Consider the following 112,632-nt stretch of genomic DNA (forward strand, 5'->3'; position numbering starts at 1 on the left):
GCTCGCCCTGTGCGCCGGGCTGGAGTCTGTCCTGGAGAGACGCGAGCACCGCAAGGTGGTGGTGTTCCGGCCGCTGTACGCCGTGGGTGGGCAGGACCTGGGCTACCTGCCGGGCAGCGAGGCCGAGAAGATGGGGCCGTGGGGGCAGGCGGTGTTCGACACCCTCGAGGGCCTGGCCGACCCGGGCACCATCGAGGAGGTGCTGGCGCGGGGGATGCTCGAGGTGCTGCCGCTGACCCACATCCGGGGGCGGTCGCTGCACGACTCGTTCGTGATCGTGGACGAGGCCCAGTCGCTGGAGCGCAACGTGCTGCTCACGGTGCTGTCCCGGCTGGGGTCGGGCTCGCGGGTGGTGCTCACCCACGACGTGGCCCAGCGGGACAACCTGCGGGTGGGCCGGCACGACGGGGTGGCGGCGGTGATCGAGAAGCTCAAGGGGCACCCGCTGTTCGCGCACGTCACCCTCACCCGCAGCGAGCGCTCTCCCATCGCCGCGCTGGTCACCGACATGCTGGAGGAGTTCGTGCCGGAGTCCTGACCCTGCGGAGCGGGGAGCGCCGTCTACCAGCGGCGGTTGGCCAGCACGGGCAACGACGCCCGCGCCGCAGCCACCGCGGCGAGGTCCAGGTCGACCACCAGCAGCTCCGGGTCGGACTGCGCCCCCGCCAGCACCGTGCCGGTGGGGGAGACCACCACGCTGTGACCCACCCCGGTCGGCGCGCTGCCCGGCTCCTCGCCCAGGCTCGCCGGGTCGGCCTGCCCGCAGGCGAGCACGTAGCTGGTGCAGTCCAGCGCCCGGGCCCGGGCCAGCAGCTCCCACTGCGCCACCTTGTCCGGGCCGGCGCCCCAGGACGCCGACACCACCACCACCTCCGCGCCCCGGTCGGCCAGCTGCTGGTACATGCCGGGGAAGCGGATGTCGTAGCAGGTGCTCAGCCCCACCTGCACCCCGTCCACCGGCACCACCACCAGCTCGTCGCCACCGGCCACGGTGCGCGACTCGGTGAACCCGAGGGCGTCGAACAGGTGCACCTTGTCGTAGTGGGTGTCCAGGTCCGGCCCCACCACCAGCAGCGTGTTGCGCACCCGCCCGTCGTCGGCGGGCGTGAACATCCCCGCCACCACCGTCACGCCAGCGCTGCGCGCCGCCGCCCGGACGCCCTCGGCCCACGGCCCATCCAGCGGCTCGGCCACCGGCCCCAGCGGCACCCCGAACCGGCACATGCTCGCCTCGGGGAACACCACCAGCGACGCGCCGGCGGCGGCGGCCAGCCCCACCTGCTCGCGCACGGTGGCCAGGTTGGCGGCGGGGTCGGTGCCGCTGAGCACCTGTGCCAGCGCGACCCGCATCAGTCCTGCTTGACCCGGGCCATGGCCAGCACGTCCAGCGCCGCGTCCAGCTTCTCCTCGCTGATGCGGTCGGGCACGTGCCCACGGTCGATGACCACCTCGCGGATGGTGCGCCGCTCGGCCAGGGCCTGCTTGGCGACCTTGGCCGCCTCCTCGTAGCCGATGGCGGAGTTCAGCGGGGTGACGATGGACGGCGAGGACTCCGCCAGCTCGCGGCAGTGGTCCTCGTCGGCCTCCAGGCCGTCGATGCAGCGGTCGGCGAGCAGCCGGCTGGAGCTGCTGAGCAGCCGGATGGACTCCAGCAGGTTGCGGGCCATCACCGGGATCTGCACGTTCAGCTCGAACGAGCCTGACGCGCCCGCCCAGGCGATGGCGGCGTCGTTGCCCACCACCTGCGAGCACACCTGCAGGGTGGCCTCGGGGATCACCGGGTTCACCTTGCCCGGCATGATCGAGCTGCCCGGCTGCAGGTCGGGCAGCCGGATCTCGCCCAGGCCGGTGCGCGGTCCGGAACCCATCCAGCGCAGGTCGTTGCAGATCTTGGTGAGCGACACCGCGATGGTGCGCAGCGCGCCGGAGGCCTCCACCAGTGCGTCCCGGGCGGACTGCGCCTCGAAGTGGTCCACGGCCTCGGTGAGCACGTCCAGGCCGGTGGCGTCGCGCAGGGCGGCCACCACGGCCGCGCCGAAGCCCTCCGGGGCGTTCAGCCCGGTGCCCACGGCGGTGCCGCCGATGGCCAGCTCACCCAGCCGGGGCAGGCAGGCCTGCAGCCGCTCGATGCCGGCGGCGACCTGGCGGGCGTAGCCGCCGAACTCCTGGCCCAGGGTGATCGGCACCGCGTCCATCAGGTGGGTGCGCCCGGCCTTGACCACGTCGCGCCACTGCTGCTGCTTCTGCACCAGCGAGGCGTGCAGGTGCTCCAGCGCCGGGATCAGGTCCTTGACCACGGCCTCGGTGGCGGCCAGGTGGGTGGCCGTCGGGAAGGTGTCGTTGGAGGACTGGGAGGCGTTCACGGTGTCGTTCGGGTGCACGGTGACGCCCGCCTTGCCGGCGAGGGTGGCGATCACCTCGTTGGTGTTCATGTTGGAGCTGGTGCCCGAGCCGGTCTGGAACACGTCGATGGGGAACTGCTCGTCGTGGCGGCCGGCGGCGATCTCGTCGGCCGCGCTGGCGATGGCCGCGGCGTCGGTGTCGGCGATGATGCCCAGCTGGGCGTTGACCCGGGCGCACGCGCCCTTCAGCAGCCCCAGGGCGCGGATCTGGGCGCGCTCGAGGCCGCGTCCGCTGATGGGGAAGTTCTCCACCGCGCGCTGGGTCTGCGCCGCCCACAGCGCGTCGACGGGCACCCGCACCTCGCCCATCGTGTCGTGCTCGATCCGGTAGCCGTCCTGGGTCTGTGTCTCGCCGTTGGTCATGGGCCCGACCTTGCCACTCGGCGTGGGCGCGGGCCAGCGCGCGGGTGCCCCACCGGCTCCCACGGTGAGCCGGGTCACGAATCGGACCGGCTCTGCCTAGGGTGGGGAGTCACAGCCGAGACGAGGAGTTCGTGTGACTGAGACCACGTGTGACTTGTTGGTGGTCGGCGCGGGGCCGGCCGGCCTCTACGCCGCGTACTACGCCGGGTTCCGCGGGCTGTCGGTGGTCGTGGTGGACACGCTGCCCGAGCCCGGCGGCCAGGTCACCGCCATGTACCCGGAGAAGATGATCTACGACGTCGGTGGCTTCGCCGCGATCAAGGGCCGCGACCTGGTGGCCGGTCTGGTGGAGCAGGCCGGGCAGTACAAGCCCACCTACCTGCTCGGCCGTCAGGCCGTGCACCTGCACGACGCCGCGGACGGCGGCTTCGACGTGGAGCTCGACGACGGCCAGGTGGTGGGCAGCCGGGCGGTGCTGATCACCGGGGGGATGGGCACCTTCACCCCGCGCCCGCTGCCGGTGGGGCAGGAGTGGTCCGGGCGCGGGGTGGTCAACTTCGTGCCCGCGCTGGCCGCGCACGCCGGCCAGGACGTGGTGGTGGTCGGCGGCGGCGACTCCGCCTTCGACTGGTGCCTGGCCCTGCACCCGGTGGCCAAGAGCGTCACCCTGGTGCACCGGCGCGCCAAGTTCCGGGCCCACGCCGGCACGGTGGACGCGGTGCGCAGCCTCGGGGTCGAGCTGGTCACCGACGCGCAGGTGAGTGCGTTGCGGGCGGGGGAGAGCGGCGCCCTGGCCGAGGTCGACGTCGAGGTGGACGGCGTGGTGCGCACCCTGCCGGCGCAGTCGGTGATCGCCGCGCTCGGCTTCACCGCGGACCTGGGGCCGCTCACCGAGTGGGCGCTGCAGATCGATCGGCGCCAGATCGTCGTCGACTCGACCATGCGCACCGCCCGGCCGCTGGTCTACGGGGCTGGCGACATCGTCACCTACCCGGGAAAGGTCAGCCTGATCGCCACCGGCTTCGGCGAGGCGGCGACGGCGGTGAACAACATTGCCGTCGAGCTGGATCCGTCGGCGCACCTGTTCCCCGGGCACAGCTCCAGCGAGGGCTGACGCACCACCGGCGCCGCTCCCTGGTGGGGGCGGCGCCGGTGGTGGTGTCTCGACCTGCGATCAGGGGAGCGGGCGGTCGCCCTCGTCGCCGGCGTTGTCGAAGTCGATGCTGGAGTACTCGCGGAGCTTGGTCAGGCGGTGGTAGCCGTCGATCATGCGCAGCGTGCCCGACTTGGACCGCATCACGATGGACTGCGTGGTGCAGCCGCCGCCGCGGTAGCGAACGCCGCGGAGCAGGTCGCCGTCGGTGATGCCGGTGGCGCAGAAGAACACGTTGTCCCCGGAGACCAGGTCCTCGGTGGTGAGGATCCGGTCGAGGTCGTGACCGGCGTCCAGGGCGCGCTGGCGCTCGGCGTCGTCGGTGGGAGCCAGCCGGCCCTGGATGGCGCCCCCCATGCAGCGCATGGCGGCGGCGGCGATGATGCCCTCCGGCGTGCCACCGGTGCCCAGCAGCATGTCCACGCCGGAGTCGGGGCGGGCGCAGGCGATGGCGCCGGCCACGTCACCGTCGGAGATCAGCTGGATGCGGGCGCCGGCGGAGCGGACCTCGCGCATCAGGTTCTCGTGCCGGGGGCGGTCCAGGATGCAGACGGTGACCTCGGAGACGTCGCTGCCCTTGGCCTTGGCCACGCGCCGGATGTTCTCCGCCACCGGGACGCTGATGTCGATGACGTCGGCGGCCTCGGGGCCCACCGCGATCTTCTCCATGTAGAACACCGCCGAGGGGTCGAACATCGCGCCGCGCTCGGCGACGGCGAGGACGGCGATGGCGTTGGGCATGCCCTTGGCCATCAGGGTGGTGCCGTCGATCGGGTCCACCGCGACGTCGCAGTCGGGCCCGTCGCCGTTGCCGACCTCCTCGCCGTTGAACAGCATGGGCGCCTCGTCCTTCTCGCCCTCGCCGATGACGACCACGCCGCGCATGGAGACGGAGCCGATGAGCTTGCGCATGGCGTCCACGGCGGCGCCGTCACCGCCGTTCTTGTCGCCGCGGCCGACCCAGCGGCCACCCGCCATGGCCGCAGCCTCGGTGACCCGGACCAGCTCCATCGCGAGGTTGCGATCCGGCGCCTCCCGGCGGCGTTGGGTCGATGGAACCTGCTCGGTCGGGTTGGTCACTGAGGGCCTCCTGGTCGGCGCGCGGGACGCGGGGTTTGCGGTGATTCTCGCAGAAGGAGGTGTTGCCCGCCTCACCCTGGGCCGGTGGACGGGCCACAGGCTGGTGGTAGGCGTGCTGAGCGGTGCGATGATGGAGCCGTGCCTGCCGACAAGCCCCGCCACCTCCAGACCAGCGGTGACATGTTCATCACGATCATTCCGCTGGTCCTGATCGTCATGGCGCTGGCCGGGCTCTCCCGGGCCTGCAGCTTCAGCCCGGGTGGTCCCACCGAGGGCCCGCCGCTGAACGTGGACGTGGCCGCCGAGCTGCGCACCGACGCCGCCGTGCTGGACTTCCCCGTCCGCCTGCCCCAGCTGCCCCCGGAGTGGCACGGCAACTCCGCCAGCCGCGGCGAGGTGTCCGGCCCGCAGGGTGGCCCGAGCGCCACCGTCGGCTGGATGACCGGCTCGGGCCGCTACCTGCGCCTGGTGCAGAGCACCGCCGGCGAGGACGCCCTGCTGGCCAGCCAGGTGGGTGGCGTGCGCAGCGCCTCCGGCACCAGGGAGGCCGGCGGGCGCAGCTGGGTGGTGTACCCCGAGCAGGACGCCGAGGCGGTGTGGGTGGCCGACCTGGGCGACGTGCGGCTGCTCATCACCGGCAGCGGCAGCGCGGAGGACTACCAGACGCTGGCCACTGCGGCCGCCGAGGCCCAACCGCTCAACGGCTGAGCCCGGCCGGAGCGGCCTAGGAGCCGGAGCCGTTGGCGCCCTTGGCCAGGGCCTGCTCCACCCGGGCGCGAGCACCGGCCAGGTGCTCGTCGCAGCGCTTGGCCAGGGCCTCGCCGCGCTCCCACAGGGCCAGCGAGGCGTCCAGGTCCAGACCGCCCTGCTCCAGCAGGCGCACCACCTCCACCAGCTCGTCGCGCGCCTGCTCGTAGCCGAGCTCGTGGGGCGGGGTGGTCACTGCGGGGCCTCCGGAAGGTCGGGCGGGGTGGTGTCCTGGCTGGTGCTGGCGGGCACGACGCGGGCGTGCACGGCGCCGTCGGCCACCCGCACCCGCAGCGCGGAGCCGAGGGGGGCGTCGGCGGTGGAGCGCAGCACGTGGGCCGCGCCGCTGTCGTCGATGCGCTGCACCACGGCGTAGCCGCGGGCCAGGGTAGCGGCCGGACCGAGGGTGGACAGCCGCGCCCGCAGGTGGGCCACGGCGGTCTCCGCGCGCTCGAGGTGGCGGCGCACGTCCCGACGCCCGCCGGCCCGCAGCCGAGTGATCTCCTCGGCCCGGTTGTCGATGGTGCGCAGCGGGTCGGCCAGCACGGGGCGGCTGCGCAGCTGCGCGAGCGAGCGCGACTCGCGCACCACCCACGCCTGCAGCGCGGCCCGGCTGCGAGCCCGCATCTCCGCCACCCGGCGGCTCTCCTCGGCGGCGTCGGGCACCAGGCGCTTGGCGGCGTCGGTGGGGGTGGCGGCGCGCACGTCGGCCACCAGGTCCGACAGCGGGTTGTCCGGCTCGTGGCCGATGGCGCTGACCACCGGGGTGCGACAGGCCGAGATGGCCCGGCACAGGGTCTCGTCGGAGAACGGCAGCAGGTCCTCCACGCTGCCCCCGCCGCGAGCCAGCACGATGACGTCCACCTCGGGGTCCCGGTCGAGCTCGGTGAGCGCGGCGCAGATCTGCGCCACGGCGGTGGGACCCTGCACCGCGGTGTTGCGGACCGCGAAGCGCACCGCCGGCCACCGGGCGCCGGCCACGCTGAGCACGTCCCGCTCGGCCGCGCTGGCGCGGCCGGTGACCAGGCCGATGGTGCCGGGCAGGAAGGGCAGTGGGCGCTTGAGCCGGTCGTCGAAGAGCCCCTCGGCGGCCAGCAGGCGGCGCAGCCGCTCGATGCGGGCCAGCAGCTCGCCGATGCCCACCGGGCGGATCTCGTCCACCCGCAAGGAGAAGGTGCCGCGGCCGGCGTAGAAGGTGGGGGAGCCGTGCACGATCACGCGGCTGCCCTCGGTGAGCGGGACCGGGCTGGCCTGCAGCAGCCGCGGCGAGCACGTCAGCGTGAGGGAGACGTCGGCGGCTGGATCGCGAAGCACCAGGAACGCGGTGGCGGTGTTGGGCCGGGCGTTGATCTGGGTGAGCTGGCCCTCCACCCACACGTCACCCAGCCGCTGGATCCACTGCGCCACCTTCATGGAGACGGTGCGCACCGGCCACGGCTGTTCCGGGGTGCTGGGGGCGGTCACGAGCAACGAGCAGTGGTGACTCGACTCACTGCGAGGTCAGGCTCACTGGGCGTTCACGGTGCTGATGCGGTTGTCCAGCATCGTCAGGTACGGGGCCCGGGCGCGCTGGGCCTGCTCGTAGGCCAGCAGCGCCTCCAGCTCGACCAGCGTCAGCGTGCGCAGGCGGGCGCGCAGCTGGGCCAGCGTCATGGTGTCGTAGCCGCTCACCGGCTCCTCGGCGCCCACTGCGGAGCCGGACTCCTCGGTGTCGTCGCTGTCCGCGGTGGTGGCGTCCACCGGCACGTTGGAGTACAGCGCGAACCGTCCGTTCCCGCTGCGGCGCACCGACTCCGACGGCGCCTCCGGACGCTGGATGGGCTCGTCGAAGGTGGCCCACTCCGGCTTCTCCTGGGCGGGGTGCAGGAAGGACAGCACCTCGTCACCGCGGATGGCCAGTGCCGTCACCTGCTGCTGCACCCGCATGAGGTTCTGCAGGACCTGGCTCACGGCGGTGACCGGGAGCGAGACGACGGTGCTGGGGAGGTTGCGCACCTCCGTGGCGGTGGCGGCCGCGAGCCCGGCGGCGACCCGCACGGCGAGTGGGATACGAGGCATGGCACCAGAGTGCCTCATCCGCTGGTGAGACACACAACTGGCCACCGCCGCAGCGTGTCACCGTAGGCTGGGGCCATGTCGTCTGTACTTGATGCCCGACCTGCCGGCTCCACCAAGCGCGTCCTGCTGGCTGAGCCCCGCGGCTACTGCGCCGGCGTGGACCGCGCCGTGGAGACGGTGGAGCGGGCGCTGGAGAAGCACGGTGCGCCGGTGTACGTCCGCAAGGAGATCGTGCACAACCGGCACGTGGTGCAGACCTTGTCCGACCGGGGCGTCATCTTCGTGAACGAGGCCGACGAGGTGCCCGAGGGCGAGCTGCTGGTGTTCTCCGCGCACGGCGTGTCGCCCGCGGTGCACGCGGAGGCCGCGGGCCGGAACCTGCGCACCATCGACGCCACCTGCCCGCTGGTGACCAAGGTGCACCAGGAGGCCAAGCGCTTCGCCCGCGACGACTTCGACATCCTGCTCATCGGCCACGAGGGCCACGAGGAGGTGGAGGGCACCGCCGGGGAGGCGCCGGAGCACGTGCAGCTGGTGGACGGTCCCGCCTCGGTGGACAAGGTGACCGTGCGCGACGAGTCCAAGGTGATCTGGCTGTCGCAGACCACCCTCAGCGTGGACGAGACCATGCAGACCGTGGCCCGGCTGCGCGAGCGCTTCCCGCTGCTGCAGGATCCGCCGAGCGACGACATCTGCTACGCCACCCAGAACCGGCAGGTCGCCGTGAAGGCGATGGCGCCGGAGTGCGACCTGGTGATCGTGGTGGGCTCGCGCAACTCGTCCAACTCGGTGCGCCTGGTGGAGGTGGCGCTGGGTGCCGGTGCCCGGGCCAGCTACCTGGTGGACTACGCCGACGAGATCGACGACGCCTGGCTGGACGGCGTGCAGACCGTGGGCGTCACCTCGGGCGCATCGGTGCCGGAGATCCTGGTGCGCGGGGTGCTGGACCGGTTGGCCGAGCGGGGCTACGGCGAGGTGCAGCCGGTGACCACCGCCAACGAGACGCTGGTGTTCGCGCTGCCGCACGAGCTGCGCAAGGGCCGCGGCCCCCGCTAGCCCGCAGACCGGCTGCCCCTCGGGGCCGCTGTTCCTCAGGCCCGCTGGCGCTCAGGCCCGGTGCTGCTCAGGCCCGGTGCTGTTCAGGCGCCACGGCCGGCGGTGGCCTCGGACCGGGTCTTGCTGCTGGTCGGGGCGGTGGGCCGCTGGATGAGCTGGCGGCGCGGCCGGTAGCTCTCCCGGTCGGACTCGATGCGCTCCGGCGTGTCGCTGGGGTACGCCCGACGCTGGATGAGGATGCGTGCCACGCCCAGCCCGACGGTGACCGCGGTGGTGACGGCCATCGTGGGGAAGCCGTTGATCAGCGGCAGCGCGAGGGTGATGATCTCGTTGCGCAACCCGCCGCGGGCGGAGCTGCCGAGGCTGTGCACCACCAGCGGCACGGTGACCGCGAGGATCAGCGGCGGCTGCACCATGGCGGCGAAGATCCCGCGGTGCTGGACCGCGAGCACCGCCGCGACGCACCCGACGGCGTAGAAGACCAGGAAGATCTTGGTGAGCGTGTCGCCCAGGGTCAGGTCGATGGCGATGCCCGTGCCGGTCATCGCGAACGCGCCGAGGACTGCCCCCCACCACGGCACCCCGGTCTTGGTGGCCACGACCGAGCGGTCGGCCAGGGGGACCCGTCGCGCGGGTGGGATGGTGGTGCTCACGGCGCAACCTTACCGTCCGGCACTGCTAGGCAGTGTGCTCCTGCCGCTCCGGCGACGCGGTGTCCTGCAGCTCTGCGGCCATCACCCGGCGCGGCAGCCGGTCGATCTGCGTCGGCTGCGGCACCTCGGTGGTGGACACCTGCAGGTCGTTGAGCCGGCGTGCGGTGACCAGCACCCGACTCTCCATCGAGCTGACGGTGGCGTTGAACGAGTCGACCGCCCGGCCGAGCTGGGAGCCCAGCTTGTCGAGGTGGCCCCCCACCGTGGCCAGCCGCCCGTGCAGCTCCCGGCCGAGCTGGTGGATGACCGCGGCGTCGCGCGAGAGCGACTCCTGCCGCCAGGTGTGCGCCACCGTGCGCAGCAGCGCGATCAGCGTGGTGGGGGTGGCGATGACGATGTTGCGGGCGAAGGCGTGCTCGAGCAGCTCGGGGTCGGCGGTGAGCGCCGCCTCCAGGAACGGGTCGCCGGGCACGAAGAGGACCACGAACTCCGGGCTCGGGCTGAACGCCTTCCAGTAGGTCTTGCTGGAGAGCTGGTCGACGTGGGTGCGCAGCTGGCGGGCGTGCCGGCTCAGCAGGGCGCGGTGCTCGGACTCGTCGGTGGCCTCGGTGGCGTCGAGGTAGGCGGCGAAGGGGACCTTGGCGTCCACCACGATGTTGCGGTCGTTGGCCAGGCGCACCACCATGTCCGGCCGCAGCCGCACCGGTCCGTCGGCGCCGTCCAGCGTGGTGGAGACCTGGGTGGCGAAGTCACAGTGCTCCACCATCCCGGCCAGCTCCACCACCCGCTCCAGCTGCAGCTCGCCCCAGCGCCCGCGGACCTGCGGGGCGCGCAGCGCCGTCACCAGCTGGTTGGTCTGGCTGGACAGCAGCGAGGAGGTGCGGTGCATGCCGGCCACCTGCTCGCGGAGGCCCGAGTAGGCCTCCAGCCGGGAGCGCTCCACGGCGTCCAGGTGCGCGGCGAGGGCGCCCACCGCCTCGCGCAGCGGCCCGACCACCCCGGCGACCTCGCTGCCGATGGCCCCGGACTGCCGGCGGGCGGAGTCCTCGCTCAGCAGGCTGATGGAGCGGCGCACCGCCTCCTCGTTGGCCCGGCCGGCCTCCAGCGCGGCCTCGGCACCGGCCAGCCGGGCACCGCTGCGCGCGGCGTTGGCGAACCACCCCAGCGCCGCTCCGATGAGCAGCACGACGAGCAGGGCGAGGGCGGTGAGCAGGTCCATGGCGCCCATCGTGGACGTGGGCACCGACACTCCCGGCACCACCCCAGTTCTGTCGGAGCCGTGCCCTAGCGTGCTGGGCATGCGAATCCTGCACACCTCCGACTGGCACGTCGGCCGCACCTTCCACGGCGTGGACCTGCTGGCCGACCAGGAGCAGGTGCTGGCTGCGCTGGCCGATCAGGTCGCTGACCAGCGAGTGGACGTGGTGCTGCTGGCCGGCGACGTCTACGACCGTGCGGTGCCCAGCGCGGAGGCGGTGGCGGTGTGCACCCGGGCCCTGGAGCGCATCCGGGACGCCGGCGCGGTGATCATCGCCACGTCCGGCAACCACGACTCCGCGCCCCGGCTGGGTGCGGCCGCGTCCTTCGCCGCCGCCGGCGGGCTGCACCTGCGCACCCGAGTGGCCGAGCTGGACACCCCGGTGCTCTGCACCGACGAGCACGGCCCCGTGGCGTTCTACGGGCTGCCGTTCCTGGAGCCGGACACCGCCCGCCACGCCCTGGCCGAGCCCGCGGCGCGCAGCCACGCGGCGGTGCTGGAGGTGGCCATGGACCGGGTGCGTGCCGACCTCGCCCAGCGCCCGGGCACGCGCAGCGTGGTGCTGGCGCACGCCTTCGTGGTGGGCGGGGAGAGCACCGGCTCCGAGCGCAGCATCTCCATGGGCGGGGTGGAGACCGTGCCCGCCAGCGTCTTCGACGGGGTGGACTACGTCGCGCTGGGCCACCTGCACTCCCCGCAGACCCTCACCGAGCGGGTCCGCTACAGCGGCAGCCCCCTGCCGTACTCCTTCGGCGAGCGCGACCACCGCAAGGCCACCTGGCTGGTGGAGCTCGACGCCACCGGGCTGGGTGCGGTGCAGCGGCTGGACCTGCCCGTGGTGCACGGGCTGAGCCAGCTGCAGGGCACCCTGCCCGAGCTGCTCAACGACCCTGCCCACGCCGCGGCCGAGGAGCACTACGTCTCTGCCGTGCTCACCGACGAGGTCCGGCCGCTGGACGCCATGCGCCAGCTGCAGAAGCGCTTCCCGCGGGCGGTGCACCTGGAGTGGTGCCGGCCCGGGGGACAGCCGGCGATGCGCTACGCCGAGCGGGTCCGCGGGCGCAGCGACGCCGACGTGGCGCACTCCTTCCTCACCGACGTCCGCGCCGCACCGGCCGCGGCCGAGGCGCACCTGCTGGAGCGAGCGTTCGCCGCGGCCCTGGGCAAGGAGTCGCGATGAGGCTGCACTCGCTGCAGGTCAGCGCCTTCGGCCCGTTCGCCGGCACCGAGCAGGTGGACTTCGACACCCTCGGCGCCGACGGGCTGTTCCTGCTGCACGGGGAGACCGGCGCGGGCAAGACCACCGTCCTCGACGCCGTGGCCTTCGCGCTGTTCGGCCGGGTCCCGGGGGCGCGCAGCGAGGCCAAGCGGCTGCTGTCCGACCACGCCGCACCGGGCGCCCGCCCCGAGGTCACCCTGGAGCTGACGGTGGGCGGGCGGCGGATGCGCATCGTGCGCAGCCCCGAGTACCAGCGCCCCAAGCGGCGCGGCACCGGCTCCACCAAGGAGCAGGCCAAGGCCTCGCTCACCTGGGTGGACGAGCCGGGGTCAGAGGGCCTGACGCGGCTGGACGAGATCGGCGCGGCGGTGTCGGACCTGCTGGGGATGAGCGCGGAGCAGTTCTTCCAGGTGGTGCTGCTCCCGCAGGGGGAGTTCGCCCGGTTCCTGCGGGCCAGCACCGAGGAGCGGGCGACCCTGCTGCAACGGCTGTTCGACACCGGCCGCTTCGGTGACGTGGAGGCCTGGTTCCGGGAGGAGCGCCGGACCAGCGCCGCCCGGGTGGCGCAGTCCGAGGCCGCCCGCACCGTGCTGCTCGGCAAGCTCGCGACCGCCGCCGGGGTGGACGACGCCGAGCCCGGTGCCGAGCAGGACCCGCAGGAGTGGGCCGCCGAGCTGCTGCACGCCGCGGAGACCGCAGCCGTGCAGGGCGACGTCGACCTGGAGGCGGCGCGGGTGGCCGCCAAGAAGGCCAGCACCGCGCTGTCGGAGGCCCGGGAGCGCGCGGCCCTGCTGCAGCGCCGTCGGCGGGCGCAGGGCGAGCTGGCCGCGCTGGAGGCCGACCGGCCCCGGCTGCAGGTGCTCGACCAGGAGCTGAGCGCCGCACGCAAGGCGCACCCGGTGCAGCTGGCCGTCGCCGACGCCGAGGAGGCCCGCGCCCGCGCCCGCACGCTCGCTGCGGAGGTCACCCAGCTCAGCGAGACCGTGCGCAACGACGTGGACGGGGCCTGCGGGCTGGAGGCCGAGCTGGGTGACTCCCTTGCGCAGTGGCGCGCGGAGATCGGCCGGCTCACCGAGCTGGTGGACCTGGCCGAGCGGACCGAGGCCGACGTCGCCGCGCTGGCCGGGCTCCGCACGGAGATCGACACCGCCACCGCCGCCCTGGAGCAGCTGCGCCAGCAGCTCGAGGCCCTGCCCGGCGCGATCGAGACGGCCGAGCAGCACCTGGGGCAGACCCGCCGCGCCGCCGACGCGGTCCCCGCCCTGGCGGCGCAGCGCACCCGCGCGGCCGAGGCCGCCCAGGCTGCCGGCACGCTGGAGAAGGTGCGGCTGCAGGCCGCGGAGGCCCGGCAGGCGCAGCTGCACGCGATCGAGGCCCACCAGGAGGCCAAGCAGGACTGGCTGAACCTGCGTGAGCGTCGGCTGGACGGCATGGCCGCCGAGCTGGCCAGCACCCTCCTTCCCGGCGAGCCCTGCGCGGTCTGTGGCTCCGCCGAGCACCCGGCCCCGGCCACCGCCGGCGAGCAGCGGGTGACCCGTGCTGAGGAGGACGCCGCGCACCAGGTGGAGCAGCGGGCCGCCGCGACGGCGGAGGCCGCCACCGGGGCACTGCACGAGCTCGACCGCACCGTCGACAGCCTCACCGTGCGCACCGGCGGCGTGGCGCTGGAGGAGCTGCTGGCCACCCAGGCCGAGATCGACGCCGAGCACGCCCGCACCCAGGCGCTGGCCGACGAGGCCGATACGGCCGCGCAGCTGCTCACCGCGCTGCGGGCCGAGCGCGGCCGGCTGGACGCCGAGGCCGCGACGGTGCGCAGCGCCATTGACACCCACCGGGAGCGGGTGCGGGCCACGGAGGAGCGCATCGCCGCCGCCAAGGTTCGGCTGAGCGATGCCTGTGGGCCCGACGCCGACGTGCACACCCGCCGGGTGCGCCTGCAGCGCCTGGCCGAGGCCGCGGAGGCGCTGCTCAGCGCACAGGTGGCCGCTCGCGCCGCCGAGCGCCTGGCCGAGCAGGCCCAGGCCAAGGCTGAGCGTGCCGCCGCCGACGCCGGGCTGGGGGAGCTGACGACGGCGCTGGCCGCCGTGCGGTCCGACGCCGAGGTCCGTGCGCTGGAGGAGCAGCTGCAGCAGGCCCGCGGCGCCGAGGCCGCAGCCTGCGCGGTGCTCGCCGAGCCCGAGGTGGCCGCCGTGGCCGATGCGGAGGTCGACCTGGACACCCCGCAGCAGACGTGCGAGACGGCCGAGGCTGCGCTGGCCCAGGCCACCGGGGCGGCAGCCGATGCCTCCCGCCGGCGCACGGAGGTGCGCCGGCTGCAGACCGAGCTGGACCAGCACTGCGCGGCGCTGGGTCCGGAGCTGGCCCGCCACGCCGAGCTGGCCGCGCTGGCCGACGTGGTGAACGGGCTGGGGCAGAACAGCCGCCGCGTCTCCCTGCACTCCTACGTGCTGGCCGCCCGCCTGGAGGAGGTGGCTGCGGTGGCGTCGGTGCGGCTGCGCCGGATGTCCGGGGACCGCTACGAGTTCGTGCACTCCGACGCCCCCGGATCGCGGGGCACGCGCGGCGGGCTTGGGCTGGACATCCGCGACGACTACACCGGCGCGGTGCGCTCGGCCAAGACGCTCTCCGGCGGGGAGTCGTTCCTGGCGTCGCTGGCGCTGGCGCTGGGCCTGGCCGAGGTGGTGGCGGCCGAGGCGGGCGGCATCCTGCTGGACACCTTGTTCATCGACGAGGGCTTCGGCTCGCTGGACGCCTCGACGCTGGAGGAGGTGATGGCGGTGCTCGACGAGCTGCGCGCCGGCGGCCGGGTGGTGGGCCTGGTCAGCCACGTGGACGAGCTGCGCCAGCGCATCCCCAACCGGCTGCTGGTCTGCAAGGGGCGCACCGGCTCACACCTGCAGATGAGCTCGGCGTAGCGCGCCGCGCCTAGGCCTGGTGCCGGTGGTCGGGCTCGGCGGGCTGCTGCACGGCCCGCCGGTGGCCACAGCCGCCGGGGCCGCGCAGCAGCACCGCCAGACCCGGGGACAGCTCGGCCACCGACTGCACCGGCCGGTCGAAGCTCAGCCGCAGCGTGTTGGCGCCCGCGTCGTCGAGGATGCTCAGCTCCAGGCCGTAGCGGTCCAACCGGCGCGGGTCGGCCCACAGCACGCCGGTGTGGCCGTGGGCCCGCACGCAGGCGGTGAGGTCGGCGCCGTGGTGGTGGCGCAGGTGATCCAGGATCGCCGGCGCCTCGTCGCGCAACGGGTCGGCCGTCGCCGCCCAGTACTCGTCCACGTCCACCGGCTCGCCGACCCGCTCGCCCACGCGCACCGCCCCGACGTCGAGCCGGTAGTGGGTCAGGCCCTGGTCGTCGGCGCGCTGCAGGCGCCGGGCGGCGCCCTGGATGGTGACGGTCTCGCACCCCTCGGGGGACAGCCGCACGGTGCCCAGCGGACGTCGCTCCAGAGTCTGGGCCGCGAGGGTGTGCCGCGGCAGCCGCAGCAGCAGGGCGCCGTCGGCGTCGCTGACCTCCACGGTGGCCAGCACCGAGCGGGCGTTGCGTGGATAGGTGGTCAGCACCGCCACCCGGGCACGGGCGACAGCGGTACGGGCGAGCTCGGCAGAACTGGGCGTGGACATGGCGGCGGCTCCGGTAGTTAGGGCAACCTTACCTAATATCGTCCGCGCCGCTGTGTCAAGGGTCATCCCGCTCTAGAGCTGGCCGGCCAGCACCTTCCTGGCCATGTCGTCCATCACCGCTTCCTCGTCGGCGGTGCTCACCAGCAGCCGGGGCAGCCCGAGGTGGCGCAGGCGGTCGCAGATCGCCTCGCGCACCTGCGGGGAGTGCTCCCCGATGCCACCGGTGAACACCAGGGTGTCCCAGCCCGGCAGCACCGCGGCGGCCGAGGCGATGGCCTGCGCGGCGCTGCGGGTGAACACCCGCACGGCCAGGTCGGCGGCGGCGTTCTCCGTGCGCTGCGCCAGCAGGTCGCGCATGTCGGTGGTGCCGCCGGAGACCCCCGCCAGCCCGCACCGCTTGTCCAGCAGGATGCGCAGGTCGGGCACCTTCCAGCCGTGCTGCTCCACCAGGAACAGCGCTACCTCGGGGTCGAGGTCGCCGCTGCGGGTGGCCGAGATCATCCCCCCGGTGGGGCTGAAGGACATGGTGTTGTGCAGCGAGCGGCCCTGTGACACCGCCGTCACGCTGCAGCCGCTGCCCAGGTGCGCCACCACGGCGTTGCCCAGGTCGGGGATGCGGTCCACCACGTTCTGCACCGACAACCCGTGGAAGCCGTAGCGGCGGATGCCCAGCGCCACCAGGTCGTCGGGCAGCGGCAGCCGCTTGCCCTCGTCCGGCATCGTGTTGTGGAAGGTGGTGTCGAAGCAGGCCACGTGGCTCAGCTGCGGCCAGGTGGCGCGGGCGGCGGCGATGGACTCCAGGTTGCCCGGGGTGTGCAGCGGCGCCATCGGCGTCACCGACTCCAGGGTGGCCACCACGTCGTCGGTGATCACCGTCGGCTCCAGCAGGGTGGGGCCGCCGTGCACCACCCGGTGAGCCACCGCGGCAACGTCGATGCCGCGCCGGCGCAGCTCGGCGGCCACCGCCTGCACGGCGTCGGTCAGCGTCCGTCCCGGCGGCGCCTTCTCCGAGGTGCCCGCGGAGTCGGTGAACCACAGCTCGGCCCGGTCGGTGCCCAGCCGCTGCACGTGCGCGTTGACCACCACCTCGTCGGTGCGCACGGTCGCCTTCAGCGACGACGAGCCCGGGTTGAGGGCGAGTACTGCCGCGGTCACACCGGCTCACCGGCCCACGTCCACTGCGCGATCTCCGGGATGTCCTCGAAGTGCTCGCGCACGTACCCGTGGTGCTTGGTGAGCATCTCCCGGCAGTGCGCCGCCAGCTTCTCCCCGTTCTCCGGCACCCGCCGGGAGCGGCGCAGCGCCTCCAGCACCAGGTCGTAGCGGCTCATCCCGTTGAGCACCACCATGTCGAACGGCGTGGTGGTGGTGCCCTGCTCGTTGAAGCCGCGGACGTGGAAGCGTGCGGCGTTGGTGCGGCCGTGGATCAGCTCGTGCACCGCGCGGGGGTAGCCGTGGAAGGCGAAGACCACGTCGGTGTCACGGGTGAACAGGTCGATGAACCGCTGCTCGCTGTAGGCGTGCGGGTGGTCGCCGGGAGCCAGCAGCGCCATCAGGTCCACCACGTTGACCACCCGCACCCGCAGGTAGGGCACCCACGTGCGGAGCAGCTCGGCGGCGGCCAGCGTCTCCTGCGTCGGCACGTCCCCGGCGCAGGCCAGCACGATGTCGGGGTCCTCCGGTGCACCGATGGCGGCTGGCGCGTTCTCCGTGCCCGCCCACTCCCAGATGCCGGCACCAGCGGCGCAGTGCGCGTTGGCCTCCTCCATGTTCAGGTACTGCAGGTGCATCTGCTTGTCGGCCACGATGAGGTTGACGTGGTCGTGGCTGCGGAAGCAGTGGTCGCTGATGGACAGCAAGGTGTTGGCGTCCGGCGGCAGCCAGACCCGCACCACCTCGGGCGAGAGCGGGATGGCGGTGTCGATCAGGCCGGGGCCCTGGTGGCTGAAGCCGTTGTGGTCGTTGCGCCACGCGGTGGAGGTCAGCAGGATGTTCAGCGAGGCCACCGGCTGGCGCCAGGGCAGCTGGTTGGCGTGCTGCAGCCACTTGACGTGCTGCACCAGCATGGACGCGCTGACCATGGCGAACGCCTCGTAGGTGGCGAAGAGCCCGTGCCGGCCGGTGAGCAGGTAGCCCTCCAGCCAGCCCTGGCACAGGTGCTCGCTGAGCACCTCCATCACGCGCCCGTCCGGGGAGATGTGGTCGTCGGTGGGCAGCAGGGGAAGCTGCAGGCACCGGTCGGTCACCTCGAAGACGTCCTGCAGCCGGTTGCTGGCCGTCTCGTCGGGGGAGAACAGCCGGAAGGTGCCGCCACCGTCGGCGGTGGTGGTGCGCTGGTAGATGTCGCGCATCATCGCGCCCAGCGGCTTGGTGGTCTGGTGCATCACCTGACCGGGCGCGGGCAGGTCCAGGGCGTAGTTCTCCATCGGCGGGACGTCCAGCGCCCGCAGCAGCCGTCCGCCGTTGGCGTAGGGGGTGGCACCCATCCGCTTGTCACCCTCGGGGGCGAGGCTGGCGACGTCCTCGACCAGCTTGCCCTCGGCGTCGAACAGGGTGTCGGGGGAGTACGAGCGCAGCCACTTCTCCAGCGTCTGCAGGTGCTCGTGGTTGTGGATGATGTCCGACAGCGGGACCTGGTGGGACCGGAACGTGCCCTGCACCTGCTTGCCGTCCACCACGTCGGGGCCGGTCCAGCCCTTGGGGGTGCGCAGCACGATGGCGGGCCACTGGACGAACTCGTGCTCGGCACCCGGAGTGCGGGCGGCGTCCTGAGCGGCCTTGATCCGGGCATAGGCGTCGGTCAGTGCCTGGTAAAAGGCGGGGAAGACCATGGTGGGGTCGTCGCCCTCGACGATGATGGGGTCCCAGCCCTGCGAGGCCAGGAAGCGGCGCACGTCGCCGTCGGAGGTGCGGCCGAGCACCGTCGGTCCGGCGATCTTGTAGCCGTTGAGGTGCAGGATCGGCAGCACCGCGCCGTCACGGCGGGCGTTGAGGAAGGCGGGCAGCTTCCACGACCCCGCGAGCGGGCCGGTCTCCGCCTCACCGTCGCCGATGACACAGGCGACCACTAGGTCGGGGTTGTCGAACGCCGCCCCCGCGGCGTGGATCAGCGCGTAGCCCAGCTCGCCGCCCTCGTGGATGCTGCCGGGGGTCTGCACGCTGACGTGGCTGGGGACGCCCCCGGGGGTGGAGAACTGCCGAGCCAGCCGGCGCAGCCCCTCGGCGTCCTCGGAGATCTTCGGGTAGACCTCGGAGTAGGTGCCCTCCAGGTAGACGTTGGCCACCAGGGCCGGGCCGCCGTGGCCGGGCCCGGCCACGTAGAGGCAGTCCACGTCGGTCTTCTTGATCAGCCGGTTGAGCAGCGTGTAGATCATCGACAGTCCCGGGCTGGTTCCCCAGTGCCCGAGCAGCCGCGGCTTGATGTCCTCGATGGTCAGCGGGTCGCGCAACAACACGTTGTTCTGCAGGTAGATCTGGGCGACGGTCAGGTAGTTCGCCGCGTCCCACCAGCGGAGGTCTCGCTGCAGCTCGGAGGTCGGGTAGCTCGCGGTGTCCGGGTTGCTCATCAAGGGGCCTCCGTCGTCGTCGGTAGTACCAAGGATGCGTGAGGACGTGGGTTCGCGCACTGGTCCAGGAGTGGGTAGGTGAGGGATGGGCGGGGTCACGAGGACCCGGAGGCGGCGACGGTGGTGACCGTGACCGCGCTGAGCACGGCGGCCTGCACCGCCTGCACCGACTGGGCCACGGCGCCGGACACCGCGGCGCTGGCCTGGGTCTCCTGGGAGATCGCCTTGGCCCGGGCCTTTGCTGCCTTGCGGTGCGGCTTGTCCACCGCCCTGCCCGCCAGGTCCAGCGGGTGCAGCAGCGCGATCAGCAGGGCCGTCCGCGGGTCGGGTGTGGTGCCGTCCACCAGCACCGAGCCGAGCCGGGCGCGCAGCACCTTCTCCGGGCCGCTGTCCACCGTCGGCCAGGTCGTGGTGGGGAAGAGCTTGAGCACCTTGCGGTGCTCCTCGGTGAGCAGCCCTCGCTGCACCAGGGAGCGCCCGACCGTGGGCGCCAGCGGCTTCAGTGCGGTGGGGAGCCTGCGCACCCAGTGTCCGGCGGAACGGGGACGGTCGGCGGCCAGCAGCTCGTCGTGGGCTGCGGCCAGCAGCGGGTGTGCGGGCGTGCCCGGTGCCGCGACGACGGTCTTGCCCTTGGCGCCCAGCAGCGACTCCGCGGCCAGGTCCAGCAGCAGCGCCCCGGCCAGCCCCTCGTCCAGCGCGAGGGTGACGTCAGCCTTGCCCGAGGTGTCGTCATGGGTCAGCAGGAAGAGCTCCTCAGCGAGGAGCAGCTGGTCCGTCATGCCAGCTGATCATTCCACAGTGGCCTGGACGAGGGGTGGCTGGACACGGCTGCCGACGGCTGACGAAACGTCTTGGCTGGCCTGGGCTACGAGGAGGCGGCGACGACGGCGATCGCGAACCGCAGCACCGTCCAAGCGGGCAGGAAGGCGAAGCCCAGGACGATGGCGGTGATGGCCAGGTACCGGTTGCCCGGCCGGGGCTGGTCATGCCTCGGGCCGGGGCGCGAGAGGGCGTTGAACGCCTGGGCCAGGGCGATGACCCACAGCACGAACGTGGGGAGGGCAACCGCCCAGAGCCAGCGACCTGCGCTGGCCGCGGCCGCCTCCTCAGGTGAGCCGGGCTCGGTGTACACCACGGCCTCGTTGAGCACTGTGCCGAACAGCTCCACCGCCACCGCACACAGCGGGAGCACGAGAACCATGAGCAGGATCGCGACGACGGCCTGCCGCTCCTTGCGGGCCAGCACCGCCTGCACGGGCTCGGGCCGCCACTGCGCGGGCAGCGGCTGGTGGTCGTTGGCTGCGGGGAACGGGTGGCTGCTCATGCCCCTCACCCTTGCCGCACCAGCGCCCGGTGTCGTGAGTAGCGCTACCTGGTTCGCTGCCCAGATCTACGGAACGGGGTGCGGTGGTGACCGGCGGCTACCGTCGCCCCGTGCCCGCTGACGCTCTGCTCCCGCCCCGGTCGGCCCCCGGCGCCGACCTGCCGGTGCGCCCCGCGCTGCCGCAGCTGGTGGCCGCGCTGCGCAGCCACGGAACGGCGGTGCTGGTGGCGCCGCCCGGATCGGGCAAGACGTCGCTGCTGCCGCTGGCTCTGGCCGACGCCGTCGATGGCACCGTGGTGGTGGCCGAGCCGCGACGCCTGGCCACGCGGGCGGCCGCGCACCGGCTGGCCGCCCTGGTGGGGGAGCGCCCGGGCCAGCGGGTGGGCTACGCCATGCGCGGGGAGCGCACGCCGGGCTCGCGGGTGGAGGTGGTCACCACCGGCCTGCTGCTGCAGCGCCTGCAGCGTGACCCGGAGCTGCCCGGCGTCGGCGCGATCGTGCTGGACGAGGTGCACGAGCGTCACCTCGACGCCGACCTGGCGCTGGCCTTCGGCGTGGACGTGCGGGCCACCCTGCGCGAGGACCTGCTGCTGGTGGCCACCTCGGCCACCCCGGACACCGATCGGCTGACCGCCGCGCTGGGCGGCGCCCCGGTGATCACCGCTGAGGCCACCACCTACCCCCTGGACGTGGTGTGGGCGCCGCCGGAGCGCCCGCTGCCACTGCTGGCCGACGCACGGGTGGACCCGCGGCTGCTCGACCACGTGGCCGACGTGGTCCGCCGCGCGCTCACCGAGGCGCCCGGGGACGTGCTGGTCTTCGCCCCCGGCGAGGCCGAGGTGCACGGCGTGGTGCGGCGGCTGCACGGCGTGGCGGCCGACGTGCTGCCGCTCTACGGGCGGCTGGCCAGCGCCGAGCAGGACCGGGCGCTGCGGGTGGGGGAGCGCCGGCGGGTGGTGGTGAGCACGTCGGTGGCGGAGAGCTCGCTGACCGTGCCGGGCGTGCGGGTGGTGGTGGACGCCGGGCTCGCCCGCCAGCCCCGCACCGACCACCGCCGTGGGCTGGCTGCGCTGGTCACCACCCGGGTGTCGCAGGCCTCGGCCGCCCAGCGCGCCGGGCGGGCCGCGCGGGAGGGCCCCGGCCGGGTGTACCGCTGCTGGTCGGCGGCCGAGCACACCCACCTCGACGCCCACACCCCGGCCGAGATCGCCACCGCCGACCTCACCGGGTTCGTGCTCACCGTGGCGGCCTGGGGCGCTCCCGGTGGGCGGGGCCTCGCGCTGCTCGACCCGCCGCCCGAGCCGGCGCTGGCCGCGGCCACCACGCTGCTCACCGAGCTGGGTGCGCTGCACGCCGACGGCCGGATCACTGCGCGGGGGCAGCGGATGGCGGCGGTGGGCGCGCACCCGCGGCTGGCCCGCGCCCTGCTCGACGGTGGTGAGCTGGTGGGGCCGGGGCGGGCCCGCGAGATCGTGGCGCTGCTGTCTGACGACACCCTCACCGGCCGCGACGACGACCTGGTGGCCCGCTGGCGCTCGCTGCGCCGCGGCACCGACCGGGCGGCCACCGCCCGCTGGCGCGCCGAGATCCAGCGCCTGGGCCGCGGCGGTGGCAGCGCCACGACCGACCTGCCGGACGACCTGGCGGTGGGCACGGTGGTGGCGCTGGCCCACCCGGACCGCATCGCCAAGGCCCGCGCGCCGGGCTCCGCGGACTACCTCCTGGCCGGCGGCACCGGGGCCGTGCTGGACGCCGGCTCACCGCTGCGCGGCAGCGAGTGGCTGGCGGTGGCGGTGGCGGACCGCCCTAGAGGCCGGGTGGCCGCGCGCATCCGCTCCGCCGCACCGCTGGACGAGGCCACCGCCCGGGCGGTCGCGGCACCGATGGTGCACGAGCAGGTTCAGGTGCAGTGGCGCGACGGGGCGCTGCTGGCCCGGCAGCGGGAGAGCCTCGGCGCCATCACCCTGCGGGAGACGCCGCTGGCCGACCCGGACCCCGCCGCCGTGCTGGCCGCGGTGCGCGAGGGCCTGGCCAGCACCGGGCTGCGGGTGCTGCGCTGGACCCACGACGCCGAGCAGCTGCGGGCCCGGCTGGCCTGCGCGCACCGCGCCCTGGGTGCACCCTGGCCGGACGTCGGCGAGGAGGCGTTGCTGGCCAACGTCGACGCCTGGCTGGGCCCGGACCTGCTGCGGGTGCGGCGCACCGCCGACCTGGCGCGCATCGACGTCGCCGCCGCGCTGCGCCGGCTGCTGCCCTGGCCGGCGGCGGCCCGCTTCGACGAGCTGGTGCCCGAGCGGCTGCCGGTGCCGTCGGGGTCGAAGGTGCGCCTGGAGTACGCCCTGGCCGACGAGCCGCCGGTGCTGGCGGTGAAGGTGCAGGAGGCCTTCGGCTGGACCGAGTCGCCGCGGGTGGCCGACGGGCGCGTGGCGGTGGTGCTGCACCTGCTCTCGCCGGCGGGGCGGCCGGTGGCAGTGACGTCGGACCTGGCGTCGTTCTGGCGGCAGGGCTACCCGCAGGTGCGGGCCGAGCTGCGCGGGCGCTACCCGCGCCACCCCTGGCCGGAGGACCCGCTGACGGCCACCCCGACCCGGCGGGTCTCGCCCCGGCGCTAGGTAGCTACAGCAGGGAAGCGAACAGGAACAACACCAGCAGGACGGCCGGCAGCGCCAGCACCCCGATGCCCAGGGTCCACGCCGGCAGGCGCCGCTGCCGGCGCAGGTCCAGGCGAGCCAGCGCCACCAGGGCCATGCCCATCGAGGCCACCCACAGGACGAAGGCCACCGCCTGCAGCGACCAGAACGGGACGATCGCGGCCTCGGTGTCGGCCTGCTGCTGCGGGGTCTGGGCGTTGTCGAACACCCCGTCGGCCACCGGCCCGAGGTAGAAGAACGAGGCGACCAGGGCGGCGTAGGCCGCCACCAGGGTGAGCACGGCAGCGATCGACAGGCCCTGGCCCCACTGCCGTGCGGGACGGACCGGGCGGCGCTGCGCCTGCGTGGTCATAGGCACGCAGCATTGCCCATCGCGGGACAGACTGCACGCGGGGGAGGGGCCGCGTGGGGCAACCGGCACCGACCGCCGCCGGAACGCCGCCCGCCAGCGCCGTAGACTCCACAGACCGTGAGCCTCACCCTTGGAATCGTCGGTCTGCCCAACGTCGGCAAGTCCACCCTGTTCAACGCGTTGACCAACAACGACGTGCTGGCGGCGAACTACCCGTTCGCCACCATCGAGCCGAACGTGGGCATGGTGCCGCTGCCGGACAAGCGGCTGGACGAGCTGGCCAAGATCTTCGGCTCGGAGAAGATCGTCCCGGCCACGGTGTCGTTCGTCGACATCGCCGGCATCGTCAAGGGCGCCAGCGAGGGGCAGGGCCTGGGCAACAAGTTCCTGGCCAACATCCGTGAGGCCGACGCCATCTGCCAGGTGGTCCGGGTGTTCGCCGACGACGACGTGGTGCACGTCGACGGCAAGGTGGACCCGCTGGCCGACATCTCCGTGATCGAGACCGAGCTGATCATCGCCGACCTGCAGACGCTGGAGAAGGCCATCCCGCGCCTGGAGAAGGAGGCGCGCACGCAGAAGGACCGCAAGGCGGTGGTGGAGGCGGCCAAGGCGGCCGAGGCCGTGCTGAGCGACGACCGCACGCTGTACTCCGCGGCCAAGGAGCTGGACCTGGAGCTGCTGCGCGAGCTGAGCCTGCTCACCACCAAGCCGTTCCTGTACGTGTTCAACGCCGACGAGAGCGTGCTCACCGACGACGCCCGGGTGGCCGACCTGCGCGCCGCGGTGGCCCCGGCCGACGCGGTGTTCCTGGACGCCAAGGTGGAGCAGGAGCTGTTGGAGCTGGACGAGGAGTCGTCCCTGGAGCTGCTGGAGTCGATCGGTCAGGCCGAGCCCGGCCTGCACCAGCTGGCCCGCACCGGGTTTCACACCCTGGGGCTGCAGACCTACCTGACGGCGGGGCCCAAGGAGGCCCGGGCGTGGACGATCCACAAGGGCGACACCGCCCCGCAGGCCGCCGGCGTCATCCACACCGACTTCGAGCGCGGCTTCATCAAGGCCGAGGTGGTCTCCTACGACGACCTCGTCGAGGCCGGCTCCATGGCGGCGGCCAAGGCCGCGGGCAAGGTGCGCATGGAGGGCAAGGACTACGTGATGGCCGACGGCGACGTGGTGGAGTTCCGCTTCAACGTGTGAGTTGGCCGTTGGCGCAGGTCAGAGGGATGCGGACCCCCGCGGTCCGCGCTGAGTCCGCAAGAAATACAGCGTGATGGGTTCGATGTGACCGCTCGGAAGGTGCATCTCCGGACCCGGGTCCTGCCAGTCGACTTCTCCACCCGGCCGATTAGGCGGGGAAGTGGAACGTCGGCGCATAGTTCACTCCGCCCTGGTGCTCGTAGACCGTCACCGGGGGGAGAACGTTCCACCGATGCCCCAGCAGCAGGGCGGTGCCAGCCGGTCCGGCCATGAATAGGTGGATCCTCGTCGCGTCGGTTTCCCTGACCTTGGCGATCAGAGCGTCCTGGAGCGCGGTGACCCAGGACGTGGCCCAGGCGGCGTCGACAACCGACTCCGGGCCGACGCCGGTCTCGCCGGTGACGGTGTACAGGCGTCCGGCTGGAACGCCGGACGCAGTGACGTAGTCGCGGACGTCGGCTGTGGGATCGTGGCGGAGGGCGACGCAGACGACGAGATCTTTGCCGTTGCTGGGCAATAGTTCGTCGGCGAGGACTACCAGCCTGGCGGATCCGCCCCTAGCGTCGCTGGCCCACTCGACGCCGTCCTGGTTCAGCGAGATGATCCATCGCCGCACTCCGGGAAGGGCCCGGCCGATCGCAAACCAGACCGGGAGACGGACGGACGCGACGACGTGGACCCGGCGGGAGGTGAACGCCTCAAGCGCCCGAGCTGCTGACGCGAGCCGTGGGCGCACGATCGCGTCCCAGGCAGTGCGGTCGGTGATGGTCCGACGCTCGAAGGCGTCGCCGTCGGGGTAGAGGTCGGTGAAGTCGACGCGGGCGTTCGGGACCTGCCGGGACTCCTCGCGGTCGATGCCGTGCACGGCCAGTACCAGGGTCCCGCCCTGGGCCAGGAGGTCGCGGTCCTCGAGGCACCGTCGGGCGTCGGCGACGGTGACTTCTCCGACGCCGTCGGTGACCCAGTCGCTGACCATGCGCAGGGCGCTGGTGACGGCCTCGTCGTCCCCGCGGAACCCGTTGAGTCGCATTAAGTCGGAGATCCGCTCGCGCCAGGCGTTTTCGGAGCCCTCGTTACGGAAGGTCACGCTGGAGAGAAACTCGAGGACCTCAGCACGCTCCGTGCCCAGGTGGGTCGCGAAGGTCGTGACGAGCCTTCCGAGGGTGGTCTGTCGTCGATCCAGAGCGTCGTGAAGCTTGGTCGGGTCGAGGCGATCGGACTTCTTGTCGAGTGCCTTGAATAGGGCGGAACCGTGGTCGAAGTTGCGGTTGGTTACCAGCTCGAGGTTGAACGGTTCTCCGCCATCGGTCAGCTTGCGCCAGGTGGTGTGGAAGGCATGGAGGGGCGAGACGCCCTTCTTCGACCTGGGCGTTGTCAGCCACTGGTCGTCGATGACCTCGCCGCCGTAGTTGCTGGACTTCACCTGGATCCAGGTTCCTGGCAGTCCGTTGGCGCGCCGGAGCACGACGTCATCGAACGCGCCGCCGTCGGGGTCCTCGATGCTTACGCTCACGGCGTGCTCGTCCTGAAGGGCCTGAAGAGCCGTGTGCAGGCCGACCGCATGCTGCAGATTGTCGCCCCGGATCGCGGCGGCGCGGGCTGCCAGTGATGCGGGGTTCCGGCGGAGGGGTGTCGCCATTGTGGGTGCCTCGGCTCAGACTGCGGGCCGGTCCTGGAACGGCGGGGTGGGGGTCATGTCCTCGGCGATGGCAAGGATGTGGTCGGCGGATAGCGCTGTGTCGGGATAGGCCTCGAGAATCGCGGTCGGGACGAGGCGCTGGCTGAGGTCGGAGTAAGTGAAGCCGGGCTGTCCGGGTGCCCGTTCGCCGGTTACCAGGACGAGCTTGTCGATCGCGTCGTAGTTGAGGTCGAAGCCGGCGAGGGCGTCGGTGAGGACCGCGCGGCGCTGGTCGGCGTCGGGCCGGTGGAACTCGAAGACCGCGGCCGCCCGACGTCGGACGGCCGGGTCGAGCGCGGCGAGGCGGTTGGTGCACATGACCACCAGCAGCGGAATGCCAGAGCCTGCGAAGTCGTCGATCCCGGCAAGAAACGCGTCCACGCCTGCACGGTCCTCGTGGTGCATCTGGCTGGCCTCCCGGGACTGCACCAGTGCGTCCGCCTCGTCGATGACCAGGATGGTGACGCCGCGGAGGCGGCCGTCGGCGCCGCGGCCGAGCTTGGCTTCGCGCGTAACGGTCGCGAAGGCCTCGGCGATCAGCGTGGTCATCTCGCCAACGTGCCCGGTGCCTCGCGCCGACAGCTTGAGCCGGTACAGAGTCACCGGAACGTCGAGGTGGTTGCCGAGGTCGCAGCCAAAACTCTCCGCGAGCGCGGACTTGCCGGAGCCGACGTCGCCGGCGAAGACGAGCAGGGGGGCGCGATCGCGGAGGAGAGTGAAGGCCTGGTGGTCGCCGGTCAGACCACGGTGGTGGGTCGCGGCCCACCGGGTCAGGACGTCGGGGTTGGCGAGGACTGCAGCCTCCTTTCGCAGGCGGACCTTGACGTGGTCGAGGCCGACGAGGCGGCGGTACCTGTCGTAGCGGACGTCGTCGGGGAACTCGATCACAGGGTGGAAGAGGTCGCTGTCGCTCATGATTGCTCCGGGGGTCTGGGGAGTGCGAGCGAGGTACTCGCCCTCCCGGTGAGTCAGATCGCGTTGTAGAGGCTGCGGTCGAGTCCGTGACCGCCACGGGAGTACTGGAAGGTGTTCTCGTACGAGCCGGCGTGGGCCGTGGGCTCGGTGCCGGGCGTGCGGTCGATGGGCAGGCCCGCCTGGAAGCTGGCGCGGTCGGCGGTGGTCAGGGCGTTGAACGCGCTGTTGTGGCTCAGGAAGCTGTGGAACTCGTATTGCGCGACCTCGAGGGCGCTGGGGAGACCGCCGGGCACGTCGTCGCGGAGCTGGCCGCCGGCGAGGGCGGTGTAACGCAGCCGCAGCTTCCACTCCCCACCGTTCTTGAACCCGAAGTCGACGTAGTTGAGGTAGCCGGCCTTGAGGTACTGGGCGGTCTCCTCGACGTAGTTGGGGATCCAGTCCAGGCGCGGCTGGCCGTAGCGGGCGTTGAGGTTGCGCAGGTCGGCGCCGAGCTTGCTGGCGACGTAGCGGGCCTCGGTGATGGTGAAGGTGGCGGTGCGGGTCAGCGAGTAGGTCATGTCAGGCCACCGAGAAGGTCGGGCCGAACAGGGTGCGCCATGCGTCGACGGCGCTTCCCTTGCTGGTGGTGGTGCTGGCCCAGGACACCTGGTCGAGGGCCTGGCTGCACCGGTCCACAATCCGCTGCCGGTCGTAGTCGGTGTAGGCGCGGACGACGTTGTTGTCGGGGTTCACCGGGTCCCAGACCTGCATCGCGTCGTAGCTGCGCTGCACTTGGGAAGTGGCGTAAAAGTCGGTGAAGATGATCGGTTGCTTCAGCCCGGTGGTGACGATGTAGCCGAGGATCTGCTCGAACGCGCGGGGGTAGTTCTTGGTCGCCAGCGGCTCGCCGTTCCAGCCGTGGTCGTAGAGGTGGGCGACAAGGAGTTCGACGAGGAAGCTCTTGAAGCGGAGCTCCTGCCCCGTGGCGGCGGACTCGTCCTTGATCCGGCGGATGAACTGCTTGAAGAGCCGGATGAGCTCCTTGAGCTCGGGACCGGCCACGCGGCCGCGGCTGTTGAGGAACTCCAGGTGCTGGGTGACCGAGGTCAGGACCCGGTCGCCGGACTGGGTCACCAGGTGGCCGCGGTCGTCAGGCTCGCCCTCGTAGACCACAGGGGCGACGTCGATCTTGAGCCCGGTGCCGTGCATGGTGATGCCGACGGCGTGGTGGGAGATCTTGAAGTCCTCGGCATCCTTGGTCTTGCCGTAAACCTCCTTGCATCGCTCGAACAGCCAGTTCAGCAGTTGCGCCTCGTTGACCTGGAGGCCGCCGACGGCGGACGCCCGCACGTAGGCCGCGACGTCGGTGTCGGAGCTGGTCTTGATGGCGGTGTGCTTGGCGACGCTGCCGGAGCCACGCATCTTGACCAGGTCGTAGTCGGGGTGGCTGGCGATGTAGGTCTCGAGGCGGCTACGGAGGTGGGCGACCTGGGCGCGGCGCGCCTTTGCCTTCTCCTTGGGGACGTTGACTTTCTCGACGGCGTACGTCGAGAGGGCGTTGTGGTCGACGTGGTCGTGCATGGGGGTTCCTCCCGGGTGTCATGAGTGGTCTCAAGACGGAGCCCGAGGGGGCGGGTGATGTTGATCTCGCCGGGAAACTCGCGTCGTACTCGTGCGAAACTGCACGGGTGCCCTACAGTGGAAAGCGACCAAGCAAGTCCACGTAGGCCCTGGATCAGACACCACGTCGGCCCCAGGGCCTTCGTCTTGTCAGAGCGCTCTTCGGTTGTGTACCCGCAGGCGGGCTTCTGTAGCCTAGCGGTGCGCGCCGACAAGTCGGGCCGGATAATGACAGCGATGTAGTTATCCACAGGGAACAACATGCGGACGCCAGGAACCAAGATGTAGTGTCCCCGCCTCGCTTCGAGACTAGATGTGGGCGTGCTTGATGATGAGAGGCGTCTCTCGCTGGGCACTCTCGCTCAGTCGCTTACTCATTGGTCTCGACGGCCACATGAGCTACAGCGCCTGTGGACAACTCTGTTATCAAATCGTTACCTAAACAACTCGTGATCTGGGTCAAGGCCCCGGCTCAGGCCGGTGCTGTGAGACGGCACCCGTTCACCCGGGCAGTGGGCGCGCTCCAGGGGAGCGGCTCACTCAGCTTGGCCTTGCCCCATTCGGCCCGGGCCGCGGCAGGCTGGCAGAGCGACGCGGAGATGATTGACTCCGCTGCCTTCCTCGTGCGGTCCTCGGCGGTCGGCCAGCGGTGGGCGTAGGTGTTCAGGGAAATCCGCGGACGCCAACAACTTCGTGGCCAGACCCGATATTAGCGGCTGTTTCCGTCCTGCTAGGCGGAGTTCTACAAGCGCCTCGGCAAACCGTTGAGCTGGTGGATCTGATGGTCGACCTGCATGCGGCGGGGGCTGATGCACCGGCCGACCAGGCGTTGAAGGCTCGCGCCCAGGGTCGCTGATCAGGCCTTCCGCATCTGGTCGGCGATCACCTCTCCCACCAGCACGGCGCTGACGGCCGGGCCGCGCAGAGGGGCCGTGGGCAGGATCGACGTGTCGGCCACCCGCAACCGGCGGACCCCGTGCACCCGCCCGTCCGGCGCGACCACCGCGGCCGGGTCGTCGGCCGCGCCGAACGGTGCGGTGCCGCAGGTGTGGAACGAGGTGCTGAGGTGGGCGGCGATCCAGCCGTCCAGCGCGTCGTCGTCCGATGCGGTGGCGACGTCGAGGTCGACGACGCCGGCCGACACGTCTCGGAAGGCGCGGGCGGTGAGCGCGTCGACCGACGCCCGGACGGCCTGCCGCATCCGCCGGCGGTCATCGGCAGTGGCGAGGTAGCGGTAGTCGAGGAACGGCGTCTGCCGAGGATCGGCCGACTGCACCTCGACCCGCCCGGACCGCACCGGTGCGTGCACCGAGACCAGCAGCGGCAGGGGAGCCCCGGAAACGTGCGGTCCGCCGGCGAGCACGGGCAGGGGCACGAGGGACTGCAGCACCTCCGTGTCGCCCGAGGCCGGTCCGTCGCCGAGCGAGACGTTGAGCGCGGCCCCCGTCCAGGAGCCCTCGGGTGCGGGCAGGTCGACCCGGGGTTGCCACTCGACCACGACCTGGGGGTGGTCGCTGAAGCCCCCGACGGGGGCGTCGCGCACGATCGGCAGCCCGAGCCGGTCCAGCACGCCGCGCGGGCCGATGCCGGAGAGCACCAGCAGGTGTGCCGACCCGACCGCCCCTGCGGCCAGCACCACCTCGCCGGCGGACACGGTCTCGACCCGGCCGTCGCGCTCGACCTCGCACCCGGTGGCCACGCCGTGTTCGATGATCACTCGGCGCACCAGCGTGCCGCCCAGCACGGTGAGGTTGGGGCGGGACAGGGCAGGCACCACGTAGGCCAGCCCCGTGTTGACCCGCACGCCGTCCACCACGTTGCCCGGCACCGGGCCGACGCCGCCCACCCCGGCGGCGTTCTTGTCCGGCTCGGTGGCGTGCCCCAGCTCAGTCGCTGCTGCGACGAAGGCGGCGGCGGCGGGGGAGTCCAGCGCTGGACGCCGCACCGGCATCGGCCCGGTGGATCCGTGCTCCGGAGCCGAGCCGAAGTCCAGGTCGTGCTCGAGGGTGCGGAGGAAGGGCAGGACGGCATCCCAGCTCCACGTCGTGCCGCCGGTGGTTGACCAGCGGTCGAGGTCCTCTGGCCGTGGCCGCACGAAGTAGCCGCCGTTGGTCGTCGTCGAGCCGCCCAGCACCCGGCCCCGGGTGACCACCCAGGGGCGACCGTGGGACAGGCTCGCGGGGAACCGCCAGCTGGTGGACGCGCTCGGTTCGGCGCCGGGCACCCGGCGGGCATCCAGCAGACCAGGGGGGAACGCACTGCGATGGGTCGGCACCGGGCCGGCCTCCAGGAGCAGCACCCGCCGGCCGGCGTCCTCGCTGAGCCGGGCCGCCACCACCGCACCGCTGCCGCCCGCTCCGATGACGACGACGTCCCACGCGCTCATCCGCTGCTGTCTCCTGATCGCTCCATCACCCGAGACAAGAAGTGGCACTGGCGCTCACCCTACGGCGAGGTCGCCCTGCCAGGGTTCGCTGAACGGGGCGGTCAGCGGTGCCGAAGCCGCCTCGTTGGTAAAGAGCGTTGTTTGCCCGTTCTTTACGATACGCACCCGTTCCGTATCGTGTTAGCCTCGGCGGCGTGCAGATCAGCGACACCGATGCAGCCGCGCAGGAGCCCCGGCGGGGCCGTCCTCGGGACCCGAGCCGCGACCACGCGATCATCGACGCGACGATCGACGTCCTCGTCCGGGACGGCTACGACCGCCTGTCCATGGAGGGCGTCGCCACCGCGGCGGGCGTCGGCAAGGCGACGGTGTACCGCCGGTGGGGCAGCAAGGCTGAGCTCGTCATCGACGCGATGATGTCGCTCAAGCCCGTCGTCGACACCATCGACACCGGCTCGCTCGAGGGCGACATCGAGCTGCTGACCGCCGCCTCCTGCAGCCCGCGCACGCAGCGCCTGCAGGAGGTCATGGTGAGCATCTGCTCCGCCCTGCCCCGCGAGCCCGAGCTGCTCGAGGCGTTCGCCACCCGCTTCACCGAGCCCCGCATCGCCCGCATCACCACGGTGCTCGAGCGTGCCCGGGACCGCGGCGAGCTGGGCCCCGAGGTCGACATCGCCATGGCCGCGAGCCTGGTGCCGTCGCTGATGCTGCAGCGAGCGCTCATGACCGGCAAGCCCGCCGGCCGCGCCTACGCCGAGCAGGTGGTGGGCAGCGTGCTGCTCCCGGTGCTCGGGCGTCCCCCGCGGCCTATCGCACCCACTGATGTGGAGAACCCCCATGACTGACGCACCACCCGCGCAAGCGACCCGCAACGGCGGTCTCGCCCTGACCGTGATCTGCGTGGCGCAGCTCATGGTCGTCCTCGATGCCACCGTGGTGAACGTGGCGCTGCCCAGCATCCGCGCCGATCTCGACTTCTCGCTGGACAACCTCACCTGGGTGGTCACCGCCTACTCGCTGGCTTTCGGCGGGCTCCTGCTCTTCGGTGGACGCACCGGTGACCTCTTCGGCCGCCGGCGCATGTTCATGATCGGCGTCTCGCTCTTCGCGGCCGCCTCGCTGGTCGGCGGCCTCGCGAACAGCGAGGCGATGCTGATCATCGCCCGGGCCGCGCAGGGTGCCGGTGGGGCGATCGCCGCCCCCACCGCGCTCGCCCTGCTGGCCACCACCTTCACCGAGCCGGCGGCACGGTCTCGCGCCTTCGGCGTGTTCGCGGCCATGGGGGCCTCGGGAGGCGCCTTCGGGCTGCTGCTCGGCGGCATCCTCACCGACTACGCCAGCTGGCGCTGGGCGCTGTTCATCAACGTCCCGATCGGCGCGATCGTGCTGCTCCTGGCACCGCGCGTGCTCCACGAGTCCCAGGGCTCAGGCACCAAGCTCGACCTGCCGGGCGCCATCACCGTCACCGCCGGCATGTCCACCCTGGTCTACGGCCTGACCAAGGCCGCCAGCGACGGCTGGGGCTCCACGTCGACGGTGGTGACCCTCGGCATCGCCGCGGCGCTGCTGGTCGCCTTCGTCGCGATCGAGCACTTCGCGACCCACCCGCTCATGCCGTTCCGGGTCTTCGCCGACCGCAACCGCACCGGCGCGTACCTGATCATGTTGTTCCTGGCCGCGGGCATGTTCACGACGTTTTACTTCCTGGCGCAGTACCTGCAGAACGTGCACGGCTGGAGCCCGGTGCGCACCGGGGTCGGCTTCCTGCCCATGCCGACGACGATCATGTTCCTGTCCGTCGTGGTGGTCCGCCGCCTCATCCCGCGGATCGGCATCCGCCCGTTCCTCACCATCGGCCCGATCTTCGCCCTCGCGGGGATGGTCTCGTTCGCGCAGCTCGACGCGAGCAGCAGCTACTGGCCCTTCCTGGGCGGCCTCCTGCTGCTCGGCGTGGGCATGGGCTGCAGCTTCGTGCCGCTGACCATGACCGCGGTCAACGGCGTCGCGCCGCACGAGACGGGCCTGGCCTCGGCGCTGCTCAACACCGGTCAGCAGGTCGGCGGCGCCATCGGGCTCGCGGTCTTCGGCACGGTCTTCGCGCACGCCGCGACCGATCGTGCTGGCGAGCTGGGCAGCGGTGCCGGCACCGCGACGGGCCAGATGGAGGTCTTCGTGGCCGGGCAGCAGTCCGCCTTCCAGGCGGCCGTCGTGGTGACGGTGCTGGCGCTCGTCGCGTCGCTGGCGCTCATCCGCGTCAACAAGGTCGCTCCGCCGACGGCGTCGCCGGCCACCACACCGGGCTCCGACCCGGCCCGCGAGGAAGAGTCCGCCCGCACCGCTACCTGAGCGTGAAGTGCTCGAGCGTCGGTTCGTCGAGCATCGCGGCCAGGGTTGGCTTGTCGAACGGCCACAGGTCGACGGCGCCGCTCTCGGTGAGGTACCACGAGTTGCAGCCGGTGTTCCACACCGTGGGTCCCATGGCGTCGGCGACGCTGTGGTTGAACTCGTCGGTGGCCTCCTCGGTCACCGTGATGGACGTGGCCGTGCCGGTGGCGAGCAGCTCGAGCAGGTGCACCAGGTACCGCGCCGTGCGCTCGGCGGAGTACTGCAGCGAGATGGACCCGGTGGGCGAGTTCGGCCCGAGGATCGTGAACAGGTTGGGCAGGCCCGGGATGGCCGTCATCCGGTAGGCGCGCGGGCCCTGAGCCCAGAGCTCGTCCAGGGTGGTGCCGCCGGGCCCGGTGATCGTCATCGGCCGCATGTAGCTGTGGGCGTCGAACCCGGTGGCCAGGATGATGGCGTCAGCGGGGTGGTGGGTGCCGTCGGCGGTGGTGATCCCGTCTGGGGTGACCTCGACGATCTTCTCGGTGACCAACGCTGCGTTGCGGCGCTGGATGGCGCGGTAGTAGGTGCCGGAGACCACTGGCCGCTTGCAGAGCGGCTCGTCGTCAGGGGTGAGCTGGCGGCGCAGCTGCGGGTTGCGCACCTGCGCGCGCAGGGACAGCCGTGCGTAGGCCTGGACGAGGCGGCGCCGCCACGACGGGCGCGTGGTGATGTCGGCAAGGAATCCCGAGCCAAGGAGCAGCGTGTCGTAGAGGGTGCGGTGCAGCGCAGGGGACCGGCGCAGCAGTGTGCCGACGGCCCCGAGCTGGCGCAGGGACATCGGTGCCCAGAGGATCCACTGCGGGGTGCGTACGAAGTGGGTGATCGCGGCGGCCTCCGGCTGCAGGGCGGAGACGATCTGCACCCCGGTGGAGCCAGTGCCCACCACGGCGACGGCGCGGCCGCGCAGGTCGAGCTCGCTGTCCCAGCGCGCGGTGTGCACCACCGGGCCGGTGAAGGTGTCCAGGCCGGGGATCTGCGGGGTGGCGGGGTGATGAAGGATCCCGGTCGCGCAGATGACGACCTCAGCCTCGAGGTACTCGCCCTCGGCGGTGGTGAGCGTGTACGAGGAGCGTTCCTCGGACCACTGCGCGGACACGACCTCGGTGTTCAGCCGCAGGTGGCGGTCGAGGTGCAGGTCGTCGACGACGTCGCGGTGGTACTGCTGGATCTCGGCGCCGCTGGCCCAGACGTGCGACCAGTCGGGCTTGGGCGCGAAGCGGAACTGGTACAGCTGGGACGGCACGTCGCAGGTCAGGCCGGGGTAGCGATTCCAGTGCCACACCCCACCCACGTCGGAGGCCTTGTCCACCACGGTCACGTCGGTGAACCCGTGCTCGGTGAACACGTGCAGCGCGGTGATGCCGGAGAGCCCGGCGCCGATGATGACGATGCGCGGGCGGTGCCGCTCGACGGTCCTGGGCGTGGAGCCCCGCGGCCAGAAGGTCACGGGGCTCCACGCTACTGGCAGCTCTGGGAGCGTGGGGCTCAGCGTGCGTCGCGGCCCTGTGCCGCTGAGGTGACCAGGTCGCTCTTGGGCAACGGCTTGCCGGCCTGCAGCGCAGCAACCCAGGTGTCGGTGTCGGCCACCGCGGCCCAGCTCGAGTGGAGCAGCGCCATGAGGGTCTCGTGCACCTGCCGGGCGGGCACACTGCCGGCGTCGTTGGTCAGGTCGATCGCGCCGGTGGCGTCCGAGAGGACCTCCACGGAGAAGCCGAGGCCCTCCGAGCCGGCGGCGGAGGCGAGCACACAGTTGTTGGTCATGTAGCCGCCCAGGGTGATCGTGTCGACGTCCCGCTCCCGCAGCCACGCCTCCAGATCGGTGCCGGCGAAGACGCTGGAGAGCTGCTTGGTGATGCGCTTGGACACCTGGCCCTCGCGGGCGGCGACGTCGGGGTGGTTGGCGAAGGTGGCCGATCCGGAGGCGAAGACCGGGGCCTCGGCGGGGAGCCCGTGCTGGACGAGCACGACCGGAGCACCTGCGTGCTCGGCGGCGTCCATCGCCACCCGGATGCGCGCAACGGACTCGTCCGGGTCGGGGTGCTGGATCCGGAGCAGCCCGTCGAAGTACTCCTGCTGGGCATCGATGACGATCAGGGCGCGGCGGGGTGAGGTCATGTGGTTCTCCAGGGTGTCGGGGTGGGGTGCGAGCGGACGGGTCGTCACGCGCGCGGGAGGTGGTAGTGGTCGGCGAGGAGCTCGATCCCGTGCTCGTCGAGGGCTGCCGAGTGCCCGCTGACGACGAGCATCAGCTCGTCGGCGCCGGTGCGTTCATGCAGGCGCTCGAGACGGTCGGCCACCGCGGCAGGGGTGCCGTGGAAGCTGCGGCTGGTGTAGGCGTCGAGGATCTGCCGCTCCTGCGATGTGGCCGAGTACGCCTCGACCTCCTCCGGCGGCAGGAGCAGGTAACCCTGGCCCTTGAACATCCGCAGCATCGCCATCGCCGACGTCGCTGCCTGGCGCTGTGCTTCGGCCGGATCATCGCTGATCGCGACGGGCACGCTGACCAGGGCGTGCGGGTGATCGAGCACGTCGGAGGGCCGGAAGGTCTCCCGGTAGATGCGCAGGGCCGTGTCGACGTCGGCGTCGCCGAACTGCAGCGCGAACGCGTAGGGCCGGCCGAGCTGCGCGGCCAGCTGCGCCGAGTACGGCGAGGAGCCCAGCACCCACACGTCCGGTCCGACCGAGTCCGAGGGCACCCGGTTCTGGGCGGCCTGCCACGGACCGGGCACCGCGTGGACGTTCCGGTACCGGTGCCCGGCTGGGAACGCCTCGCCCAGGAAGCCCAGCAGCTCGAGCAGCTGCTGGGGGAACCCGTCGTTGGCGTCGGCTCCGCGGCGCAGGGCCGCGGCAGTTGCTCCGTCGGTGCCCGGGGCGCGCCCCAGCCCGAGGTCGATGCGGCCGGGGGCCAGCGCCTCGAGCATCCCGAACTGCTCAGCGATCAGCAGGGGAGCGTGGTTGGGGAGCATCACCCCACCTGCGCCGAGACGGATGCGCGCCGTCTCGGCGATGAGCCGGGCGACCATCAGCGGCGGGGAGGACACCGACGTCGCGCCCATCGCGTGGTGCTCGGACATCCAGAACCGGTGGTACCCGAGCACGTCTGCTGCCCGGGCCAGCGAGACGGTGCTGGCGAGTCCCTGGGTCGCGGTGGTCCCGACGCCGGTGCCGCCGCTGGCGAGCACGGACAGGGCGACGGGCGCCGTGCCGGAAGGGGGTGGCAGCTGCATGCATGACCTCAAATCTCATGGAAATGTCTAACGTTTGACGTGGCCGGAGGCTAGCAGCAGTATCACGGTAAAAGCCACCTGATACCGTGTAACGCATGGTGGAGAACTCACAACCGGTGGTGCCGGGCGTGCAGGAGCACCCCAGCCTGGCCCTGGTGAACAGCGTCACCGACCAGCCCGGCAGCAGGCGCCACGACGACCTGGCTGACCCGGTGGCTGCGACGGCCTGGCTGGTCGACCGCGACCTGGTCGCGCCGGAGGCCGTGCTCTACGAGCACTGCCGGGGCCGGCTCGCCGAGCTGCGTGCGGAGCTGCGGGAACTCTTCACCGCGCACGTCACGGGGCGCCCGCCCAAGCCCGAGGCGGTAGCGGCGCTCAACCGGGCGCTGACCAGCGCTCCGGGAGCCATGCTCCTGCGCCACCACCCGACGATGGGGTTCTCCCGCAGCGCCGACCACCCGGCGACGCAGGTGGTGGAGAACGCGATGGCGGTGATCGCCGAGGACGCCGCCGCCCTGCTGGCCGGCGACGACGCGTCGTTGCTCGCCGCGTGCGAGTCGGACTCCTGCCAGTGGTTCTTCCTGCGCACGCACGCACGGCGGCAGTGGTGCTCCAACCGGTGCGGTGACCGGGTGCGTGCTGCGCGCGCCTATGCCCGCCGACACGCGGTGCTCAGCGAGCAGACCAGCTGAGCGCCGCTGGCCGTCTGCAGGGCTCAACGGTCTTGTGCGGCAGCCTCAGCCTCCAGCGCCGCACGGACTGTGGTCGGCGCGGTGCGCATCGCCGACTCGAAGGCGCGTCGTCGCCTGCTCCGGAGCATGAAGTGGGCGCCCAGACCAGCCAGGTCGGCGGCGCTCGGCAGGATCGGCACGACGTGTTGGCCGCGCGCGCGTGCGGTGGCGATCTCGGCGGCGAGGGTGGCGGACATCGGGCGCCGGATCACCCGGTCCTCGAGCACGCCGCCCAGGCCGGGGACACGGACTCCTGGGTCCGACGCCATGGGGGCGAGGACGATGATGCGGTCGGCGTCGGCCGGGGAGATGAGGTCGACCGACGCGGTGGACGCGGCGCCGCCGTCGACGAAGCTCCTGGTGCCGATGGTCACCGGTCGCATCCAGCCGGGGATCGCCCACGATGCGCGCAGGGCCTCCGACACGGTTGCCGGCGGCGCGTCAGGGGCGCCGAAGGCAACCCGCTCGCCCCGTTGGTAGTCGTAGGCCACCATGCGGACGGGCCGAGCGAGGTGCCCGGTGGAGTCGGTGAAGTCGTCGGCGAGCTGCTGTAGCCAGGCTTGGCTGCCCGTGCCCCGCGGCACTAGGCCGGTGAGAGCGGCGAGGCCCGACTGGGTCTTGAGCAGGGACGGGTTCAGCAGGGGCAGCCGTGGAAGAGGCGGTCGTCCGGACGGGGTGTTCTCGAGGTGCCGACGCAGGCGGGGATCGTCACTCTCTTCCCGCTGCATCGCCACGAGGTCATCGACGGTGGCGCCGCCGCCGAGGATGGTGAGCAGCTCCGCCCCGGCTGAGGTGCCCTGCACGACGCTGGCCTGGGCGGGGTCGAACCCCGACTCGTCGGCGAGCGCCTTGAGCGTGGCGATGATCCAGGCGCCACCGATCGTGCCCCCGCAGCCGATGACCAGCGCTGTCCTGGTCATCGCCCGCGTCCCTGGGCGCGGGCCAGGTTGGCCACTGTGGACAGCTGGTTCACGGCTCGAATGCGCCGAGTGATCATGAGAACCCCCTCTGCTGGAGTGCTGACCGTACGGGTTGGCCCAGGTTGCGGAGTGTGGCGAGATACCCGTCGTTCGCGGACCGGATCTCGCGCAGGGCGCCGGACGGTAGACAACAAACTTGCCGTCGACGGTCAAAGATTAGGAAGCGACGCTCTCATGTTGCTTGCAACCGGATTGTGTGCAAACAGGGCGAGGCCCTTTGAGACGGCCGCTGGCATGGGATGCCCAGATGGCATCCATTTCGATGCCGTCCTTAATGGCATTCCGCATACGAGTGTAGGCGTTGTCGGAGTAGCGCGGATGTCTCTGCGAGCCGAATGTGAAGGTGTAGCAGCAGTCGGGATCATTGTCGATCCCAAGGTGCTGCCGCAGCGCCGTCGCCCGCGGCCGGGACAGACCGACCTTGTCCGCCAGGTCGAAGGCCCCCCAATGAAACTTGCGTTGAAGCGGCACGAGGCGGATGGCGGCCGCATCGGTGGTGCCCTCATCCTCCTTCACGAGCTGGACTGGCAGACCCTCCTTCTTCACAAAGCGAACTTCGACAGTAGTGCCGGCGCCGTCAACGGCGGTCGCTACCTCCGACAGGCTTGGGAAGACTGCCGCACGGGTCTTACCGGCCTGGATTCCCTTAACGACTCGCTGGACGTCAGCGTTGCTGACCGCCGCCTCGCTGTTCACCTGCGATTCCATCGCGAGGAGTGCGCGCACCCGGGCGTCGGCCTCCGCACGAGCTCGCCGACCAGGCTTCAGCAAGTCGGCGATGTTGTGGTATTCGCGATCGACGAGCGTCTGAAAGTCTTGTGGGGGTTCGGTTCCGACCGGGAGGACACGCACTGGCAGGTGGCCTGCAAGTCGCTCCGCGAAGACTCGATGTAGCAGGTCATCGAAGAGCGTGACGCCTGCACGGGTATAGAGGTAGAGCAGGCTCTCGTCGATGACCACGTACCAGTGCTGCTCGTCGTCGCGCATAGCGTCAATCGCCCGCAGTGTGCCGGCTTCTTCGTTGGTGAGAGAGATCGGCTTCTCCGTGGCGTAGTTGATGCACTTTTCGAAGCCGACGGACCGGCCAGTGTTCTTGTCGAACACCGGCCGCTTGTCCTGCACGAGCGCCGCCTTGAGAAGCATTTCGAAGGCGTGCTGAAGGTGCAGCAGCACGCGGGTCACCCGACCATCATCGTCTGGACTGTTGAAGGCAGTCATCGCCGATCGCATGGAGGAAATGGCCTTGAACTTCAGGTGACGGGTGTCGTTCCGCAGCTTCACGCTCATCATGGTGACGCATAGCAACGACACCAGAGTGACCCGCACCACCGACTCGCCGCAGGAAGGTCGCTCGAATAGGACTGACTGGCTTTCTAAAGGAGTCTGCGCAGCAGCCAACACTGCCGCGCAGCACGGGCCCGCGCGGTCGCTGCGAAGGCGCGAAGTACTGCGGGATTTGGGAGAAATGGGTTGCGGGTGTGCCACCTCAATGCCTCGCCTGCCCCTCGCCGAGTCGACCTATCGACTCCTTGATAGCGAGGATCGGCGATTCGGCAGTCATGCCGCATTTCGGGCAGAGGTGGCGCCATGATTCAAACGGCGAGCCGGGCATCGAACAGCACGTGCGTTGCCGCAGCGCGTGTGGCCGGGTGTCCCTGGGCCTCACTTACTCCCTCGCCAGGTCTTGGTTCATCGCGAGGGCTGCCGCGAGCTTGCCCGCGAGCAGGCCGCGCTCCCGTTCGTTGCGGCAGCGCTTCACCGCCTGCTCCAGCTCGTGCCGCGCCTCGGCGGTGCGCCCCAGCCGGGTGAGCAGCTCACCCCGCACGCTCGGCAGCAGGTGCGAGCCCGGCAGCGCGCCTGCCGCCGCCAGCTCGTCCACGATCGCGAGCGCTGCCGCCGGGCCCTGCGCCATCGACACCGCCACCGCGCGGTTCAGCTCCACCACCGGAGAAGGCCCCAGCCGGCCGAGCACCTCGTAGAGCAGCACGATGCGCTCCCAGTCGGTCGCCTCCACCGAGGGTGCCACCGCGTGGCACTCCGAGATCGCCGCCTGCACCCCGTACGGGCCCAGGCCACGGCCGGTGCGGCTGGCCCGGGCCAGTGCCGCCCGGCCGCGACGGATGGCGGAGGTGTCCCAGTGCCGCCGGTCCTGCTCGGCCAGGAGCACCGGCTCACCGTCGGCACCCACCCGCGCGGGAAAGCGGGCGGCGGTGAGCTCGAGCAGTGCCAGCAACCCGTGCGTCTCCGCCTCCTCCGGCGCCAGCCGTGCCACCACCCGGGCCAGGCGCACCGCCTCGTGCGCCAGGTCCGGGCGGATCCACTCCGCGCCGGAGGTAGCAGACGATCCCTCGGTGAAGATCAGGTACAGCACGCTGAGCACCGAGCCCAGCCGCTCCCGGCGCTCCTCGGGCGCAGGCACCGCGAACGGCACCTGCGCGGCGGCCAGCGTCTTCTTCGCCCGGGTGATGCGGGCCTGCACGGTGGCGGTGGGCACCAGGAACGCCCGGGCGATCTCGTCGCTGGTCAGCCCACCGAGCACCCGCAGCGTCAGCGCCACCTGCGCCTCCCGGGAGAGCACCGGGTGGCAGGCCATGAACATCAGCGCCAGCACGTCGTCGTCGACGCGATCGGGGTCCCACAGCAGCCCGTCCTCGGAGCCCGAGCCGGAGGCAGCGCCGGCCTCGCGAGCGAGGACGGCGTACCGCTCGTCCAGCGCGGCGCGACGTCGGTAGGTGTCGATCGCCCGGCGCCGCCCCACCGTGAGCAGCCACCCCGTGGGGTTGCGCGGTGCACCCTCCCGGGGCCAGGTCACCAGCGCCTCGGCCAGCGCCTCCTGGGCCAGGTCCTCGGCCAGGGCGAAGTCGCCGGTGAACCGGGCCAGGGTGCTCACGATCCGCGCGGAGTCGATCCGCCAGACCGCCTCCACAGCCTGGCGTCCGGTGCCGGACGGGCTCAGAGCTGGCCGGTTTCCTCGCGCCACGCCCGCTCCCGCTTGACCCACTCGTTGTCCTGCGGGAACTCGTCGATGCTGGCGATGCGACGAATCTCGGTCTTCATCCCCGCCCCCGCCATCGGGGCCCGCCTGGCCCACTCCACGGCCTCCTGCTGCGACGCGACGTCCAGGATCCAGAAGCCGCCGAAGAGCTCCTTGGTCTCGCCGTAGGGCCCGTCGGTAACCACGGGCGGGGTGGCGGAGTAGTCCACGACCACCCCCGTGGTCGGGTCGTCCAAGCCCTCGGCCGCGACCATCACCCCGGCCGAGATCATCTCCTCGTTGAAGCGGCCCATCGTCTCGAGCATCTCGTTCATGTCGACGTCCTGCATGGCGGCGTAGCCCTCGTCGGTGCCGCGCATGATGAGCATGTACTTCATGGTGATCCCCTTCCCTGGGAGGGCCCTCGGTGGACCCTCTCACCTGCAGGTCGAACGGGGGAACCCCCAGATCGACACCCGGCCCGGCACAATCAGGTGCCGCACCGTCCACGCTCAGGAGCCCCCCGTGAAGCTGTCCATCGTCGACCTGGGCACCGTGGCGCCCGGCACCACCGAGCAGGACGGCATCGCCGACTCCCTCGCCATCGCGCGCCACGCCGATGCTGCCGGCTTTCACCGCATCTGGTTCGCCGAGCACCACCTGAGCCGGATGGGCGCCTCCCACCACCCGGAGCTGCTGATCGCCGCCGCCGGGATGCAGACCCGCGGCATCCGCATCGGCTCGGGTGCGGTGCTGATGAACCACTACAGCCCGTTCAAGGTGGCCGAGATGTTCGCCCAGCTGGCGGCGATGTTCCCCGGCCGGGTGGACCTCGGGATGGGCCGGGCCACCGCGGGTCCGGCGATCGACCTGGCGCTGCAGCGCGACCGCCAGCACCCCGCGCAGGCCGATCACCAGCAGCAGGTGCTGGAGACCCTCGCCTGGCTCTACGAGGCGTTTCCACCCGACCACCCCTTTGCCGACAAGCCGCTGGTGCACACGCCGGCGGGCAAGCCGCAGACCTGGCTGCTCGGCTCCAGCCCCAGCGGGTCGGCCCTGGCCGCGGGCCTGGGCATCGGCTACACCTTCGCCGGGTTCATCAACCCCACCGGCGCGGCCCCGGCGCTGCGGCACTACCGCGAGCAGTTCCAGCCGCAGGGCTTCGGCCTGGAGAAGCCGCGGGCCATCCTCGCCGTGAACGTCACGGTGGGGGAGAGCGCCGCGCACGCGCAGCACCTGGTCGGCTCGGCCAAGGGCTACTACGCCCGGCTGCGCACCGTCGGCGGTGGCGCGCTCCTGCCCTCGGCCGAGGAGGCCGCCCGCGAGCTGAGCACCACCGAGAAGGACCAGCCCACCGCGATCGTGGACGGCCGGTGGCCGCAGTTCGTCGCCGGTGACCCCGCGCAGGTGCGCGCCACGCTGGAGCAGATGATGGCCCAGAGCGAGGCGGACGAGGTGATGGTGCAGAACCTCATCGCCGACCCCGCCGACCGGATCCGCTCGCACCAGCTGCTGGCCGAGACCTTCGGCCTGACCCCGCGAAACAGCTGACGTCCCCCTCGGCGTGGTGACGCTGAGTAACGGATGTCCGGATCTACGATCACCAGGTGCTTGCACCGCCGTACTACCTGATCGGCTCCGCCGGATACCCGAACTTCGGTGACGAGCTGATCGCAGCGTCCTGGCTGCGGCACCTCGCCGAGGTGGCCCCGGCGGTGGACGTCTGGCTGGACTGCCCGCAGCCGGGCATGGCGCAGAACCTGTTCGAGGGCCTGCACCCACGGCTGCGCACCACCAACACGCTGTGGCGGGCCGTCGGCGATGCCGCTCACCTGCCGGTGGAGGAGGTCGGGCCGCGGGTGGCGGCGCTGATCCACGGCCTCGGCTCACCGCACTACGACCTGGGTCTGCTGCGGCTGCGCAGCGTCCGGTCGATGCACCTCATCGGCGGTGGCTACGTCAACGGCGTCTGGCCGCACCACGCCGGTCTGGTGGAGGGCATGAAGGCGGTCAAGCAGCTCACCGGTGCTCCGCTGTACGCGACGGGGCAGGGGCTCATGCCCGCGGCCGTCGACGCCGCCCGGGAGCTGTTCGCGGACTTCGACCACGTCACTGTGCGTGACGACGCCAGCGCCCAGGCGCACCACCTGCCACTAGGGCTGGACGACGCCTTCCTCGGCGCGCAGGCGGAGATCGCGCGCCGCCCAGCCCCGCCGGCGGGGCTGTACGTGTGCATCCAGAGCGACATGGCCGACGAGGGACGGTTCGACGAGGTGGTCACGGCCGCTCGTCCCCTCGTCGAGCACGCCGCCCGGCAGGGCAAGGCAGTGCACTACGTGGAGGCCATTCCCGGCGTGGACCGGCTGGCCTACGACCGGCTCGCCGACCTCATCCCGGACGAGCACTTCGTGCCCTTCTCCGACGTGTGGACCCGCGGACTGCCCGTCTCGCCCGAGCAGGAGTGGATCACCACCCGCTTCCACCTGCACCTGCTGGCCTCCGCGGCCGGTGCCCGGGGGGTCGCGGTGCCCATCCGCCACGGCTACTACGACGTCAAGCACCACTCGCTGCGGCGGCTGGGCAGCGGTTGGGGAGTGGCCGACGGTCCCGGCCCGCTGCAGGTGCCGCAGGGGACGGGCAGCCTCGCTGAGGTGCTGCCGGGCCTGGCCGCCCGCAAGCGCGCCGAGGCAGACCTGCTCTACCCGCTGGCCCGCACCCCCGAGGTGCTCAGGGTCTAGCGGGGCGCACGCAGGCCCCGCGCGCGCCGCGCCAGCACATCGGCCGCGCCCCGGCGGCGCCGCGACCGTAGTCTCTTTCGCATGCCGAACGATCTGGTCGGGGCGCCGCTGTCCGAGCCGGCCACTGCCCGCCGCCGTGCCCAGCTCGGGGTGATGGCCTCGGTGGCGTTCACCGTCGTGGTGATCGGCTCCAACATCCCCGCTCCGCTGCTGCCGCTGTACCAGGAGCGCCTCGGGCTGTCCGCGCTCACCACCTCGGCGCTGTTCGTCATGTACTTCGTCGCGCTCATCGCCGTCTTCGTGCTCATGAGCCGCACCCACCTGGCGCGGTTGTCGTGGCTGCTGCTGCCGGTGGCCCTGCTGATCGGGGTGGTGGGCGATGCGCTGCTGTCCGTCGGCGCGGACAGCGTCGGGCTGCTCTTCGCGGGGCGGGCCACGGCCGGCCTGGCGGTGGGGCTGGCGACCGGCTCGGCGGCCACGCTGGCGGTGGTGGGCAAGGGGGAGCGGGGCCGCACCATCGCCGCCAGCGGCGCCATCGCCGGGTCGCTGCTGGGGCTGGTGCTCGCCGCGGTGGTGGGTGACCTGCTGCCGCGCCCCACCGAGCTGATCTACCAGGCGCACGCGGTGCTGCTGGTGCTGGCCGCCACGTCGCTCAGCGTGGTGCTGTGGCGCAACCGCGCCGTGCTCGCCGTGGCGCTGGCGCACCTGCCGGCACCGCAGGACACCGCGTCGGTGCTGCCGCGTCCCCGGCTCGGGCGGCGGGCCGCCGCGGGCTACGTGCTCGGTGCCGCGGGCTGGACCGTCGGGGGCATCGCGCTGGGAGTGTTCCCCTCCGCGCTGCGCTCCGGGTCAGCGAGCGACTCGCTGCTGCTGGGGGTGGTGGCCGGCGTGGTGCTGCTCGCGGCGGCCTGGGCCACGCCGCACCTGCTGCGGGCGCTGGGCCGGGCGTTCACCGCTCCGCAGGCCCTGGCCATCCTGACCGTGGGCACCGTGCTCAGCTGCGCCGGCCTGCTGGCGGACGCGCTGTGGCTGATGATCCTGGGCTGCCTGTTCTGGGGTGCCGCCCAAGGCTTCTGCTACGCCTTCGGCCTGCGCCTGCTCACCCAGGGGCTCTCGCCGGTGATGCAGGGACGGCGCACCTCGGTGTACGCCTCCACCTCCTACGGCTTCTGCGGGGTGCTGGTGCTGTGCATCGGTGGGCTGACCACGGCGTGGAACGTGGACGCCGCGATGGTCTGCGCGACGGTGGCGTTCCTGGGCTGGTGCCTGCTGGCGGCCGTGCTCGGCCACGGGCGGTGGGCGGCGGACGCGGCGCCCGTGGAGGAGCAGGAAGGCCCGTACCTGCCGACGGCGGGCACCGAGGCGCGGTAGCGCCCTGGCACCCGCCGTCGGCGGTGGTCAGTGCTCGATCAGTGGGTCAGTGCTCGATCAGTGGGCAGTGCCTCGGTCTGCTCGACCACCGGCGTCTCAGCCCTCGGGGTGAGCGTGGCGAAGGCCAGCATGGACAGCACGGTGCACACCAGCATGGCCACGGCCATCGGGACCGCGGTGTGCTCCCCGCCGATGCCCACCAGCGGGGTGATGGCCGCAGCCAGGAGGAACTGCACGAAGCCGAGGAACGCCGAGCCGGTGCCGGCGTGCGAGGTGACCTGCGCCAGCGCCAGGGCGGTGGCGTTGGAGAAGATGAAGCCGAGCGAGCCCTGGAAGATCGCGAACAGCACCAGCGTCGGCACGGTGGGCAGCCCGCTCAGGGCGGACACCAGCAGGCCGACGGAGGCCAGCGTCATCACCGTGACGCCACCGACGACCATGCGGCGGTAGGACACCCGGCCGGCCAGCGCCGCAGCGACGCTGCTGGTGAGCACCACCAGCAGGGCGTTGCCACCGAAGACCAGGGAGAACTGGCCCTCGGAGAAGCCCAGCACGTTCTGCACCACGAACGGCGACGCCGAGATGTAGGCGAACAGCGCCGCGAAGGAGAAGCAGAAGGTGAGCAGGTAGCCGACGTAGCTGCGGTTGGCGAGCACCGTGCGCGCGCCCTGGATGACGGACGCGAAGCCACCCGGGTGCCGCTCGCTCGGCGGCAGGGTCTCCTTCGCCAGCGTCACCGCACCGAGCAGCATCAGCGCGGTGAGGGCGCTCAGCGCCCAGAACACCACGCGCCAGCTGGTGCTGGCCACGATTGCTCCACCGGCCAGCGGGGCGACCACGGGCGCGATCACCATGATCACCATCATCACGCCGATCAGCTTGGCCGCGGCGGCGCCCCGCGCGGTGTCGGAGATGATCGCGCGGGCCAGCACCACCCCGGCCGCGCCGCTCAGGCCCTGCACCAGACGGGCGACGGTGAGCAGCTCGACGTTGGGGGCGACCGCGCAGGCGACCGTGGCCACCAGGCACACCACCGAGCCCACCAGCAGCGGCTTGCGGCGCCCGATGGAGTCCGACAGCGGTCCGATCAGCAGCTGCCCCACGCCCATGCCGAGCAGGAACGCGGTGAGGGTCAGCTGGATGCTGGTGGCACTGGTGCCCAGCTCGTCCGCCATCTCGGGAAACGCCGGCAGGTACATGTCGGTGGCGAGCGGGGACACCGCGGTGAGCAGGGCCAGGATGAGGATGAGCGGGGTGGAGACGGGGCTCCGCGGCCGGGTTGGCGCAGAAGTAGGTGGCGCAGCAGAGGTTGACGCAGCCGAGGTTGACGCAGACATGGGTGCCTTCCGGACAAGCAGGAACCACGGGAGCGGAGTCGGCGGGGGCCGGACTCATCACAGGCGCACCGCGGGGGGTGCGCCCGTCGTCGGTCTACAGCGGAACCGAGCCGGGAACACCATGGTAGGTCCGCCGAGTGGGTGTCCGGAAACTCGTCAACGGTGCTGATTCTCACGCCTGCTCGGCTTGAGATCTGCAGTCCTGGTCGCTACCAACGCACCCGCTGACCGGCGTGTGCCGGTGCGGCACGTTCCTTCTCGGGATGGTGTGGCCTACGTTCGGACATCACCACCCACCTCAGGAGGTCCCGTGTCGGACGAGCTGCGACTGGACGGTCAGGTGGCCATCGTCACCGGAGCTGGCGGCGGGCTGGGGGCGGCGCACGCCGTGCTGCTCGCCGAGCGCGGCGCGCGGGTGCTGGTCAACGACCTCGGCACGCCGGGGGTGGCCGGGGACGGCGATCCTGGTGCGGCGGAGCGGGTGGCCGCCGGCATCCGGGCCGCGGGCGGGCAGGCGCTGGCGGACACCCACTCGGTGGCCACCGTCGACGGCGCAGCGGCGATCGTCGACCACGCGCTGCAGGAGTGGGGCCAGGTTGACGTCGTGCTGAACAACGCGGGCATCTTCGGCCGCGGCGCCTTCTCGCCGCCCGAGGTCTACGACGCGGTGCTGTCCACCCACCTGATGGGCACGGTGAACGTGCTGCGGGCGGTGTGGCCGCACTTCCTGGAGCGCGGTTACGGCCGGGTGGTCAACACCGCCTCCTCCTCGTTCCTGGGCACTCCCGGCTCCGGCGACTACGCCGCGGCCAAGGGAGGGGTGATTGGGCTGAGCCGGGTGCTGGCCACCGACAACCGCGACCGCGACATCGCGATCAACGTCCTCATGCCGGTGGCGCACACCCGGATGACCGCGGCCGCGCCGGACCCGGTGTACACCGACTGGCTGCAGCGCTGGTTCGCCCCGGAGAAGGTGGCGGCCTTCGCGCTGCTGCTGTGCCACCGCTCGGTCCCGGTGTCCGGGGAGACGTTCCTGGTGGGGGCGGGGCGGGCGTCCCGGGTGCTGTTCGCGACCACGCGCGGGCACTTCGAGGACGACCCGTCGCCGGAGTCGTTCCGGGACCACTTTGCCGAGGTGATGGCGGGCCACGACCTGCAGACGCCGACCAGCGGGCAGGGCGACCTGATCCGCTACGCCGAGCTGCTGGGCGACCCGGGACCGTTCGCCCCGGCGGTGCCCGGCTGAGCTAGACCTCGGCAGCGCCCTCGATCAGCTCGTTGCCCAGCTCGCGCAGGCGAGCGTGCATGTTGCCCGGCGGCATCTGCTCGGCGATGAGCACGCACTGGTTGCCCAGGCGACGCATCAGGTCCGCGGCCACCGCCGGGTCGGGGGCGTCGCTCTCGAGCTCGCCGCGCAGCTCGGCCAGCATGCCGCCTATCTCCTCCAGGAGCGGTCCCTCGACACCGTCGAGGCGGTTCTGCCACCGCTCGATCTCCAGCACTCCGCCGGCCAGTCCCAGGTCGGTGGGGCCGGCCTTCAGCGCGCTCGTCGTCAGCTCGAGGTCGTGCTCTGCGGGATCGCTCATCTCTCGAGTATGCGCCCGGAGACGGAGTGGCGTCGGGGCCGCGGACGGGGCCAGTGCTAAGGTCCGATCAAGCGCTTGCTCAACAGCAGGAACCGCACCACCCGCACCGCACCAGCCCGGGGCCGCCGGCCCCGGCCGAACCGACGGAGCACACCGCCCTGATGACGACCACAGCAGGCGCACCGGGCCTGGCCACCACGCCCGCCCTCGACGCCGACCACCGGGAGGCCGCCGAGGACCTGGTGCGCGCGGCCCGCGAGGTGATGCTCGCCGTGGCCACCAGCGAGGCCGAGCCCGCCCAGCTGCGCGCGCACGCCGCGCGGCTGCGGGCGGCTGTCGCGGACATGGGGGGCCAGGGCCGCCCCCGGGTGATCCGCGCGCCCTTCCCCGGCCCCGCTGCCGCCAAGGCCGCCGGGCTGGACCAGCCGTGGGCGCTGTTCCGGTACAACCCGCAGGGCATCCCGATCGACGTCTTCTTCGACGGCACGACCGCGCGGGCGACCCTGCGCACCGACGCCCTGCTGGAGGGCCCGCCCGACCACCTGCACGGCGGCTTCAGCGCGCACCTCATGGACTGCATGCTCGGGGTGCTGCTGCAGGCCCAGGGCAAGCTCGTGGTCACCGCCACCCTGGACCTGCGCTACCTGCACCGCACCCCGCTGGACGCCAGCGTCGAGCTGCACGCCCGCATCCTCGACGTCAGCGGCCGCAAGACGGTGGCCGAGGGCTGGATCGAGGTGGACGGGGTGCGCACCGTCGAGGCTCGTGGCCTGTTCATCGAGATCACCCGCGCCGAGCTGGCGGCCAGGTCGGCCGCTGGGAACCGGCTCACCGCACCCGCCGTGGAGGTTTGACGTGGAGACGTTCGCCGAGATCGTTCGGTCCCGAGCAGGCGACCAGGCGGTGGGTCTGCGCTTCGGCGACGAGCAGTGGACCTGGGACCAGGTGGTACAGGAGTCAGCCGACCGCGCGGCGGCGCTCGCCGCGCTGGCCCCGGTGCCTGCGGACCGGCAGGTGCACGTCGGCGTGCTGCTGGAGAACGTCCCGGACTTCGTCTTCTGGCTCGGCGCGGGGGCGCTGGCCGGTGCGGTGGTGGTGGGGATCAACGCCAGCCGCAGCGGGCCCGAGCTCGCCCACGACATCGCCCACGCCGACATCGACGTCATCGTCACCGAGTCCCGGCTCAAGCACCTGGTCACCGGCACCGGTCAGCCGGTGCCCGCCGAGCGGGTGCTGGACGTGGACGACCCCAGCTACCAGCAGCTGCTGGCGCCGCACCGGGGCGCCGCGCTGCCCGAGACGCTGCCCGGCCCGGAGCAGCTGGCGCTGCTGATGTTCAGCTCCGGCTCGACCGGCGCTCCCAAGGCGGTGATCGTCGGGCAGGGCCGTCTCGGTCGCCTCACCGCGGCGCTGGTGGACCGGGTGCGGATGAACCGCTCCACTGTGGCCTACCTGTGCATGCCGCTGTTCCACGGCAACGCGGTGATGCTCAACCTGGCTCCGGCCATGGCCGTCGGCGGCACCGTGGTGCTCACCCGCAAGTTCTCCGCCACCCGCTTCGCCGCCGACATCCACCGCTACGGCGTCACCTTCGTCAACTACGTGGGCCGGGCGCTGTCCTACGTGCTCAACCAGCCGGAGGACCCGCGCGACCGCACCAGCACGCTGCAGCTGGCGTTCGGCACCGAGGCCTCCGAGGTGGACACCGCCCGCTTCCGGGAGCGCTTCGGCTGCGACGTGGTGGAGGGCTACGGGCTCAGCGAGGGGGTCTTCCGCATCGGCAAGACGCCGGACACCCCGACCGGCGCGCTGGGCCTGCCGCAGAACAACGCCGACATCCGCGTCTACGACGAGAACAGCGGGCAGGAGTGCCCCCGTGCGCGCTTCGACGAGTCCGGGCGGTTGCTCAACCCCGAGGCCACCGGACAGATGGTGGCGGTCGGGCTGGCCCACACCTTCGAGGGCTACTACCAGAACCCGGGCGCCATGGCCGACCGCGTCAAGGGAGCGGACTTCTGGTCCGGCGACCTCGCCTACCGCGATGAGGACGGCTACTTCTACTTCGCCGGCCGCTCCTCGGAGTGGCTGCGGGTGGACGGGGAGAACTTCTCCGCCGCACCCGTGGAGCGCATCCTGCAGCGCGTCCCCGGCGTCACGGCGGCGCCGGTGTACGCCGTGCCCGACCCGCGCACCGGCGACCAGGTGATGTGTGCGGTGGAGCTCAGCGCCGGGGCGTCGTTCGACCCGGCGGTCTTCGGCGCCTTCCTGGCCGACCAGCCGGACATGGGCGCCAAGTGGTGGCCCCGTTTCGTCCGGGTGGTCCAGCAGGTGCCGCTGACCGGCAGCAACAAGGTGAACAAGGCGCCGCTGCGGGCGCAGGCGTGGAACACCGCCGACCCCGTCTTCGAGCGGGTGGGGCGCGCCAGCGAGTACGTGCCGCTCGACGACGCCCGGCGCACCCAGCTCGAGGCGGAGTTCCGCGAGCACGGGCGGCTGGCGCTGCTGCCCGCCCCGCTGGAGCAGCAGGTCGGCTGAGCAGCCGCGGGGCCGGGTCAGCCCTGCTGGCCCGGCACCGCGAAGCCGGAGAAGAACAGCGTCGTCATCAGCTCGGCGAACTCCTCCACCGTGTGCCCGCGCCGGTTGGGCCAGTGGTTGGTGGCCCACAGGGTGTCGCGCACCGTGCGGTAGAAGACCTCGGCCGGGATGTCGGTGCGGAAGGTGCCGTCCGCGGCACCGGTCTCGATCGCGGTGAGCCAGTGGGCACGCACGCCGCGGGAGGCGGTGTCGATGGGCTCGAGCAGCCCGTTGTCGCGCAGGTACTGGCGGTCGTTCTGGTAGATCGCGGTGGGGTGCGGGTGCTCGTCGATCACCAGCAGCGTCTCCCGGATCAGCCCGCGGACGGTCTCCGCCGGCGAGCTGGTGCCCCGGTCCACGCGGTCGAAGCGCTCCAGGATGTCGTCCATGAACAGCCGCAGGATCTCGCTGGCGATGGCGTTCTTGGACTTGAAGTAGTGGTAGAGGCTGCCGGAGAACACCCCGGCGGTCTCGCCGATGTCGCGCACTGTCGTCGCGGCGATGCCTTTCTCCGCGAACAGCTCCGCGGAGGACGACAGGATCATCGCGCGTCGATCGGGTGTGGCGGCCACCGGTGTCTCCCACTGTCTGCGGCACCTCTGCTGAGGATGCCGGCCGTTGATGCTAGGGCAGGTCGCCCTCCTGGCGTGCTGGTGCCACCGGCTCAGACGCGCTGTTGCGCCGGCGGACGACTCCGGTGCTACTGTCTGATCAAGCGCTTGCTCAACTGGAAGGGTACGCCGTGCAGAGCCTGGAGAAGCAGCTCGAGCAGTTCCTCGGGGTGGAGGCGGAGCCACCCCGCGTCGCCCGCTACGAGGTCAACGCCCCGATGATCCGCAACTGGGTGGAGGCGCACGACGACCGCAACCCCGTCTACGTCGACGCCGAGGCCGCGCGCGCCACCGGGCGCCCGGACGTGGTGTGCCCACCGGCCATGGCCTCGACCTGGGTGATGTCGGGCTACCGCCGCTACCGCGACGTGCAGCGGATGCGCAGCGAGGGAGTGGTGGAGGACTTCGCCTACTCCCGCCTGCTGCAGCTGCTGGACGACGCGGGCTTCACCTCGGTGGTCGCCACCAACCTCGAGCAGGAGTACCTGCAGGAGATCCACCCCGGCGACCACGTCACCACGCACTTCACCATCGAGGCGATCTCGCCGGTGAAGAAGACCGGCCTGGGGGAGGGCTGCTTCATCACCCTGCTGAAGAAGTACGTCAACCAGCACGACGACCTTCTCGTGGAGGAGCGCTTCCGCCTGCTCCGCTTCAACCCCAGCACCCAGGAGGGCGCGGCATGAGCGCACCGACCGAGAACACGCCCGCCCGGTCCACCACGGTGCCGCACCTGGTGGTCACCCAGGACAACGAGTTCTTCTTCACCGCCGCAGCGCAGGGCCGCCTGGAGATCCAGCGCTGCACCAGCTGCGAGACGCTGCGCCACCCCCCGGCGCCGGCCTGCCCGCAGTGCCGCTCCTTCGACTGGGACACCGTGACCGCCAGCGGCCGCTGCACCCTGCACAGCTACACCGTCATCCACCACCCGCAGGACCCCGCGTTCGAGTACCCGCTCGCGGTGGGCCTGGTGGACCTGCCCGAGGGCACCCGGCTGGTCGCCGACATCGCCGGGGTGGACCACGCCGAGCTCAGGCCGGGCCTGGAGCTGGAGATCGGCTTCGCCGAGCACGCCCACGGAGCGGTCCTGCCCCAGCTGCGCAAGCCCGCCGGCGGTGCGGCATGAGTACCGCCACCACCGCCCGCTTTCCCGAGGCCGCGGTGGGCGACACCCTGCCGGTGCTCGAGCTGGACCTGGACCGCACCCTCATCGTCGCCGCGGCCATCGCCTCGCAGGACTTCGAGGACGTCCACCACGACCCGGGCAAGGCCCAGGACCGCGGCACCCCGGACATCTTCCTGTCCATCAACTCCACCAACGGCTTCCTGGACCGCTACGTCACCGACTGGTCGGGCCCGGCCTCCCGGATCGCCAGGATCTCCCTGCGCCTGGGCGTGCCCAGCTTCCCCGGCGACACCCTGCGCCTGACCGGCGAGGTGACCGCGGTGGACGGCGACGCCGTCACCCTCGCCCTCCGCGGGGAGACCAGCCGCGGAGTCCACGTCACCGCCACCGCCACCGTGGTCCCCACCGCCACCGCAGGAGGAGCAGCATGAGCAGCCGAGGTTTTTCCCGGGACGCCGCGATCGTCGGCATCGGCGCCACCGAGTTCTCCAAGAACAGCGGCCGCTCCGAGTGGCAGCTGGCCTGCGAGAGCACGCTGGCCGCGCTCGCCGACGCCCAGATCGGGGTGGAGGAGGTGGACGGCTTCGCGCTGTTCACCATGGAGACCAACCCGGAGATCGCGGTGGCCCGCGCGCTCGGCATCCCCGAGCTGACGTTCTTCAGCCGCATCCCGCACGGCGGCGGTGGCGCGTGCGCCCCGGTGCAGCAGGCGGCGCTGGCGGTCTCCTCCGGCGTGGCCGACGTGGTGGTGGTCTACCGCGCGTTCAACGAGCGCTCCGGCCACCGCTTCGGCGCCGGCCCGCCGCCGTTCGCCTACAACGCCAACACCGACCAGGAGTACCGCAACTGGATCAACCCCTACGGGCTGCTCACCCCGGCCCAGCAGGAGGCGTTCCTGGCGCGCACCTACATGGAGCGCTACGGCGCCACCAGCGAGGACTTCGGGCGGGTGTCGGTGCTCTCGCGCAAGCACGCCGCCAACAACCCCAAGGCGTGGTTCCACAACCGTCCGATCACCCTCGCCGACCACCAGGCCTCGCGGATGATCGCCGACCCGCTGCGGATGCTCGACTGCTGCCAGGAGAGCGACGGCGGCCAGGCCCTGGTCATCGTCAGCGCCGAGCGCGCCCGCGACCTGCCGCACCCGCCGGCGCTCATCGCCGGGGCCGCGCAGGGGGTGGGGCCGCAGCAGATCTCCATGAGCAGCTACTACCGCGACGACATCGACCGGATGCCCGAGGTGGAGCTGGTGGCCCGGCAGCTGTGGCAGCAGTCCGGCGGCGGCCCGGAGAGCATCGACGCCGCGATCCTCTACGACGCGTTCACCCCGATGGTGCTGCTGCAGCTGGAGGAGTACGGCTTCTGCGGGCGCGGCGAGGCCAAGGACTTCCTCCGCGAGGGCCACGCCGACCTCGATGGACGCCTGCCCATCAACACCCACGGCGGACAGCTGGGCGAGGGCTACATCCACGGCGTCAACGGCATCGCCGAGGGCGTGCGGCTGATCCGCGGCACCTCCACCAACCAGCCGTCGAAGTCCCTCGACAACGTCCTGGTCACCGGCGGCTCGCCGGTGCCGCACAGCGCCATCGTGCTCTCCGCCGACCGCTGAGGCTCGCGCCGCACCCCTGACCCTGAAGGAGCACCACCATGACCGAGCGCATCACCTACGCCCGCGCCACCCACGGAGAGGAGGAGATCCAGGCGGTCGTGGACGTGCTGCGCAGCGGCCACCAGGGGCTGCGCATCGGCAAGAACGTGCACGAGATGGAGACCCGCGTCGCCGAGCTCAGCGGCAAGGCGTACGGGGTGATGTGCAACTCCGGGTCCTCGGGGCTGTACCTGGCCATCGAGCTGCTGGACCTGCCCGCCGGCAGCGAGGTCATCACCTCGCCGCTGACCTTCTCCACCGACGTGGCCCCCATCGTGCGGGCCGGGCTGGTCCCGGTGTTCGTCGACGTCGAGCCCAACACCTTCAACGTCGACGTGGCCAAGATCGAGGCGATGGTCAGCGACAAGACGCGGGCCATCCTCATCCCGAACCTGGCCGGCAACTGCCCCGACTGGGACGCCATCCGCGCGGTCGCCGACCGGCACGGGCTCAAGGTCATCGAGGACACCTGCGACGCGCTGGGCCCACGCCTGCACGGCACCCCCACCGGGGCCCGCGCCGACATCAGCGTGACCAGCTTCTCGATGGCCCACATCATCACCTGCGCCGGCACCGGCGGCATGGTGATGGTGGACGACGTGGCGCTGCGCGACCGCGCGCTGCTGCTGCGCCGCTGGGGCCGGCGCTCCGAGCCCAACCTCTTCGGCAGCACCGGCAACGGCCGGGTGTTCCGCGAGGAGCTGGACGGGGTGGACTACGACAACGACTTCATCTTCGACGAGCTGTCCTGGAACTTCGAGCCCTCCGAGCTGGGTGCGGCCTACGGCGTGGTCCAGCTGGACAAGCTGCCGGCCAACTACCGGCGTCGTCAGCAGACCTTCGCGGCCTACACCGCGGCCTACGGCGCCCACCCGGAGCTGTTCACCACCCCGGTGCAGACACCGGGCCTGGACACCGCCTGGCTGTGCTATCCGGTGATGATCAACGCCGACGCGCCCTTCACCCGCAGCGACCTGCAGGAGGCCATCGAGGGCGACGGCATCGACACCCGCACGGTGTGGAGCGGCAACATCACCCGCCACCCGATGATGGCTGGCATCGACTTCCGCCAGCCGGAGGAGGGCCTGCCGGAGGCCGACGCGGTGTTCGCCCGCGGGATGACGCTGGGCATGAGCCACGGCCTCACCGACGCCGAGGTGGAGCGCATCGCCGAGAGCATCCACCGCTTCGCCGCGAAGTGGCAGTAGCCGCGCGCCGGACGACCTGACCACTTCCCCCACCACTCGCAGGAGCCACCCCGATGCACCTGGACCTGTCCGCCGAGTCGAAGCAGCTGCGCCGCGAGCTGCGCGACTACTTCGCCGCCACCATCAACGACGAGGACCGCCGCGCGCTGGTCCACCAGACCGAGGGCGGGCCGGTCTTCACCCGGATCCTGCGCCAGATGGGCCGGGACGGGTGGCTGGGGCTGGGCTTTCCCGCCGAGTACGGCGGCCGGGGGGAGGACCCGGAGGCCCTCTACGTCTTCTACGACGAGGTGATCCGGGCCAACGCCCCGCTGTCACTCGTCACCCTGAACACGGTGGCGCCGGCGCTGATGAAGCACGGCACCCAGCAGCAGAAGGACTTCTTCCTGCCGCCCATCCTCACCGGCGAGCTGATCTTCGCCATCGGCTACACCGAGCCGGGCGCGGGCACCGACCTGGCGTCGCTGCAGACCAAGGCCACCGTCGACGGCGACGAGCTGGTGATCAACGGCAACAAGATCTTCACCAGCGCCGGCGTCTTCGCGGGCTGGATCTGGCTGGCGGTGCGCACCGACCCGGACGCCCCGCGCCACCAGGGCATCTCGGTGGTGCTGGTGCCCACCAGCGCCCCGGGCTTCTCGGTCACCGAGATCCACACCGTGGGCGGCATCAGCACCGCCGCCACCTACTACGACAACGTCCGGGTGCCGCTGACCAACGTGGTCGGCGAGCTCAACGCCGGCTGGCAGCTGATCACCCACCAGCTCAACCACGAGCGGGTGGCGCTGGCCGCCCGCGGCGGGGTGGCCAACGAGCTGTTCGCCGAGGTGCTGGCCTGGGCCAAGGAGACGCACCCGGACGGCCGGCGGCCCTACGACCAGCCCTGGGTGCGCGCCAAGCTGGCCGAGGTCTACACGCTGCTCAGCGCGGCTGACCTGATGAACCTGCGGCTGGTGGCCGACGTGGCCGCCGGAACCCTGGGCGGTGGGGACTCCGCGGCCGCCAAGATCTTCGGCACCGAGGCCGTGGTCAACGCCTACGGGATGCTGCAGGAGGTGCTGGGCGCCGAGGGGCTGCTCCGCGCCGAGAGCCACGGCGCCGCCATCCAGGGCCGGGTGGAGGCACTGGCCCGACGGGCGCAGAACAACACCTTCGGCGGTGGCACCAACGAGGTGATGCGCGAGATCGTGGCCGCCAAGTGCCTGGGCATGGCCCTGGCCGCCCGGCGCCGCGAGGACCCGAAGCAGCCCAGCACGAGTGGAAAGAGCTGACATGGAGTTCGAGCTTGACGACGACCTGGCCTCCGTGCGCGAGCTGGCCGGGCAGATCTTCACCGACCTCGGCGAGGTGGACCGGCTCCGCGCCGCCGAGCGCGACGGCAGCGGTTTCGACGAGAAGCTGTGGCGGGTGCTCAGCGAGGCCGGCCTGGTGGGCATCGCGGTGGGCGAGGTGCACGGCGGCGCCGGGCTGGGCACGCTGGGGATGATCACCCTGCTGGAGCAGCAGGGCCGCCGGGTGGCGCCCGTGCCGCTGTGGGCGGTGCTGAGCATGGCCGTGCTGCCGCTGGCCGAGCACGGCTCACCCGAGCAGCAGCAGCGCTGGCTGCCCTCGCTGCTGGACGGCTCCACCCTGGTCACCGGCGCCTTCGACGTGCCGGCCGGGGTGGCGGCGGTGCTGCGGGCCGAGCTGGCGGGGCAGGGCTGGACCCTGCACGGGGAGGTGCCGGTGGTCCCCGCCGCGCAGCGCGCCGCCGCGGTGCTCGCTCCGGTGCTGCTGCCCTCCGGCGAGGTGATGGTGGTGGTGGTGCCCACCGACCGCGCCGGCGTCACGGTCACCCCGGTGCACGTCACCAACCACGAGAGCGCGGCGGCGCTGAGCCTGTCCGGGGTGGCGGTGGGCCAGGAGGATGTGCTGCCCGGCGACGGCGCGGAGATCACCGCCTGGGTGCGCCGACGGGCCCAGCTGGCGCTCGCGGCGCTGCAGCTGGGCGTGTGCGAGGAGGCGCTGGCGATGACCGCCAGGTACACCTCCGAGCGGGTGCAGTTCGGTCGGCCGCTGTCCACCAACCAGGCCGTGGCGGTGCGCGCGGCGGACGCCTACCTGGACACCGAGAGCATCCGGCTGACCACCCAGAAGGCGGCCTGGCTGATGGATGCCGGGCAGGAGGACGAGGCGCGGGCGGCCACCCTGGTGGCCAAGTGGTGGGCGGCCAAGGGTGGGCTCCGCGCGGTGCACGCCACCCAGCACCTGCACGGCGGCATGGGCGCGGACATCGACTACCCGATCCACCGCTACTTCCTGTGGGGCCGCCAGATCGCCTTCACCCTGGGCAGCGCGGCCGCGGTGGAGGCAGAGCTGGCCGAGGTGCTCGAGCACGGCGGCGCGATCGGCTCCCCAGCCTGAGCCCGGCGTCCCCCTTCGGGCCTTCAGCTTCGAGGCGTTCAGGGCCCGCAACGCCCTTTTCGGGGGCCGTTGCCGGCGATGCGGGCCCTGAACGCCGGGGGGAGCGGGGGAGTCAGGCCCAGGTGAGGGTGTCGGCCTGCTCCAGGCGGGGCAGCCGGTCGAACCAGGCGTTCTCCGCGGCGGGGTGGCCGATGTTCACCACCAGCTGCGAGCGCCAGCGGCCGTCGGCGAAGAACTCCGCGTCGATGCCGGCGTGGTCGAAGCCGGCCATCGGGCCTGCGGCCAGGCCGGCCGCGCGCACGGCCAGGATGAAGTAGCCGGCCTGCAGCGCGGCGTTGAACGTGCCCATGCCGGTGCGCATGGCCTCGTCCGCCTCGAAGGCGTCGCGCATCCCCGGGTTGATCGGGAAGACGGTGGGCAGGTGGTCGTGGAAGCGGCTGTCCACGGCGAGCACGGCGACCGCGGGGGCGGAGGCGGTCTTGGCCTGGTTGCCCTCGGCCATGTGCGGCAGCAGCCGCGCCTTGCCTTCGTCGGTGCGCACGTAGAGCACCCGCATCGGCTGGGTGTTGGCGGCGGTGGGCGCCCACTTGGCCAGGTCCCAGATGCCGGCGAGCTCGTCGTCGGTCACGGGGGTGTCGGTGAAGGCGTTGGCGGTGCGCGCCTCGGTGAACAGGATCTGACGGCTGAGCTCGTCGATCGCGGTACCGGCGGTGGAGCTCGTCGTGGAGGTCACGTGGGTGCTACCTACTTCCTATTGGCTTCGAAAAAACAAGCAACAAGAGAGACGCTAGCACCTGCCTATGATGGTGTGGTGAGTCCAGCCGAGAGTGCCCCCCTGCACGAGCCGCGCGTCTGTGACGCCGCGCTCGCGCGGGCGTTCGGGTTTCTGGGCAAGCGCTGGAACGGCGTCATCCTCGCCACCCTGCTGGCCGGGCCGGCCGGCTTCGCCGTGCTGCGCCGCGGGGTCGGGGGCATCAGCGACTCGGTGCTCTCCGAGCGGCTCAGCGAGCTGAGCAAGGCGGGGCTAGTGCAGCGCACCGTCGCGGAGGGCCCGCCGGTGGCGGTGGAGTACAGCCTCACCCCCGCCGGTCAGGCGCTGCTGCCGGCGCTGAGCGAGCTCACCGCCTGGGCCAGGGACAACCTGCCCGAGGGTGGCTGCCCCAACAGCTGACCACGCTGCGGCTCAGCCCTGCTGCAGCTCAGCCCTGCGGAGCGCAGGTGCTCGGCGCCGGGCCGGTGCTGCCGGTGGCCGCAGCCACGAAGCGCTCGTAGAGCCAGCGCTGGGCGTCGGGCGCACCGAGCACGAACGGCAGCGCGTGGCCGATGCCGACCCCGGGGAACACCGCCGGCAGGGTGATCTCCTGCAGCTGCACCCTGGTGCCCGGCTGGGCGCACCAGTCCGCGGCGAGCTGGCGAACCTGCCCGATGGGGACCACGTCGTCGTTGGTGCCGCTCCAGAGGTAGACCGGGGCGTCCGGGGTGTGCCGACCCACCCGCAGGTCGGCCAGCGCCGAGGCGAAGGGCTCGGTGAACAGGAAGGAGGTGAACGGCTGACCGTCGACGGTGTACTGGCCGGACTGCTGGAAGCCGAACCGCAGGATGGTCTCGCCCAGGCACTGCGTGCGCACGGCCTGGACGAAGTCCTTCCCGCGCTGGTTCAGCCGAGCGTCGAAGGCGGCCGCCAGCTGGGGGTCGTTGGCGGCGAGGCTGTTGATCGCGTAGCCCAGCGCCCCGGAGAGGATGGTGCCGTCGCTGCCCATCGCCACCGGGACCACGTCGGCCGGGGGAGCCCCCACCGCGCTGCCCACCAGGTTCACCTGCGGGGCGTAGGTGGAGTGCAGCTCGGCTGCAGCCCCCGCCGCCTGCCCGCCCTGGGAGTAGCCGTAGATGCCGACCGGGCCGTCGGCGGGGACGTCGAGGCCAGGCACCTCGCGGCCCAGGTTCTGCGCAGCGGTGGCGGCGTCGAGCACGGCGTGCGCCTCCTCCACCGGGTTGAGGTAGCTGTGCACCCGGTCGGGGGTGCCCAGGCCGAGATAGTCGGTGACCACCACGTTGGCGCCCGCGGCCAGCAGCGAGGGCAGGGTGATCGCCTCGTACTCCAAGCCCTGGCCGAGCAGCACCGACGGCGCGCACTGGTCGCCCTGACCGATGGTGCCCACCGCGTAGCTGATCAGCGGGCGGTCGCCGCCGCCACGCCACGGGGCGGTGGCCTGCAGCACCGTTCCGGTGACAGCCACGGCCTCGCCGTTCGCGTCGGTGCTCTTGTACATGATCGTGGTGGCGGGCACGCCCAGGTAGGCCACCGTGGCGGGCCGGTGGCGGACGAGGTCGCCGTTGGTCGCGGGCAGCTCCGCGGGTGGCGTGTAGAACGCAGCGCCGCCCAGGGCAGCGTCTCCGGGAGCGGCGGCGCCGGGAGCAGCGGCGCCGGCGGGCGCGGTGGCCAGCACCGTCAGCCCCACTGCGGCCAGGGCGATGACGGGGATGGTCCGCAACCGGTGCCGAGCGAGCATGGGTCCTCACCTCTCCTTGCGGGACAGGTGCGCGACGACTGCCGCGGCAGCGGGCTGCCCGGGCTCACCGTGACACAGCAAGTGGCCTGAGTCACGCACCACGGCGCCGCCGCGCTCGGTGGCCGGTGACCTGCCCTTGTCCTGCTCACCTCGACGTGGCTGGATGGACGGTGGCGGGGCCAGCGAGGCCCTTGGCGGTGGCCGGAGGTGCGCATGAGCCTGGTGAGTGGACCGATCTTCCAGATCTGCTGGGTGGTGGAGGACCTCGAGGCCGCCGAGCAGTGGTTCACGGACACGCTCGGGGTGCCGCACTGGATGCGGGTGCCCAACGTGGTGTTCGGGCCCGAGCACGCCACGTACCGCGGGGAGCCCGCCGACTTCGTCATCGACGTGGCGCTGGGCTACTTCGGGGAGCAGCAGGTGGAGCTCATCCGGCCGGTGTCCGGGCCCAGCCTCTACACCGAGCACCTGCAGACCAGCGGCCCCGGGCTGCACCACGTGGCCTGGGTGCCCGAGGACTTCGACGCGGCGCTGGAGCAGGCCCGTGCCCAGGGGCTGACGGTCACCCAGTCGGGCACCTTCCCCGGTACCGGCATGGAGTTCGCCTACCTCGACGGCACCGCGGGCGGCGCCCCGCACGTCGAGCTGCTGCGCCTGTCCCCGGACATGGTGGCGCTGTTCGACTCCGTGCGGCACCCGGGCTGAGGCGGCACGCGGCTGAGCAGTCGGCGTGGTCCGATGTGTCCGATTTATCAGTACTGCCCGTGAGCAGGGCAGCATCCACCGGTAAGATGTGGATAAACCTCCCGCCCGTGCTGCCGGACCGTGTGCGTCCGGCTGTGTGACCCACTGACGGAGCTCCCCCTGCTCTTACTGCTGATCATCCATGCCGCCGCGGCGCTGCTCGCGCCTGCGCTCGTGCGCTGGATGGGTCGCAGGGCGTTCCTGGTCCTGGCCGCTGTTCCCGCCGCCGGCCTGGTGTGGTCGGTGCGCACCATGGGCACCGTCCAGGAGATCTACCACCAGTGGATACCTGGCCTGGACCTCAACTTCGTCCTCCGGCTGGACCCGCTCGCCTCGATCCTCTGCGTGCTGGTCACCGGGGTCGGTGCGCTGGTGCTGCTGTACTGCTCCCGCTACTTCGACGACGACGAGCCGCGCCTCGGGCTGTTCGCCGGTCTGATGGTGGCCTTCGCCGGGGCCATGTACGGCCTGGTCCTGAGCGACAACATGCTCCTGCTCTACATGTTCTGGGAGCTCACCACCGTCCTGTCCTTCCTGCTGGTGGGTCACTACGCCAGCAAGGCCCGCAGCCGTCGGGCCGCCACGCAGGCGCTGCTGGTCACCACCGGTGGTGGCCTGGCGATGCTGGTGGGCATCGTGATCCTGGGCCGGCTCACCGGCAGCTACCTGCTCTCCGACGTGGTGGCCGCCGGCCCCGGGCTGATCACCTCGCACAGCTGGCTCACCGGTGTGGGCATCGTGCTGGTGCTCGTCGGTGCGCTGAGCAAGTCGGCCATCGTCCCCCTGCACTTCTGGCTGCCCGGCGCGATGGCCGCTCCCACCCCGGTGAGCGCCTACCTGCACGCCGCGGCCATGGTGAAGGCCGGCATCTACCTGGTGGCGCGGCTGGCACCGGGCTTCGCCGACGCCGCCGCGTGGCGGCCCCTGGTGATCACCCTCGGCCTGGCCGCCATGCTCATCGCCGGGTGGCGGTCGCTGCGGGAGAACGACCTCAAGCTGGTGCTGGCCTTCGGCACCGTCAGCCAGCTCGGCTTCCTCACCGTGCTGGTGGGTGCGGGCACCCGGGACATGGCGCTGGCGGGGATGGCCATGCTGGTGGCCCACGCCCTGTTCAAGGCCACCCTGTTCCTCGTCGTCGGCATCATCGACCACTCCACCGGCACCCGGGACCTGCGCAAGCTCAGCGGGCTGGGCCGAAAGCAGCCGCTGCTGGCGGTGGTCGCCATCGCTGCGGCCGCGAGCATGGCCGGCGTCCCGCCCTTCATCGGCTTCGTGGGCAAGGAGGCGGCCTTCGACGCGCTGCTGCACTCTGGCCTGCCGGCCACCTGGGGCCTGAGCGCCGGGACGGCCTCCACCCTCACCCTGGTGGGCCTGGTCGCCGGCTCGGCGCTGACGGTGGCCTACAGCCTGCGCTTCGTCTGGGGTGCGTTCGGCGCCAAGGGTGAGGCGGAGCCCAGCGCCAAGGTGCGCAAGCTGCACGCCCCCAGCCCGCTGTTCCTGGTGGCACCCGCCGTGCTCACCGTGGCCGGTCTGCTGGACGGGCTGTTCGCGCCCCTCATCAGCGACATCTTCGCCGACTACGCCGACACCCTGCCCGGCTCCCAGTCCTACCACCTGGCCCTGTGGCACGGCCTCGGCCCGGCGCTGGCGCTCACCGGGGTGGCCTTCCTCGGGGGTGGTCTGCTGTTCGTGGCGCGGGAGCAGGTGGTGCGCCTGCAGTGGGCCAGCCCGCCGCTGGGCAACGCCGACCGGATCTACGACGGCGTGCTGCGCCAGGCCGACGTGCTGTCCCAGAAGCTCACCGGCACCACGCAGCGCGGCTCGCTGCCGCTGAACCTCACCACCATCCTGCTGGTGCTGCTGGTGCTGCCCTCGGTGTTCCTGGCCATCGGCACCGACACCGGTCTCCGGCTGAAGCTGTGGGACGCGCCGCTGCAGGTGGTGATCGGGCTGCTGGCGGTGGTGGCCGCGCTGGCGGCCACCCAGGTGCGCAACCGCCTCGCCGGGGTGCTGCTGGTCGGCGTCACCGGCTACGCCAGCGGCGTCATCTTTGCCCTGCACGGTGCCCCGGACCTCGCCCTCACCCAGTTCCTGGTGGAGACGCTGCTGCTGGTGACCTTCGTGCTCGTGCTGCGCAAGCTGCCGCCGGAGATGCTGGACAGCAACTCCATCGGCCGCCGGGGCCCGCGTGCCGCGCTGTCGATCGCGGTGGGCACCCTGCTCACCGTGCTGGGGGCGTACGCGCTCAACGCCCGCAGCACGCTGCCGATCGCGCTGCAGCTGCCCGACCTGTCGTACCTGGAGGCGGGCGGGCGCAACGTGGTCAACGTGCTGCTGGTGGACATCCGCGCCTGGGACACCATCGGCGAGATCTCGGTGCTGCTGGTGGCGGCCACCGGCGTGGCCAGCCTGGTGTTCGGCCACCGCCGAGTGGGCACCGCGCCGCGGGTGTCGGACGTCGACGACGGCGGCGGCGGCTCGCTGCCGCCCCCGGAGAACCAGCCCACCGCGAGCTCCGCGCAGGAGCCCGGCTTCCCGGAGAGCTCACCGCGGTCGCAGGAGGGCACCACCTGGCTGCGCGGCGGCGACGTGATCGACCCGCGCTACCGCTCGCTGATGCTGGAGATCACCGCCCGGCTGGTGTTCCCCACGATCATGGTGCTGTCGGTGTACTTCCTCTTCGCCGGCCACAACGCCCCCGGTGGCGGCTTTGCCGGTGGCCTGGTCGCGGGGCTGGCGCTGGCCGTGCGCTACCTCGCCGGCGGTCGCTACGAGCTGGGCGAGACGCTGCCGGTGGACGCCGGGCTCATCCTCGGCCTGGGTCTGCTGATCTCCGGCATCACCGCCGGAGCCTCGGTGCTCCTGGGCGCCCCGGTGCTGTCCTCGGCCATCATCGAGGTGACGCTGCCGGTGCTGGGCCACGTCAAGCTGGTCACCGCGCTGTTCTTCGACATCGGCGTCTACCTCATCGTCATCGGGCTGGTGCTGGACGTGCTCCGCAGCCTCGGCGCCGGCCTGGACCTGCAGGAGGAGTCCGACGAGGAGGTCCGCGACGCGGACAACCGTGAGTCGCTGGAGGCGGCCAACGCAGGGGACTGGACCGGCAGCGACCCCACGGCTCACACACAGCGAAAGGAGTGGAACCGATGACCGCGAACCTGGGGATGCTCGTCGTCATCGGGGTGCTCTACTCCTGCGGGATCTACCTGCTCATCGAGCGCAGCGTCACCCGGCTGCTGCTGGGGGTGCTGCTGATCGGCAACGCCACCAACCTGCTGCTGCTCACCTCGGGCGGACCCTCCGGGAGCGCGCCGATCGTGGGCCGCGGTGACGGCGGCCCGATGGCCGACCCGCTGGCCCAGGGCATGATCCTCACCTCGATCGTCATCACCATGGGGCTCGCCGCGTTCGTGCTGGCGCTGACCTACCGCGCGTTCCGGCTCAACCGGCAGGACCTGGTGGAGAACGACCCCGAGTCGGCGAAGATCTCCCGACGCAGCCTGGCCGAGGCTCCCGACCGGGACCGCTCCGACGACCCCGTCACCGGTGAGCCCGCCCCCGAGGTGGACGAGTCGGAGTTCGACCCGTCGGAGTTCGACGTCGAGGACCCCGAACCGGTGGGCGCCGACGGCGTGCCCGGGCCGGGCGGCCGCACCCGGGGGGAGCCGCAGTGATCGCCACCCTCGCTCCGCTGCCGGTGCTGCTGTCGCTGCTCGGTGCTGCCGCCACCATGGTCATGGGCCGCCGGCCCCGCGCGCAGCGGCTGATCAGCATCGTCGTGCTCACCGCCGTGCTCGCGGTGGCGGTGGCCCTGCTGGTGCTCGTCGACCGCGACGGCATGGCCGCGGTGCAGGTGGGCGGCTGGGCCGCTCCGGTGGGCATCACCCTGGTGGTGGACCGGCTCTCCGCGCTGATGCTGGTGGTCTCGGCGGTGGTGCTGCTGGCCGTCCTGCTGTTCGCGGTGGGCCAGGGTGTCAGCGACGGTGACGAGCAACGTCCGGTGTCGATCTTCCAGCCCACCTACCTGGCGCTGTCGGCGGGCGTGAGCAACGCCTTCCTGGCTGGCGACCTGTTCAACCTCTACGTGGGCTTCGAGGTGCTGCTGGCGGCCAGCTACGTGCTGCTGACGGTGGGCGGCTCGGCGGAGCAGATCCGCGCAGGGGTGTCCTACGTGGCGGTGAACCTGCTGTCGTCGCTGGTGTTCCTCTCCGGCATCGGCTTCGTCTACGCCTCCACCGGCACGCTGAACATGGCCCAGATCGCCCAGCGGATGCCCGACGTGCCGGAGGGAACCCGCAACGCCATCTTCGCGGTGCTGCTGGTGGCGTTCTGCCTCAAGGCCGCGGTGTTCCCCATGTCGGCGTGGCTGCCCAACAGCTACCCGACCGCACCGGCACCGGTCACCGCGGTGTTCGCCGGCCTGCTCACCAAGGTGGGTGTCTACGCCATCATCCGCACCCAGACGCTGCTGTTCCCGGGTGGGGCGATGGACCGGGTGCTGATGGTGGCCGGGCTGCTCACCATGCTGGTGGGCATCCTGGGCGCGCTGGCCCAGAACGACATCAAGCGGCTGCTGAGCTTCACCCTGGTCAGCCACATCGGCTACATGGTGTTCGGCATCGCGCTGTCCTCGCAGGCGGGCCTGTCCGGCGCCATCTACTACGTGGTGCACCACATCGTCGTGCAGACCTCGCTGTTCCTGGTGGCCGGCCTGGTGGAGCGCCAAGGTGGCTCCACGTCGCTGCGACGCCTCGGCGGCCTGGCCGTGGCCAGCCCCCTGCTGGCGGTGCTCTACTTCATCCCGGCGATGAACCTGGGTGGCATCCCCCCGTTCTCCGGCTTCATCGGCAAGACCTCGCTGCTGCAGGCCGGGGTCGCCGACGGCAGCGTGCTCGCCTGGGCGCTGGTGGTGGGCAGCGTGCTCACCAGCCTGCTCACCCTCTACGCCGTCGCCCGGGTGTGGACCAAGGCGTTCTGGCGGCCCCGCGAGGATGCTCCCGAGGGGGAGCTGGCCGAGACCGGCCCGCTGGCCAAGGTCCCCGCCGCCTCGGACACCGCGGTGGCCGAGAAGGTCGGGCCCATGCCCGCCAGCATGCTGGTGCCCACCATCGGCATCATCGGGGTGAGCATGCTGCTCACCGTGCTCGCCGGCCCACTGGTGGGCATCACCGACCGCGCCGCCACCGACCTGCGCCAGCCGGCGCACTACGTCGAGACGGTGCTGGGGCCGGGTGCGGGCCGATGAAGATCCTGCGCCGCAACTCCCTGCACGGCGCCGCCGTGGTCGCCTGGCTCGCCTCCGTCTGGGTGCTGCTGTGGGGCAACATCTCCGCCGCGAACATCCTGGGCGGCATCGTCGTGGCCATCGTCATCCGCACCCTGCTGCCGCTGCCCCCGGTGCCGGTGGAGAGCCGGGTGCACCTGTGGGCGCTGGTCAAGCTGGTCGCCCACGTGGTGTGGGACCTGGTGGTCTCCAGCACCCAGGTGGCGCTGCTGGCCATCCGCCCCGGACCACCGCCGCGCAGCGCCGTGGTGCGCACGCACATGCGGGTGGAGTCCGAGCTGGTGCTGGCCCTCACCGTCACCACCCTCACCCTGGTGCCGGGATCGATCGTGATGGAGATCGACCGCACCAACCGGGTGATCTACTCGCACGTCCTCGACGTCCGCTCGGAGAAGGACATCCGGCGCTTCAAGGAGCAGGTCCGACGCCTGGAGGACCGGTTCATCGCGGCGTTCGAGTCCCCGGACGAGCCGAGCGCGGTGTCCCCGAGCGGGGGAGGTGTGCGATGACCGTGCTCGCCGTCGTGCTCGCCGTGATCTTCACCCTGGCCGGTGCGTTCACCGTGGTCCGCATCGTGCGTGGCCCCACCACGCTGGACCGGGTGGTGGCGGTGGACGTGCTGGTGGCCGTCATCCTGTGCGCGCTGGGCGCGCAGGCCGCGGTCACCAAGGACTCCTCCACGGTGCCCGCCATCGTGGCGCTGTCGCTGCTGAGCTTCGTCGGCAGCGTGAGCGTCGCCCGCTTCCGAGTGAGGGACGACCAGTGAGCACCTTTCTCGACGTGATCTCCGGCATCGCCCTGCTCGGCGGTGCGCTGCTGGCCCTGACCGCCTCGATCGCCCTGGTGCGCTTCCCCGACACCATGTCGCGCATGCACGCCGGCGCCAAGCCGCAGGTGCTCGGCCTGCTGCTGGTGCTGGCCGGCGCCACCATCCGGCTGCGCGGCAACGTCGACGTGGGGATGCTGGTGCTGGCCGGGATGTTCCAGCTGATCACCGCCTCGGTGGTCGCGCACCGGCTCAGTCGCGCGGCCTACCGGGAGCGGGACCGCTGCGTGCGCGCCGACCTGCTGGTGGCCGACGAGCTGGCCGAGGACGAGGGCACCGGCGAGGCGATGTGCGAGTGCGAGGTGCCGCCGCCGGTGGCTCAGCCCCGCCCGGAGCCGGCCGTGCGCGAGGAGCCCGTGCACGCCCAGTCCCCCAACGGAGCGGGCCGGGGCTAGCCGGGCTACAGGGTGCTGACCTCCTGCTGGTGCAGGGACCGCGGCTCCACCCCGGCGCGGTTGAGGGCGGCCACCACCTCCGGCAGCCGCGACTGGTCCACCAGCACCTCCACCCGCAGCCGGTCGTGGAAGCTGGACTGCTGCAGGCTCCCGCGGAACATCGCCGAGCGCAGCTCACCGGTGTACACCGCGGCGCTGGTGAGCTCCAGCGACTGGGCGCCGGCCGCCAGCAGGGCGTCGCGCAGCTCGTCGACCTGCTCGCTGCGCACCGTGGCCGTCACCAGGCGCAGGGCCCCGTGCCCGTCGCCGCCGGCGTCGGCCGGGGTGAGGCGGTGACCGTTGGTGCGGGCCGGCACCGCCGACTCGGTGAGCCGGCTGGTGACGTCGCCCAGCGCGTAGCCGGTGGCGCCCTGCTGCACCTCGTCCAGGTGGTCCTGCTCGTCCAGGGGCTCGCGCAGGCCGATGGTCAGCTGCACCGCCATGGCGATGATCCAGCTGACCACCAGCGAGAAGACCACCACGCTGACCAGGGCCACCACCTGGTGCCACAGCAGGCTGCCGCCACCGCCGTAGAACACCCCGTCGGCGCCGACCGGGTTGATGTCGCTGCTGCCGAAGAACCCCAGCAGCAAGGTGCCCAGCACGCCGCCGAGGAAGTGCACGGCGATGACGTCGAGCGCGTCGTCGTAGCGCAGCAGGAACTTCAGCCGCACCGCCAGGTTGCACAGCAGGCCGGCGATGAGCCCGATGGCGACGGCGCCGCCCGTGCTGACGAAGCCCGCGCACGGGGTGATGGTGGCCAGCCCGGCGATCGCGCCGGAGACGGCGCCCACCAGGGTGGAGTGGCCGCTGGTGAGCTGCTCCACCAGCAGCCAGGTGAGCATGGCGGCGGAGGCGGCGATGTGGGTGTTCATCATGGCCTGCGCGGCTACTGCGTCGGCCTGCAGGCCGTCACCGGCGTTGAAGCCGAACCAGCCGAACCACAGGATCCCGGCGCCGACCAGCATGAGCGGCAGGTTGTTGGGGGAGGAGGCGGTGCTGGACCACCCCTTGCGCCGGCCGACCACCAGCAGCACCGCGATCGCGGCTGCGCCCGCCGAGGCGTGCACCACCATCCCGCCGGCCCAGTCCTGGGCGCCCAGGTCGGCCAACCAGCCCTGTGGAGCCCACAGCCACCGCGCCACGAGCGGGTACACGACGATGGACCAGATCACCAGGAAGCACACCCAGCCGAAGAACTTGAGCCGCCCGGCCACCGCGCCGGTGAGCAGCGCCGGGGTGATCACCGCGAACATCATCTGGAACGCCACGAAGGCCAGCGCCGGAATGGTGACCGCTCCGGCGACGGTGTGGAACTGCGGGGCGTCCACCTCCAGCAGCGAGAAGGCGTCGACGTTGCCGATGACGGAGTTGCCCTCGTTGGAGAACGCCAGGGTGTAGCCGACGATCACCCAGGTCAGGGAGATGACGCAGAGCGGAATGATGTTCTGCATGATCATGGTGAGCACGTTGTTGACGCGCACCATCCCGCCGTAGAACAGCGCCAGGCCCGGCGTCATGAACATGACGAGCGCCGCGCAGACGAGCACCCACGCGGTGTCGCCGGCGTTCATCGCCAGGTCCCGAGGTCGAGTGCCGGTGACGGGCTGCAGCTTCGGTACATGGCGACCACCAGTTTCGTGTCTGGTTCACGGGAGCTGTCGCCGAGCGCTCCCCGCCTCGGCGCTGCACGGGCCTCATTAGTCTACCGGCAGAAAAATTGCAACCAAAGTGTGGGAATTCACCACAAACGGGCGGGCGGACGGGGTTCCGGTTCAGCGGCGGCGCACCCGGTTCTGGGCCCAGGTGATGCGCAGCCCAGGAACCGCCTGCGGCGGCACGCCGGGCAGGCTGAACACGGAGCCGTCGCGCAGCTCGATGCGGGCCTGCTCGTCGCCAGGACGGGGGTCGAGCACCCAGCGGACCTCCCACCACGGCACGAAGATGCGCCGCATCACCAGGCGCAGCCCGTCCGGGGTGACCACCGTCAGCGGGACCAGCCAGATGGCCGCGATGCCCAGCGCGGCCAGCGGCACCAGCACCACCCAGGCGATGCTGTGCGAGGCGATGGTGAACATGACCAGCCAGGCCATCGTCATGCCGAACAGCATGGTCAGCCAGGTGCGTGCGTAGCGCGCCCCGCGGAAGCGGCCCAGCGCGGGTCGTTGGTCGTCGTCGTCCCTGCGTGCCACTGATCGAGGATATCGCCGGGCCCCGAGCGCGCCGCGGGCCCCGGTTGTCCGGAAGGATGGGGCGCCTGGCCACCGGGCCGGAGCGCGACCGACACCGAGGAGCAGCACATGACGGGCTTTGCGGAGCAGCTGGGACTGCAGCCGGGCACCACCGAGGACGGTCGGGCGGAGCTGGACTTCACGGCGACCGAGGAGCACCTCAACCCCGCCGGAGCCGTGCACGGCGGGGTGCTCGCGACCCTGGTGGACACCGCGATGGGCCTGGCCGTGCGCAGCCGCACCGGCGAGGACGACTCCCCGGCGACCAGCCAGCTGACCATCACCTACCTGCGGCCGGCCAAGCCGGGGGAGCTGCGGGCGGTCGGCAAGATCCGCACCCAGGGCGAGCACCTGATGGTGTGCGAGGCGGAGGTGCTGCAGGGCGAGGAGTCGGTGGTGCACGCCCTGGCCACCTTCGCCCTGCTGCACCGCTGAGGCCCGACCCGTGTCCGGCCCCGGCGGCGGTGACCCCGCGACCGACGACGTCCACCCGATCTGCGTGACCTGCGGGGTGCAGTACGACCCGCTGCTCGTGGTGGACGGCCGCTGCGTCGTGTGCGAGGACGAGCGGCAGTACGTGGGCTGGGACGGCCAGCGCTGGACCACGCTGGCCGAGCTGGCCGAGCAGGGCCACCAGACGGTGCTCCGCCAGGAGGGCGCGCTGTGGGGCGTCGGCACCGAACCGTCCTTCGCCATCGGGCAGCGGGCCCTGCTGGTGCCCGGCGAGGGCGGGAACCTGCTGTGGGACTGCGTGTCCTACCTCGACGCGGAGACCGTGGCCGCGGTGGCCGAGCAGGGTGGCATCGCGGCGGTGGCCGTCTCGCACCCGCACTTCTACTCCTCGGCGATCGCTTGGAGCGAGGCCTTCGGTGGTGTGCCGGTGTACCTGCACGCCGCCGACGCAGAGTGGGTCTGCCGCGACGGCAACATCGTCTCGTGGACCGGCGACACCCTGGAGGTGCTGCCGGGTCGGACCCTGCTGCGGGCCGGGGTGCACTTCGCCGGCGGCACGGTGCTGCACTGGGACGGTGCCGACGCCGGCGGCGTCACCCTCGCCGAGCCCGCGCTGTGCACCGGCGACATCCTCACCGTGGTGATGGACCGGCGCTACGTCTCCTTCATGTACAGCTACCCCAACCACGTGCCCGAGTCGCCCGCGGTGATCGACCGGGCGCTGCGGCTGCTGGAGCCCTGGCCGTTCGACACCATCTACGGCGGCTGGTGGCGGCGGGTGGTCACCGGTGACGCCAAGCAGGCCGTGCAGCGCTCCGCCGAGCGGTACCTGGCCCGGCTGGAGCACGAGCCGGACTAGTGCCGGGGCGGACTAGAGGCGGGAGCGCCGGGTCCAGGCCAGCAGGTCCGCCAGCGGCCAGGTGTTCACCACCCGGTCGGGGTCGACGTCGCACTCCTCGGCCCGCGCACAGCCGTAGGCCTGCCAGTCCAGCTGGCCGGGGGCGTGGGCGTCGGTGTCCACGCTGAACAGGCAGCCCGCGGCCACCGCCTGGCGCAGCAGCCGACGCGGCGGGTCCAGGCGCTCGGGGCGGCTGTTGATCTCCACCGCCACGTCGTGCTCGGCGCAGGCGGCGAACACCGCCTCGGCGTCGAAGTCGCTCTCCGGGCGCACCCCCCGGTCGCCGGTGACCAGCCGGCCGGTGACGTGGCCGAGGACGTCGGTGTGCGGGTTGCGCACGGCGGCCAGCATCCGCGCGGTCATGGCGGCTCGGTCGGTGCGCAGCTTGGAGTGCACGGAGGCCACCACCACGTCCACCTCGCCCAGCAGCTCGTCGGTCTGGTCCAGCGTCCCGTCCACGTTGATGTCGCACTCGATGCCCGACAGCAGCCGGAACGGTGCCAGCTGCTCGTTGACGGTGGCCACCAGGGCGAGCTGCTCGCGCAGCCGCTCGGCGGTGAGGCCACGGGCGACGGTCAGCCGCGGGGAGTGGTCGGTCATGGCCAGGTACTCGTGGCCCAGCTCGACCGCCGTCGCCGCCATCTCCTCCACCGGGCTGCCGCCGTCGCTCCAGCTGCTGTGGCAGTGCAGGTCGCCGCGCAGCTGCGCCAGCAGCTTCTCCCCGCCCTCCACCAGGTGGCCGGCGGACTCCTCCAGCCGGACCAGGTAGTCGGGGGTGTGCCCGGTGTGCGCCTGGGTGATCACCGCGGCGGTCTTGGGGCCGATGCCGCCGAGGTCGGTGAGCGTCCCTGCCGCCACCCTCCGGTCCAGGTCGGTGGGGGAGAGCCGGGTGACGACGTCGGCGGCGTTGCGGAAGGCTTGCACCCGGTGGCTGGCCTCGCGGGCACGCTCGAGCAGGAAGGCGATCCGTCGCAGGGCCGTCACCGCGTTCATGGGGTGAGGCTAGCCAAGGTGGGCGTGGCTAGCCCAGAGGAAGATCAGCCGCTCGGCGCCAGGACCTTGGTGAGCACCTCGAGCTCCAGGTCGTCGCGCAGCGGCACGCCGAACCGCTCGTCGCCGTAGGGGAAGGGGCGCCGCTCGCCGGTGCGCCGGTAGCCGCGCCGCAGGTACCAGGCGATCAGCTCGGCACGCTGGGTGATCACCGTCAGCTCCATCGTGGAGCAGCCCAGCTCGGTGACGGCGCGGCGCTCGGCCTCGGCCAGCAGCAGCCGGCCCAGGCCCTCGCCCTGGTGCCCCGGGCGGATGCTGAACAGCCCGAAGTAGGCCTGTCCGGGAGTGCCCTGCCCGGGCGTGGGGCCGGTCAGCTCGCAGCAGCCCAGCAGGGCCCCGTCCGCCGCGCACAGCAGCAGCACCTGGGTACCCGGCCGGGCCAGCCGCTGGCGCACCTGCCCGGCGTCGGTGCGCTGGCCCCGCAGCAGGTCCGCCTCGGTGGTCCACCCGGACCGGCTCTCCTCGCCGCGGTAGGCCAGCTGCACCAGCGCCGCGACCGCCTCGGCATCGGTGTCCTGGGCGGTGCGGAAGGTCGGGGAATCGGTCACCACGGTGCTAGTCCTACGCCACCGGGATGTACCGGGCCCGTGCGGGTTCGCGGGCCGACCGGTGTGACCTGAGTCGCTATACATTGGAGAGGTGAGCGTCCGGCACCCGCACGACATCGTGGAGCACGAGCTGGCGGTGCTCTTCCGTCGGGCCCGCTCGTTCTCTGGCGAGCTCGCCCGCGAGGTGCACCCCGGCCTGGAACCGGCGGCCTACGCGCTGCTGCAGCGGGTGGAGGAGGTGGGCGAGGTCCGGCTCACCGACCTGGCCGCCTTCTACGGCGTGGGCAAGCCGACGCTGAGCCGTCAGGTGGGTCTGCTGCTGAAGCTGGGCCTGATCAAGCGGGTGGAGGACGCCGCCGACCGCCGCTCGGCCAAGCTGTCGATGACCGACGACGGACTGGTGCGGCTGGCGCACGCCCGCACCGCCCGTCGCCAGCGCTTCGCCCGGCTGCTGGACGACTGGTCGGCGGAGGACGTGAGCCGGTTCGGGGAGCTGCTGGTGCAGTTCAACCGCATTCAGGACTGAGGCCGACGAGGCTCTAGGGTGAGCGGGTGCGACTCCAGCAGGTCATGTCCCGGGCCCTCGCGCTGGTGCAGTCGCACTGGTGGCTGGCGCCGCTGGTCCTCCTCGTCTCCGGTGCCTCGCGCCTGGTGCTCAGCTTCGTCACCCGCACCGGGCTGAACATGGTGGACCTGCGCGTCTACAGCTTCGGCGCGCAGTCGCTGGAGCGCGGGGAGCTCTACACCTTCACGTTCTCGGAGATGACCCCCAACTTCCCGCTGCCCTTCACCTACCCACCGTTCGCGGCGCTGCTGTTCTTCCCGCTGCACTACGTGCCCATCACCGCCCTGGCCGTGCTGTGGCTGGTGGTCACCATGGTGGCGCTGTGGGGCGTGGTCCGCCTGAGCCTCACGCTGCTGCTGGGTGCGGAGCGCTCGGCCGAGCCCTTCTGGCGCAACGCCGCCATGCTGTGGGCCGCGGTGGGGATCTGGATGGAACCGGTGCGCACCACGCTGGACTACGGCCAGGTCAACGTCTTCCTGGTGCTGGGGGGCCTGGCCGCGGCCACCACCAGCCGGTGGTGGCTGGCCGGCGGCATCGTCGGCGTGCTGGCCGGGGTGAAGCTGACGCCGGCGATCACCGGCCTGTACTTCCTGGCCCAGCGCCGCTACCTGGCGGCAGTGTTCTCCGCCGTGGCCTTCGCCGCCACCATCGCCATCAGCTTCCTGGCCATCCCGGACGCCACCCGCACCTACTTCGGTGAGCTGCTGGGCAAGGCGGACCGGATCGGCCCGGTGGGCTCGGCCATCAACCAGTCGCTGCGTGGGGTGCTCAGCCGCTTCGCCGGCCACGACGTGGGCACCGGCCCGGTGTGGGTGGTGGCGGTGCTGCTGGCCGCGGCACTGTGCGTGTGTGCCTGGCGGGGCCTGGCCGCCGACGACCGGCTCGGCACCCTGGTGATCGTCCAGCTGTTCGGGCTGCTGGTCTCGCCCATCTCGTGGAGCCACCACTGGGTGTGGCTGGTGCCCGCCGTGCTGTGGCTGGCCCACGGCCCGCTGCGCCAGACCAGGCTGGCCTTCGTCGCGAGCCTGGTGTGGGTGGTGGTCATGCTGATCGGGGTGATCGCGCTGCTGCTGCTGCAGCAGCCCAGCATCTGGGAGTTCGAGCGGCCCCTGCTGGAGTCGATCTCCGGCGCGATCTACCCGGCCGGCACCGCCTTCATCCTGGTGCTCATGGGGTTGCAGCGGCGTCTGGTCAGGCCTCGGCCAGCAGTGCCGCAACCTGCTGTGCCAGCTCCACGTCCCGTTGCGTGACGCCACCTGCGCTGTGCGTCGTGCACGCGAAGGTCACGGTGCGCCAGCGGATGTCGATGTCCGGGTGGTGGTTGCGCTGTTCTGCGACCTCGCCCACCGCGGCCACCAGCGCCAGGACGGCGGGAAAGCTCGCCAGCTCGGTGGTCAGCTGCAGGCGGTCGTCGGTGAAGGCCCAGCCGGGCAGCTCGGGCAGCGCCGACTCGATCTCCGCCTGGGTCAGCAAGGTCGCCATGGTTGATGGTGGCACGGGCCGGCACTGCCGGCACGGACAGCCCGGACGGCGCCGGTGACCGCCGCACGCCTGGAGCGCGACGTGGCCGCGCCGCTGGCCACCACGGCCGGCGCCGTGCGCTCGGTGGTGGTGGCCGCCGCGCTGGGCGGACACGCCCGGGTGCAGGTACCGCGAGCACAGGGTCTCCTCGCCCCCGGGGACGTGGTGGCCGTGCGGCCCCGGCGCCTGCCGGTCACCCTCGGCCTGCGGGTGGCTGTCGCCGAGCTGCACCAGCTGCGGCTGAGCCGGCAGCGTGGCCCCCTGCCGTCCCTGGAGGTCACCGTCACGCTCGCGCCCACCACGGCGGGCACCCGCCTGGTGGCCCAGGTGCGGGGTCCGTCGGGTGGTCTGGTTCGCGGCTGGGTGCAGGCCGTGCTGGGGGAGTGGGTGGACCACGTGAGCGCCGCCGCCACCGCGATGGCCGCCGCCCGGGAGGTGGTGGCCGGTGCCGTGGTCGCCGACGGTCGGCTGCTGGTGGCCCAGCGGCGACGCCCGCCCGCGCTCGCCGGGAAGTGGGAGCTGGCCGGCGGAGGGGTGGAGCCGGGAGAGAGCCCGCAGCAGGCGCTGGTCCGCGAGCTCGACGAGGAGCTCGGCGTGGTGGTGGAGCCGGGCGAGCAGGTGGGCGCGGACGTGCTGCTGCCCGACGGTCGGGTGCTGCGCGCCTACCGCGCAGAGCTGGTCCGGGGCCCCGCCGAGGCCAGGGAGCACGCCGCGCTGCGGTGGGTGGGAGCCGGCGAGCTCAGCCGGTTGGACCTGGTGGTGAACGACCGGGGCTGGCGTGCTGAGCTGGCCCCGCTGCTGGTCGAGTGACCTGCAGTGCAGGAAAAGTTCGTGTGAGCGGGTAAGATGTTTGTCGCCGCAGTGGCTGAGTGGTGCGCGACGGACGAGAAGCACAAAAAGTCCGCGCATGCGCCCAGGTCGACGGCCACCCCGACCACGGATCGAGACCCTTCTCGGACCGTGGACTCTAGAGCTTTCAGGAGAACCTACCCAGTGACTAGTGCGCCCCGCACCGCCTTCCGCAACGTCGCCATCGTCGCCCACGTCGACCACGGCAAGACGACCCTCGTCGACGCCATGCTGCGTCAGTCGGGCGCTTTCGCTGAGCGGGCGGAGCTCGTCGACCGAGTCATGGACTCCGGTGACCTCGAGCGCGAGAAGGGCATCACCATCCTCGCGAAGAACACCGCGGTGCGTCGGCACACGCCCGACGGCGACGTGGTGATCAACGTCATCGACACCCCCGGCCACGCCGACTTCGGTGGCGAGGTGGAGCGCGGGCTGTCCATGGTCGACGCCGTGGTGCTGCTGGTCGACGCCAGCGAGGGCCCGCTGCCCCAGACGCGCTTCGTGCTGCGCAAGGCGCTGGCCGCCTCGCTGCCCGTCATCCTGGTGGTGAACAAGACCGACCGTCCCGACGCCCGCATCACCGAGGTGGTCGAGGAGGTCCACGACCTGCTGCTCGACCTGGCCTCGGACCTGGAGAACGAGGCGGCGCACGCCGCCGAGCTCGCCCTGGACCTGCCGGTCATCTACGCCTCCGCCCGCGCGGGCAAGGCCAGCATGACCCAGCCCGCCGACGGCGAGGTGCCCGACGCCGAGGGCCTGGACGCCCTGTTCGACCTGCTCATGGAGTACGTCCCGGCGCCCAAGGGCGACCCGGACGCCCCGCTGCAGGCGCACGTCACCAACCTGGACGCCTCGTCCTTCCTGGGCCGCATCGGCCTGGTCCGCATCCACGCCGGTGAGCTGCGCAAGGGCCAGACCGTGGCCTGGATGCGCACCAGCGCCGAGGGCGTGACCGAGACCCACAAGGTCAAGATTACCGAGCTGCTGCGCACCGAGGGTGTGGAGCGCGTGGCCGCCGACCTGGGCGAGGCCGGCGACATCGTCGCCGTGGCCGGCATCCCGGACATCATGATCGGCGACACCCTGGCCGACGTGGACAACCCCGTCGCCCTGCCGCCCATCACCGTCGACGAGCCGGCCATCTCGGTCACCGTCGGCATCAACACCAGCCCGCTGGCCGGGCGCAACGGTGGCAAGAAGCTCACCGCCCGCCTGGTGAAGAGCCGGCTGGACTCCGAGCTCATCGGCAACGTGTCGCTGCGGGTGCTCAACACCGACCGTCCGGACACCTGGGAGGTGCAGGGCCGCGGTGAGCTGGCGCTGGCCATCCTGGTGGAGCAGATGCGGCGCGAGGGCTTCGAGCTGACCGTGGGCAAGCCCCAGGTGGTCACCAAGATGGTCGACGGCAAGATGCACGAGCCCTTCGAGCACCTCACCGTGGACGTCCCCGAGGAGCACCTCGGCGCGGTCACCCAGCTGCTCGCCGCCCGCAAGGGCCGGATGGAGGAGATGGTCAACCACGGCACCGGCTGGGTGCGCATGGAGTTCGTCGTCCCCGCCCGCGGCCTGATCGGCTTCCGCACCGAGTTCCTCACCGACACCCGGGGCACCGGCATCGCCAACACCTACTCCGCCGGCTACGAGCCGTGGGCCGGCGAGATCCGCAGCCGCCACACCGGCTCGCTGGTCTCCGACCGCGCCGGCGTGGTCACCCCGTTCGCGATGATCCAGCTCTCCGACCGCGGCACCTTCTTCGTGGAGCCGGGCACGGCCACCTACGCGGGTCACGTGGTGGGCGAGAGCCCCCGCTCGGAGGACCTGGACATCAACGTCTGCCGCGAGAAGAAGCTCACCAACATGCGGCAGTCGTCCTCGGACACCTTCGAGGCGCTGGCCCGTCCCCGCGTGCTCACCCTGGAGAGCGCGCTGGAGTTCTGCGCCTCCGACGAGTGCGTCGAGGTCGCGCCGGACGTGGTGCGCGTGCGCAAGCTGGTGCTGGACGCCAACGAGCGCGCCCGCACCCGCTCCCGCGACAAGCTCCGTGACAAGGCCGCCAGCTGATCTAGTCTGGGCGGACGCACCGGGCGAACCGGTGCAGCAGGCGGCCCCCGCGCGTGCGGGGGCCGGTCACGGTGAGCAGGGAGATGCACAGGTGCGCGGTCGGCACGGTGCCCGCCGAGGCGGGCGTTGGGTGGGGGCCGCAGCTCTTGCGCTGGTCGCGCTGACTCCGGCCTGCACCGCCCAGCCGGCGCCGGTGGTGGTCAGCACGGCCACCACCGTCACGCCGCCGCCCAAGGCGACGGTGACCAACTCGGTGGTGGTGGCCATCGACGAGGTGGGCCCGGGGTTCAACCCGCACCAGCTGGCTGACCTCTCCCCGGTGAACAACGCCGTCAGTGGCCTGGTGCTGCCCTCGGTGTTCCTCCCGGAGGCCACCGGCTCGGGGTGGACGCTGGATCCCTCCATCGCCGTCTCGGCCACCCCGGCCGCCACCACCAAGCCGACGGCACCGTTCCAGGTGACCTACGTGCTGCGCAACGAGGCGCAGTGGTCGGACGGGGCTCCCATCGCGGCGGAGGACTTCCGCTACCTGTGGCAGCAGATGATCTCCCAGCCCGGGGTGGCCGACGCGGCCGGCTACGACCTGATCACCGACGTCGCCTCCTCCGGCGGGGGCAAGACGGTGACGGTGTCCTTCGCCGCCGACTACCCGGCGTGGCAGCAGCTGTTCCGCTCGCTGCTGCCCGCGCACCTGCTCAAGGACCTGCCCGGGGGGTTCACCGCGGCCCTGGACGACGGGCTGCCGGTGTCGGGCTCGCGGTTCAAGGTCAAGAGCGTCGACCGCGACCGCGGCGAGGTGCTGCTGGAGCGCAACGACCGCTTCTGGGACACCCCCACCGCCCTGGACTCGATCCTGCTGCGCCGCGACGGCACCCCCAACCAGCTGGCGGAGTCGCTGCGCTCCAAGGACGCGCAGATGGCCCAGCTGCACGGCAGCGACGCCACCCGCACCCAGCTGGCGGCCATCCCCGACGTGCGCACCCTCACCGTGGCCCAGCCCTCCACCATGCGGGTGGCCGTGGACGTGGGCGCCAGCGGGTTGTCCGACGTCAACGTCCGAGAGGGCCTGCTCGGGCTGCTGGACGTGGACGCGCTGAGCATGATCGGTGCGGGCCGGGCGGTGGGGCAGTTCCGCGCCGACGCCCAGGTGCTGGCCCCGTCGGAGCCGGGCTACATCGCCACCCGCCCCGCCGGGGGCACCGTCACCGCCGCGGTGGAGGCGCTGGGCCGGGCCGGCTACAGCCTGCAGGCGGGTCGCTACCTGAAGAACGGCACGCCGCTGACGGTCATGGTGGGGGCGGCCAAGGAGGACAGCGCCGCCACCTCGGTGGCGCAGGCCGTGGCCGACCAGCTCACCAGCGCGGGCATCAACGCCAAGGCCTCCATCGTCACCTCCAGCGAGCTCTACGGCGACCGCCTGGGCAGCGGCGAGATCGGGATGCTCGTCGGCCGGGCGCCCGCCGGTGGGGACCCGGCCACCACGCTGGCGTCGACCTTCGGCTGCACCGGCTCGGCTGGTGTCGCTCCCGCCGGTGCGCCCACCCCGACCGCAGCCGCCGGCCCCACCGGCACCCGCAGCGCGCCGACCACCCGGCTGGGCAACGTCTCCGGGGTGTGCGACCCCTCGCTGCAGCCGCAGATCGACGCCGCACTGAGCGGAGCCGTCGACGTGGCCGCCACGCTGGCCGAGCTGGAGCCGCGCCTGTGGGCGCTGCACGCGGTGCTGCCGCTGTACCAGGACAGCACCGTGCTGGCCGTGCGCAAGCAGGTCACCGGCGTGGACGAGCCCATCGGGCTGCGGGGCGGCCCGTTCGCCGACGCCGCCACGTGGTCGCGGAACGACCGATGAGCCTGCGGCGCCCGCGGCTGCTGCTGGTGCACGCCCATCCCGACGACGAGACCCTGACCACCGGCGGCACCATCGCCCACTACGCCGCACGCGGGGTGGAGGTCACGGTGCTCACCTGCACCCTCGGCGAGGAGGGCGAGGTGATCGGGGCGCGCTGGGCCGGGCTGGTGGCCGGGGAGGCCGACCAGCTGGGCGGCTACCGCATCAGCGAGCTGAGCCGGGCGCTGCACGCCCTGGGCGTGGGCGGGCCGCACTTCCTGGGCGGGGCCGGGCGGTGGCGCGACTCCGGCATGGTGGGCACGCCGTCGGCGGAGAACCCCCGCGCCTTCGTGCACGCCGGGCTGGCTGGCGCGCACGCGATGACCGAGGTGATCCGTCGGGTGCGCCCGCACGTGGTGGTCACCTACGACCCCCACGGCAGCTATGGCCACCCCGACCACGTGCAGGTGCACCGACTGACCACCGACGCCCTCGACCACGCCGCCGACCCGGCGATGTTCGCCGACGCGGGGCCTGCGTGGGAGGTGCCCAAGGTGTACTGGACGGTGGTGGAGCACCGCGCGCTGACGGCGGGCATCGCCGGGATGACCGACCTGCCGCAGGGCTGGCGGCTGCCCGAGCCCGGTGAGCTGCCCAGCGTGTCCGACGCCGACGTGGACGCCGTGATCGACGTGCACGCGGTGCGGCAGGCGAAGCTGGCGGCCATGCGCGCCCACGCCACGCAGGTCACCGTGGCGCCGAGCGGCACCGAGCTCGCCCTGTCCAACAACATCGCCCAGCCGGTGCTGCTCGCCGAGCACTACGTGCGGGTGCGCGGCGAGGCCGGTGAGCTGGGCCCGGACGGGCGGGAGCACGACCTCTTCGCGGGGATCACCCCGTGACCCGGCTCTGCCTGGGCCTGCTGGTCCTCTACGCCGCGGTGCTCGCGGTGCTCGAGTCCCTCTTCCTGCCGGTGTACGTCGGTGTGGTCCCGCTGCCGGTGGGTGCGTTCGCCGCGGCGCTCACCAACGCCGGGCTGGTCTGGCTGGCCGGCAGGCTCACGCCGCGAACCGGCGTGGCCGCCCTGCCGCTGGTCGGGTGGGTGCTGGTGGTGCTGGCGCTGGCCACCGGGGGTCCCGGCGGCGACCAGGTTCCGCCGCAGGACTGGCGCCTGATGGCGCTGTTCGGCTTCGGAGTGGTGCCGGCGGTGGTGGTACTGGGTGGCCACCTGGGCGAGGCTGCGAGGCAACGGGCAGTATCGGGGTCGTGACAACTGAGCCCGTGGATCTTCCGACCCCACCCCCGGTCGAGGTGACGCCCTCGGAGTCGGCGCTGCGGCGCGCGCTGCGGCGCGCCACCGACGGCAAGACCCTGGACGCCACCGAGGCCCACACCCTGCTGCACGCCCGCGGGGAGCAGCTGGACACGCTCTGCGCGGCTGCGGCCCGCGTGCGTGACGCCGGTCTGCTCGCTGCCGGCCGGCCTGGTGTGGTGACCTACTCCCGCAAGGTGTTCATCCCGCTCACCCGGCTGTGTCGGGACCGCTGCCACTACTGCACCTTCGTCACCGTGCCCGGCAAGCTCGCCGCCGCCGGGCACGGCATGTTCCTCGACCCCGACGAGGTCCTGGAGATCGCCGCGCAGGGTGCGGCGCTGGGCTGCAAGGAGGCCCTGTTCACCCTGGGCGACCGGCCCGAGGACCGCTGGCCGGAGGCCCAGGAGTGGCTGCACTCGCGTGGCTACGACTCCACCCAGGCCTACCTGCGGGCCATGTCCGTCCGGGTGCTGGAGGAGACGGGTCTGCTGCCCCACCTCAACCCGGGCGTGATGACGTGGGAGGAGATCTCCCGGCTCAAGCCGGTGGCGCCGTCCATGGGGATGATGCTGGAGACCACCTCGCTGCGGCTGCACACCACCAAGGGCGAGTGCCACTACGGCAGCCCGGACAAGCACCCCGAGGTGCGGCTGCGCACCCTCACCGACGCCGGCCGCCTGGGCGTGCCCTTCACCACCGGCATCCTGGTGGGCATCGGCGAGACGCTCACCGAGCGCGTCGACTCCATCCTGGCCGTCCGCAAGGCGCACAAGAGCTTCGGGCACGTGCAGGAAGTGATCGTGCAGAACTTCCGGGCCAAGGACGACACGGCCATGCGCGCCGCCCCCGACGCGGGGCTGGACGACTACCGGGCCACCATCGCCGTCACCCGGCTGCTGCTGGGCCCGGCGATGCGCGTGCAGGCCCCGCCGAACCTGGTGGACCTGGACGACTGCGCCGCCCTGCTGGGTGCGGGCGTGGACGACTTCGGCGGTGTCTCCCCGCTGACGCCGGACCACGTCAACCCGGAGCGGCCCTGGCCCCAGCTGGACGCCCTCGCCGCGGCGAGCACGGCTGCCGGGTTCACCCTCACCGAGCGCCTGGCCGCCCAGCCGGAGTACGTGCTGGCCGGCTCGCCGTGGATCGACCCCCGCATCAGCGCGCACGTGCGCGCGCTGGCCGCACCGGACGGGCTGGCCGACGCCGCAGCGGTGCCCACCGGGCTGCCGTGGCAGGAGCCCGACGCCTCCTGGGAGTCCAGCGGGCGCACCGACCTGCACAGCGCCATCGACACCGACGGCCGCAACACCGAGACCCGCTCCGACCTGGGCTCGGCCTTCGGCGACTGGGAGACGGTGCGCGAGCAGGTGCTGGCCATCGACGCCCCCGCCCTGCTGGGTGGGGACGTCACCGCCGCGCTGCGGGCCGCCGCCGACGACCCGGCCGGGTGCACCGACGAGCAGTACCTGGCCCTGGCCACCGCCGAGGGCCCGGCCCTGGAGGCGCTGTGCGCGCTGGCCGACGACCTGCGCCGGGAGACCGTGGGCGAGGACGTCACCTACGTGGTGAACCGCAACATCAACTTCACCAACATCTGCTACACCGGCTGCCGCTTCTGCGCCTTCGCCCAGCGCAAGGGCGACGCCGACGCGTTCACCCTGAGCCTCACCGAGGTGGCCGACCGGGCCGAGGAGGCCTGGAACCTGGGCGCGTCCGAGGTGTGCATGCAGGGCGGCATCGACCCGGAGATCCCCGCCGGGGGCTACGCCGACCTGGTCCGCGCGGTCAAGGAGCGGGTGCCGGGCATGCACGTGCACGCCTTCAGCCCGATGGAGGTGGTCAACGGGGCCGCGCACTCCGGGGCCAGCATCCGGGACTGGCTGGTGGAGCTGCGCGATGCGGGGCTGGACACCATCCCCGGCACGGCCGCGGAGATCCTCGACGACGAGGTCCGCTGGATCCTCACCAAGGGCAAGCTGCCCACCAGCTCCTGGATCGAGGTGGTGACCACCGCGCACGAGGTGGGGCTGCGCAGCTCGTCCACGATGATGTACGGCCACGTCGACCACCCGCGGCACTGGGTGGGCCACCTCAACGTGCTGCGCGGCATCCAGGACCAGACCGGCGGCTTCACCGAGTTCGTGCCGCTGCCGTTCGTGCACCAGTCCTCGCCGCTGTACCTGGCGGGGGCGTCCCGTCCGGGACCGACCATCCGGGACAACCGGGCGGTGCACGCGCTAGCGCGGATCATGCTGCACGGGCGCATCGACAACATCCAGACCAGCTGGGTCAAGCTGGGCACCGCCGGCACCCAGGCGATGCTCAACGGCGGGGCCAACGACCTGGGCGGCACGCTGATGGAGGAGACCATCTCCCGGATGGCGGGCTCGCAGCACGGCTCGGCCAAGACGGTGCAGGAGCTGACCGAGATCGCCGCGGGCATCGGCCGGCCCATCCACGAGCGCACCACCGGCTACGGCCGCCGCGAGGTTCCCGCCATGGCGAGCGGGCAGTGATGGCGCCGGCGATCACCGACGCGTACGTGGTCAGCGCGCTGAAGGTGGTGGTGCACGGCAGCGGACCGGTGCTGGACGCGCTCACCCACACCGACCCGTTCCACCTCAAGGCGCGCACCCACGAGCGGCCCGACCCCGAGGTGGCCGAGGTGCGCAGCACCAGCCTCAAGAACCGGGCGGTGGGCAAGGCGGTGGACGCCTTCTACCAGGTGGAGTTCCCCGGCACGGCGGCGTGGCAGTCCATGACGCCGCAGCAGCGCACCACCTGGTGGATGAACCGGGTGGGACGCTTCACCACGCTGATCGTCGCCATCCCGGGCTTCGGTGGGGTGGTGGCCGACCGGCTGCCGCTGCAGCCGGCGTTGGGCAGCGCCAGCCAGGCGATGCTGCTGTGCGCGATGGCCCGCGAGTGGGGCGTCACCGACGAGGTGGAGCAGGTGCGCATGCTCGCCTGGGTGCTGTGCGACCGCGACGTCAGCCGTGCCCTGGTGGAGGGGACCGCGGCGAAGCAGGAGGAGCAGCCGGGCAAGGGCAGCGCCCCCGAGCGGGGGGCGCTGGTCGGTGCGGCCCGGGCGCTGTGGCGCTACGCGCGGGTGCTGCGAGGCATCCTGGGCGAGCTGGACAAGCGCCCGCAGGGCCGCCTGCCCTACCGGGCGCTGGGCAAGGTGCCGGTGGTCGGGCTGGCGGGGGACTACCTCAGCGAGCACTCCGCCCTCAAGCGCGCAGTACGCAAGGCGGACAAGTGGGTACGCAGCTCGCGACACACGACGGGGTGAATTCACACCAGAAGGATCATTCGGGGATACTTGCTCACGAGTAGCCCCCGGCGAGATCAGGAGAACCGCAGTGACCTACACGATTGCTGAGCCTTGCGTGGACGTGCTGGACAAGGCCTGCATCGAAGAGTGCCCCGTCGACTGCATCTACGAGGGTGGGCGCATGCTCTACATCCACCCCGACGAGTGCGTGGACTGCGGTGCTTGTGAGCCGGTCTGCCCGGTCGAGGCCATCTACTACGAGGACGACGTGCCGGACCAGTGGTCGGGCTACACCAAGGTCAACGCCGACTTCTTCGTCGACCTCGGCTCGCCCGGCGGCGCCGCCAAGGTCGGCAAGACCGACTTCGACCCGGAGCCGGTGGCCAGCCTCCCGCCGCAGAGTGACGGCGAGTGAGCAGGAAGCACCTCAGCCTCCCCAGCTTTCCGTGGGACTCGCTCACCGGCGCCGCCCAGCGCGCCGGTGAGCACCCCGACGGCATCGTCGACCTCTCGGTGGGCACCCCGGTCGACCCGGTCGCCGAGGTCATCCAGGACGCGCTGACCGCTGCTGCCCACATCCCGGGCTACCCCGCCACGTGGGGCACCACCTCGCTGCGGGAGACCGTCGTGCAGGCCCTCGCCCGCCGCCACGACGTGCACGGGGTCTCCGCTGACGCGGTGCTGCCCACCATCGGCTCCAAGGAGCTGATCGCGTGGCTGCCGACCCTGCTGGGGCTGGGGCCGGCGGACACCGTGGTGGTGCCCGAGCTGGCCTACCCCACCTACGAGGTCGGCGCCCAGCTGGCCGGCGCCCAGGTGGTCCGCTCCAACAGCGTGACCCGCCTCGGCCCGGCTACCCGGGGCTCCGGGCAGCCGGCCGTCCTGTTCCTCAACTCCCCGTCCAACCCCACCGGTGCGGTGCTGGGGGTGCCGCACCTGCGCAAGGTGGTGGAGTGGGCGCGCGAGCGGGGCACCGTCGTGGTCTCCGACGAGTGCTACCTGGGGCTGGCCTGGGACGCCGAGCCACGGTCGGTGCTGCACGCCGACGTCAACGACGGCGACCTGACCGGGCTGCTCGCGGTGCACTCGCTGTCCAAGACCTCCAACCTCGCCGGCTACCGCGCCGGGTTCGTCGCCGGCGACCCGGCACTGGTGGCCGAGCTGCTGGAGGTGCGCAAGCACGCCGGCATGATCGTGCCTCGGCCGGTGCAGGCGGCCATGGAGGCGGCGCTGTCCGACGACACCCACGCCGCGGCGCAGCGGGAGATCTACCGCAGCCGGCGGGCGAGGTTGCTGCCCGCCGTGCGAGCCGCGGGGCTGCAGGTGGAGCACTCCGAGGCCGGGCTGTACCTGTGGGCCACCCGTGACGAGGACTGTCGCGCCACCGTGGCCTGGTTCGCCGAGCGCGGCATGCTGGTCGCGCCGGGGGAGTTCTACGGCCCCACCGGCGGACAGCACGTGCGGATCGCGCTCACCGCCACCGACGAGCGCATCGACGCCGCGGTCGCTCGCCTGCAGGGCTGACCGGCGCCTGCGCAGCGGCAGTGTCGTTGCGGCGCTTCATGATCGGGCAAGACTTCAGAAGAGTCTTGCTTGACACAGAGCGGCACATGGCAGTTACTGTGCGCTGCACGGGCACCTCGTCCCTGCGTCGTTGCTGCTCGGGCCGTCGTGGGGTCTTGAGCAGCCCTGCCCTGGAAGGCTTTCATGACCACTAGCTCGGGTACCCCTGGCGCGTTCCCCCCTCCGCCGCAGGCGCAGCCGTTCCCGTCCCACCAGGGCCAGGCGCCGGTTCCCCCCGGCACCAACACCGTGGCGATCCTCGCGATGGTCTTCGCGTTCGTGTTCTCCCCGGTGGGCATCGTGCTCGGCTTCGTCGGGCGCGCGCAGACCAAGCGCACCGGGCAGAAGGGCCGCACCCTCGCCACCGTCGCCGTCATCCTGGGATTCGTTTTTCTCGCGCTCAGCGTGCTGGCGATCGTGCTCGTCGGAGTGCGCGGCGCCAAGATGGTGGACCGCGACTCCGTGGAGTCCCAGATCAGCCAGCAGTTCGCGGCCAACGGGCTGGGCACCCCCGATTCGGTGACCTGCCCGGGTGACCTGAAGGCTGAGGTCGGCGAGACCATGACCTGCACGGTGCGGGGCGAGACGAACGTCGAGGTTGGGCTCCGGGTGACCTCGGTCAGCGGCAACACCGCGCTCTTCGACATCGAGCCCAAGTAGCGGACCGGACGCCGCGCCCACCTCGAGCGCAGACAGCACCGCCCGGACGCGACGTGCGTCCGGGCGGTGCTGTCTGTGCGTCAGGTGCGCCGCTCGTGCGGCTGCCTAGTCGTTGGCGTGCAGGGCCTCGTTCAGCGCCACGCCGGAGCCCTCCCGGGCCACCACCTCCACCGCACCGGTGACGGAGTTGCGCCGCAGCAGCATCCCGTTCTGCCCGGACAGCTCGCGCGCCTTCACCGCGGTGCCGTCCGGGCCGGTGACCTTGGTGCCGGCGGTGACGTACAGGCCGGCCTCCACCACGCAGTCGTCGCCCAGGGAGATGCCGATGCCGGAGTTGGCGCCCAGCAGGCAGCGCTTGCCCAGGGAGATGGTCTCCGTGCCGCCGCCGGAGAGGGTGCCCATGATCGACGCGCCGCCGCCCACGTCGGAGCCGTCGTCCACCACGACGCCGGCGGAGATGCGGCCCTCCACCATGGAGGAGCCCAGGGTGCCGGCGTTGAAGTTCACGAAGCCCTCGTGCATCACGGTGGTGCCGGCGGCCAGGTGCGCCCCCAGCCGGACGCGGTCGGCGTCGCCGATGCGCACCCCGGAGGGGACCACGTAGTCGACCATGCGCGGGAACTTGTCCACGCTGTAGACGGTGACCGGGCCGCGGGCGCGCAGCCGGGCGCGGGTGAGCTCGAAGCCCTCCACCGCGCAGGGGCCGTGGTTGGTCCAGACCACGTTGGACAGCAGCCCGAACTGGCCGTCCAGGTTCACTCCGTGCGGCTGCACCAGGCGGTGGGAGAGCAGGTGCAGGCGCAGGTAGACGTCGCGCGCGTCGATCGGCGCGGCGCTGAGGTCGGCGATGGTGGTGCGCACCCCCATCACCTCGACGCCGCGGGCCTCGTCGGTGCCCAGCATCGCGGCCAGGGCGGGGTCGAGCTCCTCGGCGGTGAGCCGGGCGCTCGCGGACGCCTGGTGCGCGCCCAGCTGCGGCTGCGGGAACCACACGTCCAGCACGGTCCCGTCGGCGAGGACGCTGGCCACTCCGTCTGCTTGTGCTCCGGTCACGCCGGGCTCCAGTTGTGTGCTCACGCCGCACAACGCTACCGGCGCACCGATAACCTGCATGGGTGGCTCCCCGTGACGTGACTCCCGCTCTCGATCTCAGCTCCGACCCCGTGGACCTCGCGGCCGTGCTGGTGGACATCCCCAGCGTCTCCCAGCAGGAGAGCGTCCTGGCCGACGCCGTCGAGCAGGCGCTGCGCAGCCAGGCCGGGCACCTGGAGATCGTGCGCAGCGGCAACACCGTGCTGGCCCGCACCCAGCTGGGCCGACCCAGCCGGGTGGTGCTGGCCGGGCACCTGGACACCGTGCCCATCGCCGACAACGTGCCCAGCCGCCGCGAGGGCAACCTCCTGCACGGCTGCGGCACCGTGGACATGAAGTCCACCGACGCGGTGTTCCTGCACCTGGCGGCCACCGTGCCCGAGCCCGCCCGCGACGTCACCCTGGTGTTCTACGACTGCGAGGAGATCGCGGCCGTGCACAACGGCCTCGGCCGCATCGAGCGGGAGCTGCCGGAGTGGCTGGTGGGCGACCTGGCCATCCTGGGCGAGCCCACCGACGGCACGGTGGAGGCCGGCTGCCAGGGCACCATGCGGGTGCGGCTGAGCACCACCGGCACGCGGGCACACTCGGCCCGCTCGTGGCTGGGCAGCAACGCGGTGCACGCGATGGCGCCGGTGCTCGACCGCCTGGCCGCCTACTCGGCCCGCCAGGTGGACATCGACGGCTGCCTGTACCGCGAGGGCCTGCAGGCGGTGCGCATCAGCGGCGGCGTGGCCGGCAACGTGGTGCCCGACCGCTGCGAGGTGGACGTGAACTTCCGCTTCGCCCCCGACCGCAGCCAGGCCCAGGCCGAGGACCACGTCCGCGCGGTGTTCGCCGGCATCGACGGCCTCGGCTTCGAGGTGACCGACTCCGCCGCCGGTGCGCTGCCCGGGCTGGCCGCACCCGCCGCCGCCGAGTTCGTCACCTCCGCCGGGGGCGTGGCGCAGGCCAAGCTGGGCTGGACCGACGTCTCCCGCTTCGCCGCACTCGGGGTGCCCGCGGTGAACTACGGCGCGGGTGACCCCAACCTGGCGCACAAGCGGGACGAGCACGTGCCCGTGGAGCAGATCACCCGCTGTGCCGACGTGCTGCGGGCCTACCTGACCTAGCGCGTGGTGGCACCTGGCTACCCTTTCCCCATGGCAGCAGAGGATCACGGGGCAGGGCCCCGCGGGGTGCGCAACCGCGGGCCGGTGCAGGTGCGCGGTGAGCGCAACAACGACCTCAGCACCACCGACCAGCGCCTGCTGGACCACCGCGGCCCCAGCGACTGGGTGCACACCGACCCGTGGCGGGTGCTGCGCATCCAGAGCGAGTTCGTGGAGGGCTTCGGCGCGCTCGCCGAGGTGCCCAGCGCGGTCACCGTGTTCGGCTCCGCCCGCACCCCCGAGGACGACCCGGTGTACGCCCAGGGCCGCGCCATCGGCAAGGCGCTGGCCACCGCCGGGTACGCGGTGATCACCGGCGGCGGCCCGGGCGTGATGGCCGCGGCCAACCGCGGAGCCTGCGACGCCAGCGGCAGCTCCATCGGCCTGGGCATCGAGCTCCCGTTCGAGCAGCAGCTCAACCAGTGGGTCGACCTGGGCATCAACTTCCGGTACTTCTTCGCCCGCAAGACCATGTTCGTGAAGTACTCCCAGGCCTTCGTCTGCCTGCCCGGCGGCTTCGGCACGCTGGACGAGCTGTTCGAGGCCCTCACGCTGGTGCAGACCCGCAAGATCACCCGGTTCCCGATCATCATGTTCGGCACCAGCTACTGGTCGGGCCTGATCGACTGGATCCGCAGCTCGGTGCTGGCCGCGGGCAACATCTCCGAGGTCGACATGAGCCTGCTGCACTGCACCGACGACGTGGACGAGGTGGTGGACATCATCGTGGAGTCCCGGCGCACCGGCGCGCTGACCACCCGGCACCTGGACGAGCCCGGTTCCGCCGACGACCTGCCCAGCGGACTGCAGTCGTGACCCGGTTCGTGGCCGGCTACTGCGCCTCCGGGCCGGTCGACCCCAGCTACCTCGACCTCGCCGAGCAGGTGGGGACCGGCATCGCCGCCCGCGGCTGGGGCCTGGTGTGGGGTGGCGGGAACACCTCGATGATGGGCGCCCTCGCCCGGGCCACTCGCCGCGGCGGTGGGCCCACCGTGGGGGTGATCCCGAAGGCGCTGATGGCCGCCGAGCACGCCGACGCCGCCGCCGACGAGCTGCTGGTCACCGACACCATGCGCGAGCGCAAGCGGCTGATGGACGAGCGCGCCGACGCCTTCCTGGCCCTGCCCGGTGGGCTGGGCACGCTGGAGGAGCTGTTCGAGGTGTGGACCTCGGGCTACCTGGGCATGCACGACCGCCCGGTGGTGCTGCTGGACCCGACCGGCCACTACGACGGGCTGCTCAGCTGGCTGCGGAGCATGCCGGCCGGCTTCGTGTCCCAGCGCGGCCTGGACCACCTGGTCATCACCCGCGACGCGCAGACCGCGCTGCAGGCCTGCGCGCCCCGAGCCTGAGGGTGTCGATGACCCCTGTGCCGACCACCGGAGCCCCGACCACCAGGTTCTGCGGACGTCGGGTGCCAGCTGACCGCGCGCTGGTGATGGCGATCCTCAACCGCACGCCCGACTCCTTCTACGACCGCGGCGCCCACTTCGCCGACGACGCCGCCCTCGCCGCGGCTGATCGCGCGGTGGCCGAGGGTGCCGACATCCTGGACGTGGGCGGGGTGAAGGCCGGCCCCGGCGTGCTGGTGGACACAGCCGAGGAGGCGCGCCGCGTGGTGCCCTTCGTCGAGCGGGTGCGCGAGCGGCACCCGGACGTGGTGATCAGCGTGGACACCTGGCGGGCCGAGGTCGGCCGGCTGGCCTGCCAGGCGGGGGCCGACCTGGTCAACGACACCTGGGCCGGCTACGACCCGCACCTGGCCGAGGTGGCCGCCGAGCACGGCGCCGGGCTGGTCTGCTCGCACACCGGCGGCGCCCGCCCGCGCACCCGTCCGCACCGGGTGCACTACGCCGACGTGGTGGCTGACGTCATCGCCGACGTCTCCGCCCAGGCTCGCCGGGCCCAGGAGCTGGGGGTCGATCCCGGCTCGATCCTGGTCGACCCCACGCACGACTTCGGCAAGAACACCTTCCACGGCCTGGAGCTGCTGCGCCGCACCGACGAGCTCGTCGCCACCGGGTGGCCGGTGCTGATGGCGCTGTCCAACAAGGACTTCATCGGCGAGACCCTGGGCGTGGGGCTCACCGAGCGGCTGGAGGGCACCCTGGCCGCCACCGCGCTGGCCGCCGCGGCCGGGGCCAGGGTCTTCCGCGCCCACGAGGTGCGTGCCACCCGCCGCGTGGTGGAGATGGTGGCGGCCATCGCTGGGCAGCGCCCGCCGGCCCGCACCACCCGGGGCCTGGCGTGAGCGCGCCGGAGCCGGGCTGGTTCACCACCCACACCTGGCACGAGCCGCCGTGGACCGCTGCCGAGCTGGTGGCCGCCAAGGCCGGACGGACGGTGTCGGTGGTGCTGCCCGCGCTGGACGAGGAGGAGACGGTGGCCGCGGTGGTGGCTGCCGTGCACCCGTTGCTGGGCACGCTGGTGGACGAGCTGGTGGTGCTGGACTCCGGCTCCACCGACGCCACCGCCACCCGGGCAGCCGCGGCGGGGGCCCGGGTGGTCAGCCGCGAGCAGGCCCTGCCCGGCGTCGACCCGGTGCCGGGCAAGGGCGAGGTGCTGTGGCGCTCGCTCGCGGCCACCACTGGCGACCTGGTGGTGTTCCTGGACTCCGACCTGGTGGAGACCGACCCCGGCTTCGTGCCCGCGCTGCTCGGGCCGCTGCTCACCCGGCCGGGCACCGCCCTGGTCAAGGGCTTCTACCGCCGGCCGCTGCGGGTGGAGGGCGAGCACAGCGAGTCCGGCGGCGGCCGCGTCACCGAGCTGATGGCGCGCCCGCTGCTGGCCGCGCTGCGCCCGGAGCTGAGCGGGGTGGTGCAGCCGCTGGGCGGGGAGTACGCCGCCACCCGGGAGCTGCTGGAGAGCGTGCCCTTCGCCCCCGGCTACGGCGTGGAGATCGGGCTGCTGCTGGACACCTACGCCCGCTGCGGGCTCGACGCCATCGCCCAGGTCAACCTCGGCGTCCGCAAGCACCGCAACCGCTCGCTGCTGGAGCTGGGTGTGATGAGCAGGCAGATCCTGGGCACCGCGCTGCGCCGCTGCGGGGTGGCCGACACCGGGCACGGGCTCACCCAGTTCGAGCAGCGCGAGCATCAGTGGCACGGCGTGGGCCACGAGGTGGCGCTCGCCGACCGCCCACCCATGCGCGAGGTGCTCGCCCAGCAGCGCTAGCCCGCCAGCGCCAGCCCGGGGCGGCAGCGCCCGTGCGATCATCGGAGCATGGGTACCGCGCTGATCTACCTGCTGGTCATGGTGGTCGTCGCCGGGGTGCTCTTCTGGGTGGCCGCCACGGTGTTCGGCCGCGGTGAGGAGCTGGCGCCGCTGCCGCCGGGGCGCACCGTCACCGAGCTGCCCGAGCACGACGTCCGCGGCGACGACGTGCGGGCGCTGCGGTTCCAGCAGGTGCTGCGCGGGTACAAGGCCGCCGAGGTGGACTGGGCGCTGGCCCGGCTCGCGGGCGAGGTCGACCAGCTGCGCGCCGAGCTCGCGCAGGTCCGCCCCAGCGGTGCCGGCGACCGGCGCGAGGGCGGCAGCCGCGACGCTGCGGCGGAGCGCGAGTGAGCACGCGGACCGCCCTGCAGCTGCACCAGGACGTGGCCGCCCCGGCGCAGAAGGTGTGGGACGCGCTGGTGGACTGGCCGAGCCAGCACGAGTGGATGCTGGGCACCCGGGTACGGGTGAGCGCTGGTGACGGGCGCGGCGTGGGCTCGCAGCTCGTGGCCTTCAGCGGTGCGGGGCCGCTGGGTTTCCTGGACACCATGGTGATCACCGAGTGGGACCCGCCGCGACGCTGCGTGGTCGACCACACCGGCCGGGTGGTCCGCGGAGCCGGCGTGTTCGCCGTGGTGCCCCGCAGTGCCCACGAGTGCACCGTGGTGTGGCGCGAGGAGCTCGACCTGCCCCTCGGGGTGCTCGGCGCGCTGGGGTGGCCGCTGGTTCGCGCGCCCTTCGCCGCCGGGGTGCGGTTGTCGCTGCGGCGGCTGGCCCGGCGCTGCGAGGGCCCAGGAGAGGCGGGCCCAGGGTGAGCGAGCATCCGCTGGTGCTGCCCGCCGGGTCGGTGCAGGGCGAGGACGGGGTGCGGCGCTGCTCGTGGGGGCAGGCGCCGGAGATCTACCGCCGCTACCACGACGAGGAGTGGGGCCGGGTGGTGCACGGCCGCGACGCGCTCTACGAGCGGCTGTGCCTGGAGGCGTTCCAGGCCGGACTGTCCTGGATCACGGTGCTGCGCAAGCGGGAGGACTTCCGGCGGGCGTTCGCCGGGTTCGACCCGGAGCGGGTGGCCGGCTTCGGCGACGCCGACGTGCAGCGGCTGCTGGCCGACGCGTCCATCGTGCGCAACCGGGCCAAGATCGAGGCCACCGTGAGCAACGCCAGGGCGGTGCTGGACGTGGACGACCTGGACGCGCTGCTGTGGTCGTTCGCGCCGGCGCCGACAGGTGCGGACCAGTCCTGGGACCCGACCACCTGGACCCCACGCGCCACCTCGCCGGAGTCGGTGGCCATGGCCAAGGAGCTCAAGCGGCGCGGCTTCCGCTTCGTCGGACCGACCACCGCGCACAGCCTCATGCAGGCGGTGGGCATGGTCAACGACCACCACCCCGGCTGCTGGCTCGCCGACCCCCGCTGGCAGCCCCGGGACGCCTGACCCGGGCGACCGGGCCCGGTCCGGCTGCTCCTGGGCGGTGTGGTGCACACGCCGCGCCGCGCCGCGCCGTGCGGCCTCAGTTACCCACCAGCGCACCAATAGGGGACAATGGGACGGTAGGACAGCGGCGGCCGGTACACAGCAGGCCAGCAACGATGCGGAGGGCACACGATGGCGGCCATGAAGCCCAGGACCGGAGACGGACCCCTCGAGGCGACCAAGGAGGGGCGGGGCATCGTGATGCGCGTTCCGCTCGAGGGCGGCGGCCGACTGGTCGTCGAGCTGACGCCCGACGAGGCCTCAGCCCTCGGTGACGAGCTCAAGGGCGTGACCAGCTAGATCCTGACGGGCCAAGCGGCTCGCCACGCGTACGGGGCCCCCGGTCGAGCACGGCCGTGGGGTCCCGCGTCGTCCGGTGCATGTTCTCCGGTGAAAGGTCGTGCAGCAGTGCCTCCCAGCGTCCATCCCCGTGTGCCCACCGACCTGGTCCAGGTGGAGCTGGTCGGCGCCGCCGAGGACGGGGTGCCCCAGGTGGTCACCTGCACTCCCGGCGACGCGGGCACGGTCGTGGTGGGCGAGGGTGGCGACCTGCCGCGGCAGGACTCGACGGTGCTGGCGCAGCTGGGCTTCACCGCCGACGCCGGCGCCACCAAGGTGGTGGCCCTGCCCGGAGCCGACACCGACCACTTCTGGCTGCTCGGCACCGGCGACGCCGACGAGCGGGCCTGGCGCACGGCGGGGGCCCGGCTGGTGCGGGCAGTCGACGACCGCCTCGCCCGCACCGGCAGCGCCGGGCACGGCGCGGCGCTGCAGCTGTGGCTTCCCCCCACCGTCGACCCGCAGCAGGTGAGCGCGCTGGTCACCGGCCTGGTGCTCGGCAGCCACCAGCTGCGCGTCACCGGCAGCGACCACGGGCCGCGGCTGGGCTCGGTCGCCCTCATCACCACCGCCACTTACGAGCTGCGCGACGCCGTGCGCCTGGGCTCGGTGCTGGGCCGGGCCACTGCCCTGGCCCGCGACCTGGCCGGGATGCCCTCGGACGTGAAGAGCCCGCAGTGGCTGGCGGAGACCGCGGAGCGGGCGTGCACCGAGGTGAGCGGGTTGCAGGCCATCGTCCGCGACGAGCGGTGGTTGGCCGACAACGGCTTCGGTGGAGTGCTCGCCGTCGGTGGTGGGTCCTCGCGCCCGCCGCGGCTGCTGGAGCTGAGCTGGCAGCCGGCCGGTGCCACCACCCACGTGGTGCTGGTGGGCAAGGGCATCACCTTCGACACCGGTGGCATCTCCATCAAGCCCGCCGAGGGCATGCACCTGATGAAGACGGACATGTCCGGTGGCGCTGCGGTGATCGCGGCACTGCGTGCAGTGGCCGAGCTGGAGCTGCCCATCCGGGTGAGTGGGCTGGTGCCCTGCGCGGAGAACCACGTCTCGGGCTCGGCCTACCGTCCTGGCGACGTGGTCACCCACTACGGCGGGCGCACCACCGAGGTGAGCAACACCGACGCGGAGGGCCGCATGGTGCTGGCCGATGCGCTGGCCTACGCCGTGGACACGCTCAGCCCCGACGCGATGGTGGATGTCGCCACGCTCACCGGCGCCATGAAGGTGGCGCTCGGGCTGCGCACCGGCGGGCTGTTCGCCACCACCGACGAGCTGGCCCAGCAGATCAGCACGGCCGGCGCCCGGGTGGGGGAGCAGTGGTGGCGGATGCCGCTGCTGGCCGACCACGCCGAGGCGGTGGTGAGCGACATCGCCGACCTGCGACAGGGTCCGCCCGGGCCGGGTGGCATCACCGCGGCGCTGTTCCTGCGAGAGTTCACCGCCGGGCTGCCGTGGGCGCACCTGGACATCGCCGGCCCGGCGCGCGCGGAGCAGGGCTACGACGAGGTGGCACCGGTGGCCACCGGCTTCGCCGCCCGCACCCTGGTGGAGCTGGTGCGGGCCATGGCGCCGACCGCCAGCCGCCCGCGGCTGCTTCAGACGTCGCCCAGGTAGAACCGCCCACCCTGGTCGTCCAGGCACTCTGCGGTGACGCCGTAGGGCTGGCGCTCGGGGCCGGCGACCACCGTTCCCCCGGCGGCGCGCACCCGGTCCACCGCGGCCGGCACGTCCACGGCCTTCCACATGGGCACCGTGGCGCCGTCCCCGCCGCCGGCCATCCCGGCCATGGGGTGCACGCCCACCGGTTCCCAGCCGTCCGGCGCCTGACCAGGGACGAGCGTCCAGCCGAGCACCCTGCGGTAGAAGTCCCGCACCGGCGCGGAGCTCCCGCGTGGCCGGAAGGTGACGTAGCAGAGGTCTCCGGTGACGGTGCCGGTCAACGGTGGGCGATCCTCGCGCGAGGACTGCTCCTGCACGGCGAACGGGGTGCCCTGCACGTCGGTGCACCGGGCCACCAGCCCACCCGGGGTGTGCTCGGGGGCCTCGGCCGTGCCGCCGGCGGCACGGACCGTGCGCACGGCGACCTGCACGTCGTCCACGGCGAAGCAGCAGTACAGGGCGCTGGTGTCGTGGCCGCCCTCCACCTCGTGCGCTCGGGTCACGTTGCGCACCCGCGGGGCGGTGGCGGAGAAGCTCCAGCCCAGGACGGCGCGGTAGAACCGCTCCGCCCGCTCGGCGTCGGGCGTGCGCCAGGTGACGGCGACGATGTCGCCCTGGTGCACCGGCTCGGTGGGGGAGCGACGGGTGGGGACCGGGGCGCTGAGCATCCACCGGTGGCCGAACGGGTCCACCAGCACGGCGCCGCGCCGGCCGTGGTTGTCGCTGGGCGGGCGCTCGAGCGTGGCGCCGGCCCGCAGGGCGCGGGCCAGGGCCGCGTCGGCGTCGGCCACCGGGAGCATCAGGCTCACCGACGTCGCACCGGCCTGCGGAGCGCGCAGGCCCAGCTCCGGGTACTCCTCGGCCAGGTAGACGACGCCGCCGCCCATGGCCAGCTCGCTGTGGCCGATGCGGCCGTCGGGCATGCGGATGGGCTCGCCGACCAGTCGGGCACCGAACGCCTCGACGTAGAAGTCGATGGCCGACTGGGCGCCGCGCACGGTGAGGTACGGCAGCGCCCCGGGGCGGGGAAAGCCCTCGGCGCGCCGGTCCAGCGACGGCTCCAGCATCTCCTCCACGCGGGGGTCGGGGGACAGGTCGAGCTCGGACGAGTCGGACATGGTGGCTCCTTGCGGGCGGGCGAGGGCAGCGGCGACGCGGTCGCGCAGCGCGGTGGCGAAGTCCGGGTCGGGGGACAGCGCGTCGATCGGGGTGGCCAGGGCGTCGAACGGGTCGGCTCCGCTGCTGCGGTCCGGGCGGCGTGGGTCAGGCACGGGGTCCCTCCTCTCCGGTGGCAGCGGCGGGATAGGCAGCGCGAAAGGCCCGGCGGGCACGGACCAGCAGCGCCTCGGTGGCGTGCACGGTGCGGTCGAGGACGGCGGCGCACTGTTGCACGGGGAGGTCGTCCACGTAGCGGAGAGTGAGCGCAGCCTGGTGCGCGGGGCTCAGCCCCCGCAGGGTCTGCCGGGCGAGCAGGCGGTCCAGCTGGGCGTCCCAGGGGTCGTCGGTCAGGTCCTCGGCCAGGTCCACCGTGGTGCTCTGCTGGTGCTCGCGCAGGCGCTGCTGCCTGCGCCAGTGGTCGGCGAGCTTGTGCCGGGCCACGCCGATCAGCCACGCCTGCGTCAGCGGGGCCGGCGCACCGGAAGGCTTGCGGGTGGCCTCCACCGCGGCGAGGAACGTCTCCGAGGTGAGGTCCTCGGCCAGGCCCCGCTGCCCGCAGCGCGACACCAGGTAGCCGTAGACGTGGGGCAGCGCCTCGTCGTAGAGCGCCAGCAGGGCCGTGCCCGCTGCCGTCGACGCACCTGTGCCGCCACCCATGCCCTGATAGTCGTCCCGGACGGCCAGGTTCCGACACCCCGGAGCGCTGTTTTCTGCCCTGCCCCAAGGTGCTGAGGTGGACTAACGAGTTTGGGGCTCCTACCGTGCAGGCATGACGTCGACGCTGGGCCGCGGGACCGACCTCCCGGACCCCGTCGAGGCGGGCACCGGCGACTACCGGCGCATCTCCCTGGCCCTCTTCCTGGCGGGCGTGGCCACCTTCGGCCTGCTCTACGACACCCAGGCCGTGCTGCCCCAGCTCGGCGCGGACCTCGCGCTCTCGCCCACCCAGGCCAGCCTCAGCGTCTCCGTCGCCACCGGCGCCCTGGCGCTGGCGGTGCTGCCGCTGGCCACGCTGTCGGAGGCGGTGGGCCGGCGCCGCACCATGCTGCTGGCGCTGGGGGTGGCCGCGGTGGTCGGCGTGCTGCTGCCGCTGGCCCCCAGCTTCGGCACGCTGCTGGGCATGCGAGCCGTGCAGGGCGTGGCGCTCGCCGGGCTGCCGGCCACGGCGATGGCCTACCTGGGCGAGGAGATGTCCGCCAGGGCGCTGGGCGGGGCGATGGGCCTCTACATCGCGGGCAACAGCATCGGCGGCATGACGGGGCGCCTGGTGTCCGGACTGGTCGCGGACGTGAGCACCTGGCGGGTGGGGCTGGCGGCCAACGCCGCGGTCGCGGTGGTCTGCACGGTGGCCATCGTGGTGCTGCTGCCCGCCTCGCGGCGCTTCCGGCCGCAGCCGTTGCGGCTGCGGCCGCTGCTCGGCGGGGTGGGGGCCGCGCTCGCCGACCCCGCGCTGCGCTGGATGTACGCCGTCGCCGCCCTGCTCATGGGCACCTTCGTCGGGGTCTACAACTACCTCGGCTTCCGGCTCACCGACGAGCCCTTCGACGTGGCGCCGGCCCTGGTGGCGCTGCTGTTCCTGGCCTACGCCGTCGGCTCGCTCACCGCCCCGCTGGCCGGGCGGATGACCGTGCGCCTGGGCCGCCCCGCGGTGCTGGCGGGGTGGATCGTGGTGACCCTGCTGGGCGTGCTCCTCATGCTGGTGGCGGCGCTGCCCGCGGTGCTGGTGGGGCTGGTGCTGATGACCGGCGGGTTCTTCGCCGCGCACGCCACCGCCAGCGGCTGGGTGGCCGCCCGGGCGCAGGGGCGGGCCCGGGCCCAGGCGTCGGGGCTGTACCTGTGCGCCTACTACGCGGGCTCGAGCGTCGGCGGCTGGGCGGTGGGGGTGCCCTTCACCGACCACGGCTGGACCGCGCTGACGGTGGTGGTGCTCGGCTTCCTGGTTTTGGCGCTGGCGTGCGTGGGGGCGGCGGCCCGACTGGTGCGGCCACGGCCGGTGAGAGACTGGGCCGGTGCTCCCTGACGTCGTTGCCGTGCTCGCCTGTCCGCACTGCACGCAATCCCTGGAGCAGGTGGGGCCGGCGCTGCGCTGCCCGGCCGGGCACAGCTTCGACCTCGCCCGCCAGGGCTACGTGGCCCTGCTGACCGGTGGGGGCCAGGCCGCCACCGGCGACAGCGCCGCGATGGTCGCCGCCCGCGCTCGCTTCCTCGACGCCGGGCACTACCAGCCGATCATGGACGCCGTGGCCGGCGAGGTGGCACGGGTGCAGCAGCGCCACCCCGGTGGCTGCGTGCTCGACGTCGGGGCGGGCACCGGCCACTACCTGGCCGCGGCGCTGGAGCAGGCGCCGGCGGCCTGCGGGGTGGCGGTGGACGCCTCCAAGGCGGCCGCGAAGGTGGCGGCTCGGGCGCACCCCCGGGCCGGCTCGGTGCTGGCCGACGCCTGGCGCCAGCTGCCCGTGGCCGACGCCGCGGTGTCGGTGGCGCTGACGGTGTTCGCCCCGCGCAGCGCGGGCGAGCTGCACCGCGCGCTCACCGACGACGGGTCGCTGGTGGTGGTCACCCCCACCCCGAACCACCTGGCCGAGCTGGTGGGGCCGCTGGGGCTGCTGCACGTGGACGAGCGCAAGCCGGAGCGGCTGGAGCAGGCGATGCAGGGCTACTTCGCCCGGCGCCGCCACACCATGCTCGAGTTCACGATGACGCTGCGCCACCAGGACGTGCAGGACCTGGTGGGCATGGGGCCGTCGGCCTTCCACACCAGCGTCGCGGAGCTGGCGGAGCGGGTGGCGGGGCTGGAGGACCCGCTGACCGTGACCGCGTCCACCGTGGTCTCGGTGTACCAGCCGCTGGTGCGGGTGGGCAGCGCCGCCCCGCAGCACGGCTAGGGGTTGGGAGCTAGGGGCTACTGCAGCACAGTCCGGTACACGGCCAGGGTCTGCTCGGCGATGGACGCCCAGGAGAACTCGGCGATGGCCCGCTCGCGGCCGGCGGCACCCATCCTGGCCGCACGGGCGGGGTCGGCGACCAGCTCGTTCACCGCCGCGGCCAGGTCGCGGCGGAACGCCTCCGGGTCGGCGGCGTCGTGGTGCACCAGCAGGCCGGTGCGCCCGTCGTCGACCACCTCGGGGATGCCGCCCACGTCGGAGGCCACCACCGCGGTGCCACAGGCCATCGCCTCCAGGTTCACGATGCCCAGCGGCTCGTACACCGAGGGACAGACGAACACCGTGGCCGCTGCCAGCAGCTCGCGCACGTCGCCGGCGGGCAGCATCTCCCGCACCCAGAACACCCCGCTGCGGGTGGCGGACAGCTCGGTGACGGCCTGCTCGATCTCGGTGGCCAGCTCAGGGGTGTCCGGTGCGCCGGCGCAGAGCACCAGCTGGGCGTCGGGGTGCAGGTGGTGGGCGGCCGCCACCAGGTGGCCCACGCCCTTCTGCCGGGTGATGCGGCCGACGAACACCACCACCGGCCGGTCCGGGTCCACGCCCAGGCGCTCGAGCACCTCGGTGCCCGCGCCAGGGTGGTACGCCTCGGTGTCGATGCCGTTGCGCACCACGTGCACCCGTTCCGGCGCCAGGGACGTGTAGCAGGCGAGCACGTCCGCGCGCATGCCCTCACTCACGGCGATCACGGCGTCGGCGTGCTCCATGGCGGTGCGCTCCACCCAGGAGGAGACGCGGTAGCCGCCACCGAGCTGCTCGGCCTTCCACGGGCGGCGCGGCTCCAGGGAGTGCGCGGTGAGCACGTGCGGCACCCCGTGCAGCAGCGCCGAGAGGTGGCCGGCCATGCCGGTGTACCAGGTGTGGGAGTGCACCAGGTCGGCTCCCGCCACGGCGTTGACGATGGAGAGGTCCGCCGACAGGGTGGCCAGGGCGGGGTTGGCGCCGGCCAGCTCGGGCGCAGGGGAGTGCGCGACGGCCCCAGGGCGTGGGGCGCCGATGCAGTGCACGTCCACCTCGCACAGCGCCCGGAGCTGGGTCACCAGCTCGGTGACGTGCACGCCGGCCCCGCCGTACACCTCGGGCGGGTACTCCTTGGTCAACACAGCTACTCGCACACCACGAACCGTATCGTCTCGCCGCCGAGACGCCACGCCGCACCGTGGGTGGACGCCGTGTGGCTCGAAGCGGGCGGAACGGCTAGATTTGCGCTGTGCGTAGTCAGCCGAACGTGCTCGGGATCGTCCTTGCGGGTGGTGAGGGCAAGCGTCTCTACCCCCTCACTGCAGATCGGGCCAAGCCCGCGGTGCCGTTCGGGGGTGCCTACCGACTGATCGACTTCGTGCTCTCCAACATGGTGAACGCCGGCTACACCCGGATCTGCGTGCTCACGCAGTACAAGTCGCACTCGTTGGACCGGCACATCGCCCAGACCTGGCGGCTGTCCGGTCTCACCGGTGAGTACATCGCCCCGGTGCCTGCCCAGCAGCGCCTCGGGCCGCGCTGGTACACCGGCAGCGCCGACGCCATCTACCAGTCCTGGAACCTGGTGGACGACGAGCGCCCGGAGCACGTGGTGGTGTTCGGCGCCGACCACGTCTACCGGATGGATCCCGAGCAGATGGTGGCGCGCCACATCGAGTCCGGCGCGGGCGTCACCGTGGCGGGCATCAGGGTGCCGCGCAGCGAGGCCCACGCCTTCGGCTGCATCGACGCCGACGCCGACGGCAAGATCACCCGCTTCCTGGAGAAGCCGGTGGACCCGCCGGGGACCGCCGACGACCCGGACGTCACCTTCGCCTCCATGGGCAACTACGTGTTCTCCACCGAGGTGCTGCTCAAGGCCATCCACGCCGACGCCGGCCAGGACGGCTCCGACCACGACATGGGCGGGGACATCATCCCGGCCCTGGTGGAGGCGGGCCTCGCGCACGTCTACGACTTCGCCGACAACGTGGTGCCCGGGGCCACCGAGCGCGACCGCGGCTACTGGCGCGACGTGGGGACGGTGGACGCCTTCTACGACGCGCACATGGACCTGGTGTCGGTGCACCCGGTGTTCAACCTCTACAACCAGCGCTGGCCGATCCGCTCGGCCACGGACATGCGGCCCCCCGCCAAGTTCGTGCACGGTGGCCTGGCCCAGGAGTCCATCGTGGGTGCCGGCAGCATCATCTCCGGTGCGACCGTGCGCAACTCGGTGCTCAGCTCGGACGTGGTGGTCAGTGAGGGCGCCAGCGTGGACGGCAGCGTGCTGATGCCCGGCGTGCGGATCGGCCGGGGCGCGGTGGTGCGCAACGCGATCCTGGACAAGAACGTGGTGGTCGACCCGGGCGTGATCATCGGGGTGGACCACGAGCACGACAGGCAGCGCTACACCGTCAGCCCCGGCGGCATCGTGGTGGTGGGCAAGGGCTTGCGCGTCGACCACGGCTGAACGACCACGGCTGAACGACGACGGCTGAGCGCGCCCCGTGGGTGCGCTCAGCCGTGGTCGGAAGCGGGGTGGAGCCGGCTAGCTGGTGAGCATCGCGGCCTGCAGGCCCTCGCCCACGGGCAGCAGGACCGAGACGAAGCGGTCGTCCTCGGCGATCAGGCGCTCTGTCTCGCGCAGGGCCACGGTGGCCGGGTCACGCTGGGCCGGGTCGGCGATGCGGCCCCCGGCCAGCGAGCCGTGCAGCACCACCACGCCGCCCGGACGGAGCAGGCGGGTCGCCTCGGCCAGGTAGCGCGGGTGGTCGGCCGGAGCGGCGTCCACGAACACCAGGTCGTAGCCGCCGTCGGTGAGGCGCGGCAGCACCTCGAGCGCGCGACCGTTGATCAGCCGGAAGCGGTGCGAGGACAAGCCGGCGTCGCTGAACGCCCGGCGCGCGGCGCGCTGGTGCTCCGGCTCGATGTCGATGGTGGTGAGCACGCCGTCGGGGCGCATGCCGCGCAGCAGCCACAGCCCGCTGACCCCGGTTCCGGTGCCGACCTCCACCACGGTGCGGGCCGCCATGACGCTGGCGAGGAAGGACAAGGTGGCGCCTGCCGAGGCTGTCACGGGCTTGGCGCCAAGGTCCTCGGCGCGCTCCCGGGCCGAGTGCAGCACCTCGTCCTCCACGACGGAGCTCTCCACGTGGGCAAAGGTGCGCTCGGCTGGGTTCGGTGGCACGCTAGAAGTCACCTAGCGAGGTTATCGTCACGGTGCGGTCAAGAGGTGTAGGCGCGCTGTCATCGCCACTCTCAGGTGTCGCACAGGTGGTTCTCATCGTCGTCTCACCCGGAGCGGGAATGCTCGAGGCTTCGACGCAGGCATGAGGCGAACCGGTCGAGCGGAACAGCGCGAACCTCATGTGTGTTGAACAGAACGCCTGGTGTCCACGACACGGCCCCAGGCACTGACCGGAGGCAGCCACCACCACATGACACCCGCCAGCGAACGCCGCCAGGACCTCCCGTCCACTGACAGCTCGCCGGCTGCGACCGCCCACGTTGCCGGCTTCAGCCCCGAGGACACCGAGTGGGTCCTGCCCACCTGGGACGAGGTGGTGCGCGACCACGCCGACCGGGTTTACCGGCTGGCCTACCGGCTCTCGGGCAACCAGCACGATGCGGAGGACCTCACCCAGGAGACCTTCATCCGGGTGTTCCGCTCGCTGTCCAGCTTCCAGCCGGGCACGTTCGAGGGCTGGCTGCACCGCATCACCACCAACCTCTTCCTGGACATGGTCCGCCGCCGCAACCGCGTGCGCATGGAGGCCCTCCCGGAGGACTACGACCGGGTTCCCGGCGACGAGCCCAGCCCCGAGCAGGCGTTCGCCTCCGCCCACTTCGACTCCGACCTGCAGGAGGCGCTGGACGCCCTCCCGCCCGAGTTCCGGGCCGCCGTGGTGCTCTGTGACATCGAAGGGTTGTCATACGAGGAGATTGGGGCAACGCTGGGGGTGAAGATGGGGACGGTGCGCAGCCGGATCCACCGGGGCCGGCAAGCGCTGCGGGCCGCCCTGGAGCGCAAGGGCAGGATGGGCGCGTACTCGGCAGCCGCCGGTTGAGCGTGGCTCCGCTCGGCCCGGGCACGGGGTCGTGAGAGCACCGAGCACGACCAGAGAAGCAGCGAGAGACAGCACTGAGGAGGTTGCGGATGAGCCAGGACGCCCCCGGCTCTCGCGGCGCGAGCCGCTTGCGCAGCGCATGGGCCTCCGCCGGCCGATCCTCGACCGAGCACCTCGCCTCCGAGGCCGTCGTGGCCTACGTCGACGGCGAGCTGACCATGACCGCTCACCAGCGTGCCGCTGCCCACCTGGGCACGTGCCCGGAGTGCGCGGCCGAGGTGGACGGCCAGCAGCGTGCGCGCTCAGCGGTGCGCTCCGCCGCCCCGCTGGCGGTGCCGGCCGGGCTGCAGAGCCTGCTGTGCGGGATACCGCAGAGCCAGCAGCGCACCCGTCCCCAGCAGGTCGCCCAGCGCCAGGTTCCCCAGCGCCAGGTTCCCCAGCAGCAGGTCACCCGAGAGCGCAGCCCTGGTCGGCGCAGCACCCCCCCGCCGCGCCGCAGCAACCGGGGCGCGGTTCCGCTGGCCGTGGCCACGGTGTCCGCGCTGGCGGTGGGCGCGCTCACCATGGTGGTGACTTCTCCTGCTGCCGGACCCCGCAGCGCGCCGACCCCGCGGGCCAGCAGCTCGCCGACCGTGGTGGGCGCGACCCTGCAGTCGGCCAAGGTCCCCGCACGCGCGATCGGCGCCAGCGTCAGCGCCACCTCCTGGGCAGGGCAGACGCGGACTTCACCGTAGGTCGGGCAGGCTAGCCCCCTATCCTGGCTGCCACGGGACTCTGCAAGGGCGCCCGGACGCCGTCGACACCGATGAGGGGTATCCGCCGAACATGACCGAACCGGGCGTGAGCTCCCCTCGTGCGGGCGAGCGCGGTCCCGAGGGGAGCCAGCCGCCGCGCCTCCAGCCGCGCCGCGTGCAGCGTCCCCCGATCGACCCGCAGCAGGCCCAGGTCTTCGGCCGCCCCCACGGCGTGGCTGGTTCCTTCGCTGGCGCCGCCCAGCGCCGTCGCGACCCGCGGATGGTGTCCGCCCCGCCGCCTGACCCGGCGCTGGCCCAGGCGTTCGGCCGTCCCCCCGGCGCGCAGGCGAGCCTGCAGCGCGGGGCCCCGGAGACCGTCGGGCCCACCGAGCTGGCGGAGAGCGACCCCTGGCGCGACGCCCGCTCCGGTGCGCGCCCCGGGCCACCGGCTCTTGGCGAGGACACCGAGCCGGAGGCCGAACCTGGCCCGCCCACGGCGAAGCTGGGTGCCCGTGAGCTGCTGCTGGGCTCCCGGGTCCGCCCGAGCGCCCTGGCCGCGCTGGTGGTCCTGGCGCTGGCGGTGGGAGCGATCGGCGGCCTCGTCGGGCGCGGCACCGCCGACGTCACCTCCGCGCTCACCGACGCCAACGTCACCCTGGCCCAGGTCGACGACGGCGCGGCACCGCCGGCCAACGGAGTGGCGGCGACGGCTGCCGCCGTGCTGCCCTCGGTGGTGTCGGTGGAGGTCCGTGCCGGGGACACCGGTGGCAGCGGGTCCGGCGTGGTCATCGACGGCGGCGGCTACATCGTCACCAACAACCACGTCATTTCCCAGGCGGCCACCAACCCCTCCGGGGCCACCCTGGACGTGGTGTTCTCCGACGGAACCCGGCAGCGGGCGCAGATCGTCGGTCGCGACACCAAGACCGACCTGGCCGTGCTGCGCGCCACCACCCCCAACCTCACGGTGGCGCAGCTGGGCCGCTCCAACCAGCTCAACGTCGGCGACCCGGTGATCGCCATCGGCTCTCCGCTGGGCCTGGCCGGCACCGTCACCACCGGCATCATCAGCGCCAAGCAGCGTCCGGTGCGGTTGTCCGGCGACGGCACCGACACTGACGCGGTGATCGACGCGCTGCAGACCGACGCCGCCATCAACCCCGGCAACTCTGGCGGTCCGCTGGTGGACTACGAGGGTCGGGTGGTGGGGATCAACTCCGCCATCCGGACCTCCGGCGGGGACTCCGGTGGTTCCATCGGCCTGGGCTTCGCCATCCCCGTGGACCAGGTGACGGCCGTGGCTCAGGAGATCATCCGCACCGGATCGATGCGCCACCCCACCATCGGGGTGAACGTCCGCTCGGTGACCGACGGCTCCACCGACGGGGCCGCGGTGGCCAACGTGCAGGACGGCAGCGCCGCCGCGCGGGCCGGGCTGGCCGAGGGCGACGTCATCGTCCAGGTGGGCGACCGCACCATCGCCGGCGCCGAGGAGCTCACCGTGGCCATCCAGGAGCGGACCATCGGCGAGCCGGTGCCCCTGCGCGTGGTGCGGGCCGGTCGCACCATCGACATCCAGGTCACTCCGGACTCCGACTGAGCCCGTCGGGCCGTAGGCTGAGCCCGTGTTCGGAAACATCGGCTGGGCCGAGTTCGCCGTCCTGGCGGTCGCAGGCCTGTTCATCCTCGGCCCGGAGCGCCTGCCGTCGGCGGCAGCCTGGCTGGCCCGCACCCTCAAGCAGGTCCGCGAGTACGCCACCGGTGCGCGTGACCAGCTCAAGGACGAGCTGGGCCCGGAGTTCGACGATCTGCGCAAGCCGCTGGCCGACCTGCAGGAGCTGCGCAACCTCAACCCCCGCACCGCCATCACCAAGCACCTCTTCGACGGCGACGAGTCGTTCCTGTTCGGGCCGAGCTCCCCGGCCGGTCAGGTCACCGAGGCCGTGCAGGACGCCCGGGGCGCGGTGGACATGACCAAGCCCGGCGCAGACCTGACCAAGACCCGGGTGAACCCGGAGACCCGCCCCGCGCCGCTGGCCAGGGACGAGCGGCCGCCCTACGACGCCGACGCCACCTGAGCCCACGCACGAGGCGCGGCTCAGGTGGCGCGGGGTTGGCTGGCCAGCAGCGTGCCGGCGGGACGCGCTGGTGTCAGGCGCTGCGGGACGGGCTCACGTTCAGCGACATCCCGGCCAGCCCACGGGCCCGGCGGGACAGCTTGTCCGCCACCGACTGGAGCGCGATCGCGGCGGGGGAGTCCGGCGCGCTGAGCACGATGGGCACTCCGGCGTCGCCGGCCTCACGCACCCGGGTCTCCAGCGGGATCTGACCCAGCAGCGGGACGTCGGCACCCACGGCCTGGGTGAGCCGCTCGGCCACCGCGGCCCCGCCGCCGGAGCCGAAGACGTCCATCCGGGTGCCGTCGGGCAGCTCCAGCCACGACATGTTCTCCACCACGCCGGCCAGGCGCTGGCGGGTCTGCAGCGCGATGGCGCCGGCTCGCTCGGCCACCTCGGCGGCAGCCTGCTGCGGGGTGGTGACCACCAGGATCTCCGCCCCCGGGATGAGCTGGGCCACCGAGATGGCCACGTCACCGGTGCCCGGCGGCAGGTCCAGCAGCAGCACGTCCAGGTCACCCCAGAACACGTCGGCCAGGAACTGCTGCAGCGCGCGGTGCAGCATGGGTCCGCGCCACACCACCGGGGCGTTGCCCGGGGTGAACTGGGCGATGGAGATCAGCTTCACCCCGTGCGACTGCGGGGGCATGATCATCTTCTCCACCTGGGTGGGCGCGGCGTCGGTGCCCATCATGCGGGGGATGGAGTGGCCGTAGATGTCGGCGTCCAGCACGCCCACGGACAGGCCCTTGGCGGCCATCGCCGCAGCCAGGTTCACCGTCACGCTGGACTTGCCCACGCCGCCCTTGCCGGAGGCCACCGCGTAGACCCGGGTGAGCGAGCCCGGCTGGGCGAACGGGATGACCGGGTCGGCGGAGTCGCCGCGCAGGTTCTTGCGCAGCTCGGTGCGCTGGGCGTCGTCCATCACCGACAGCTCCACGTTCACCGCGCCCACGCCAGGGACGTCGGCGACCGCGGTGGTCACCCGATCGATGATCTCGCTGCGCATGGGGCAGCCGGCGACGGTGAGGTACACGCCCACGTCGACCCGTCCATCGGGGCCGATCACGATGTCCTTGACCATGCCCAGCTCGGTGATGGGCTTGCGGATCTCGGGGTCGTTCACACGGGAGAGCGCGGTACGGATGGCGTCTTCACTGGGTTCCACTGGCGCCATGGTAGGGGGACGCGCCGAACCCGCCGCGCTCAGGCCCGCTCGCCCTGTGGTGCCGTGGCCGTGCCGGCGTCCAGGTCGTGCTCGACGAGCAACGTCTTGAGGTCCTCCAGCTCGCGCCGCAGGTAGTCGCGGGTGGCCACCTCGCCGATGGCGATGCGCAGCGCAGCGATCTCCCGGGCCAGGAACTCGGTGTCGGCCTTGGTCTGCGCTGCGCGCAGCCGGTCCTCCTCGAGCGAGACCCGGTCCCGGTTCTCCTGCCGGTTCTGGGCCAGCAGGATCAGCGGGGCGGCGTAGGCGGCCTGGGTGGAGAAGGCCAGGTTCAGCAGGATGAACGGGTACGGGTCGAACCGCCAGGCCACGGCGACGACGTTGATGGTGATCCACACGATCACCACGGCGGTCTGGATGGCCAGGTAGCGGCCGGTGCCCAGGAAGCGGGCGAAGCGCTCGCCGACCTGGCCGACGGAGTCGGGGTCGACGTTGAGCTGGAAGCGCCGGCTGCCGCGCGGCGTGCCCAGGCGCTGGCGGGCGGCGGAGGTGTCAGGCATGGCGAGCTCCCTCCGCGTTCAGGTCGGGCCGGGTCAGGTGGGTCTCGGTGAGGCGCCAGTCCTCCGGCAGCAGGTGGTCGAGCAGGTCGTCCACCGCCACCGCGCCCAGCATGTGGTTCTCCTCGTCCACCACCGGGCCGCACACCAGGTTGTAGGTGGCGAAGAAGCGGGTGACCTCCGACAGCGTGGAGGTGGGCGAGAGGGTGGGCAGGCCGGTGTCCAGCACCCCGCTCACCAGGTTGGCCGGCGGTTCCCGGAGCAGGCGCTGCAGGTGCACGCACCCGAGGTAGCGGCCGGTGGGCGTGGCCGTCGGCGGGCGCACCACAAAGATGATGCTGGCCAGAGCGGGGGTGAGGTCGGGGTTGCGGGCCCGGGCGAGCGCCTCGGCCACCGTGGCGTTGGGCGTGAGCACCAGCGGCTGCGGGGTCATCATGCCGCCGGCGGTGTCGGGGGAGTGCTGCAGCAGCCGGCGCACCGGCTCGGACTCCTCGGGGTCCATCAGGCCCAGCAGCGCCTCGGCCTCGCTGTCGGGCAGCTCGCCCAGCAGGTCGGCGGCGTCGTCGGGGTCCATCGCCTCCAGCACGTCGGCGGCGCGCTCCAGCTTGAGGTGCATGAGCAGCTCGGTCTGGTCCTTCTCCGGCAGCTCCTGCACCACGTCGGCCAGGCGCTCGTCGTCGAAGGCCTCGGCGACCTCCATGCGCCGCTTGGTGGGCAGCTCGCGCAGCGCGTGCGCCACGTCGGCGGCGCGCATGTCCTGGAACTGGGCCATCAGGTGGTCGGTGTTCTGCCCCGGCTGCGCCAGGGCCTTGCGGGTGAGCCCCTCCACCTCGTCGAAGCTGACCACGGTCACCGCGCCGCGGCGGCCCAGCCGGGCCCGGCGCGGGCGCACCGCCACCTTGCTCACCACCCAGTCCCGGGTGCGGGTGGCCTCGATGGCGACGTCGGTGACCACCACGTCGCCGGTGAGCTCGGGGGACTCCGCCTGCACCGGGGAGTCGAGCACCTGGGCCAGCACCAGCACCTCGGTGGGCCGCTGGACGAAGCGGCGCAGGCTGACGTTGCCGGTGTTGAGGTTGATGGAGGTGGGCTCGATCGCGGTGACCCGCAGCATCGGCACGAAGATGCGTCGTCGGGTGGCCAGCTCGACCACCAGCCCCAGCACGCGCGGCTGCTCCCGGGAGATGCGCATGGTGATCACCACGTCACGCACGCGGCCGACGGTCTCCCCGTCGGGGCCCAGCACGGGCAGCCCAGCCATCCGGGCGACGAAGACCTTGCTCACGGCTGCCATGCGGCCAGGTTATCGCCTGGTCCCCGCACGCCACGGACCCGCTCAGGCGAGCTGGAGCTGAAACACCTCGTGCCAGTGGGCCGCCCCGTTGCGCCGGGCGGTGCGCAGCGCCGTGGCGGCGGCGGCGTCGGGCTCGATGCGCCGGGCGGTGCACGAGATCTCGGCCAGGCGGCTGCGGCTGCCGGGAGCGGCCACCACCACCTGCACCTCAGCACCGTCGACCAGGCCGGGGACCTGCTGCTCGGTGCCGCCGGTGGCGACCAGCAGCGACCCCGCCAGCGGCGGGCGGGCGAACCACACGCCCCAGACCAGCCGGCTGGGGTGGCCCTGGGGCTGCACCCACACCGCCGCGGCCTTGCGCAGCGCGGCGTCGAGCTGGGGCTTGGAGACGGTCGCGGTCACCGGGGCAACCCGTCTAGTAGGTGGAGCTGTCGGAGGCGGCCACGGCGACGAGGATGATGAACCCGGCGAACAGCACCCAGAGCGCGGTGACCGACCAGCCGATGATGATGCCGGCGAGGGCCATGCCCCGTCCCTCCTCGCCGGTGCGCTTCATCTGGCTCATCGCCACGTGGCCGAGGATTGCTCCGACGAACGACAGCAGCCCCCCAGTCACCGGGAGGGCGGCCAGCGCGGTGACCAGCGCGGCGATGGCCATCCCGTTGGTACGGGCGGCTTGCGGGTAGCCGGGGTACTGCTGGCCGTAGGGCTCAGCGCCGTACTGCCCGTACTGCTGGCCGTGCTCCTGCCCGTAGGCAGGCTGGGCGTACTCCTGCTCTCCGTAACCGGGCTGGGCGTACTCCTGCTGTCCGTAACCGGGCTGGGCGTAGGGCTGCTGCTCCGGGTAGCCCCCGCCGGCGTAGGGGTCCTGCCCGCCACCCGCATAGGGGTCCTGGCGGGGCGCCTTGGCGAAGGGATCGCTGGGCGGGGTGTCGTCGCCGCGTGGGGTGCTCATCGGTCCAGTTCAGCAGTTCCGGGCGGAGCGCGTCTAGTCGTCGGGGTCAATCAGTACGGCTGTCCGGGACCCTGGTGGCCGGCGGCGGCGGACCGGCGCACGAGGACCACGACGAGGGCCACCGCTGCTGCCCCCAGCAGGATGACGCCGAGTGCGACCCACAACCACGGGCTGGTGCCCGAGTCGGGCTCGGCGGGGGCGGCCTCCGGGGTGGCCGCGACCGGCTCCGCGGTGGGCGTGGGGGTGGCGGTGACGGGCGCGGTGAAGGCGGCGGTGCTGGCCTCCACCCGGATCGGGTACTCCAGGTCGCTCACCGGCAGCTTGCCGGTGCAGGAGGAGCCCTGGGCGAGGGTGACGGTGAGGTAGTAGGTGCCGGGCGCGGCGATGCTGCTGGAGTCAGACTTGGTCTCCCCCACGGCCTCGTTGCTGGAGGTGACGCTCTCCGCCGCGGCGGGCTTGCGACCGTCGAAGCTGAAGACGTCGGTGTCCACCCGGTCGCCGCGGCCGTTGACGAGCTGGACGGTGCCGGAGCCCGTGCAGGCGTTGTCCACGGCGGAGGGGTCGCCACCCACCAGCACCAGCCCGCGCAGGCGCTGGCCCTTGGCCACGTCGACGGCGTACCAGGCGGTCTCGCCGAAGCGGAGGGTGTCGCGGACCGGGGTCGCGGGGCTAAGCCTGGGCGCGTTGGTGGACGCGCTGCCGGCCACCAGCGGGGTGGCGGGGGCGGGCGAGGCGGCGCTGAGGCCCTTGACGCTCACCTGGAGCTGGTAGTCGCGCTGGGGCAGCGGAGGCTGGCCGCCGGAGCAGGTCTGCCGGGTGAGCTCGACCTTGAGGTACCAGGTGCCGGCGACGTGGTTGGGGTACGAGGCGTCCTTGCTCAGCGGGGGCACCGCGTTGGTGCGCTCGCCGAGGTTGTTCACCGCGGTCACCGACTGCCGGCCGTCGAAGGACTTGGACGCGTTGTCCACCGTGCTCGCGCTGGGGCTGAGGATGGCACTGGTCAGCTCGCCCTTGCAGGACTTGTCCGCCACCGTCGCGGGCTGGTCGTTGCCCAGGGTGGTGGAGGTCTCCGGGCGGTCGTCCACGGCGGTGGGCAGGGCGTAGTACTTGGTCTGGCCCGGTGCGATGGTGTCCCGCACGGCGCTGCCGTCGGTGGGCAGGAACGGCGCGTCCACGGGGCTGGCGCCACCGCCGGCAGCGGCGCCCGCGGCGTTGAAGCCCCGCAGGGCGCGCTGGGAGGAGCTGGTCAGGGCCGCGGCGAGCTGGCCGGCGTCGGCGGCGTCGCGGTACTCGCCGCCGGTGGCGCCGGCGATGCACTGCAGCTGGCCGCGAGCCGGGTCGCCGGGTCGCCGGCGGGCAGGTTGAAGCCGATGGCCTCCACGGTCACCGGCACGCCGTCGGCGCTGAGCTGCCTGGCCACCTCGCAGGGGTCCGGGGGAGCGCAGGTGTCCAGCCCGTCGGAGACCAGCACGATGGTGCGGGGACCGGTGCTCGGCAGGTCCTTGGCGCCCTGCTGCAGGGCCAGCCCGATGGGCGTCCACCCGCTGGGCTGCACGCTGCCCAGCGCGGCGTTGATCGCAGCGGGGTTCACCGGGCCCACCGGCACCAGCAGCCTGCTGTCCTGGCAGCCCGCGGCCTTGTTGGACTCCTCGCTGCCCACCGTCGAGCCGTACACCCGCAGGCCCACCTGCGAGCCGGCCGGCAGCGCGGCCACGGTGCTGCTCACCGCGGTGCGCGCCTGCTCGATGAGGGCGGCGCCGCCCTGGCCGGGCGCGGCCATCGATCCGGAGACGTCCAGCACGACGAGCGCGGCGGGGCCGGTGGCGCCCTGCGCCCCGGCCGGCGGGGCCATGGGCAGCTGGCCCAGCGTCGAGGTGAGCAGGGCGGCCAGGACGGGACCGAGTGGACCGCGCAACCGTGAACGCATCGTGCTCCCTGGGTGTCAGCGAAGGTTGATGAA

General features: G+C 72.5%; 109 protein-coding genes and 2 pseudogenes (1 of these 111 cut by a window edge). 63 read left to right on the forward strand and 48 right to left on the reverse strand.

Going from position 1 to position 112,632, the window contains the following annotated elements; genetic code table 11:
* A protein-coding gene (locus tag ELX43_RS03750) for a PhoH family protein (protein ID WP_127782193.1) crosses the window boundary here: on the forward strand, window positions 1–538 show its 3' end. Its footprint begins 761 nt before the window's first position; only the last 538 of its 1,299 coding nucleotides appear in the window; its start codon lies beyond the left edge, outside the window; it ends in the stop codon at window positions 536–538.
* Window positions 539–561: 23 nt separating this feature from the next.
* Here the strand turns inward: ELX43_RS03750 and ELX43_RS03755 are convergent, their stop codons facing one another.
* Both ELX43_RS03755 and ELX43_RS03760 read right to left on the reverse strand, forming a co-directional pair.
* Complete coding sequence (locus tag ELX43_RS03755) at window positions 562–1,350, reverse strand: carbon-nitrogen hydrolase family protein (RefSeq protein ID WP_127782194.1); 789 nt, start codon at window positions 1,348–1,350, stop codon at window positions 562–564.
* Window positions 1,350–2,765 carry a class II fumarate hydratase gene (locus ELX43_RS03760; protein ID WP_127782195.1) on the reverse strand — a complete coding sequence of 472 codons (1,416 nt, stop codon included), beginning with the start codon at window positions 2,763–2,765 and terminating at the stop codon, window positions 1,350–1,352. Before ELX43_RS03760 ends, ELX43_RS03755 begins: the two co-directional genes overlap by 1 nt.
* Window positions 2,766–2,898: 133 nt before the next feature.
* On the opposite strand from ELX43_RS03760, the gene ELX43_RS03765 reads away from it, so the two are divergent.
* Window positions 2,899–3,879 (forward strand): NAD(P)/FAD-dependent oxidoreductase, encoded by a 981-nt coding sequence (locus ELX43_RS03765; RefSeq protein ID WP_127782196.1) that lies wholly within the window; start codon window positions 2,899–2,901, stop codon window positions 3,877–3,879.
* A 60-nt stretch (window positions 3,880–3,939) separates the two neighbouring features.
* Here ELX43_RS03765 and glpX read toward each other — a convergent pair whose 3' ends face one another.
* Complete coding sequence (gene glpX, locus ELX43_RS03770) at window positions 3,940–4,929, reverse strand: class II fructose-bisphosphatase (RefSeq protein ID WP_127784653.1); 990 nt, start codon at window positions 4,927–4,929, stop codon at window positions 3,940–3,942.
* A 207-nt stretch (window positions 4,930–5,136) separates the two neighbouring features.
* Here glpX and ELX43_RS03775 point away from each other — a divergent pair, with 207 nt between their 5' ends.
* On the forward strand, window positions 5,137–5,706 hold the full coding sequence (locus tag ELX43_RS03775) for a DUF4245 domain-containing protein (protein WP_127782197.1): 570 nt from the start codon (window positions 5,137–5,139) through the stop codon (window positions 5,704–5,706).
* Window positions 5,707–5,722: 16 nt separating this feature from the next.
* Here the strand turns inward: ELX43_RS03775 and ELX43_RS03780 are convergent, their stop codons facing one another.
* Genes ELX43_RS03780 through ELX43_RS03790 form a run of 3 tightly spaced genes read right to left on the reverse strand, consistent with a single transcriptional unit; the run spans window position 5,723 to window position 7,803 of the window.
* Entirely contained in the window at window positions 5,723–5,941 is a 219-nt protein-coding gene (locus ELX43_RS03780; protein ID WP_127782198.1) for an exodeoxyribonuclease VII small subunit, read from the reverse strand.
* Window positions 5,938–7,209 (reverse strand): exodeoxyribonuclease VII large subunit, encoded by a 1,272-nt coding sequence (gene xseA / locus ELX43_RS03785; protein WP_277601716.1) that lies wholly within the window; start codon window positions 7,207–7,209, stop codon window positions 5,938–5,940. Before xseA ends, ELX43_RS03780 begins: the two co-directional genes overlap by 4 nt.
* Before the next feature lie 42 nt (window positions 7,210–7,251).
* Window positions 7,252–7,803 (reverse strand): lipid droplet-associated protein, encoded by a 552-nt coding sequence (locus ELX43_RS03790; RefSeq protein ID WP_127782199.1) that lies wholly within the window; start codon window positions 7,801–7,803, stop codon window positions 7,252–7,254.
* A gap of 75 nt (window positions 7,804–7,878) precedes the next feature.
* On the opposite strand from ELX43_RS03790, the gene ELX43_RS03795 reads away from it, so the two are divergent.
* Window positions 7,879–8,859, forward strand: a complete 981-nt coding sequence (locus ELX43_RS03795; protein WP_127782200.1) for a 4-hydroxy-3-methylbut-2-enyl diphosphate reductase — start codon at window positions 7,879–7,881, stop codon at window positions 8,857–8,859.
* Between the two features lie 83 nt (window positions 8,860–8,942).
* Here ELX43_RS03795 and ELX43_RS03800 read toward each other — a convergent pair whose 3' ends face one another.
* Both ELX43_RS03800 and ELX43_RS03805 read right to left on the reverse strand, forming a co-directional pair.
* Window positions 8,943–9,512, reverse strand: a complete 570-nt coding sequence (locus tag ELX43_RS03800; protein WP_127782201.1) for a DUF6542 domain-containing protein — start codon at window positions 9,510–9,512, stop codon at window positions 8,943–8,945.
* 25 nt (window positions 9,513–9,537) lie between these two features.
* The gene (locus tag ELX43_RS03805) at window positions 9,538–10,731 is read right to left on the reverse strand and encodes a DNA recombination protein RmuC (protein WP_127784655.1); all 1,194 of its coding nucleotides are present in this window, start codon (window positions 10,729–10,731) and stop codon (window positions 9,538–9,540) included.
* A gap of 79 nt (window positions 10,732–10,810) precedes the next feature.
* On the opposite strand from ELX43_RS03805, the gene ELX43_RS03810 reads away from it, so the two are divergent.
* The gene (locus tag ELX43_RS03810; protein ID WP_127782202.1) at window positions 10,811–11,950 is read left to right on the forward strand and encodes an exonuclease SbcCD subunit D; all 1,140 of its coding nucleotides are present in this window, start codon (window positions 10,811–10,813) and stop codon (window positions 11,948–11,950) included.
* Entirely contained in the window at window positions 11,947–14,904 is a 2,958-nt protein-coding gene (locus ELX43_RS03815) for an SMC family ATPase (protein WP_127782203.1), read from the forward strand. Before ELX43_RS03810 ends, ELX43_RS03815 begins: the two co-directional genes overlap by 4 nt.
* Window positions 14,905–14,914: 10 nt before the next feature.
* On the opposite strand, the gene ELX43_RS03820 is transcribed toward ELX43_RS03815, so the two are convergent.
* From ELX43_RS03820 to ELX43_RS03840, 5 genes are all read right to left on the reverse strand, one after another.
* Window positions 14,915–15,607 carry a DUF2470 domain-containing protein gene (locus ELX43_RS03820; protein WP_164860576.1) on the reverse strand — a complete coding sequence of 231 codons (693 nt, stop codon included), beginning with the start codon at window positions 15,605–15,607 and terminating at the stop codon, window positions 14,915–14,917.
* Between the two features lie 72 nt (window positions 15,608–15,679).
* Window positions 15,680–16,762, reverse strand: coding sequence for a hypothetical protein (locus ELX43_RS03825; RefSeq protein WP_127782205.1), 1,083 nt, complete (start codon window positions 16,760–16,762; stop codon window positions 15,680–15,682).
* Window positions 16,759–19,173 (reverse strand): phosphoketolase family protein, encoded by a 2,415-nt coding sequence (locus tag ELX43_RS03830; RefSeq protein ID WP_127782206.1) that lies wholly within the window; start codon window positions 19,171–19,173, stop codon window positions 16,759–16,761. The genes ELX43_RS03825 and ELX43_RS03830 overlap by 4 nt, the downstream gene beginning before the upstream one ends.
* Before the next feature lie 95 nt (window positions 19,174–19,268).
* Window positions 19,269–19,952 carry a GPP34 family phosphoprotein gene (locus ELX43_RS03835; protein ID WP_127782207.1) on the reverse strand — a complete coding sequence of 228 codons (684 nt, stop codon included), beginning with the start codon at window positions 19,950–19,952 and terminating at the stop codon, window positions 19,269–19,271.
* Between the two features lie 86 nt (window positions 19,953–20,038).
* Complete coding sequence (locus ELX43_RS03840; RefSeq protein WP_127782208.1) at window positions 20,039–20,497, reverse strand: hypothetical protein; 459 nt, start codon at window positions 20,495–20,497, stop codon at window positions 20,039–20,041.
* Between the two features lie 110 nt (window positions 20,498–20,607).
* Here ELX43_RS03840 and hrpB point away from each other — a divergent pair, with 110 nt between their 5' ends.
* On the forward strand, window positions 20,608–23,109 hold the full coding sequence (hrpB, locus tag ELX43_RS03845; RefSeq protein WP_241249742.1) for an ATP-dependent helicase HrpB: 2,502 nt from the start codon (window positions 20,608–20,610) through the stop codon (window positions 23,107–23,109).
* Between the two features lie 4 nt (window positions 23,110–23,113).
* On the opposite strand, the gene ELX43_RS03850 is transcribed toward hrpB, so the two are convergent.
* On the reverse strand, window positions 23,114–23,500 hold the full coding sequence (locus tag ELX43_RS03850; protein WP_127782209.1) for a hypothetical protein: 387 nt from the start codon (window positions 23,498–23,500) through the stop codon (window positions 23,114–23,116).
* 117 nt (window positions 23,501–23,617) lie between these two features.
* Here ELX43_RS03850 and ychF point away from each other — a divergent pair, with 117 nt between their 5' ends.
* A complete protein-coding gene (gene ychF / locus ELX43_RS03855; protein ID WP_127782210.1) occupies window positions 23,618–24,697 on the forward strand; it encodes a redox-regulated ATPase YchF in 1,080 nt (359 codons plus the stop codon).
* Window positions 24,698–24,845: 148 nt separating this feature from the next.
* Here ychF and ELX43_RS03860 read toward each other — a convergent pair whose 3' ends face one another.
* The 5 genes from ELX43_RS03860 to mftG form a co-directional block, all read right to left on the reverse strand.
* Window positions 24,846–26,210: an SAVED domain-containing protein gene (locus ELX43_RS03860; RefSeq protein ID WP_164860577.1), complete on the reverse strand. Its 1,365-nt coding sequence runs from the start codon at window positions 26,208–26,210 to the stop codon at window positions 24,846–24,848.
* A 141-nt stretch (window positions 26,211–26,351) separates the two neighbouring features.
* On the reverse strand, window positions 26,352–27,290 hold the full coding sequence (locus ELX43_RS03865) for an AAA family ATPase (protein ID WP_241249756.1): 939 nt from the start codon (window positions 27,288–27,290) through the stop codon (window positions 26,352–26,354).
* Between the two features lie 53 nt (window positions 27,291–27,343).
* Window positions 27,344–27,847 carry a hypothetical protein gene (locus ELX43_RS17560; RefSeq protein ID WP_164860578.1) on the reverse strand — a complete coding sequence of 168 codons (504 nt, stop codon included), beginning with the start codon at window positions 27,845–27,847 and terminating at the stop codon, window positions 27,344–27,346.
* A gap of 1 nt (window position 27,848) precedes the next feature.
* The gene (locus ELX43_RS03870) at window positions 27,849–28,850 is read right to left on the reverse strand and encodes a CBASS oligonucleotide cyclase (RefSeq protein WP_127782212.1); all 1,002 of its coding nucleotides are present in this window, start codon (window positions 28,848–28,850) and stop codon (window positions 27,849–27,851) included.
* Between the two features lie 895 nt (window positions 28,851–29,745).
* Window positions 29,746–31,275: a mycofactocin system GMC family oxidoreductase MftG gene (gene mftG, locus ELX43_RS03880; protein WP_127782213.1), complete on the reverse strand. Its 1,530-nt coding sequence runs from the start codon at window positions 31,273–31,275 to the stop codon at window positions 29,746–29,748.
* 194 nt (window positions 31,276–31,469) lie between these two features.
* Here mftG and ELX43_RS03885 point away from each other — a divergent pair, with 194 nt between their 5' ends.
* Window positions 31,470–32,120, forward strand: a complete 651-nt coding sequence (locus ELX43_RS03885; protein WP_164860579.1) for a TetR/AcrR family transcriptional regulator — start codon at window positions 31,470–31,472, stop codon at window positions 32,118–32,120.
* Complete coding sequence (locus ELX43_RS03890; RefSeq protein ID WP_206518100.1) at window positions 32,113–33,621, forward strand: MFS transporter; 1,509 nt, start codon at window positions 32,113–32,115, stop codon at window positions 33,619–33,621. The genes ELX43_RS03885 and ELX43_RS03890 overlap by 8 nt, the downstream gene beginning before the upstream one ends.
* On the opposite strand, the gene ELX43_RS03895 is transcribed toward ELX43_RS03890, so the two are convergent.
* Genes ELX43_RS03895 through ELX43_RS03905 form a run of 3 tightly spaced genes read right to left on the reverse strand, consistent with a single transcriptional unit; the run spans window position 33,614 to window position 36,887 of the window.
* A complete protein-coding gene (locus tag ELX43_RS03895) occupies window positions 33,614–35,107 on the reverse strand; it encodes an NAD(P)/FAD-dependent oxidoreductase (protein WP_127782216.1) in 1,494 nt (497 codons plus the stop codon). The two genes, ELX43_RS03890 and ELX43_RS03895, sit on opposite strands and share 8 nt — an antisense overlap.
* Before the next feature lie 38 nt (window positions 35,108–35,145).
* The gene (locus ELX43_RS03900; protein WP_127782217.1) at window positions 35,146–35,775 is read right to left on the reverse strand and encodes an isochorismatase family protein; all 630 of its coding nucleotides are present in this window, start codon (window positions 35,773–35,775) and stop codon (window positions 35,146–35,148) included.
* Between the two features lie 44 nt (window positions 35,776–35,819).
* Entirely contained in the window at window positions 35,820–36,887 is a 1,068-nt protein-coding gene (locus ELX43_RS03905) for an LLM class flavin-dependent oxidoreductase (RefSeq protein WP_127782218.1), read from the reverse strand.
* Between the two features lie 95 nt (window positions 36,888–36,982).
* Between ELX43_RS03905 and ELX43_RS03910 the strand changes: the two genes are divergently transcribed.
* Entirely contained in the window at window positions 36,983–37,579 is a 597-nt protein-coding gene (locus ELX43_RS03910; protein WP_127782219.1) for a CGNR zinc finger domain-containing protein, read from the forward strand.
* Between the two features lie 23 nt (window positions 37,580–37,602).
* On the opposite strand, the gene ELX43_RS03915 is transcribed toward ELX43_RS03910, so the two are convergent.
* The 4 genes from ELX43_RS03915 to ELX43_RS03930 form a co-directional block, all read right to left on the reverse strand.
* Window positions 37,603–38,538 (reverse strand): patatin-like phospholipase family protein, encoded by a 936-nt coding sequence (locus ELX43_RS03915; protein WP_127782220.1) that lies wholly within the window; start codon window positions 38,536–38,538, stop codon window positions 37,603–37,605.
* Between the two features lie 216 nt (window positions 38,539–38,754).
* Window positions 38,755–39,879, reverse strand: a complete 1,125-nt coding sequence (locus tag ELX43_RS03920) for a DUF3644 domain-containing protein (RefSeq protein WP_241249758.1) — start codon at window positions 39,877–39,879, stop codon at window positions 38,755–38,757.
* 385 nt (window positions 39,880–40,264) lie between these two features.
* Window positions 40,265–41,578 (reverse strand): DUF6596 domain-containing protein, encoded by a 1,314-nt coding sequence (locus ELX43_RS03925; RefSeq protein ID WP_127782222.1) that lies wholly within the window; start codon window positions 41,576–41,578, stop codon window positions 40,265–40,267.
* On the reverse strand, window positions 41,551–41,970 hold the full coding sequence (locus ELX43_RS03930; protein ID WP_127782223.1) for a YciI family protein: 420 nt from the start codon (window positions 41,968–41,970) through the stop codon (window positions 41,551–41,553). Before ELX43_RS03930 ends, ELX43_RS03925 begins: the two co-directional genes overlap by 28 nt.
* Window positions 41,971–42,097: 127 nt before the next feature.
* Between ELX43_RS03930 and ELX43_RS03935 the strand changes: the two genes are divergently transcribed.
* From ELX43_RS03935 to ELX43_RS03945, 3 genes are all read left to right on the forward strand, one after another.
* The gene (locus ELX43_RS03935; RefSeq protein WP_127782224.1) at window positions 42,098–43,123 is read left to right on the forward strand and encodes an MsnO8 family LLM class oxidoreductase; all 1,026 of its coding nucleotides are present in this window, start codon (window positions 42,098–42,100) and stop codon (window positions 43,121–43,123) included.
* A gap of 56 nt (window positions 43,124–43,179) precedes the next feature.
* Window positions 43,180–44,310, forward strand: a complete 1,131-nt coding sequence (locus ELX43_RS03940; protein WP_164860580.1) for a polysaccharide pyruvyl transferase family protein — start codon at window positions 43,180–43,182, stop codon at window positions 44,308–44,310.
* 81 nt (window positions 44,311–44,391) lie between these two features.
* Complete coding sequence (locus ELX43_RS03945) at window positions 44,392–45,681, forward strand: MFS transporter (RefSeq protein ID WP_206518101.1); 1,290 nt, start codon at window positions 44,392–44,394, stop codon at window positions 45,679–45,681.
* Window positions 45,682–45,719: 38 nt separating this feature from the next.
* Here the strand turns inward: ELX43_RS03945 and ELX43_RS03950 are convergent, their stop codons facing one another.
* The gene (locus ELX43_RS03950; RefSeq protein ID WP_127782226.1) at window positions 45,720–47,018 is read right to left on the reverse strand and encodes a multidrug effflux MFS transporter; all 1,299 of its coding nucleotides are present in this window, start codon (window positions 47,016–47,018) and stop codon (window positions 45,720–45,722) included.
* 310 nt (window positions 47,019–47,328) lie between these two features.
* Here ELX43_RS03950 and ELX43_RS03955 point away from each other — a divergent pair, with 310 nt between their 5' ends.
* Window positions 47,329–48,264, forward strand: coding sequence for an SDR family NAD(P)-dependent oxidoreductase (locus ELX43_RS03955; RefSeq protein ID WP_164860581.1), 936 nt, complete (start codon window positions 47,329–47,331; stop codon window positions 48,262–48,264).
* 1 nt (window position 48,265) lies between these two features.
* On the opposite strand, the gene ELX43_RS03960 is transcribed toward ELX43_RS03955, so the two are convergent.
* Window positions 48,266–48,604 carry a hypothetical protein gene (locus ELX43_RS03960; protein ID WP_127782228.1) on the reverse strand — a complete coding sequence of 113 codons (339 nt, stop codon included), beginning with the start codon at window positions 48,602–48,604 and terminating at the stop codon, window positions 48,266–48,268.
* Window positions 48,605–48,765: 161 nt separating this feature from the next.
* Between ELX43_RS03960 and ELX43_RS03965 the strand changes: the two genes are divergently transcribed.
* Together ELX43_RS03965 and ELX43_RS03970 are read left to right on the forward strand one after the other, a co-directional pair.
* The gene (locus ELX43_RS03965) at window positions 48,766–49,458 is read left to right on the forward strand and encodes a PaaI family thioesterase (protein ID WP_127782229.1); all 693 of its coding nucleotides are present in this window, start codon (window positions 48,766–48,768) and stop codon (window positions 49,456–49,458) included.
* Window position 49,459: 1 nt separating this feature from the next.
* Window positions 49,460–51,139 (forward strand): AMP-binding protein, encoded by a 1,680-nt coding sequence (locus ELX43_RS03970; RefSeq protein ID WP_127782230.1) that lies wholly within the window; start codon window positions 49,460–49,462, stop codon window positions 51,137–51,139.
* A gap of 17 nt (window positions 51,140–51,156) precedes the next feature.
* Here the strand turns inward: ELX43_RS03970 and ELX43_RS03975 are convergent, their stop codons facing one another.
* Entirely contained in the window at window positions 51,157–51,750 is a 594-nt protein-coding gene (locus ELX43_RS03975) for a TetR/AcrR family transcriptional regulator (RefSeq protein ID WP_241249759.1), read from the reverse strand.
* A 170-nt stretch (window positions 51,751–51,920) separates the two neighbouring features.
* Here ELX43_RS03975 and ELX43_RS03980 point away from each other — a divergent pair, with 170 nt between their 5' ends.
* The 7 genes from ELX43_RS03980 to ELX43_RS04010 are packed head-to-tail and all read left to right on the forward strand — an operon-like array spanning window position 51,921 to window position 58,177.
* Window positions 51,921–52,475, forward strand: a complete 555-nt coding sequence (locus ELX43_RS03980; protein WP_127782231.1) for a MaoC family dehydratase N-terminal domain-containing protein — start codon at window positions 51,921–51,923, stop codon at window positions 52,473–52,475.
* Window positions 52,472–52,915, forward strand: a complete 444-nt coding sequence (locus ELX43_RS03985; protein ID WP_127782232.1) for an OB-fold domain-containing protein — start codon at window positions 52,472–52,474, stop codon at window positions 52,913–52,915. Before ELX43_RS03980 ends, ELX43_RS03985 begins: the two co-directional genes overlap by 4 nt.
* Entirely contained in the window at window positions 52,912–53,346 is a 435-nt protein-coding gene (locus ELX43_RS03990; RefSeq protein ID WP_127782233.1) for a MaoC/PaaZ C-terminal domain-containing protein, read from the forward strand. The genes ELX43_RS03985 and ELX43_RS03990 overlap by 4 nt, the downstream gene beginning before the upstream one ends.
* Complete coding sequence (locus ELX43_RS03995) at window positions 53,343–54,527, forward strand: lipid-transfer protein (protein WP_127782234.1); 1,185 nt, start codon at window positions 53,343–53,345, stop codon at window positions 54,525–54,527. Before ELX43_RS03990 ends, ELX43_RS03995 begins: the two co-directional genes overlap by 4 nt.
* Before the next feature lie 38 nt (window positions 54,528–54,565).
* Complete coding sequence (locus ELX43_RS04000; protein WP_127782235.1) at window positions 54,566–55,774, forward strand: aminotransferase class I/II-fold pyridoxal phosphate-dependent enzyme; 1,209 nt, start codon at window positions 54,566–54,568, stop codon at window positions 55,772–55,774.
* 53 nt (window positions 55,775–55,827) lie between these two features.
* Entirely contained in the window at window positions 55,828–57,045 is a 1,218-nt protein-coding gene (locus tag ELX43_RS04005) for an acyl-CoA dehydrogenase family protein (protein ID WP_127782236.1), read from the forward strand.
* A gap of 1 nt (window position 57,046) precedes the next feature.
* Window positions 57,047–58,177, forward strand: a complete 1,131-nt coding sequence (locus tag ELX43_RS04010) for an acyl-CoA dehydrogenase family protein (protein WP_127782237.1) — start codon at window positions 57,047–57,049, stop codon at window positions 58,175–58,177.
* A gap of 112 nt (window positions 58,178–58,289) precedes the next feature.
* On the opposite strand, the gene ELX43_RS04015 is transcribed toward ELX43_RS04010, so the two are convergent.
* On the reverse strand, window positions 58,290–58,910 hold the full coding sequence (locus tag ELX43_RS04015; RefSeq protein WP_127782238.1) for a malonic semialdehyde reductase: 621 nt from the start codon (window positions 58,908–58,910) through the stop codon (window positions 58,290–58,292).
* 75 nt (window positions 58,911–58,985) lie between these two features.
* On the opposite strand from ELX43_RS04015, the gene ELX43_RS04020 reads away from it, so the two are divergent.
* Window positions 58,986–59,348, forward strand: coding sequence for a helix-turn-helix domain-containing protein (locus tag ELX43_RS04020; protein WP_127782239.1), 363 nt, complete (start codon window positions 58,986–58,988; stop codon window positions 59,346–59,348).
* A 28-nt stretch (window positions 59,349–59,376) separates the two neighbouring features.
* Here ELX43_RS04020 and ELX43_RS04025 read toward each other — a convergent pair whose 3' ends face one another.
* On the reverse strand, window positions 59,377–60,687 hold the full coding sequence (locus ELX43_RS04025) for a lipase family protein (protein ID WP_127782240.1): 1,311 nt from the start codon (window positions 60,685–60,687) through the stop codon (window positions 59,377–59,379).
* Window positions 60,688–60,900: 213 nt separating this feature from the next.
* Between ELX43_RS04025 and ELX43_RS04030 the strand changes: the two genes are divergently transcribed.
* From ELX43_RS04030 to ELX43_RS04060, 7 genes and pseudogenes are all read left to right on the forward strand, one after another.
* The gene (locus tag ELX43_RS04030) at window positions 60,901–61,392 is read left to right on the forward strand and encodes a VOC family protein (protein ID WP_127782241.1); all 492 of its coding nucleotides are present in this window, start codon (window positions 60,901–60,903) and stop codon (window positions 61,390–61,392) included.
* Between the two features lie 159 nt (window positions 61,393–61,551).
* Window positions 61,552–64,581: a Na+/H+ antiporter subunit A gene (locus tag ELX43_RS04035; RefSeq protein WP_127784659.1), complete on the forward strand. Its 3,030-nt coding sequence runs from the start codon at window positions 61,552–61,554 to the stop codon at window positions 64,579–64,581.
* Window positions 64,578–65,105 (forward strand): Na(+)/H(+) antiporter subunit C, encoded by a 528-nt coding sequence (locus tag ELX43_RS04040; protein WP_127782242.1) that lies wholly within the window; start codon window positions 64,578–64,580, stop codon window positions 65,103–65,105. The genes ELX43_RS04035 and ELX43_RS04040 overlap by 4 nt, the downstream gene beginning before the upstream one ends.
* A gap of 56 nt (window positions 65,106–65,161) precedes the next feature.
* Window positions 65,162–66,676: a Na+/H+ antiporter subunit D gene (locus ELX43_RS04045; protein WP_241249857.1), complete on the forward strand. Its 1,515-nt coding sequence runs from the start codon at window positions 65,162–65,164 to the stop codon at window positions 66,674–66,676.
* Window positions 66,673–67,224 carry a Na+/H+ antiporter subunit E gene (locus ELX43_RS04050; protein WP_127782244.1) on the forward strand — a complete coding sequence of 184 codons (552 nt, stop codon included), beginning with the start codon at window positions 66,673–66,675 and terminating at the stop codon, window positions 67,222–67,224. The genes ELX43_RS04045 and ELX43_RS04050 overlap by 4 nt, the downstream gene beginning before the upstream one ends.
* The gene (locus ELX43_RS04055) at window positions 67,221–67,481 is read left to right on the forward strand and encodes a monovalent cation/H+ antiporter complex subunit F (protein WP_127782245.1); all 261 of its coding nucleotides are present in this window, start codon (window positions 67,221–67,223) and stop codon (window positions 67,479–67,481) included. Before ELX43_RS04050 ends, ELX43_RS04055 begins: the two co-directional genes overlap by 4 nt.
* Window positions 67,478–67,801: pseudogene (locus ELX43_RS04060) on the forward strand (monovalent cation/H(+) antiporter subunit G); the annotation flags it as partial. The gene ELX43_RS04055 and the pseudogene ELX43_RS04060, both read left to right, overlap by 4 nt.
* Before the next feature lie 140 nt (window positions 67,802–67,941).
* Here the strand turns inward: ELX43_RS04060 and ELX43_RS04065 are convergent.
* Entirely contained in the window at window positions 67,942–69,549 is a 1,608-nt protein-coding gene (locus ELX43_RS04065) for an ammonium transporter (RefSeq protein WP_127782247.1), read from the reverse strand.
* Between the two features lie 201 nt (window positions 69,550–69,750).
* Entirely contained in the window at window positions 69,751–70,167 is a 417-nt protein-coding gene (locus ELX43_RS04070; protein ID WP_127782248.1) for a hypothetical protein, read from the reverse strand.
* Between the two features lie 108 nt (window positions 70,168–70,275).
* Between ELX43_RS04070 and ELX43_RS04075 the strand changes: the two genes are divergently transcribed.
* Window positions 70,276–70,641, forward strand: coding sequence for a PaaI family thioesterase (locus ELX43_RS04075; RefSeq protein ID WP_127782249.1), 366 nt, complete (start codon window positions 70,276–70,278; stop codon window positions 70,639–70,641).
* A 10-nt stretch (window positions 70,642–70,651) separates the two neighbouring features.
* On the forward strand, window positions 70,652–71,518 hold the full coding sequence (locus ELX43_RS04080) for an MBL fold metallo-hydrolase (RefSeq protein ID WP_127782250.1): 867 nt from the start codon (window positions 70,652–70,654) through the stop codon (window positions 71,516–71,518).
* A 12-nt stretch (window positions 71,519–71,530) separates the two neighbouring features.
* Here ELX43_RS04080 and ELX43_RS04085 read toward each other — a convergent pair whose 3' ends face one another.
* Together ELX43_RS04085 and ELX43_RS04090 are read right to left on the reverse strand one after the other, a co-directional pair.
* A complete protein-coding gene (locus ELX43_RS04085) occupies window positions 71,531–72,550 on the reverse strand; it encodes a PHP domain-containing protein (protein ID WP_127782251.1) in 1,020 nt (339 codons plus the stop codon).
* Between the two features lie 44 nt (window positions 72,551–72,594).
* On the reverse strand, window positions 72,595–73,155 hold the full coding sequence (locus tag ELX43_RS04090; protein ID WP_241249760.1) for a GNAT family N-acetyltransferase: 561 nt from the start codon (window positions 73,153–73,155) through the stop codon (window positions 72,595–72,597).
* A 91-nt stretch (window positions 73,156–73,246) separates the two neighbouring features.
* On the opposite strand from ELX43_RS04090, the gene ELX43_RS04095 reads away from it, so the two are divergent.
* Window positions 73,247–73,681 carry a MarR family transcriptional regulator gene (locus ELX43_RS04095; RefSeq protein WP_164860582.1) on the forward strand — a complete coding sequence of 145 codons (435 nt, stop codon included), beginning with the start codon at window positions 73,247–73,249 and terminating at the stop codon, window positions 73,679–73,681.
* A gap of 26 nt (window positions 73,682–73,707) precedes the next feature.
* Window positions 73,708–74,970 (forward strand): mannosyltransferase, encoded by a 1,263-nt coding sequence (locus ELX43_RS04100; protein WP_241249761.1) that lies wholly within the window; start codon window positions 73,708–73,710, stop codon window positions 74,968–74,970.
* Here ELX43_RS04100 and ELX43_RS04105 read toward each other — a convergent pair.
* The gene (locus ELX43_RS04105) at window positions 74,912–75,202 is read right to left on the reverse strand and encodes a 4a-hydroxytetrahydrobiopterin dehydratase (RefSeq protein ID WP_127782254.1); all 291 of its coding nucleotides are present in this window, start codon (window positions 75,200–75,202) and stop codon (window positions 74,912–74,914) included. The two genes, ELX43_RS04100 and ELX43_RS04105, sit on opposite strands and share 59 nt — an antisense overlap.
* A 456-nt stretch (window positions 75,203–75,658) precedes the next feature.
* Between ELX43_RS04105 and ELX43_RS04110 the strand changes: the two genes are divergently transcribed.
* The 10 genes from ELX43_RS04110 to ELX43_RS04155 all read left to right on the forward strand — a co-directional run bounded on the left by ELX43_RS04110 (window position 75,659) and on the right by ELX43_RS04155 (window position 86,791).
* On the forward strand, window positions 75,659–76,051 hold the full coding sequence (locus ELX43_RS04110; RefSeq protein WP_127784661.1) for an NUDIX domain-containing protein: 393 nt from the start codon (window positions 75,659–75,661) through the stop codon (window positions 76,049–76,051).
* A 183-nt stretch (window positions 76,052–76,234) separates the two neighbouring features.
* Window positions 76,235–78,151 (forward strand): translational GTPase TypA, encoded by a 1,917-nt coding sequence (gene typA, locus ELX43_RS04115; RefSeq protein ID WP_241249763.1) that lies wholly within the window; start codon window positions 76,235–76,237, stop codon window positions 78,149–78,151.
* Window positions 78,152–78,281: 130 nt separating this feature from the next.
* Entirely contained in the window at window positions 78,282–80,000 is a 1,719-nt protein-coding gene (locus ELX43_RS04120) for an ABC transporter family substrate-binding protein (protein WP_127782256.1), read from the forward strand.
* Window positions 79,997–80,881, forward strand: coding sequence for an N-acetyl-1-D-myo-inositol-2-amino-2-deoxy-alpha-D-glucopyranoside deacetylase (gene mshB / locus ELX43_RS04125; RefSeq protein ID WP_127782257.1), 885 nt, complete (start codon window positions 79,997–79,999; stop codon window positions 80,879–80,881). Before ELX43_RS04120 ends, mshB begins: the two co-directional genes overlap by 4 nt.
* Window positions 80,878–81,249 carry a hypothetical protein gene (locus ELX43_RS04130; RefSeq protein ID WP_127782258.1) on the forward strand — a complete coding sequence of 124 codons (372 nt, stop codon included), beginning with the start codon at window positions 80,878–80,880 and terminating at the stop codon, window positions 81,247–81,249. Before mshB ends, ELX43_RS04130 begins: the two co-directional genes overlap by 4 nt.
* Window positions 81,246–83,810 (forward strand): bifunctional FO biosynthesis protein CofGH, encoded by a 2,565-nt coding sequence (locus ELX43_RS04135; protein WP_206518102.1) that lies wholly within the window; start codon window positions 81,246–81,248, stop codon window positions 83,808–83,810. The genes ELX43_RS04130 and ELX43_RS04135 overlap by 4 nt, the downstream gene beginning before the upstream one ends.
* Window positions 83,810–84,586, forward strand: coding sequence for a hypothetical protein (locus ELX43_RS04140; RefSeq protein ID WP_127782259.1), 777 nt, complete (start codon window positions 83,810–83,812; stop codon window positions 84,584–84,586). The genes ELX43_RS04135 and ELX43_RS04140 overlap by 1 nt, the downstream gene beginning before the upstream one ends.
* 70 nt (window positions 84,587–84,656) lie before the next feature.
* Entirely contained in the window at window positions 84,657–84,983 is a 327-nt protein-coding gene (gene fdxA, locus ELX43_RS04145) for a ferredoxin (RefSeq protein ID WP_127782260.1), read from the forward strand.
* Entirely contained in the window at window positions 84,980–86,092 is a 1,113-nt protein-coding gene (gene dapC, locus ELX43_RS04150; RefSeq protein ID WP_127782261.1) for a succinyldiaminopimelate transaminase, read from the forward strand. The genes fdxA and dapC overlap by 4 nt, the downstream gene beginning before the upstream one ends.
* Before the next feature lie 183 nt (window positions 86,093–86,275).
* Window positions 86,276–86,791, forward strand: a complete 516-nt coding sequence (locus ELX43_RS04155) for a DUF4333 domain-containing protein (protein ID WP_127782262.1) — start codon at window positions 86,276–86,278, stop codon at window positions 86,789–86,791.
* A gap of 105 nt (window positions 86,792–86,896) precedes the next feature.
* On the opposite strand, the gene dapD is transcribed toward ELX43_RS04155, so the two are convergent.
* The gene (gene dapD, locus ELX43_RS04160; RefSeq protein ID WP_241249858.1) at window positions 86,897–87,844 is read right to left on the reverse strand and encodes a 2,3,4,5-tetrahydropyridine-2,6-dicarboxylate N-succinyltransferase; all 948 of its coding nucleotides are present in this window, start codon (window positions 87,842–87,844) and stop codon (window positions 86,897–86,899) included.
* Between the two features lie 77 nt (window positions 87,845–87,921).
* On the opposite strand from dapD, the gene dapE reads away from it, so the two are divergent.
* From dapE to ELX43_RS17895, 10 genes are all read left to right on the forward strand, one after another.
* Window positions 87,922–88,995, forward strand: coding sequence for a succinyl-diaminopimelate desuccinylase (gene dapE / locus ELX43_RS04165; RefSeq protein ID WP_127784663.1), 1,074 nt, complete (start codon window positions 87,922–87,924; stop codon window positions 88,993–88,995).
* A gap of 30 nt (window positions 88,996–89,025) precedes the next feature.
* The gene (locus tag ELX43_RS04170; protein WP_127782264.1) at window positions 89,026–89,850 is read left to right on the forward strand and encodes a TIGR00730 family Rossman fold protein; all 825 of its coding nucleotides are present in this window, start codon (window positions 89,026–89,028) and stop codon (window positions 89,848–89,850) included.
* Entirely contained in the window at window positions 89,847–90,386 is a 540-nt protein-coding gene (locus ELX43_RS04175) for a TIGR00730 family Rossman fold protein (protein WP_127782265.1), read from the forward strand. Before ELX43_RS04170 ends, ELX43_RS04175 begins: the two co-directional genes overlap by 4 nt.
* Window positions 90,387–90,394: 8 nt before the next feature.
* Window positions 90,395–91,285 (forward strand): dihydropteroate synthase, encoded by an 891-nt coding sequence (folP, locus tag ELX43_RS04180; RefSeq protein WP_127782266.1) that lies wholly within the window; start codon window positions 90,395–90,397, stop codon window positions 91,283–91,285.
* Window positions 91,282–92,208 carry a glucosyl-3-phosphoglycerate synthase gene (locus ELX43_RS04185; protein WP_127782267.1) on the forward strand — a complete coding sequence of 309 codons (927 nt, stop codon included), beginning with the start codon at window positions 91,282–91,284 and terminating at the stop codon, window positions 92,206–92,208. Before folP ends, ELX43_RS04185 begins: the two co-directional genes overlap by 4 nt.
* 48 nt (window positions 92,209–92,256) lie before the next feature.
* The gene (locus ELX43_RS04190; RefSeq protein WP_127782268.1) at window positions 92,257–92,598 is read left to right on the forward strand and encodes a DivIVA domain-containing protein; all 342 of its coding nucleotides are present in this window, start codon (window positions 92,257–92,259) and stop codon (window positions 92,596–92,598) included.
* A complete protein-coding gene (locus ELX43_RS04195; protein WP_127782269.1) occupies window positions 92,595–93,062 on the forward strand; it encodes an SRPBCC family protein in 468 nt (155 codons plus the stop codon). The genes ELX43_RS04190 and ELX43_RS04195 overlap by 4 nt, the downstream gene beginning before the upstream one ends.
* Before the next feature lie 50 nt (window positions 93,063–93,112).
* Entirely contained in the window at window positions 93,113–93,682 is a 570-nt protein-coding gene (locus ELX43_RS04200) for a DNA-3-methyladenine glycosylase I (RefSeq protein ID WP_277601725.1), read from the forward strand.
* Window positions 93,683–93,853: 171 nt separating this feature from the next.
* Entirely contained in the window at window positions 93,854–94,021 is a 168-nt protein-coding gene (locus ELX43_RS04205; protein ID WP_127782270.1) for a DUF3117 domain-containing protein, read from the forward strand.
* A 132-nt stretch (window positions 94,022–94,153) separates the two neighbouring features.
* Window positions 94,154–95,674 (forward strand): leucyl aminopeptidase family protein, encoded by a 1,521-nt coding sequence (locus ELX43_RS17895; protein WP_241249765.1) that lies wholly within the window; start codon window positions 94,154–94,156, stop codon window positions 95,672–95,674.
* On the opposite strand, the gene ELX43_RS04215 is transcribed toward ELX43_RS17895, so the two are convergent.
* Together ELX43_RS04215 and ELX43_RS04220 are read right to left on the reverse strand one after the other, a co-directional pair.
* Window positions 95,656–96,990, reverse strand: a complete 1,335-nt coding sequence (locus tag ELX43_RS04215) for a VOC family protein (protein ID WP_241249778.1) — start codon at window positions 96,988–96,990, stop codon at window positions 95,656–95,658. The genes ELX43_RS17895 and ELX43_RS04215 overlap by 19 nt on opposite strands.
* Window positions 96,983–97,534 (reverse strand): sigma-70 family RNA polymerase sigma factor, encoded by a 552-nt coding sequence (locus ELX43_RS04220; protein ID WP_127782272.1) that lies wholly within the window; start codon window positions 97,532–97,534, stop codon window positions 96,983–96,985. Before ELX43_RS04220 ends, ELX43_RS04215 begins: the two co-directional genes overlap by 8 nt.
* Before the next feature lie 112 nt (window positions 97,535–97,646).
* On the opposite strand from ELX43_RS04220, the gene ELX43_RS04225 reads away from it, so the two are divergent.
* Together ELX43_RS04225 and ELX43_RS04230 are read left to right on the forward strand one after the other, a co-directional pair.
* Window positions 97,647–98,897 carry an MFS transporter gene (locus ELX43_RS04225; RefSeq protein WP_127782273.1) on the forward strand — a complete coding sequence of 417 codons (1,251 nt, stop codon included), beginning with the start codon at window positions 97,647–97,649 and terminating at the stop codon, window positions 98,895–98,897.
* On the forward strand, window positions 98,887–99,762 hold the full coding sequence (locus ELX43_RS04230) for a putative RNA methyltransferase (protein WP_127782274.1): 876 nt from the start codon (window positions 98,887–98,889) through the stop codon (window positions 99,760–99,762). Before ELX43_RS04225 ends, ELX43_RS04230 begins: the two co-directional genes overlap by 11 nt.
* A gap of 17 nt (window positions 99,763–99,779) precedes the next feature.
* Here ELX43_RS04230 and glgA read toward each other — a convergent pair whose 3' ends face one another.
* Complete coding sequence (glgA, locus tag ELX43_RS04235) at window positions 99,780–100,934, reverse strand: glycogen synthase (protein ID WP_206518103.1); 1,155 nt, start codon at window positions 100,932–100,934, stop codon at window positions 99,780–99,782.
* Window positions 100,935–101,029: 95 nt separating this feature from the next.
* Here glgA and glgC point away from each other — a divergent pair, with 95 nt between their 5' ends.
* Entirely contained in the window at window positions 101,030–102,253 is a 1,224-nt protein-coding gene (gene glgC, locus ELX43_RS04240) for a glucose-1-phosphate adenylyltransferase (protein ID WP_127782275.1), read from the forward strand.
* Between the two features lie 78 nt (window positions 102,254–102,331).
* On the opposite strand, the gene ELX43_RS04245 is transcribed toward glgC, so the two are convergent.
* Complete coding sequence (locus ELX43_RS04245) at window positions 102,332–102,982, reverse strand: O-methyltransferase (protein WP_206518104.1); 651 nt, start codon at window positions 102,980–102,982, stop codon at window positions 102,332–102,334.
* Between the two features lie 238 nt (window positions 102,983–103,220).
* Between ELX43_RS04245 and sigE the strand changes: the two genes are divergently transcribed.
* The 4 genes and pseudogenes from sigE (at window position 103,221) to tatB (ending at window position 106,662) form a co-directional block, all read left to right on the forward strand.
* A complete protein-coding gene (gene sigE, locus ELX43_RS04250; protein WP_127782276.1) occupies window positions 103,221–103,850 on the forward strand; it encodes an RNA polymerase sigma factor SigE in 630 nt (209 codons plus the stop codon).
* An 89-nt stretch (window positions 103,851–103,939) separates the two neighbouring features.
* Window positions 103,940–104,197: pseudogene (locus ELX43_RS17900) on the forward strand (zf-HC2 domain-containing protein); the annotation flags it as partial.
* A 562-nt stretch (window positions 104,198–104,759) separates the two neighbouring features.
* Window positions 104,760–106,184 (forward strand): trypsin-like peptidase domain-containing protein, encoded by a 1,425-nt coding sequence (locus ELX43_RS04260; RefSeq protein ID WP_241249779.1) that lies wholly within the window; start codon window positions 104,760–104,762, stop codon window positions 106,182–106,184.
* A 25-nt stretch (window positions 106,185–106,209) separates the two neighbouring features.
* Window positions 106,210–106,662, forward strand: coding sequence for a Sec-independent protein translocase protein TatB (gene tatB, locus ELX43_RS04265; protein ID WP_127782279.1), 453 nt, complete (start codon window positions 106,210–106,212; stop codon window positions 106,660–106,662).
* Window positions 106,663–106,735: 73 nt separating this feature from the next.
* Here the strand turns inward: tatB and ELX43_RS04270 are convergent, their stop codons facing one another.
* The 7 genes from ELX43_RS04270 to ELX43_RS04300 all read right to left on the reverse strand — a co-directional run bounded on the left by ELX43_RS04270 (window position 106,736) and on the right by ELX43_RS04300 (window position 112,599).
* On the reverse strand, window positions 106,736–107,878 hold the full coding sequence (locus tag ELX43_RS04270) for a P-loop NTPase (protein WP_127782280.1): 1,143 nt from the start codon (window positions 107,876–107,878) through the stop codon (window positions 106,736–106,738).
* Window positions 107,879–107,907: 29 nt separating this feature from the next.
* Complete coding sequence (locus tag ELX43_RS04275) at window positions 107,908–108,426, reverse strand: DUF1003 domain-containing protein (RefSeq protein ID WP_127782281.1); 519 nt, start codon at window positions 108,424–108,426, stop codon at window positions 107,908–107,910.
* A complete protein-coding gene (locus ELX43_RS04280) occupies window positions 108,419–109,717 on the reverse strand; it encodes a CBS domain-containing protein (protein ID WP_127782282.1) in 1,299 nt (432 codons plus the stop codon). Before ELX43_RS04280 ends, ELX43_RS04275 begins: the two co-directional genes overlap by 8 nt.
* A 42-nt stretch (window positions 109,718–109,759) precedes the next feature.
* Complete coding sequence (locus ELX43_RS04285; RefSeq protein ID WP_127782283.1) at window positions 109,760–110,119, reverse strand: hypothetical protein; 360 nt, start codon at window positions 110,117–110,119, stop codon at window positions 109,760–109,762.
* A gap of 13 nt (window positions 110,120–110,132) precedes the next feature.
* Complete coding sequence (locus tag ELX43_RS04290) at window positions 110,133–110,672, reverse strand: DUF4190 domain-containing protein (RefSeq protein WP_127782284.1); 540 nt, start codon at window positions 110,670–110,672, stop codon at window positions 110,133–110,135.
* Between the two features lie 50 nt (window positions 110,673–110,722).
* Window positions 110,723–111,847 (reverse strand): hypothetical protein, encoded by a 1,125-nt coding sequence (locus ELX43_RS04295; protein WP_127782285.1) that lies wholly within the window; start codon window positions 111,845–111,847, stop codon window positions 110,723–110,725.
* A 71-nt stretch (window positions 111,848–111,918) separates the two neighbouring features.
* Window positions 111,919–112,599, reverse strand: a complete 681-nt coding sequence (locus ELX43_RS04300) for a VWA domain-containing protein (RefSeq protein WP_127782286.1) — start codon at window positions 112,597–112,599, stop codon at window positions 111,919–111,921.
* Window positions 112,600–112,632 lie beyond the last annotated feature (33 nt).

The organism is Rhodococcus sp. X156, from assembly GCF_004006015.1.
Taxonomy (GTDB): Bacteria; Actinomycetota; Actinomycetes; order Mycobacteriales; family Mycobacteriaceae; genus X156.

Bases quoted from the DNA above. Each gene is read 5' to 3' on its own strand.
- ELX43_RS03905 (WP_127782218.1), bottom strand. From the start codon at position 36,887: ATGCAGCTGCCACCCCCTTCCGGCACGGCGCCCGTCGCCCTGTCCGTG.
- ELX43_RS04075 (WP_127782249.1), top strand. From the start codon at position 70,276: ATGACGGGCTTTGCGGAGCAGCTGGGACTGCAGCCGGGCACCACCGAG.
- ELX43_RS04010 (WP_127782237.1), top strand. From the start codon at position 57,047: ATGGAGTTCGAGCTTGACGACGACCTGGCCTCCGTGCGCGAGCTGGCC.
- ELX43_RS03810 (WP_127782202.1), top strand. From the start codon at position 10,811: ATGCGAATCCTGCACACCTCCGACTGGCACGTCGGCCGCACCTTCCAC.
- ELX43_RS04045 (WP_241249857.1), top strand. From the start codon at position 65,162: ATGGTCATGGGCCGCCGGCCCCGCGCGCAGCGGCTGATCAGCATCGTC.
- ELX43_RS04275 (WP_127782281.1), bottom strand. From the start codon at position 108,426: ATGCCTGACACCTCCGCCGCCCGCCAGCGCCTGGGCACGCCGCGCGGC.
- ELX43_RS03910 (WP_127782219.1), top strand. From the start codon at position 36,983: ATGGTGGAGAACTCACAACCGGTGGTGCCGGGCGTGCAGGAGCACCCC.
- ELX43_RS03945 (WP_206518101.1), top strand. From the start codon at position 44,392: ATGCCGAACGATCTGGTCGGGGCGCCGCTGTCCGAGCCGGCCACTGCC.
- ELX43_RS04140 (WP_127782259.1), top strand. From the start codon at position 83,810: ATGGCGCCGGCGATCACCGACGCGTACGTGGTCAGCGCGCTGAAGGTG.
- ELX43_RS04085 (WP_127782251.1), bottom strand. From the start codon at position 72,550: ATGAACGCGGTGACGGCCCTGCGACGGATCGCCTTCCTGCTCGAGCGT.
- ELX43_RS03835 (WP_127782207.1), bottom strand. From the start codon at position 19,952: ATGACGGACCAGCTGCTCCTCGCTGAGGAGCTCTTCCTGCTGACCCAT.
- ELX43_RS03985 (WP_127782232.1), top strand. From the start codon at position 52,472: ATGAGCGCACCGACCGAGAACACGCCCGCCCGGTCCACCACGGTGCCG.
- ELX43_RS04220 (WP_127782272.1), bottom strand. From the start codon at position 97,534: ATGGGTGGCGGCACAGGTGCGTCGACGGCAGCGGGCACGGCCCTGCTG.
- ELX43_RS03965 (WP_127782229.1), top strand. From the start codon at position 48,766: ATGACGACCACAGCAGGCGCACCGGGCCTGGCCACCACGCCCGCCCTC.
- ELX43_RS03950 (WP_127782226.1), bottom strand. From the start codon at position 47,018: ATGTCTGCGTCAACCTCGGCTGCGTCAACCTCTGCTGCGCCACCTACT.
- ELX43_RS04270 (WP_127782280.1), bottom strand. From the start codon at position 107,878: ATGGCGCCAGTGGAACCCAGTGAAGACGCCATCCGTACCGCGCTCTCC.
- ELX43_RS17560 (WP_164860578.1), bottom strand. From the start codon at position 27,847: ATGACCTACTCGCTGACCCGCACCGCCACCTTCACCATCACCGAGGCC.
- ELX43_RS03915 (WP_127782220.1), bottom strand. From the start codon at position 38,538: ATGACCAGGACAGCGCTGGTCATCGGCTGCGGGGGCACGATCGGTGGC.
- ELX43_RS04030 (WP_127782241.1), top strand. From the start codon at position 60,901: ATGAGCCTGGTGAGTGGACCGATCTTCCAGATCTGCTGGGTGGTGGAG.
- ELX43_RS03820 (WP_164860576.1), bottom strand. From the start codon at position 15,607: ATGTCCACGCCCAGTTCTGCCGAGCTCGCCCGTACCGCTGTCGCCCGT.
- ELX43_RS03865 (WP_241249756.1), bottom strand. From the start codon at position 27,290: ATGAGCGACAGCGACCTCTTCCACCCTGTGATCGAGTTCCCCGACGAC.
- folP (WP_127782266.1), top strand. From the start codon at position 90,395: ATGACCCCTGTGCCGACCACCGGAGCCCCGACCACCAGGTTCTGCGGA.
- ELX43_RS04280 (WP_127782282.1), bottom strand. From the start codon at position 109,717: ATGGCAGCCGTGAGCAAGGTCTTCGTCGCCCGGATGGCTGGGCTGCCC.
- ELX43_RS03995 (WP_127782234.1), top strand. From the start codon at position 53,343: ATGAGCAGCCGAGGTTTTTCCCGGGACGCCGCGATCGTCGGCATCGGC.
- ELX43_RS03790 (WP_127782199.1), bottom strand. From the start codon at position 7,803: ATGCCTCGTATCCCACTCGCCGTGCGGGTCGCCGCCGGGCTCGCGGCC.
- ELX43_RS04065 (WP_127782247.1), bottom strand. From the start codon at position 69,549: ATGAACGCCGGCGACACCGCGTGGGTGCTCGTCTGCGCGGCGCTCGTC.
- ELX43_RS04105 (WP_127782254.1), bottom strand. From the start codon at position 75,202: ATGGCGACCTTGCTGACCCAGGCGGAGATCGAGTCGGCGCTGCCCGAG.
- ELX43_RS04040 (WP_127782242.1), top strand. From the start codon at position 64,578: ATGACCGCGAACCTGGGGATGCTCGTCGTCATCGGGGTGCTCTACTCC.
- ELX43_RS04190 (WP_127782268.1), top strand. From the start codon at position 92,257: ATGGGTACCGCGCTGATCTACCTGCTGGTCATGGTGGTCGTCGCCGGG.
- ELX43_RS03815 (WP_127782203.1), top strand. From the start codon at position 11,947: ATGAGGCTGCACTCGCTGCAGGTCAGCGCCTTCGGCCCGTTCGCCGGC.
- ELX43_RS04300 (WP_127782286.1), bottom strand. From the start codon at position 112,599: ATGCGTTCACGGTTGCGCGGTCCACTCGGTCCCGTCCTGGCCGCCCTG.
- ELX43_RS03960 (WP_127782228.1), bottom strand. From the start codon at position 48,604: ATGAGCGATCCCGCAGAGCACGACCTCGAGCTGACGACGAGCGCGCTG.
- ELX43_RS04050 (WP_127782244.1), top strand. From the start codon at position 66,673: ATGAAGATCCTGCGCCGCAACTCCCTGCACGGCGCCGCCGTGGTCGCC.
- mshB (WP_127782257.1), top strand. From the start codon at position 79,997: ATGAGCCTGCGGCGCCCGCGGCTGCTGCTGGTGCACGCCCATCCCGAC.
- ELX43_RS03760 (WP_127782195.1), bottom strand. From the start codon at position 2,765: ATGACCAACGGCGAGACACAGACCCAGGACGGCTACCGGATCGAGCAC.
- ELX43_RS03890 (WP_206518100.1), top strand. From the start codon at position 32,113: ATGACTGACGCACCACCCGCGCAAGCGACCCGCAACGGCGGTCTCGCC.
- ELX43_RS04170 (WP_127782264.1), top strand. From the start codon at position 89,026: ATGGCAGCAGAGGATCACGGGGCAGGGCCCCGCGGGGTGCGCAACCGC.
- ELX43_RS03830 (WP_127782206.1), bottom strand. From the start codon at position 19,173: ATGAGCAACCCGGACACCGCGAGCTACCCGACCTCCGAGCTGCAGCGA.
- ELX43_RS04290 (WP_127782284.1), bottom strand. From the start codon at position 110,672: ATGAGCACCCCACGCGGCGACGACACCCCGCCCAGCGATCCCTTCGCC.
- sigE (WP_127782276.1), top strand. From the start codon at position 103,221: ATGACACCCGCCAGCGAACGCCGCCAGGACCTCCCGTCCACTGACAGC.
- ELX43_RS04205 (WP_127782270.1), top strand. From the start codon at position 93,854: ATGGCGGCCATGAAGCCCAGGACCGGAGACGGACCCCTCGAGGCGACC.
- ELX43_RS03840 (WP_127782208.1), bottom strand. From the start codon at position 20,497: ATGAGCAGCCACCCGTTCCCCGCAGCCAACGACCACCAGCCGCTGCCC.
- ELX43_RS04225 (WP_127782273.1), top strand. From the start codon at position 97,647: ATGACGTCGACGCTGGGCCGCGGGACCGACCTCCCGGACCCCGTCGAG.
- ELX43_RS04025 (WP_127782240.1), bottom strand. From the start codon at position 60,687: ATGCTCGCTCGGCACCGGTTGCGGACCATCCCCGTCATCGCCCTGGCC.
- ELX43_RS03930 (WP_127782223.1), bottom strand. From the start codon at position 41,970: ATGAAGTACATGCTCATCATGCGCGGCACCGACGAGGGCTACGCCGCC.
- ELX43_RS04055 (WP_127782245.1), top strand. From the start codon at position 67,221: ATGACCGTGCTCGCCGTCGTGCTCGCCGTGATCTTCACCCTGGCCGGT.
- ELX43_RS04000 (WP_127782235.1), top strand. From the start codon at position 54,566: ATGACCGAGCGCATCACCTACGCCCGCGCCACCCACGGAGAGGAGGAG.
- ELX43_RS03850 (WP_127782209.1), bottom strand. From the start codon at position 23,500: ATGACCACGCAGGCGCAGCGCCGCCCGGTCCGTCCCGCACGGCAGTGG.
- mftG (WP_127782213.1), bottom strand. From the start codon at position 31,275: ATGAGCGCGTGGGACGTCGTCGTCATCGGAGCGGGCGGCAGCGGTGCG.
- ELX43_RS03755 (WP_127782194.1), bottom strand. From the start codon at position 1,350: ATGCGGGTCGCGCTGGCACAGGTGCTCAGCGGCACCGACCCCGCCGCC.
- ELX43_RS04110 (WP_127784661.1), top strand. From the start codon at position 75,659: ATGGCCGCCGCCCGGGAGGTGGTGGCCGGTGCCGTGGTCGCCGACGGT.
- ELX43_RS03990 (WP_127782233.1), top strand. From the start codon at position 52,912: ATGAGTACCGCCACCACCGCCCGCTTTCCCGAGGCCGCGGTGGGCGAC.
- ELX43_RS03805 (WP_127784655.1), bottom strand. From the start codon at position 10,731: ATGGACCTGCTCACCGCCCTCGCCCTGCTCGTCGTGCTGCTCATCGGA.
- ELX43_RS03900 (WP_127782217.1), bottom strand. From the start codon at position 35,775: ATGACCTCACCCCGCCGCGCCCTGATCGTCATCGATGCCCAGCAGGAG.
- ELX43_RS04005 (WP_127782236.1), top strand. From the start codon at position 55,828: ATGCACCTGGACCTGTCCGCCGAGTCGAAGCAGCTGCGCCGCGAGCTG.
- ELX43_RS03795 (WP_127782200.1), top strand. From the start codon at position 7,879: ATGTCGTCTGTACTTGATGCCCGACCTGCCGGCTCCACCAAGCGCGTC.
- glpX (WP_127784653.1), bottom strand. From the start codon at position 4,929: ATGGAGCTGGTCCGGGTCACCGAGGCTGCGGCCATGGCGGGTGGCCGC.
- ELX43_RS04155 (WP_127782262.1), top strand. From the start codon at position 86,276: ATGACCACTAGCTCGGGTACCCCTGGCGCGTTCCCCCCTCCGCCGCAG.
- ELX43_RS03870 (WP_127782212.1), bottom strand. From the start codon at position 28,850: ATGCACGACCACGTCGACCACAACGCCCTCTCGACGTACGCCGTCGAG.